This is a genomic window from Micromonospora sp. NPDC005979 (assembly GCF_040614415.1).
Lineage (GTDB): Bacteria > Actinomycetota > Actinomycetes > Mycobacteriales > Micromonosporaceae > Micromonospora.
Genome location: NZ_JBEXUR010000001.1, coordinates 403239 through 518581, shown reverse-complemented (window position 1 = coordinate 518581; position 115343 = coordinate 403239). Strand labels below are relative to the sequence as shown.

The 115343-nt window shown below is 73.8% G+C and carries 85 protein-coding genes (2 of these 85 cut by a window edge); 26 read left to right on the top strand and 59 right to left on the bottom strand.

From position 1 onward, the window contains the following. Both ABZ272_RS02080 and ABZ272_RS02075 read right to left on the bottom strand, forming a co-directional pair. Positions 1 to 862, bottom strand: partial view of an acyl-CoA synthetase gene (locus ABZ272_RS02080; protein WP_355048026.1) — the 5' portion only. Its footprint begins 536 nt before the window's first position; only the first 862 of its 1398 coding nucleotides appear in the window; its start codon is at positions 860 to 862; its stop codon lies beyond the left edge, outside the window. Between the two features lie 134 nt (positions 863 to 996). After that, positions 997 to 1548, bottom strand: a complete 552-nt coding sequence (locus ABZ272_RS02075) for a glutaredoxin domain-containing protein (protein ID WP_355048025.1) — start codon at positions 1546 to 1548, stop codon at positions 997 to 999. A gap of 68 nt (positions 1549 to 1616) precedes the next feature. On the opposite strand from ABZ272_RS02075, the gene ABZ272_RS02070 reads away from it, so the two are divergent. From ABZ272_RS02070 to ABZ272_RS02060, 3 genes are all read left to right on the top strand, one after another. Then, positions 1617 to 2789 (top strand): hypothetical protein, encoded by a 1173-nt coding sequence (locus tag ABZ272_RS02070; RefSeq protein WP_355048024.1) that lies wholly within the window; start codon positions 1617 to 1619, stop codon positions 2787 to 2789. Positions 2790 to 2989: 200 nt separating this feature from the next. Continuing rightward, entirely contained in the window at positions 2990 to 3595 is a 606-nt protein-coding gene (locus ABZ272_RS02065; protein WP_355048023.1) for a response regulator transcription factor, read from the top strand. A 110-nt stretch (positions 3596 to 3705) separates the two neighbouring features. Continuing rightward, positions 3706 to 4290, top strand: a complete 585-nt coding sequence (locus ABZ272_RS02060; protein ID WP_355048022.1) for a response regulator transcription factor — start codon at positions 3706 to 3708, stop codon at positions 4288 to 4290. Between the two features lie 9 nt (positions 4291 to 4299). Here ABZ272_RS02060 and ABZ272_RS02055 read toward each other — a convergent pair whose 3' ends face one another. The 6 genes from ABZ272_RS02055 to ABZ272_RS02030 all read right to left on the bottom strand — a co-directional run bounded on the left by ABZ272_RS02055 (position 4300) and on the right by ABZ272_RS02030 (position 13057). Then, positions 4300 to 6057, bottom strand: a complete 1758-nt coding sequence (locus ABZ272_RS02055; protein WP_355048021.1) for an ABC transporter ATP-binding protein — start codon at positions 6055 to 6057, stop codon at positions 4300 to 4302. Beyond that, complete coding sequence (locus tag ABZ272_RS02050) at positions 6054 to 7781, bottom strand: ABC transporter ATP-binding protein (RefSeq protein ID WP_355048020.1); 1728 nt, start codon at positions 7779 to 7781, stop codon at positions 6054 to 6056. The genes ABZ272_RS02055 and ABZ272_RS02050 overlap by 4 nt, the downstream gene beginning before the upstream one ends. 76 nt (positions 7782 to 7857) lie before the next feature. Continuing rightward, positions 7858 to 7977 carry a SapB/AmfS family lanthipeptide gene (locus ABZ272_RS02045; protein ID WP_013734295.1) on the bottom strand — a complete coding sequence of 40 codons (120 nt, stop codon included), beginning with the start codon at positions 7975 to 7977 and terminating at the stop codon, positions 7858 to 7860. 5 nt (positions 7978 to 7982) lie between these two features. After that, the gene (gene lanKC, locus ABZ272_RS02040) at positions 7983 to 10559 is read right to left on the bottom strand and encodes a class III lanthionine synthetase LanKC (protein WP_355048019.1); all 2577 of its coding nucleotides are present in this window, start codon (positions 10557 to 10559) and stop codon (positions 7983 to 7985) included. Between the two features lie 214 nt (positions 10560 to 10773). Continuing rightward, positions 10774 to 12228, bottom strand: coding sequence for an alkaline phosphatase PhoX (locus ABZ272_RS02035; protein WP_355048018.1), 1455 nt, complete (start codon positions 12226 to 12228; stop codon positions 10774 to 10776). A 112-nt stretch (positions 12229 to 12340) separates the two neighbouring features. Then, on the bottom strand, positions 12341 to 13057 hold the full coding sequence (locus ABZ272_RS02030) for a TetR/AcrR family transcriptional regulator C-terminal domain-containing protein (protein WP_355048017.1): 717 nt from the start codon (positions 13055 to 13057) through the stop codon (positions 12341 to 12343). 103 nt (positions 13058 to 13160) lie between these two features. Between ABZ272_RS02030 and ABZ272_RS02025 the strand changes: the two genes are divergently transcribed. After that, positions 13161 to 14144 (top strand): NAD(P)-dependent alcohol dehydrogenase, encoded by a 984-nt coding sequence (locus ABZ272_RS02025; protein WP_355048016.1) that lies wholly within the window; start codon positions 13161 to 13163, stop codon positions 14142 to 14144. Positions 14145 to 14191: 47 nt separating this feature from the next. Here the strand turns inward: ABZ272_RS02025 and ABZ272_RS02020 are convergent, their stop codons facing one another. Further along, complete coding sequence (locus ABZ272_RS02020; protein WP_355048015.1) at positions 14192 to 15298, bottom strand: Gfo/Idh/MocA family oxidoreductase; 1107 nt, start codon at positions 15296 to 15298, stop codon at positions 14192 to 14194. Next, positions 15268 to 15978 carry a ThuA domain-containing protein gene (locus ABZ272_RS02015; RefSeq protein WP_355048014.1) on the bottom strand — a complete coding sequence of 237 codons (711 nt, stop codon included), beginning with the start codon at positions 15976 to 15978 and terminating at the stop codon, positions 15268 to 15270. The genes ABZ272_RS02020 and ABZ272_RS02015 overlap by 31 nt, the downstream gene beginning before the upstream one ends. Positions 15979 to 16260: 282 nt before the next feature. On the opposite strand from ABZ272_RS02015, the gene ABZ272_RS02010 reads away from it, so the two are divergent. The 4 genes from ABZ272_RS02010 (at position 16261) to ABZ272_RS01995 (ending at position 21215) form a co-directional block, all read left to right on the top strand. Then, on the top strand, positions 16261 to 17037 hold the full coding sequence (locus ABZ272_RS02010; RefSeq protein WP_355048013.1) for a hypothetical protein: 777 nt from the start codon (positions 16261 to 16263) through the stop codon (positions 17035 to 17037). Next, complete coding sequence (locus tag ABZ272_RS02005; RefSeq protein WP_355048012.1) at positions 17034 to 18218, top strand: S8 family serine peptidase; 1185 nt, start codon at positions 17034 to 17036, stop codon at positions 18216 to 18218. The genes ABZ272_RS02010 and ABZ272_RS02005 overlap by 4 nt, the downstream gene beginning before the upstream one ends. Positions 18219 to 18385: 167 nt before the next feature. Further along, positions 18386 to 20623 carry a tetratricopeptide repeat protein gene (locus ABZ272_RS02000; RefSeq protein WP_355048011.1) on the top strand — a complete coding sequence of 746 codons (2238 nt, stop codon included), beginning with the start codon at positions 18386 to 18388 and terminating at the stop codon, positions 20621 to 20623. A 133-nt stretch (positions 20624 to 20756) separates the two neighbouring features. Then, entirely contained in the window at positions 20757 to 21215 is a 459-nt protein-coding gene (locus tag ABZ272_RS01995; protein ID WP_355048010.1) for a peptidoglycan-binding domain-containing protein, read from the top strand. 85 nt (positions 21216 to 21300) lie between these two features. Here ABZ272_RS01995 and ABZ272_RS01990 read toward each other — a convergent pair whose 3' ends face one another. Both ABZ272_RS01990 and ABZ272_RS01985 read right to left on the bottom strand, forming a co-directional pair. After that, a complete protein-coding gene (locus tag ABZ272_RS01990) occupies positions 21301 to 22254 on the bottom strand; it encodes a cyclase family protein (RefSeq protein ID WP_355048009.1) in 954 nt (317 codons plus the stop codon). Positions 22255 to 22309: 55 nt separating this feature from the next. Next, a complete protein-coding gene (locus ABZ272_RS01985) occupies positions 22310 to 23185 on the bottom strand; it encodes an endonuclease/exonuclease/phosphatase family protein (RefSeq protein WP_355048008.1) in 876 nt (291 codons plus the stop codon). Positions 23186 to 23357: 172 nt separating this feature from the next. On the opposite strand from ABZ272_RS01985, the gene ABZ272_RS01980 reads away from it, so the two are divergent. Together ABZ272_RS01980 and ABZ272_RS01975 are read left to right on the top strand one after the other, a co-directional pair. Beyond that, entirely contained in the window at positions 23358 to 23978 is a 621-nt protein-coding gene (locus tag ABZ272_RS01980; protein ID WP_355048007.1) for a TetR family transcriptional regulator, read from the top strand. Between the two features lie 122 nt (positions 23979 to 24100). Further along, entirely contained in the window at positions 24101 to 25600 is a 1500-nt protein-coding gene (locus ABZ272_RS01975; protein ID WP_355048006.1) for an FAD-dependent monooxygenase, read from the top strand. A gap of 57 nt (positions 25601 to 25657) precedes the next feature. Here the strand turns inward: ABZ272_RS01975 and ABZ272_RS01970 are convergent, their stop codons facing one another. From ABZ272_RS01970 to ABZ272_RS01950, 5 genes are all read right to left on the bottom strand, one after another. Beyond that, positions 25658 to 25804, bottom strand: coding sequence for a hypothetical protein (locus ABZ272_RS01970; protein ID WP_355048005.1), 147 nt, complete (start codon positions 25802 to 25804; stop codon positions 25658 to 25660). 49 nt (positions 25805 to 25853) lie between these two features. Continuing rightward, on the bottom strand, positions 25854 to 26237 hold the full coding sequence (locus ABZ272_RS01965) for a hypothetical protein (protein ID WP_355048247.1): 384 nt from the start codon (positions 26235 to 26237) through the stop codon (positions 25854 to 25856). 103 nt (positions 26238 to 26340) lie between these two features. Then, positions 26341 to 26910 carry a GerMN domain-containing protein gene (locus tag ABZ272_RS01960; protein WP_355048004.1) on the bottom strand — a complete coding sequence of 190 codons (570 nt, stop codon included), beginning with the start codon at positions 26908 to 26910 and terminating at the stop codon, positions 26341 to 26343. Then, positions 26907 to 28262 carry a HAMP domain-containing sensor histidine kinase gene (locus tag ABZ272_RS01955; RefSeq protein WP_355048003.1) on the bottom strand — a complete coding sequence of 452 codons (1356 nt, stop codon included), beginning with the start codon at positions 28260 to 28262 and terminating at the stop codon, positions 26907 to 26909. Before ABZ272_RS01955 ends, ABZ272_RS01960 begins: the two co-directional genes overlap by 4 nt. Continuing rightward, positions 28259 to 28948, bottom strand: coding sequence for a response regulator transcription factor (locus ABZ272_RS01950; protein ID WP_355048002.1), 690 nt, complete (start codon positions 28946 to 28948; stop codon positions 28259 to 28261). The genes ABZ272_RS01955 and ABZ272_RS01950 overlap by 4 nt, the downstream gene beginning before the upstream one ends. A gap of 150 nt (positions 28949 to 29098) precedes the next feature. On the opposite strand from ABZ272_RS01950, the gene ABZ272_RS01945 reads away from it, so the two are divergent. Then, positions 29099 to 29479, top strand: a complete 381-nt coding sequence (locus tag ABZ272_RS01945; protein WP_355048001.1) for an STAS domain-containing protein — start codon at positions 29099 to 29101, stop codon at positions 29477 to 29479. Continuing rightward, on the top strand, positions 29476 to 30078 hold the full coding sequence (locus ABZ272_RS01940; protein ID WP_355048000.1) for an STAS domain-containing protein: 603 nt from the start codon (positions 29476 to 29478) through the stop codon (positions 30076 to 30078). The genes ABZ272_RS01945 and ABZ272_RS01940 overlap by 4 nt, the downstream gene beginning before the upstream one ends. 72 nt (positions 30079 to 30150) lie before the next feature. Here the strand turns inward: ABZ272_RS01940 and ABZ272_RS01935 are convergent, their stop codons facing one another. Beyond that, complete coding sequence (locus ABZ272_RS01935; RefSeq protein WP_355047999.1) at positions 30151 to 31467, bottom strand: hypothetical protein; 1317 nt, start codon at positions 31465 to 31467, stop codon at positions 30151 to 30153. 182 nt (positions 31468 to 31649) lie between these two features. Between ABZ272_RS01935 and ABZ272_RS01930 the strand changes: the two genes are divergently transcribed. Both ABZ272_RS01930 and mycP read left to right on the top strand, forming a co-directional pair. Beyond that, positions 31650 to 34199, top strand: coding sequence for a hypothetical protein (locus ABZ272_RS01930; RefSeq protein WP_355047998.1), 2550 nt, complete (start codon positions 31650 to 31652; stop codon positions 34197 to 34199). A gap of 22 nt (positions 34200 to 34221) precedes the next feature. Continuing rightward, positions 34222 to 35445 carry a type VII secretion-associated serine protease mycosin gene (gene mycP, locus ABZ272_RS01925; RefSeq protein WP_355047997.1) on the top strand — a complete coding sequence of 408 codons (1224 nt, stop codon included), beginning with the start codon at positions 34222 to 34224 and terminating at the stop codon, positions 35443 to 35445. Between the two features lie 34 nt (positions 35446 to 35479). Here the strand turns inward: mycP and eccCa are convergent, their stop codons facing one another. Beyond that, a complete protein-coding gene (gene eccCa, locus ABZ272_RS01920) occupies positions 35480 to 39418 on the bottom strand; it encodes a type VII secretion protein EccCa (protein WP_355047996.1) in 3939 nt (1312 codons plus the stop codon). Between the two features lie 153 nt (positions 39419 to 39571). Here eccCa and eccD point away from each other — a divergent pair, with 153 nt between their 5' ends. Then, positions 39572 to 40966: a type VII secretion integral membrane protein EccD gene (gene eccD, locus ABZ272_RS01915; RefSeq protein ID WP_355047995.1), complete on the top strand. Its 1395-nt coding sequence runs from the start codon at positions 39572 to 39574 to the stop codon at positions 40964 to 40966. Between the two features lies 1 nt (position 40967). Next, complete coding sequence (eccB, locus tag ABZ272_RS01910; RefSeq protein ID WP_355047994.1) at positions 40968 to 42374, top strand: type VII secretion protein EccB; 1407 nt, start codon at positions 40968 to 40970, stop codon at positions 42372 to 42374. On the opposite strand, the gene ABZ272_RS01905 is transcribed toward eccB, so the two are convergent. From ABZ272_RS01905 to ABZ272_RS01875, 7 genes are all read right to left on the bottom strand, one after another. Beyond that, complete coding sequence (locus tag ABZ272_RS01905; RefSeq protein WP_355047993.1) at positions 42263 to 43657, bottom strand: hypothetical protein; 1395 nt, start codon at positions 43655 to 43657, stop codon at positions 42263 to 42265. The genes eccB and ABZ272_RS01905 overlap by 112 nt on opposite strands. 133 nt (positions 43658 to 43790) lie before the next feature. Next, on the bottom strand, positions 43791 to 44582 hold the full coding sequence (locus ABZ272_RS01900) for a zf-HC2 domain-containing protein (RefSeq protein WP_355047992.1): 792 nt from the start codon (positions 44580 to 44582) through the stop codon (positions 43791 to 43793). A gap of 101 nt (positions 44583 to 44683) precedes the next feature. Next, positions 44684 to 46246, bottom strand: a complete 1563-nt coding sequence (locus ABZ272_RS01895; RefSeq protein ID WP_355047991.1) for a S8 family serine peptidase — start codon at positions 46244 to 46246, stop codon at positions 44684 to 44686. A 46-nt stretch (positions 46247 to 46292) separates the two neighbouring features. After that, positions 46293 to 46814 (bottom strand): sigma-70 family RNA polymerase sigma factor, encoded by a 522-nt coding sequence (locus ABZ272_RS01890; protein WP_355048246.1) that lies wholly within the window; start codon positions 46812 to 46814, stop codon positions 46293 to 46295. Positions 46815 to 46973: 159 nt separating this feature from the next. After that, a complete protein-coding gene (locus ABZ272_RS01885) occupies positions 46974 to 48023 on the bottom strand; it encodes a hypothetical protein (RefSeq protein ID WP_355047990.1) in 1050 nt (349 codons plus the stop codon). Between the two features lies 1 nt (position 48024). Then, a complete protein-coding gene (locus ABZ272_RS01880) occupies positions 48025 to 48315 on the bottom strand; it encodes a hypothetical protein (RefSeq protein ID WP_355047989.1) in 291 nt (96 codons plus the stop codon). Next, positions 48312 to 48464 carry a hypothetical protein gene (locus tag ABZ272_RS01875; protein ID WP_355047988.1) on the bottom strand — a complete coding sequence of 51 codons (153 nt, stop codon included), beginning with the start codon at positions 48462 to 48464 and terminating at the stop codon, positions 48312 to 48314. The genes ABZ272_RS01880 and ABZ272_RS01875 overlap by 4 nt, the downstream gene beginning before the upstream one ends. Positions 48465 to 48625: 161 nt before the next feature. Here ABZ272_RS01875 and ABZ272_RS01870 point away from each other — a divergent pair, with 161 nt between their 5' ends. Then, complete coding sequence (locus ABZ272_RS01870) at positions 48626 to 50917, top strand: hypothetical protein (RefSeq protein ID WP_355047987.1); 2292 nt, start codon at positions 48626 to 48628, stop codon at positions 50915 to 50917. Then, positions 50914 to 53313 carry a hypothetical protein gene (locus tag ABZ272_RS01865; RefSeq protein WP_355047986.1) on the top strand — a complete coding sequence of 800 codons (2400 nt, stop codon included), beginning with the start codon at positions 50914 to 50916 and terminating at the stop codon, positions 53311 to 53313. Before ABZ272_RS01870 ends, ABZ272_RS01865 begins: the two co-directional genes overlap by 4 nt. Here the strand turns inward: ABZ272_RS01865 and ABZ272_RS01860 are convergent. From ABZ272_RS01860 to ABZ272_RS01840, 5 genes are read right to left on the bottom strand one after another with little or no spacing between them, the layout of a single operon-like run. Next, positions 53291 to 55255 carry an AAA family ATPase gene (locus tag ABZ272_RS01860; RefSeq protein ID WP_355047985.1) on the bottom strand — a complete coding sequence of 655 codons (1965 nt, stop codon included), beginning with the start codon at positions 55253 to 55255 and terminating at the stop codon, positions 53291 to 53293. The two genes, ABZ272_RS01865 and ABZ272_RS01860, sit on opposite strands and share 23 nt — an antisense overlap. Further along, positions 55252 to 57654 (bottom strand): right-handed parallel beta-helix repeat-containing protein, encoded by a 2403-nt coding sequence (locus ABZ272_RS01855; RefSeq protein WP_355047984.1) that lies wholly within the window; start codon positions 57652 to 57654, stop codon positions 55252 to 55254. Before ABZ272_RS01855 ends, ABZ272_RS01860 begins: the two co-directional genes overlap by 4 nt. Before the next feature lie 27 nt (positions 57655 to 57681). Continuing rightward, positions 57682 to 60318 (bottom strand): LuxR C-terminal-related transcriptional regulator, encoded by a 2637-nt coding sequence (locus ABZ272_RS01850; RefSeq protein WP_355047983.1) that lies wholly within the window; start codon positions 60316 to 60318, stop codon positions 57682 to 57684. A 12-nt stretch (positions 60319 to 60330) separates the two neighbouring features. After that, on the bottom strand, positions 60331 to 60744 hold the full coding sequence (locus tag ABZ272_RS01845) for a hypothetical protein (RefSeq protein ID WP_355047982.1): 414 nt from the start codon (positions 60742 to 60744) through the stop codon (positions 60331 to 60333). Next, positions 60741 to 74183 (bottom strand): toxin glutamine deamidase domain-containing protein, encoded by a 13443-nt coding sequence (locus ABZ272_RS01840; RefSeq protein WP_355047981.1) that lies wholly within the window; start codon positions 74181 to 74183, stop codon positions 60741 to 60743. Before ABZ272_RS01840 ends, ABZ272_RS01845 begins: the two co-directional genes overlap by 4 nt. A gap of 112 nt (positions 74184 to 74295) precedes the next feature. On the opposite strand from ABZ272_RS01840, the gene ABZ272_RS01835 reads away from it, so the two are divergent. Genes ABZ272_RS01835 through ABZ272_RS01825 form a run of 3 tightly spaced genes read left to right on the top strand, consistent with a single transcriptional unit; the run spans position 74296 to position 76851 of the window. Then, positions 74296 to 75945, top strand: a complete 1650-nt coding sequence (locus ABZ272_RS01835; RefSeq protein WP_355047980.1) for a hypothetical protein — start codon at positions 74296 to 74298, stop codon at positions 75943 to 75945. A 60-nt stretch (positions 75946 to 76005) separates the two neighbouring features. Beyond that, positions 76006 to 76446 carry a hypothetical protein gene (locus ABZ272_RS01830; protein WP_355047979.1) on the top strand — a complete coding sequence of 147 codons (441 nt, stop codon included), beginning with the start codon at positions 76006 to 76008 and terminating at the stop codon, positions 76444 to 76446. Between the two features lie 15 nt (positions 76447 to 76461). Beyond that, a complete protein-coding gene (locus ABZ272_RS01825; RefSeq protein WP_355047978.1) occupies positions 76462 to 76851 on the top strand; it encodes a hypothetical protein in 390 nt (129 codons plus the stop codon). A gap of 67 nt (positions 76852 to 76918) precedes the next feature. Here the strand turns inward: ABZ272_RS01825 and ABZ272_RS01820 are convergent, their stop codons facing one another. The 16 genes from ABZ272_RS01820 to uraD form a co-directional block, all read right to left on the bottom strand. Beyond that, positions 76919 to 77236, bottom strand: a complete 318-nt coding sequence (locus ABZ272_RS01820) for a hypothetical protein (RefSeq protein ID WP_355047977.1) — start codon at positions 77234 to 77236, stop codon at positions 76919 to 76921. Continuing rightward, positions 77236 to 77691, bottom strand: coding sequence for a YbaB/EbfC family nucleoid-associated protein (locus tag ABZ272_RS01815; protein WP_355047976.1), 456 nt, complete (start codon positions 77689 to 77691; stop codon positions 77236 to 77238). The genes ABZ272_RS01820 and ABZ272_RS01815 overlap by 1 nt, the downstream gene beginning before the upstream one ends. After that, positions 77688 to 78440 carry a hypothetical protein gene (locus ABZ272_RS01810; RefSeq protein WP_355047975.1) on the bottom strand — a complete coding sequence of 251 codons (753 nt, stop codon included), beginning with the start codon at positions 78438 to 78440 and terminating at the stop codon, positions 77688 to 77690. The genes ABZ272_RS01815 and ABZ272_RS01810 overlap by 4 nt, the downstream gene beginning before the upstream one ends. Further along, on the bottom strand, positions 78437 to 80968 hold the full coding sequence (locus ABZ272_RS01805) for a hypothetical protein (protein WP_355047974.1): 2532 nt from the start codon (positions 80966 to 80968) through the stop codon (positions 78437 to 78439). The genes ABZ272_RS01810 and ABZ272_RS01805 overlap by 4 nt, the downstream gene beginning before the upstream one ends. Positions 80969 to 80971: 3 nt before the next feature. Further along, positions 80972 to 81658: a hypothetical protein gene (locus tag ABZ272_RS01800; protein WP_355047973.1), complete on the bottom strand. Its 687-nt coding sequence runs from the start codon at positions 81656 to 81658 to the stop codon at positions 80972 to 80974. A gap of 85 nt (positions 81659 to 81743) precedes the next feature. After that, complete coding sequence (locus ABZ272_RS01795; RefSeq protein ID WP_355047972.1) at positions 81744 to 82031, bottom strand: hypothetical protein; 288 nt, start codon at positions 82029 to 82031, stop codon at positions 81744 to 81746. 38 nt (positions 82032 to 82069) lie between these two features. Beyond that, positions 82070 to 82357: a WXG100 family type VII secretion target gene (locus ABZ272_RS01790; RefSeq protein ID WP_355047971.1), complete on the bottom strand. Its 288-nt coding sequence runs from the start codon at positions 82355 to 82357 to the stop codon at positions 82070 to 82072. Positions 82358 to 82489: 132 nt separating this feature from the next. After that, positions 82490 to 84025 carry a ricin-type beta-trefoil lectin domain protein gene (locus tag ABZ272_RS01785; protein ID WP_355047970.1) on the bottom strand — a complete coding sequence of 512 codons (1536 nt, stop codon included), beginning with the start codon at positions 84023 to 84025 and terminating at the stop codon, positions 82490 to 82492. A gap of 58 nt (positions 84026 to 84083) precedes the next feature. Continuing rightward, positions 84084 to 85076, bottom strand: a complete 993-nt coding sequence (alc, locus tag ABZ272_RS01780; RefSeq protein WP_355047969.1) for an allantoicase — start codon at positions 85074 to 85076, stop codon at positions 84084 to 84086. Further along, positions 85073 to 86389, bottom strand: coding sequence for an allantoinase AllB (allB, locus tag ABZ272_RS01775; RefSeq protein WP_355047968.1), 1317 nt, complete (start codon positions 86387 to 86389; stop codon positions 85073 to 85075). The genes alc and allB overlap by 4 nt, the downstream gene beginning before the upstream one ends. Continuing rightward, positions 86386 to 87558 carry a hypothetical protein gene (locus ABZ272_RS01770; RefSeq protein WP_355047967.1) on the bottom strand — a complete coding sequence of 391 codons (1173 nt, stop codon included), beginning with the start codon at positions 87556 to 87558 and terminating at the stop codon, positions 86386 to 86388. Before ABZ272_RS01770 ends, allB begins: the two co-directional genes overlap by 4 nt. Next, on the bottom strand, positions 87558 to 89111 hold the full coding sequence (gene aceB, locus ABZ272_RS01765) for a malate synthase A (protein ID WP_355047966.1): 1554 nt from the start codon (positions 89109 to 89111) through the stop codon (positions 87558 to 87560). The genes ABZ272_RS01770 and aceB overlap by 1 nt, the downstream gene beginning before the upstream one ends. Positions 89112 to 89152: 41 nt before the next feature. After that, complete coding sequence (locus ABZ272_RS01760; RefSeq protein ID WP_355047965.1) at positions 89153 to 90544, bottom strand: 8-oxoguanine deaminase; 1392 nt, start codon at positions 90542 to 90544, stop codon at positions 89153 to 89155. Continuing rightward, complete coding sequence (gene pucL, locus ABZ272_RS01755) at positions 90529 to 91395, bottom strand: factor-independent urate hydroxylase (protein WP_355047964.1); 867 nt, start codon at positions 91393 to 91395, stop codon at positions 90529 to 90531. The genes ABZ272_RS01760 and pucL overlap by 16 nt, the downstream gene beginning before the upstream one ends. A gap of 4 nt (positions 91396 to 91399) precedes the next feature. After that, a complete protein-coding gene (uraH, locus tag ABZ272_RS01750) occupies positions 91400 to 91726 on the bottom strand; it encodes a hydroxyisourate hydrolase (protein ID WP_355047963.1) in 327 nt (108 codons plus the stop codon). Next, entirely contained in the window at positions 91723 to 92226 is a 504-nt protein-coding gene (uraD, locus tag ABZ272_RS01745) for a 2-oxo-4-hydroxy-4-carboxy-5-ureidoimidazoline decarboxylase (RefSeq protein WP_355047962.1), read from the bottom strand. The genes uraH and uraD overlap by 4 nt, the downstream gene beginning before the upstream one ends. Positions 92227 to 92360: 134 nt before the next feature. On the opposite strand from uraD, the gene ABZ272_RS01740 reads away from it, so the two are divergent. The 4 genes from ABZ272_RS01740 to ABZ272_RS01725 all read left to right on the top strand — a co-directional run bounded on the left by ABZ272_RS01740 (position 92361) and on the right by ABZ272_RS01725 (position 99591). Beyond that, on the top strand, positions 92361 to 93914 hold the full coding sequence (locus ABZ272_RS01740; RefSeq protein WP_355047961.1) for a helix-turn-helix domain-containing protein: 1554 nt from the start codon (positions 92361 to 92363) through the stop codon (positions 93912 to 93914). A gap of 139 nt (positions 93915 to 94053) precedes the next feature. Next, complete coding sequence (locus tag ABZ272_RS01735) at positions 94054 to 94872, top strand: FAD binding domain-containing protein (RefSeq protein ID WP_355047960.1); 819 nt, start codon at positions 94054 to 94056, stop codon at positions 94870 to 94872. Further along, positions 94869 to 97604 (top strand): molybdopterin cofactor-binding domain-containing protein, encoded by a 2736-nt coding sequence (locus ABZ272_RS01730; RefSeq protein WP_355047959.1) that lies wholly within the window; start codon positions 94869 to 94871, stop codon positions 97602 to 97604. Before ABZ272_RS01735 ends, ABZ272_RS01730 begins: the two co-directional genes overlap by 4 nt. A gap of 127 nt (positions 97605 to 97731) precedes the next feature. Beyond that, positions 97732 to 99591, top strand: a complete 1860-nt coding sequence (locus ABZ272_RS01725; protein ID WP_355047958.1) for a bifunctional UDP-sugar hydrolase/5'-nucleotidase — start codon at positions 97732 to 97734, stop codon at positions 99589 to 99591. Between the two features lie 68 nt (positions 99592 to 99659). On the opposite strand, the gene ABZ272_RS01720 is transcribed toward ABZ272_RS01725, so the two are convergent. The 7 genes from ABZ272_RS01720 to ABZ272_RS01690 are packed head-to-tail and all read right to left on the bottom strand — an operon-like array spanning position 99660 to position 108398. Continuing rightward, positions 99660 to 100655 carry a DUF2156 domain-containing protein gene (locus ABZ272_RS01720; RefSeq protein ID WP_355047957.1) on the bottom strand — a complete coding sequence of 332 codons (996 nt, stop codon included), beginning with the start codon at positions 100653 to 100655 and terminating at the stop codon, positions 99660 to 99662. Between the two features lie 18 nt (positions 100656 to 100673). Next, positions 100674 to 103433 carry an FAD-dependent oxidoreductase gene (locus ABZ272_RS01715; RefSeq protein WP_355047956.1) on the bottom strand — a complete coding sequence of 920 codons (2760 nt, stop codon included), beginning with the start codon at positions 103431 to 103433 and terminating at the stop codon, positions 100674 to 100676. Beyond that, positions 103433 to 103948 carry a hypothetical protein gene (locus ABZ272_RS01710; protein ID WP_355047955.1) on the bottom strand — a complete coding sequence of 172 codons (516 nt, stop codon included), beginning with the start codon at positions 103946 to 103948 and terminating at the stop codon, positions 103433 to 103435. Before ABZ272_RS01710 ends, ABZ272_RS01715 begins: the two co-directional genes overlap by 1 nt. 2 nt (positions 103949 to 103950) lie before the next feature. Continuing rightward, entirely contained in the window at positions 103951 to 104439 is a 489-nt protein-coding gene (locus tag ABZ272_RS01705; protein ID WP_355047954.1) for an SRPBCC family protein, read from the bottom strand. Position 104440: 1 nt separating this feature from the next. Next, positions 104441 to 105724: an aminotransferase class III-fold pyridoxal phosphate-dependent enzyme gene (locus tag ABZ272_RS01700; protein WP_355047953.1), complete on the bottom strand. Its 1284-nt coding sequence runs from the start codon at positions 105722 to 105724 to the stop codon at positions 104441 to 104443. Positions 105725 to 105732: 8 nt separating this feature from the next. Further along, the gene (locus ABZ272_RS01695) at positions 105733 to 106863 is read right to left on the bottom strand and encodes an acyl-CoA dehydrogenase family protein (RefSeq protein WP_355047952.1); all 1131 of its coding nucleotides are present in this window, start codon (positions 106861 to 106863) and stop codon (positions 105733 to 105735) included. Then, a complete protein-coding gene (locus tag ABZ272_RS01690) occupies positions 106860 to 108398 on the bottom strand; it encodes an aldehyde dehydrogenase family protein (protein ID WP_355047951.1) in 1539 nt (512 codons plus the stop codon). Before ABZ272_RS01690 ends, ABZ272_RS01695 begins: the two co-directional genes overlap by 4 nt. A gap of 231 nt (positions 108399 to 108629) precedes the next feature. On the opposite strand from ABZ272_RS01690, the gene ABZ272_RS01685 reads away from it, so the two are divergent. Next, on the top strand, positions 108630 to 109079 hold the full coding sequence (locus ABZ272_RS01685; protein WP_355047950.1) for a hypothetical protein: 450 nt from the start codon (positions 108630 to 108632) through the stop codon (positions 109077 to 109079). A 38-nt stretch (positions 109080 to 109117) separates the two neighbouring features. Here ABZ272_RS01685 and ABZ272_RS01680 read toward each other — a convergent pair whose 3' ends face one another. The 5 genes from ABZ272_RS01680 to larE form a co-directional block, all read right to left on the bottom strand. After that, positions 109118 to 110044, bottom strand: a complete 927-nt coding sequence (locus tag ABZ272_RS01680) for a lysophospholipid acyltransferase family protein (protein ID WP_355047949.1) — start codon at positions 110042 to 110044, stop codon at positions 109118 to 109120. 13 nt (positions 110045 to 110057) lie between these two features. After that, positions 110058 to 111635, bottom strand: coding sequence for a lactate racemase domain-containing protein (locus tag ABZ272_RS01675; RefSeq protein ID WP_355047948.1), 1578 nt, complete (start codon positions 111633 to 111635; stop codon positions 110058 to 110060). A gap of 50 nt (positions 111636 to 111685) precedes the next feature. Further along, positions 111686 to 112945, bottom strand: a complete 1260-nt coding sequence (locus tag ABZ272_RS01670) for a zinc-binding dehydrogenase (RefSeq protein ID WP_355047947.1) — start codon at positions 112943 to 112945, stop codon at positions 111686 to 111688. Next, positions 112942 to 115266 carry an HAD-IB family hydrolase gene (locus ABZ272_RS01665; RefSeq protein WP_355047946.1) on the bottom strand — a complete coding sequence of 775 codons (2325 nt, stop codon included), beginning with the start codon at positions 115264 to 115266 and terminating at the stop codon, positions 112942 to 112944. The genes ABZ272_RS01670 and ABZ272_RS01665 overlap by 4 nt, the downstream gene beginning before the upstream one ends. A 68-nt stretch (positions 115267 to 115334) precedes the next feature. Next, on the bottom strand, positions 115335 to 115343 hold the 3' end of the coding sequence (gene larE / locus ABZ272_RS01660) for an ATP-dependent sacrificial sulfur transferase LarE (RefSeq protein WP_355047945.1). The gene runs 885 nt beyond the window's last position; 9 of the gene's 894 nt are visible here — the last part of the coding sequence; the start codon falls outside the window, past its right edge; it ends in the stop codon at positions 115335 to 115337.

Sequence of the window (115343 nt, the reverse complement as noted above, 5' to 3'; positions counted from 1 at the left end):
GACGGTGCGGGTCGTCGGCGCGATTGCTCAACGTGATCAACGTTTCGGTCATGCCGTAACGCTCGACCGGCCGGTGACCGGTGAGCTGGCGCATCCGCTGGAACAACGGCGCGGGCAGGGCAGCGCTGCCGGAGACCAGCAGCCGCGCCGAGCTGAGGCGCGCGGCGGCCGCCGGCTGGGCGCAGATCCGCGACCAGACCGTCGGTACCGCGAAGTAGAGGGTGCCGCCCGCCTCGGCGTACGCCTCGGGGGTCGCCCGTCCGGTGTGGTGCAGCCGGCAGCCCACCCGCAGCGCGCCGAGCACGCCGAGCACGAGACCGTGGACGTGGAACAGGGGCAGACCGTGCACCAGAAGGTCGTCGGGGGTCCAGGCCCAGGCGTCGGCGAGCGCGTCGATGCCGGCCTCGACGGCACGGTGCGACAGGACCGCCCCCTTGGGCGCTCCCGTGGTGCCGCTCGTGTACATGATCAGAGCAGTGCGTTCGGGGGCCGGCGCCGGGTGCCGGGTGTCCGAGGTACGGCCCAGGTCGACCCGACGGACACCGATCCGCGTCGGTTCGTCCCCGGTGCCGCCGAGCAGCAGCGTCGCGCCGGAATCGCGCAGGATGTGCGCCCTCTCCCGAGGCCCGGAGTCGGGTGGCACGGGGACGACGGCGGCTCCACCGAGCAACGCGCCGACCACCCCCACCACGGTCTCGGCGGTGGCGCTGGCGTGCACGGCGACGACCGGTTCGCCGCGCAGGTCGTCTGCCACCGCGGCGGCGCATCCCCGCAGGCGCTCGGCGGACATGGTCACCGGCCCGAGGCGGATCAGGTCATCGACGGTCGGGCTGGAGCGGTCGAGACCGTCGAGCAGACGCATGGACCGAGGCTACGCCGACTGTCACGCGTACCTGACCATCAGTATCTCCGGGCTTACCGGACGAACGCGACGCACCGGGCCGACGTCGGTCGCGGCGGTGCGAGCAGTCCGCCCCAGACCGGCGGCGGAGGGGGTCAGAGCCGGCGGAGCCGCTCGCGGAGCCAGCCGCGGTCGGGGTTCACCACGGCCTGAGCGTCGAACACGACCGTGGGCACCGTCTCGTTGCCGCCGGTGATCGCCCGAACGGCCGCGGCACCCTCCGGGTCGTGCCATATGTCGACCCAGTGTGCCTGCTGAGCGAGCCGGCCAAGCGAGAAGCGGAGCTGGAGGCAGTAGCGGCAGCCGGGGCGCCAGTACACGATCGGCAGCCCGTCCGCCGCGCTGGCCCGCTGCGCTTCGGCGGCTCCCATCGAGCGGGGGAAAGCCCACGGCGACACCCCGAACGCCACCGCCAGAAAGATCAGAAACTCGACACCGCCAACCACTGGCGACCCGGCGGCCAGTTGGGTAGCCAGGACCACCACGCCGAAGGTCGCCGTCAACACCGTCAGGGCCCACCGCCGCGCCACGCTGGGGACACTACCGTCGACGAGCGGCCGCGCCCGCGCCGCCCCACGGCAGACCGATCCGGCGCCCAGCGTCCATCGCACCCGCCAGGGGCGCGTCCCGTCGTCGACGGATTCCATCGGCGGATGCGAATAGGTAAGCGCATCGCTACTATGGGTCAGTCTCGAGGCAAGGGGGTAGTGCCCGCGTGCGAAGTCCCGTCAACGGAACCGCGCCGACGTCCGCGCCCGGTCGACCCGCGCCCGTCGTGGCCGACCGACCGCGTAGGCTCGTCCGGCGTCTGGTGCTGTTGGCGGTGGCGGTCGGGGGCGGCTTCCTCCTGGCCCTGCTGTTCCAGGGGCCGGCCAGCGCCGACGGCACACGCGGCGGTTCCGGCGACGAACTTCCTCGGCAGCTCGGCGCTCTGGTGGAGCCGGTCCGGCGGGTCATCAGCACCGAACGCGCCGACCCCGACCCCCGCAGCGGCGTACGCGCCGACGACCCCCGCCATGGCGCGCGCCACGCTCCGCTGACCGGCGCGGTAGCCGGTGTCGTCGGCGCACGCGACGTGCCGTCCCCGACCGCATCCCGCCGCCCGACGGACGCCGCGCGGACCTCCGTGCCGCCGTCCCGGACGGCCACCTCAGTCCGGTCCGACGCCGCGCGACACGAACGGCTGCGCTCCTCGGCCGCGGCCCGCGCGACTCATCGTCCCGCCCACCGCCCCCGCCCACCTCGATCGGCGGCAGATTCCGCACGGCGGCCGGCAAGCGCCGCGCCCGATCACCGAGAGTTGCCCGAAGCGCTCCTCCCGCCCGCCGTGGCGGGCCCGCTCACCCCGGTCCTGCGGCCCGCCGTCGACGTCGTGCGCGCCCTGCCGATCGCGCCCCTCGTCGCGGCGCTGCTGCGCGTCGTCGACGCTGCCCTGCCGCCCGCTCTCGGCGCGGTGGTCGTACCCGCGCCGCGTTTACCGGTCGCTCCCCCGGCGCTCGAACCGACCGCCGCGTCGCCCGGCGCGGCACCCACGCCGGCCCCGCCAACCCCGCCGCCGGCTCCGGCGCTGCCACCCGTACGCGCCGCGGCGACGCCAACACCGGCGGCACCACCGCCGACACCCGTGGCCGCGTACCCACCTGCCATGGCCCCACCGGGCCACCTCGCCGCGCGCCCGGCGTCGCCGGCTGTTGCGGCCTACCCTCCCGGTCCGCCCGTCACCCCGGTCGACCAGGACGCCGCCGGCACCGACGAGGGCTCGGCGCCCGCGCCGGGCCTGCTCCGGCCGGCTCACCGGCAGTCACACCCCGGCATCGCCGCGCTCTGCCACCTCGTGCCGCTCTTCGTCGAGAGCCGAACTCCGACTGGGATCGCCCGCCCGGGCTGAGGCCGACCGCCGACCCCCGGGCCGCTCGCCCGCGCGGTCGGTCCCACCCGCTGGCCTGGTCAATGGTGCCCGCGCCCGCGCCCTGACGGCGCGGTGGGCCCATGGCCGCCCGACTTCTCGCGTACGACGATCGCGGCCGACCCGTGGACACACCGGGTTCGGTGACCGTCGTGACGTGCACCTGAGATCGGAGAAACACGGTGATCCACGTTGTTGTCGCCGAGGACATGGGCTTGCTGCGCGGAGCGCTCTGCGCCGCGCTCTCCCGTGAGGAGGACATGGAGGTGGTCGCCGACGTCGAGGGCGTCGGCGAACTGTTGACGGCGGTCCGCCGGTGCCGGCCGCAGGTGGTGGTGCTGGCGCTGACGCCGGAGCTGCCCGACCCGGTGGAGGTGGTCGCCCGGATCAGCGCCGAGGCGCCGCACGCCGCCGTGCTGGCGATGAGCCCCCGGTGGAACCCGGCGCTCGTGGAGGCGGCGCTGGCGGCCGGCGCCCGCGGCCTGGTCGGCAAGGACAGCCCACTGGTGGAGTTGGTGCGGTCGATCCGCGCGCTCGCGGCCGGAGAGCGCGCGATCGACCCGGCGGCCGCGGTGGCGGTGCTCAGTCCGTCGGAGGTGCCGTTGACGCCCCGGGAGTTGGACGTGCTGCGGATGGCCGCCGAGGGTCTACCGCTCAAGGAGATCGCCGGTCGCCTCTTCCTGGCCCACGGGACGGTGCGTAACCACCTGTCGGCGATCCTGCGCAAGATCGGGGCCCGCAACCGGTTGGAGGCGGTGTGGCACGCCCGGCGCAACGGCTGGTTGTAGCCATCGGGGCGGGTCCGTCGCGGGCCCGCCCCGTCGCCGTGCGGCCCCGACGGATGCGTGTTTGAATATTGACGTTGAGTGATCGCCATGCAAGCGCGGGAAGGTTCGTCGTGATCCGTACCCTGCTCGCTCTGGACGGGGCCCTGGTGCTGGGGGCGCTGTCGTTCGTCCTCGCCGCCGAGGAGGACATCCGTGTCGTGGCGGAGGTGGATCGCGGCGACGCGGTCCCCGCGGCCGTCCGTGCCCAGCGCCCGGACGTGGTGGTGGCCGCCCTCGAGCTTGTCGAGGAGGAGGTGCCCGGTCGCCTGGGCCTGTGTCCCATCCTGATGCTGGTCCACCCGCACCGGGCCGGCCGACTGCGGGGAATGCTCAGCCCGTCCCGGACGGTCGGCATCCTGCGCATCGACGCCGCTCCCCAGCGGGTCGTCGACGGGATCCGCCGGCTCGCCCGCCGGGAGCCCGTCCTCGACGCGGACCTCGTCGTCGCGGCCCTGCACTCGGACGACCCGCTGACCGAGCGGGAGCGGGAGGTGTTGACGCTGACGGCGGCGGGCGCACCGGTCGTCGAGGTCGCGGCGTCGCTCGGGCTCAGCCGTGGCACCGTCCGCAACCACCTCGCTCGGATCGCCCGCAAGGTGGGTGCGCGCACCCGGGTGGAGGCGGTGCGGTTGGCGGGCGAGGCGGGCTGGATCTGACCGGCGAGGTCAGCCCGGCCGGGTCGCCGGGGACGGCGGCACCGGCTCCTCCCAGCAGCCGACGAGCGCCCGGTAGGTGGCCGAGCGGGTCAGCAGCTGCTCGTGCGTCCCCACGGTGGGCGCGTCGCCGTCGAGGACCAGCACCCGATCGGCGCGCAGGGCGGAGCTGATCCGGTGGGCGATCACGACGAGGCTGCCGGGCCGCCGAGCGAAGGCGGCCTCGACGGTCGCCTCCAACGCCGGGTCGAGATGGCAGGTCGCCTCGTCCAGGACCGCCAGCGGGGCGGGCGCGAGCCAGGCCCGGACCGCCGCGACGAGCTGCCGCTCACCGGCGGAGAGCCGGGCCGGCACGACCGGCGCGTCCAGGCCCCCCAGGCGGGTCGCCAGGGGGCGTGCGCCAAGCTCGTCGAGGGCGACCGCCAGGGTGTCGTCGTCGGCGTCGGGCCGGAGGTAGCGGAGGTTGTCGGCCAGCGTGCCGGTAAAGACGTACGCCTGCTGAGGCAGCAGCACCCGCATCCGGGCCAGGACGGCCGGCGCGGCGTCGGCGACCGGAGCACCGGCCAGGTGGACCGTGCCCTCCTGTGGTGGCACGAGCCCGGCCAGCAGGGCGGCCAACGTGGACTTGCCCGCGCCGCTGGGTCCCACCACGGCCAGGTGATCGCCGTTGGCGAGCGTCAGCGAGAAGTTCCGCAGGATCGGCTCGGCGCTCGGGCCGTACCGGAAGGTCAGTCCCCGGACCTCGGCGGCCGGTGCGCCGCCGACCGGCCTGGTCGGCAGGCGCGGGCCGGGGGTCTCCCCCGTGGCGGCCGGTCGGTGGGGATAGACGCGCAGGATGTTCTCCAGGGTGACCGCGTAGCGCAGCCCGCCGCCGCCGAGGCCCTGCACGAGGGTGTGCAGGGCGGGTTGCAGCCCGGTGGACACGTAGATCAGTGCCCCCAGCACCGCGCCCGCCGTCATTCCGCGCTCGACCAGCCACGGAGTGGCGACGAGCAGCACCACCAGCGGCGACCAACCGCCGATGCCGAGGCTGAGGCTGCGGATCACCGCCATCCGGGCGAGGGTGCGCTCGGCGGCGGCCTGCGCCGACACGTGCTGCTCCACCTCGGACGCCACGCGCGCCTGGGCGCCACAGGCCAGCACGTCGCGGTGACCAGCCAGCGCCGTCGCCGCCGACTGGCCCAACCGCTCGCCCGCGCGGACGTACGCCCGCTGGTGCGCGACCATGGCCGGCAGCGCGGCGAGGAACACGGCCAGGCCGGCGACCAGCGGCGCGGCGGCCAGCGCCGCCGCCACCGGCGCGAGGGCGAGGAGGCCGAGCAGGGCAGCGCCGGCGGAGAAGAGGAAACCGCGCGTGACCATCAGTAAGCCGGCGAAGGTGTCCCGGACGATCTCCATCTGGTGGGTCAGCCGGGTCATCGCCGCGCTGTCCGGGCGACCACCCGCGCGGGTGGCGTCCCGGAGCGCGCCCCGCACCACCTGGGCGGCCACCTCGTCGCGGAACGGCTCGACCACCGCGCCGAGGCTCCGGTACGTCCGGCCGGTCGCCGCCGCGCCGACCAACACGGCCACGGCCAGGACCCCCAACCACGCCAGCCCGTCGACGAGACGCCCGGCCAGGAAGCCGTCGTCCACGGCACGGGCGACCAGCAGGCCGGCGAGCAACGCCGGCACCGCCTCGACGAGCGACCACCCGCAGAGACGGGCCAGGTCGGCTCGGCGGGCCCGCAGCGCCCGCCAGGTCACCCGGCGTACGGTCAGCGGGGTCACGATCCACCGCCGGCCGGCTCGAACACGGCCCGGTAGTCCGGCTCGGCCCAGAGCCGCCGGTGCGGCGCCAGCGCGCGCAGCCGACCACCGTCCAGCCAGGCGACGAGGTCGGCGCGGGCGGCCGCCGCCGCCCGGTGGGTGACCACCAGTCGGGTCCGCTCGCCGGGGCGACCGACGACCGCTTCGGTGATCCGGTGTTCGGTCGCCGTGTCCAGGCTGGACGTGGCGTCGTCCAGGATGAGCAGCCGCTCGGCGGCGAACGACCGGGCCAGGCCGAGGCGTTGGGTCTCACCACCGGAGAACGGCGCGTCCACCAGCGGTGTGCGGTACCCCTCGGGCAGCCGGTCGATCACGTCGGCGACCGCCGCCAGGCGGGCCGCCCGCAGAACCGCCGGCGTGGCCGGGCGCGCGTCCGCCGGTGGCATCGCGACGGCACCCGGCAGTGCCAGGCCGACCGCGTCGTGGACGGTCGCGCCGATCAGCACCGGCTGGTCGAAGGCGTAGCCGACGGCTCGGCGCAGCGCCGACGCGTCGAGGTCCCGCAGCGGCACGCCGTCCAGGAGCGCCGTACCGTGATCGGGGTCGTGCAGCCGTCCCGCCACGGCCGCGAGGGTCGACTTGCCGGCGCCGGACGCGCCGACGACGGCCACGGTCGCGCCGGCCGGCACGTCCAGGTCGATGCCGTCCAGGATGGGCCGGCCGTCGTCGCCGTACACGCGCACGTCCCGCAGTCGCAGCGCGCCACGACCGGGCGGTAGGGGCCGGTCGCCGCTCGTCATGGCGGGCTGTCGCAGCGGTTCAGCGACCCGGTGCGCCCCGGCGCGGCTGCGCACCAGGTGGTTGAGCGTGGCGAGGACCGCACCGAGCCCGGCGCCCATGGCCGCGTACCGGACGGCGGCGACCAGTTCACCGGGCGTGAGCCAACCGGCCGTCAGGGCGTACCCGCCGACCGCGACGACGCTCAGGTGCAGCAGCGGCGCCACGGCGGCGGTACGCGCGCTCGCCCGGGCCAGCAGGTCCCACGTACGTCGGCCGTGCCGGCCCAGCTCCGGTAGGGCCGCCAGCACACGGGCCTCCTCGCGGTGGACCGTGGCGGCGGCGGCGATGCTCCGGGCGCCGGTCAGCGACTCCAGCAGTCGGCCGGCGATGACGCCGAGCACCCGTTGGTAGCCGGCCGTCGCGGCGGAGGCGTCGGCCACGAAGGCGCGCATGAGGACGGCGAGCAGGACGAGGCCGGCGAGCAGGGTGAGTCCCAGGATCGGTTCCAGGAGGGCGAGCGCGACGACGCTGCCGAGGGGCGGCAACACCGCCACGGCGGCCAGGACCACGGCGTTGCCGGCCTGTCCCGCGTCGGCGGACTGGCCGACCAGGCGACCGACGAGATCGCCCACCGGGTATCGGCGGGTGGCACGGACGTCCAGCGCGAACAGGTGGCGTAGCAGGTGGCGGCGTAGTCCGGCGGTGGCGCGGGCGGCGCCGAATCCGCTGGTCAGGTCGGTCAGGGCGTCGACGCAGACGAGGATGGCGACCAGGCCGCAGGCGGCCATCGCCCACCAGAGCGAGCCTCCGGACAGGGCGGCGTCGACGGCGCGGCCCAGGGCTGCGGGAAGCAACAGTTCGGCGGCCGCGCCCAGGAGCGCGACCGCCGCGAGCCCGGCGGTCCAGCCGCCGCCCGCCAGGACCGTTCGCCGCAGCAACCGGTCCCCCGCGTCGAACGTCGACATCGCTCCTCCCGGTGCCACGCGGTCGCCCTGGGTGGGCACGTCTACCCACCCAGGGCGATCACGTTCGTGCGACGGATCAGTTGCAGGTCGTGACGGAGAGCGAGCTGTCGCCGCAGAGCAGCAGGCTCGCCCGGCTACCGCCACCCGTGCGGTCGGCCGGAGCCATCTCCAGGCCCTGGAGGTCCAGAAGCGCCATGTCGTTCACCTCCCTTCCATTCCTTCGTCGATCCGGTCGCCCCCGCTGTCGCGGGGGAGTCTCTGCGCGCCCGGCAGGGGCGCGAGGAAGGGCAGCACCGGCGGGTCGTCGTCCCGCGCGCAGGTCAGCGCGTACAGCACGCCGGCGGTGCCGGTGCCGAAGTCCATGGAGAGCCGGAGCAACTGCTCGCCGGGGAACGCGGTCCCCTCCCGGTACGGCAGCGCGTGCCAGGCCAGCCGGTCCACCTGCGCGTCGAGTTCCCGGCGGTCGCCGTCGTGGACCGAGGCGGCGAGGTAGGCGATGATGCCGGCCCGGCCGGCGAAGAGCCCGGTCTGCGCGTAGAACGGTGACCGTGCCGCCCGGCGAATGCCGGCGCTGGCCGCTGCGAACCCGTCGTCGTCGCGATGGCGCAGGTACTGATCGAGGACCAGTCCGATGCCGACACTGCCGTGTGCCAGGTACGGCATGGTCCGCCAGCCCTCGTTGACCTCCAGGGCGCCGTCCGGGCGCAGCACGCACCGGCGCAGATCCTGGCGCAGCGCCGTGGCGGCGTGCCCCAACAGGTCCTCGTCGCCGCTGAGCTCGTAGAGCCGCAGCAGCAGCAACGCCGGTCCAGTCCGGCCGCGCAGCAGCCCGGCGTACGGGTGGCGTCCGCCGCTGATGTCCGGGCCGGGATCGTCGGGCAGTTGCCCGATCACCCGCTCGGCGGCCCGCCACGCGGCGTCGCGCAACGACACCTCCCCGGTACGGGCGGCCAGCTCGGCCAGGTTGAGCGCGATCCCGGACAGTCCGCTCGCCAGGCTGTGGTCGAGCCCGTCCAGCGGCTCGCGCAGGCAGATGTCGAGCACGTCCAGCGCGTCCTGCCGGCGGCCGAGGCTCTCGAGGGCGTGGGCGACACCGTGCAGGCCGTCGTAGAAGCCGCAGCGGGTGCCGGACGGGGGCGCGGTCGCCCGTCGTACCAGCCAGTCCTCGTGCTCGGGCCACCGTCCGACGCCGCTGGTGTGCAACGCGTACAGCACTCCCGCCGCCCCGTGGGCGAGGTTGAGGCCGCCGCTGCGGAACTGCTCGATGTCGCCGGGGAAGAGCCGGTCGGCGCGCGTCGGGGTGGCGCTGGCCAGGATGGCGGTCGCCAGCCTGTCCCGGGTGACGGGCGCGTCGTGCGCGGCCGTTCCCCGCGGGCCGCCGGTGATCTCCTCGACCGCCGGGTCGAGGAAGGACCTCGGCACTGGAAAGTTGGCGGCGATGACGTCGGCCAGGTGCGCCGCCTTCGCCGGGGCGAGCCGCACGAGCTGGGTCAGCGGCAGGAACAGCGCCAACCGCAGGCAGGCCAGGGCATACCTGTCGACCGCCGGCCCAGTCCGGTCGCGGGGGGCCGCGAAGCCCTGGTTGCGCAGCCCCGGCCGACGGTGCCCGTCGATCGGCGCGGCCACCTCGAAGTCGACGAGGGCGACCCGGTCGTCCGGACGGATCATGATGTTGAACAGGTGCAGGTCGCCGTAGACCAGGCCGCGTTCGTGAATCGCCGCGACGAGGGTCTCGACCTGCTCGTGGACGTGCCGGGCCCAGCGGGCGTACGCCGCCCGGTCCTCGTCCGTCGCGTCGGCGTCGATCAGCGGATACTCGTCGACCAGCACCTTGTTCAACGGTCGACCCTCGATGAACTCGAGCGCGAGGAACCGGTGCTCGCCCAGGTCGAACTCGTCGTGCACCCGGGGCACCTGGGGCAGGTCGGCGAGTTGCCGCAGGGCGTCGGCCTCGCGGGCCAGCCGGGCGACGGCGTCGACGCCGTCTGCGTCCAGGCCGGCGTGCGGCCGGGCCTCCTTCAACACCACCTCGGTGTCGGTGCGCAGGTCGCGGCCCACGTACAGGCCACCGCCGTTGGAGAAGTGGATCACCCGTTCGATCCGGTACGGCACCTGGTCGGTGCTGGTGCCGCTGCGGGCCGCAAGGTGGGGGCCGAGGAAGTCGGGCAGGGTGACCCAGTCCGGCACGTGGAAGACGGGGTCGCGCCGATCCGGCACCAGCGTGCCGGAGTCGTCCTCGATGGCCGGCACCACCTGACCGTCGGGCGAGTGGCAGTAGCGGGCGGCGAAGCCGCCGTAGCGCACGTGGATCGGGCCGGCGCCGTAGCGCAGGTCGCTGAGGATGTACGGCCCGGACTCGCCGGTGAGCAGCTCGTCGAGCTCCTTGCAGACCAGCTCCAGCTCCGCGTCGTCGCGGGGGTAGACGGTGACGAACTTGCCGCTGGCGGCCCGGGAGGCGTACTTGGAGTTGCGCAGCAGCAGCGTGCGGGGCCCGCGGAGGAACTTGAAGGACAGGCCCCGGGGTACGCAGTAGTCCCAGACGGCGTCCAACACGCGCTCGGCGTTCGCGAGGCCCGCCGACACGTGGATCTTCCAGCCCTGCTGCGGTAGCGAACCGCCGTCCGGGGCGTAGATCAGCCAGTCGTCGAGCGGCTCGCGACGCCAGCCGGTCGGGATCTCCCGCTCGGCGGCCGGAAAGACGGGCTGCGCGACCGCGCTGCCGAGCGAGTCGTAGAACAGGCGATCCGCGGCGCAGTAGCTGTCGTAGCGTTCGTCCACTGTCCCGCCGCCTCTCGATTCCGGCCGGCTGCTGTCGTCCGGCGTTGCATCGAGTCTCATCCACGGGTCCCGGTGGGCTCCAGTGCGCTAAGTCACCGACCGTGATGCGAGGTGCACACGAACTCGTGACAATAGTCAGGCACTGCCGAGGTTTGAAAAGACGACAGGTGGGGACCGGGCCGCGGCCCGCTCCCCACCTGTGGGTTCGTCGTCGTCAGCCCAGGTACTTCTCCCACGGGCCGGTGATCGCCAGGGTCAGGCCCGGGTCCTGCATGTTGACGAACAGCACCTTGCCGTCGGCGCTGAAGATCGGGCCGCAGAACTCCGAGTCGTTGAGCTGGTTACGGGCGATCGCGTACGTCGGCCCGCCCGGGATGGTGCTGAGCACGTGCGAGGCGCCCTTGCCGTCCTCGGCGAGCACGAGGCTCCCCCACGGGGTGACCGTCACGTTGTCCGGCCCGTCGAAGGTGATGTCGGTGTACTTGACCGGCGTCCCCTCCTCGGCGGCGGCCTGGTGCGGGAAGTACGTCACGAGCTGGATGGTCTGGTCCTTGAAGCTGTAGAACCAGACCATGCCGTCGTGCGGCGCCGCGTCGGCCGGCAGGTCGCCCTCGTCCCACGCGTAGGAGTTGACGACGTACACGCCCTCGTCGGTGCTCCACACGCCCTCGAACTTGCGGCCACGGGTGACCTGACCGTCGGCGAACTGCTCGCGTACGGAGGTACGCCGCGCGTCGCGGTCCGGCACCTCGATCCACCGGACCGGGAACGGGCGGCCGAGCTGGGCGGAGGTCAGGTAGGCGACGTCCGGCAGCACGGAACCGTCGTCCATGATGATCTGCATCGCGGCGAGGACACCGGCGTCCGGCGCGAGGCGGGTCAGCACACCGGGCCCCAGCTTCACGCCGCGCGGCGCGGACCAGCGGTAGAAGAGGCCGTTGGGCTCGTCGGCGTCCTCGGAGAGGTAGACGTGGGTGCGGTCCCGGTCGATCGCCAGCGCCTCGTGGGAGTAGCGGCCCAGACACTTGATCGGCCGCGGGTCGGCGCTGCCGTCGGCCCAGACCTCGAAGACGTACCCGTGGTCCTTGGCGTAGACGCCGGAGCGGTCGCCCTCCTCCCACCTGTCGCCGGCGCGGTCCTCGGTCTCCTCACAGGTCAGCCAGGTGCCCCACGGGGTCGGGCCGCCCGCGCAGTTGGAGATGGTGCCGGAGAGGGCGACGAACTCGCCCAGGTTGCGGCCCGCGAGATCGGTCGTGATCACCGTGCAGCCACCGGCGTCGACGGCGCCCGGGTCGTAGACGGTGCCCTTGACGTGCGGTACGCCGAACTCGGCGCCCGGGTCGATCTCGTGGTTCTGGATCAGGGTGTAGCGGCCGTGTCCGGCGTCGTAGACGGCCATGCCGTCGTGGTCCGCCGGGGTCACGCCCTGACCACGGTCGAGGCGGGTGACACCGGTACGGGTGACGATCGTGTAGCGGAAGCCCTTGGGCAGGGCCAGGATCCCCTTGGGGTCGTCCACCAGCGGCGGGAAGGGCACGCGACCGCCCAGGGCCGGCGAGTGCGGTCGGGCGGGGCTGGCCTGCGCCAGAGACGGCAGGCCACCGGCGACGGCGAGGCCCACACCGGCGGCGGCGCCGCCGGCGAGGAAGGTACGACGGGAGGAAGGCACGCGGATCAGCTCCTGATCAAGACAGTGCGACGGCCGACAGCCAACCCGCACCGACGGACGCCGAAGCGTCAGCTGTGGGGTCCACCGGTGACATCGGGGTGAAGAAACGGCGTCACCGGGGTCGTCGCGGTGCCGCCCAGCCCTGCTCGTGCAGCCGTTCGATGCCGTCCAGCAGCAGGTCGAGCGCGAACTCGAACTCGAACTGGTCATCGCAGCCCTGCCCCACGACCGACTCGTCGTCGTGGGACGCCACGGTGGCGATCTCCGCCAGGTGCGGGAACTGGGCGGCGAACTCCGGCGGCATCGCCGCGGCGGGTCCGGGGCTGGCCGCTCCGGACCGACCGGCGCGGCGGGAGTCGTCGAACAGTTCCTGGCTGAAGCCCAGAACCCGGCTGCCCATCGTGTGCATGACGTGGTGTGCGAGGTTCGCGGAGAACCCACCGGCCCGGAGGGTGCCGACCACCGAGTCGAGGTAGGCCAGGACGGCCGGCGTCGCCATGGTCCGCGACTCGATCGCCAGCGGCGCCCAGGGGTGCCGGCGCAGCACCGCCCGCGCCGAGAGGATGCGGCGGCGGATGGCGTCCTTCCACGTGGTGTCGCGCTCGGGCGGGTCGATCTGGCCGACGATCACGTCGATCATGCCGTCGAGCAGTTCGTCCTTGTTGGCCACGTGCTTGTAGAGAGCCATCGGCACGACGCCCAGGTCCTGGGCGAGGTTGCGCATGCTGAGCGATTCGATGCCGGTCCCGTCGGCGAGCGCGACGGCCGCCCGCAGAATGCGGTCCCTGCTCAGCGGTGCGCGGCGCAGCGTCTCAGCCTGCTCGACCATCTCGTCCTCGTCCTGTCCGGCGGTTGTTGAACGATAACCACCATTGACAGGTGTACGGCGTACACCTACCGTTGGTGTACACCGTACACTTCAGGGAGGACCCATGAAGGCGATCGTGCAGGACCGGTACGGCGGCCCGGAAACCCTCGTCCTCGACGACGTCGCCAGGCCGGCGCCCGCCCCGAACGACGTGCTCGTCCGGGTCGCGGCCGCCTCGCTCAACGCGTACGACTGGCACGCCATGCGCGGCGATCCCCGGATGGCGCGGTTGGCGATGGGCCTGTCGCGGCCCCGCGCACGCATCCGCGGTCGGGACATCGCCGGCCGCGTCGAGGCCGTCGGGGCCGAGGTGCGCGACATCCGGGTGGGCGACGCGGTCTTCGGCGACCTCGGCGACGCCAACGGCGCATTCGCCGAGTACGCCTGCGTGCCCCAGACGCAGGTCGCGCCCATGCCGACGAACCTGACCCCCCAGCAGGCGGCGGCCCTGCCGCTGGCCGGCATCACGGCGCTCCTGGGACTGTGCGACGTCGGGCGGGTCGAGCCCGGTCAGCGCCTGCTCGTCAACGGCGCCTCGGGCGGCGTCGGCACCCTCGCGGTGCAACTGGGCAAGGCGCTCGGCGCGACCGTGACCGGGGTGTGCAGCACCCGCAACGTCGACCTGGTCCGCTCGCTGGGCGCCGACGAGATCGTCGACTACCGCCGGGACGACTTCGCCGACGGCTCACGCCGCCACGACGTCGTGCTCGACCTGGTCGGCAACCGCTCCCTCACCGACCTGCGGCGCGCGCTGACACCGACCGGGACGCTGGTGCTCTCCGGCGGCGGGGTGTACGGCGGCGGCAGCCTCGTCGGGCCGGTGTGGCTAATCGCGCGCGGACGACTACTCGCGCCGCTGGTCCGGCAGCGCGTCGTCACGCTCACCACGACGCCGAGCCGGCAGCACCTCGACAGGCTCCGCGCCCACGTCGAGGCCGGCCGCCTCACCCCGGTCGTCGACCGGACGTACCCCCTGCACGAGGTGCCCGACGCCATCCGGTACCTCGAGGGCGAACACGCGCGGGCCAAGGTCGTCATCACCATCTGACGTCCGCCGCGCGACAGCGTCCGCCGGTACGGCGTCCACCAGGGTCGCTATCCGACACCCTTCCACTGCGTCGCCGGGGTGAGCGGCACGGGCACGGGCCGTCGCGGCGTCGTCGTCAGCTCGATCCGGCGGCCCTGCGCCGCCGAATCCAGCAGCGCGGTCATCGTCTCGAGGACGTGCAGGGCGACGTCGCCACCGGCGCGGGGCGCACGCTGGTCGTCGGCCAGGACGAAGTCGAGCAGGCCGATCCCCCGGCCGCTCTCGGCGTACCCGGCGCGCGGCCGGAGGGCACGCCACTCGTCGCCGCCGAGCGCGAAGTGGCGGACCTCGCCGTCGAAGTAGTTCGGGTCCGGTACGGCGAGCGTGCCGGTCTCCCCGTGGACCTCGATGGGCGCGGCGGTCGTCGCGATGCCGTCGAAGCTCGTGGTGATGGTGGACAGCGCGCCGTCGACGTGTTCGAGGACGCCGGTGACGTGGGTGTCCACCCGCACCGGAATGTGTTCGCCGGCGCGTGGGCCCGAACCGATGACGCGCTCGGAGCGCAGGCGGCTGGCGGCCCCGACCACCGCGCGGACCGGCCCGAGCAGGTGCACGAGCGCCGAGATGTAGTACGGCCCCATGTCGAACAGGGGGCCACCGCCGGGGGTGTAGTAGAAGTCCGGGTGCGGGTGCCAGCGCTCGTGACCGGCCGTGACCATGACGGCCGTCGCGGACATCGGGCGGCCGATCAGGCCGTCGTCGATCGCCGCACGCGCCGTCTGCGTGCCCGTGCCCAGGACCGTGTCCGGCGCGCATCCGACGTGGACACCCGCCGAGGCGGCGCGTTCGACGATCGAGCGGCCGTCCGGGAACGTCACGGCGAGCGGCTTCTCGACGTACACGTTCTTGCCGGCGTCGATCGCGGCGCGTGAGACGTCGGCGTGCGCCGCGGGGATCGTCAGGTTGAGCACCGTGTCCACGTCCGGGTGGGCGAGCAGACTGTCGACGCTCATCGCCGCGCTGCCGGGCACCGTGGCCGCCGCCGCGGCCGACCGGGACGCGTCGAGGTCGGCCAGCGCGGCGATCCGCACCGCGGGGTGGTGCGCGAGGGTGTCCAGGTACGCGCGGGAGATGACCCCGAGACCTACGATGCCGACGCCGTGCGGGTCGCCCACACCATCCCCCTCTCGATGACGGTACGCACGGACGGGTGCTCCAGCACGTCGAGGTTGTGGCCCGGAGTTGTCACGACGACGCGGCCCGCGCCCCAGCGGCGCGTCCAGATCGCCGGCGAGGTGACCGGCCGGTGCCACGGATGCCACTCCCGCGTGGGGTGGGTGGTGACGGCCAGGACGTCGATGAGGTCGTCGTGCAGCACCCAGTACTGCTCGCTGACCAGGTCGAAGTCCTCGATGCCGGCGGTGATCGGGTGCTCCCGGCCGAGGTCGGTGACGCGCACGGTGTGCGGCAGGAAGTTGTCCTCCTCCCCACCGTGGCGCTCGCACGGCTCCTTGCCCGGATGGGTGGCGAACTGGCCGCCCACCAGGTGCAGGTACTCCGCCGAGGCGCGGAACGCGTCCACGATGCCGCCGTGCCAGCCGGTGAAGCCCGTACCGGCGACGACCGCCGCGGCGAGTCCGGCCACCTGAGCCGAGGTGATCTCCGACATCGTCATGCACTGCACGATCAGGTCGGTGCCGGCCAACTCGTCGGCATCGGCGTAGATCTCCGTCGACTCCTCGACCCGTACCGCGTAGCCGTTGCGTTCGAGGAACGGAATGAACAACTCGGTCGCCTTGACCGGCTGGTGCCCCTCCCACCCGCCGCGGACCACAAGTGCTCTCGGCTGCGCCACCGTCGCTCCTCCCACCGTCCGTCGTCACCGGGCCGGCCGCTGCCGCCCCGGCGTTTGTCGGGCATCGAAACCGTACCCGTGGACGTGCCGGGTAGCATCCCCGGTCGATCGCCGATGGAGATCTATTTCCGCTGTCGCCCCGAGGTGTGGCTCCCGGGGCAGGAAGGAAGCGCAGCGTTGTCGCACCCTCCCTCGCACTACGGTCAACCGCCGACACCACCACCCGCACCCACGGCGTTCGCGCCGCACCCCCCGCCGGCGTACCAGGTACCGACGATGCCGGTGACGCAACCCGAGCCGTCCACTGCGGAGGATGGACGTTCCGGGGGTCGCAAGCGCCGGGTCCTCGGCACCCTGGCAATGCTGTTCGGGGTGATCCCGCTGCTGGCCGCCGGCGGCGTGACCTTCGCGGCCGTGAAGAACCACCGGATCCAGACCGGCAACGACGCCTTCATCCCGGCGGCCTGGCACAACCTGCGTACCGACGAGATCTTCCCGGATCTGCTGCGGGAGACCTCGACCGCCGGACGGCAGGGCTCCGGCGGCCAACCAGCGCCCGGCTGGGTCCGTCAGACCATCGCCGAGGAGAGTGACTGCCGGAAGGCGCTGACGGCCGGGCTCGCGGAGGCCGCGATGACGCACGGCTGCACGACGGTGCTGCGGGCAACCTATGTGGATGCCGGCGGCGAGGCCGCAGCCACCGTCGCGCTCTGCGTGCTCGGCTCACACGACGATGTGCTCGCGGTCGAGCGGTCCGGCTTCAGTGTGCTCGCGGACCACCTCGGACCGGTGGTGATCCCGGTCCCGGCGGCGAAGACGGCCGCCGCGGACTGGCGGGCGAGCCGCGGCTACGGCGGAGGGACCGTCAGCGCCACCCTCTTCGGCCCATACCTGGCAGCCATCACGGTCGGTCCGACCGACCCCGACCGCCGGTACGGCGACCTGCCCGGCCAGTGGAAGTCCAGTGGCCGGCCGGAGACCCGCGTCTACCAGAGCCTGGCCTCCGACCTGCTCTACGCGTTCGCGCACTCCTTCGACAAGGCGGTGGACGGACGATGAGCCGGTGGTACCGGACGACGGCGCGGACCGTCGCCTGCGCGGGTGTCGGTGCGGTGCTGCTGACCTCGGGAGTGCCGGCGCAGGCGGCCGGCCGTGGTTGGGAACTCGACGCGATGTCGGTCTCGTCCGCACATGCCATCAGCCGTGGCGAGGGGGTCACCGTCGCCGTCGTCGACAGCGGGATCCGTACCGGTCACCCGCTGCTGGACGGACGGGCCATCGAGGGGCGGGACTTCCTCGGCGAGACCGACCAGAAGGAGTCCTGGTACGGCCGACACGGCACGATCATGGCGTCCAACGTCTTGGATGTCGCTCCGGGCGCGAAGGTGCTCGGGCTACGCGCGATCCGGGACAAGGAAGATCCCGACTACAAGACCTGGGAGCAGGCACTCGGCGAGCCACCGGACGACAAGCAGGCGGGTGCCGTAGCCAACGCCATCCGCCAGGCCGCCGACGCCGGGGCGCGGGTCATCTCGCTCTCGTTGGGGTCGGACGCCCCGTTCAGCGCGTACGACCCGGACGAGATGGATGCCGTCCAGTACGCGCTCGCGAAGGGGGCCGTGGTGGTCGCCTCCGCCGGCAACGAGGGGGACGAGGACAACCAGGTGTCCTACCCGGTCGGCTATCCCGGTGTGATCGGCGTGGCCGCGAGCACCCCGGGTGGAGGTCGCGCCCCGTTCTCCAGCGTGCACTCCTACGTCGACGTGGCCGCCCCCGGCGTGCAGATCTGGGGCGCCAAGTTCAACGGAACCGGCCGGGTGTCGGGCCAGGGCACCTCGCAGGCGGGGGCGCTGACCGCCGGGGTCGCCGCGCTCATCGTGGCCAGGTACCCGAAGCTCGCGCCGCGTCAGGTGGCCGAAATCCTGCGCGACACCGCGTCGCACCCCAACCGGCACGACCCGAGCACCGGATACGGCGTGATCAACGCCGCCAAGGCGCTGCGCGCCGCTGCGAAGGTAACCCCTCAACCGCTGGCCGCGGTGGGAGCGGAACGCGCCGGTACGCACTTCGGCCCCGGCGATGACGGCACACCGCGGACGACCGGGCAGCCGTTGGAGGTGGTCTACCTGGTCGTGGCCGGAGTTCTCACGCTGGTCGCACTCGCCATGATGGTGGGCGGGATGCTGCTGGTGCGCAGTGGCCGCCGGGCCCGACGCCAGATGTCGCCCGCCGGGACCTGACGCGTACCGGGCCAGCCGGGACCGCGGTGTCCGTCGTGACCGCGGCCGGCGCCGTCCGCAGCGATCACCCGAGGTCAGCACCTGGGGAGTTGCGGCACGACGCCGGCTGCGGCTCTCGCGTCGGATGGCTGATTGTCCACGCTCAGCGCCGTCGATACGGTGATTGCGTGTTCGGGGAGGCCGTGCAGGAGCTTCGGCGCAGCAGCGCGTTGACCCAGGAGGATCTGGCCGCGAAGACCGGGCTGTCGGTCCGTCACCTGCGGGACCTGGAGGCGGGGCGGATCGCCCGGCCGCGTCCCGCGACGATGCTGTTGCTCGCCGACGCCTTCGGTCTATCGGGGTCGAGGCGGGACCGTTTCCTCGCCGGGGCGCCCACCCCGCCCCCGTCGAGTGGCGTTCCGGCGCAGTTGCCGGCGGACGGTTTCGGCTTCGTCGGCCGCGAGGGCGCGCTGGCCCGCCTCGACGAGATCCTGGCTCGGTCCGTGGACCAGCCGACCGCGATGGGGCTCGCGATCGTCTCCGGCACCGCCGGCGTGGGCAAGACCGCGCTCGCGGCGCACTGGGCGCACCGCGTCGCCGCGCACTTCCCCGACGGGCAGCTCTACGTCAACCTGCGTGGCTTCGACCCGGGCGGCGTCCCGCTCGGTCCGAGCACGGCGCTCGCCGGGTTCGTCAACGCTCTCGCGGGACCGGCGGCCCGCCCGTCGACCGGGCTGGACGAGCAGGTCGCCCGGTACCGGAGCCTGCTGGCCGGCCGACGCGTGCTCGTCGTGCTGGACAATGCCGGCGACGCCGACCAGGTACGCCCGCTGCTGCCGGGAGCGCCGGGCTGCTTCGTCCTCGTCACCAGCCGCCACCAGTTCCTGGGCCTGGTCAGCGTGAACGGCGCCCATCCGGTCACCCTGGACGTCATGTCCGGGGCCGAGTCCCGCGAGCTGCTGACCCGACGCCTCGGCGCGCAACGCGTGGCCGCCGAGCCCGAGGCCGTCGACGCCATCGTCGGCGCGTCCGCCGGGCTGCCGCTGGCGCTGTCGGTCGTGGCCGCCCGCGCGGCGATCCACAGTGGCTTTCGGTTGATGGACCTGGCGGCGCACCTGCGCCCGGAGGCCGATCGCCTCGACGCCTTCGACGGCGGTGAACCCGTCACCGACCTGCGGCTGGTCATGTCCTGGTCGTACCGGACGCTCGACCCGGCCACCGCCGGACTGTTCCGGCTGCTGAGCGTGCATCCGGGCCCGGACTTCGCCGCCCCCGCGGCGGCCAGCCTCGCCGGGATCACGCCCGCGCGGGCCCACCGCCACCTGACCGAGCTGACCCGGGCCCACCTGCTCAGCGAGCACCGGCCCGGCCGGTTCACCTACCACGACCTGCTGCGCGCGTACGCCGCCGAGCTGACGGCGGCCGAGGACGGCGAGGCGGACCGTCACGCGGCCCGGACCCGGCTGCTCGACCACTACCTCGGCGTCGCGTACGCCGCCGACCAACTGCTCTACCCGCAGCGGGACCGACTGCCGATCGACCCGCCGGGGCCGGGGGTCGCGCCGGTGCCACTGGCCGACCGGGACGCGGCGCTGGCGTGGTTCACCGACGAGCACCCGGTGCTGCTCTCGGCGCTGCGGCTGGCCGCCGACCACGGTCTCGACCGTCACACGTGCCACCTCGCCTGGGCGATCACCACCTATCTCAACCAGCGCGGCTACTGGGATGACTGGACCGGCAGCCTGCGGGCGGCGTTGTCGGCGGCCGTCCGGCTGGCCGACGACCGGGCCGAGGCGTACGCCCACGGCGTGCTCGGCTTCGCCGACATCGCGCTGCACCAGTACGCGGACGCGCAGCGCCACCTGGAGCTGGCGTACGACCGGTACCGGCGGCTGGACGACCTCGCCGGGCAGGCCCGCGTCGAACTGAACCTCGGCTGGATCCGCGACCAGACCGGCGAGCCCGAATTGGCCCTCGGCCACGCCCGGGAGGCGCTGCGGCTGCACCGGCAGGCCGGCCACGTGACCGGCCAGGCCTTCGCGCTGAACGCGGTGGGCTGGTCCCAGGGCCAGCTCGGCGACCACCACGCCGCGATCGAGAGCTGCCAGCAGGCGCTGGCCCTGTTCACGTCGGCGGAGAACGTGCTCGGGCAGGCGATCACCTGGGCCAGCCTCGGGCAGTCGCACCTTCAGCTCGACGCGTTCGGCGACGCGGTCACGTGCTACGGGCACGCCGTCCGCCTGCGCCGCGAGATCGGCCACCGCCGGTTGGAGGCGGACGCGTTGGTGAGCCTCGGCGACGCTCACCTGGCCGCCGGCGACGCCCCGTCGGCCCGCCTGGCGTGGCAGCGAGCGCGGGACATCCTCTCCTCGCTCGGCGAGACCGACACCGGGGCGCTCGACGCCAAACTCGCGCAGCCGCGCTGAGCGCCGCAAGTGCCGGTCAATCTCCGGTCCGGCTCCTGTTCGGTCTCGGCAGCGGGCGAAACGATGGTGAGGCAAGCCGCTCGTCGCATCGACACGGATGCGACGACTCTCACCTCGACCTGGGGGGGTACCCATGCTCCGACGTCTCCAACGCCTCGGCCTGACGGCACTTCTCGCCGTCACGACCGCAGGCGGCGCGGTGGCGATCTCCGCACCCGCACAGGCCGCCCTGCCGCATTGCAACGGCGCGGGCGTCTACACCTCGACCTGGTCCGGCGCGCGCGGCGCGACGGCCTGGATCCCGGCGTACGTGTCCAGCACCATCAACTTCAACTGCCTGCTGACCCGGGGCGACCACAGCTCCGGGGTCGGCGAGCTACAGCGGACGTTGCAGGGCATCTACGGCAAGTACCTCGGCCCCAACGGCGTCGACAACGACTTCGGCGGCAACACCTACAACGCGTTGCGCAGCACCCAGGCCGACCTCGGCATCTCCGTCGACGGCGAGTACGGGCCGCAGACCCGCGACCACCTGTGCTGGCGGTGGACGGGCAGCGACAACTCCTGTATCTGGCTGAACAACAACCACTGAGTACGCGCGGGGCACGCGTCACATCGGGGGTGTTCAGCCGACGACCGCCCCGGCTCGGAGCCGGGGCGGTCGCCCCGCGTAGCGGTCAGAACGTGGCGATCGGGTTGACCGGGCTGCCGGACGTGCCGGCGAGGCGGACCGGTGCGACGGCGAGCTGGAAGTCCCACTGGCCGAGTTCGGCGGCGGTGGTCGCGCACGCCTCCAGGTCGCAGTTGTCGAGCAGCCAGAGACCCATCGCGACGAGGCCGACGGCGTGCACGGGCATCAGCACGTCGTCGTACCCCGAGGGCTGGACGTCCTGCGGGGAGTCGGCGCCGATCAGCGCGACGCCGCGCTCGTGGAGCCACGGCAGACAGGACGCGTGCCAACCGGTCTGCGCGAATCCGTTGGCCGCGCGACCCTCGCGCCGGAACCGCCCGTGGCCGGTCCGCAGGAGCACCGCGTCGCCGGCACCCACCCGTACGCCCTGGCGGCGCTCGGCCTCCTCGAGGTCGTCGGGGAACACCCCCTGGCCCGGTTCCCACCAGGGGACGTCGCGGGCCCGGGCGACGTCCAGCAGGACACCGCGGGTGACGATGCCGTCCGCCGCCGCCGTGACGGCCGCCCACGCCGAGCCCGTCGTCTCGTCGACCAGCGAGTGCGATCGCCCGTTGTACATCGCGCCGTCCCAGAAGATGTGGCACGGCGAATCGAGGTGGGTGATGGTGTTGCCGTGGTACGTGATGCCGAGTCGCTCGTTCGAGAAGCCCCAGCGCCGGTCGGCGTGGAAGGCCGCCGGCATGTTCTCGGCGCCCGGCATCTCCACGGCGTACGGGCACGTCGTCGTCGACCGTTCCATCTCCCCCGGCACGGTGACCTCCCACGCGCAGGACACACTCCTGCCGTGGCGCACGGCCCGCGCCGCCGCCAGCCGGACGTCGTCGGTGATGTGGTTCAGCGTGCCGCGCTCGTCGTCCTCGCCCCACCGGCCCCAGTTCGACAGCTTCTCGAAGTACCCGAGCACGTCCTCCTGGGTCGGGTTCACCCGTCCTGCCGTCATCGCGGCACCTCCTGTCCGGCCTTCCTGCACCGCAGGCAGGGTATCCCCCGGCGCGTCAGGTCTGGATGGTGAACGTGGCGACGACGCCGTTGTGGTCGGACGCGGTGCCGCCCACGATGTCGTAGCCGGTCATCCACATGAGCTGGTACTCGGGCAGCCGCTTCCAGAAGTAGACGTAGTCGATGTGCCGGTTGCCGTGCGTACCGGTGCCCTTCTCGCCGTACAGGTTGTAGTTGGAGCGCAGGTTGGGCAGCTCGTTGGCCTCGAAGACCCGCCACGGGAACTTCGCGTACCCAAAGGCGCGGTCGGCGCTGAAGTCGACGTTGAGGTCACCGCTCACGATGACCTGGCCCGCACCCTGCTTGTCGATCGCCAGGTCCTTGAGGCCCTGGAACTGTGCCTCGGCGCACCGGGTGCGCGGCAGGTCCTCCGGCCGGCCGGCGTCTTCGATGCTGGCCACCGCGTGGGCGTTGATGTGTGTCACGGTGCGCCCGCTGGCCTTGTGGCGGTACGTGACCCAGTTGTTGTACCGCGCGGGCGGCACCTCACCCGGGCCGTTGGTGTCACATACGAAGATCGAGCCCTTGTCCCGTACGTCGAACATGCTCTTGCGGGCGATCAGCGCCTCGCCGGCCTGGTTGGTGCCGCCCGGCGCGTACAACCACCATCCGTTGTCGGCGGCCCAGTTCTCCAGGAAGTCCTTGCGGTTGCCGACCTCGTTGAGACCGACGAGGTCCGCCCGGGACGCGATCAGGTTCAGGTCGTGCGCGAAGTCGGCCTGGCTCAACCCGTTGTAGATGTTCAGCGTCGCCGCCCGCAACGCCGTGGTCGCGGCGGCCGCCGGTGTGGTCGGCAGCAGGGCCGCCACCAGCGCGATCGCGGCCGCGAGAGCACCGAGGACGCGGACTGAGCGGCGTGTTGTCGTCGACATCGACTCCCCTTCGCACAGATGAGAACCGCCGTCGGTGGCGGTCGGCGCACTCTATCGATCTCAGTCGACCTGATGCCGAACATCGGGGTACGCGGAGGCGACAAATCGGCTCGGCGGTTAGTTGCGTGGCGCGCATCTTTGCGTGCCACGCAAGAAGTGCTAGGGTGGTGGCATGACGGGGCTGCGGGAGCGCAAGAAGGCCGAGACGCGGGCGGCGCTCGGCTGGGCCGCGATCCACCTCACCGCCGAACGCGGCTACGACAACGTCCGCGTCGAGGACATCGCCGAGGCGGCCGGCGTCTCCCCGCGCACCTTCAACAACTACTTCTCCAGCAAGGCCGAGGCCATCGCCTCCCGCCATCTCGACCGCAGCCTGCGCACCGCCGCCGCGCTGCGCGAACGCCCCGCCGACGAGCCGCTGTGGGAGGCGCTCACCCAGGCCGCGCTGGCGCAGTTCACGCGCGGCCCCGAGGTCGAGGCGATGCCCTCCCCCGCGCACGCCCAGTGGGTGGCCGGCGTCCGCACCATGCTCGCCGAGCCCGCCCTGCAGGGCGAGCGCCTGCGCGCCGTCGCGACCGCCGAGGCCGAGTTGGCCAACGCGGTCGCCGAACGCACCGGGACCGACCTCGCCACCGACATGTACCCGCGGCTCGTCGCGGCCGCCGCCAGCGCGGCCGTCGCCGTCGCCATGGCGCACTACCTCGACAGCGCCGACCCGCCCACCCCGATCGAACACCTCATCACCGACGCCTTCGCCCAGGTCGCCGCCGGCCTCCCCGCGCCGCCCCGCTGACGAGCCGGCCCGCACCCGGGCACCCCTCACCCACCATCCTCAGCCGCGTCACACCCCGCGGCGGGCCGGTCGTACACCGCGCCCGCCGTGGCGACGACGCACGCCCCGAAGGGATCACGACCGTGATCGACGTCCTCATCGTCGGCGCCGGCCCGAACGGCCTCATGCTCGCCTGCGAGCTGGCCCTCGCCGGTGTCCACCCCGTCGTCCTCGAACGCCATCCGACGCCCGGCGGCGAGCCCCGCGCCAACGGCCTCGTCGGCCAGGTCGTCCGCCTCCTCGACCGGCGCGGCCTGTACACGCGCCTCAGCGGCGACAGCAACCCGCCGTCCCCGCAACCCGCCTTCACCTTCGGCGCGTTCCCGCTGGATCTCACGGTGCTCACGGACAACCCGCACTACGTGCTCGGCGTGCCGCAGGCCCAGCTCGAAGCCGCCCTTGCCGCCCGCGCCGCCGAACTCAGCGTCGACCTGCGCCGCGGCCACGAGGTCGTCGACCTGCGCCAACGGCCCGACGCGGTCGAGGTCGACCTCGCCGACGGGACGCGGCTCGCCTCCCGCTTCGTCGTCGGCGCGGACGGCGGCCGCAGCCGGGTACGCCGTACCGCCGGCATCGACTTCCCCGGCGTCACCAACGACCGGTCGGTCTCCCGTACCGCGACGGTGACCGTCCCCGCGTCGTCCCTCGACCCCGACACCGGCGGCCTGCTCGCCCCCGGCTACGGGATCGTGCCGCCGTTCCGGCACACCCGTACGCCGCGCGGCCTGATCGCCTGGGCCCCGTTCCCCGGCCGGCCGGCGCTGGTCAGCACCACGGAATGGCCCGACACGCCGACGAGCGACGAGACCCCGATGACCCTGGCCGAGCTGCGCGCCAGCGTCACCCGGGTGCTCGGCGTCGACGTCCCTCTCGGTCCACCGGACGGCCCCGGCCTGCTCCGCCGGCTGACCGGTCGCAACACCCGGATCGCCGCCCGCTACCGCGCCGGCCGGGTGCTGCTGGTGGGCGACGCCGCGCACGTGCACCCCGCGATCGGTGGCCCCGGCCTCAACCTGGGCCTTCAGGACGCCGTGAACCTGGGGTGGAAGCTCGCCGCCACGGTGCGCGGCTGGGCGCCGGAGGACCTGCTCGACACGTACGAGACCGAACGTCGCCCGGTCGCCGAGCGGGTCGTCATGTCCACCGAGGCGCAGTCGGCGCTGATCGGTCCCGGCGAGGAGATCACCGGGCTGCGGGAACTCTTCGGCGAACTACTGCGGATACCGGAGGTGACCGGGCACATCGCGGCGCTGATGTCCGGCGCGGACATCCGCTATCCCGCCGATCCCGCCGACCCGATGGCCGGCCGGTCCGCCCCGGACGTGGTCGTCCACGGCGACCGGGGCGTCGTACGCCTCGCCGAGCTGACCCGCAACGCCCGGCCGCTGCTGCTGGTCTCCACGGGCGCCTGGGCCGAGGTCGCGGCACCCTGGCGGGACCGGGTGGACGTGGTCACCGGCCGGCTGGAGGGCACGACCGCGACCGGGCTGCTCGTCCGCCCCGACTGCTTCGTCGCCTGGTCGGCCGGGGACGCCGACACGTTGCGCGCCGCGCTCACCCGCCACTTCGGCCGGCCGCTCTGACCACCGGTGGCCGGGAACGCCTCGCGCTCCCGGCCACCGGCTGTCAACAACGCGGGATCAGTTGGTGATCACCGGCCAGGCGTAGGCGAGCAGCGCGCAGGCGGCGCCGAGCAGCGCGAACGAGATGCCCCGGGTGGGCAGGGGCAGGGCCGCGAGCACGATCAGGATGACGGCGATGATGTAGAGAAATGCCTGGGCGGACATGAAGGTCTCCTCAATTAAAGGGGGGTGCGAGAGGGTGCGGATAAAACGATCAGCCGTCCGGGGTGAACAGCCCCTGGATGCCGACGACGATCGCGATCAGGCCGAAGATCGCGAGCAACAGGCGGACTCCGGTCGCGCCGTCCGACTGCTCGACGCCCGACGCCGGACGACCGGTCAGGCGGCCCCACAACAGGGCCAGGCCGACACCGATCCCGACCACCTCGAAGTGGAACACCCGGGGGCCGGACACCAGGTGGACGATCAGGTAGTAGCCGCCGGTCACCAGCGCCACGAGCCCGACCACCCACGCGATCGGCGCCACCCGACCGGCGAGGCGGCCCAGGTCGTCACCGACGCGCGGCAGCAACCGCAGCACGGCGATGGCGAGCAGGAAGCCGCCGACGATGTTGGCGAGGTCGAGCAGCAAAGCCATGATCACGAGGGTCTCCGTCGATCGGACGATCAGCCGGCGGGCAGATACCCACTGAACTGTCCGGTTGAAACGACATTCGGCGATCGACCTCGACGGGGAGCGCTCACTGTGGAGCGATGAGGGGGGCGTAGTCGACCCGGCTGAGCGGCTGCGCCGACAGCAACCCGTCGGCCCGCGGCACTCCCAGCGGCCGTTCGTCGCGCAGGAACCGCACGGTGCTGACCTCGTGGCGGCTGGTGAGCGTGCAGACGATCTGCCCGAAGGCGAGCACCTCGTCGCTGCGACCGGCGTCGTCACCAGGTTCGTCGACCATGACCCGGGCCTGGCTGGCGCTCAACGTCACGCCGACCGCGTTGACCGCCCCCGGCAGGGCGCTGGTGAGGTCGGTGTCGCGCTCGGCCGTGGTGGGGCCCGCGAACAGGTGCCGCAGGTGCTCCTCGATGGTGGGTGGACGGTCGACACTCCGCAGCACCGGAACGATCCGGTTGTCGCGTACCAGGCAGAGGGTCTCGGTGGCCGGACCGGCCGGCGCGGTGTCGGCGGATGGGGTGTCGGCGGTGGTCGGGAACGGTCCGCGCGGCGGTGGCACCGGGCGGGGCGCGTCGTCGGCGGGGATGCCGCAGCCGGCCAGCAGCGCGACGAGGGCCAGACCGAGCAGGCGTTGGCGACTCATGCCAGGCTCTCCGGCAGGGTGACGCGGAACCGGGCGCCGCCGCCGGGGTGGTCGGTGACGGTGACGGTCCCACCGTGCGCGCTCGCGTGCTGGGCGACCAGGGCGAGACCGAGCCCGGTGCCGTCGCCCGCGCCACGCGTGTGGGCGGCACGTCCACGCACGAAGCGGTCGAAGATGGCCTCCCGGTCCTCGACCGGTACGCCCGGGCCGTCGTCCTCGACCTCGATCACGGCGGCGCCGCCGTCGCGGTCGAGCAGGACGGACGTCGGACCGCCCCCGTAGGTCACGGCGTTGTCCAGCAGGTTCGCCAGGATCTGCGCGACGCGCCGACGCTCGACCCGCCACGTCGCGGGCACCCCGGGCGCGAGCCGCACGATCGACGCCGGCAGGTCCAGGGCCTCGCAGGCGGCGCGGGCCAACGCCACCGGGTCCACCGGCGCGCGGTGCGCGGGCTGGTCGCTGCGGGCCAGGTCGATCAGGTCGTTGACGAGTCGCTGAAAGCGGTCGATCTCGTCGGCGACCAGTCCCGCCGCGATCGCCGTCCGCTCGTCCTGGTGCTCCCGGCGACGGGCCAGCACGCTCGCCGCGGCAGCGAGGGTCTGCAACGGCGACCGCAGCTCGTGGCTGACGTCGGCGGCGAAGCGCCGGTCGCGCTCGATGCGGTGGGCGAGCCGGTCGACCATCTGGTTGAACGAGGAGGACAACCGGGTCAGGTCGGGGTCGGTGGCCGGGTCCAGGCGGGCCGTGAAGTCGCCGGCCGCGATCTTCTCCGCCGCGTCGGCGACCGCCGTCAACGGGCGCAGCCCGTGCCGGGTGGCGTGCCACCCGAGCGCGGCGCCGGACCCGGCGATCATGATGGCCACGGTGGTCAGCGCGAGCGCCAGGACCTGGAACGTCTGCTCCAACTCGCGCAGGGAGTTGACCTCGAAGTACGTCGCCGTCGCGGACAGGGGCACGCCGACCACGAGAACCGACTGGCCGTCCACGCGTACCCGCTGCACCGCCGGCTGCCCGGACGCCACGACGCGGCGCAGGTCCTGGGGGATGGCGGTGGTGGGGCCGGGGTCGGCCGTGCGGGCGTACCACTCGCCGTTGAGGTGCAGCACCGGGCGACGTCCGCCGCCGGTGTCCAGCGACCGCAGCACCTCCACGACATCGGGGGTGTCGGTGTCGATCCCGGCGCGCACGACCGTCGCGTCGAAGTACGCGGCGCGCAGGGCGGTGCGTTCCCGCTCCCCGAGCAGGGATCGGCGGGTCAGCTCGTAGGAGACCAGGGCCATCGAGGCGGCGAGCAGGAGCGCGCCGACGGCGAACGCGGCGGTGACCCGGGTACGCAGTCCGAGGCGTCTCATCGCTGCAACTTGTAACCCATACCCCGCAGGGTGACCAGGTGCCGAGGGGTCGCCGGATCGGGCTCGATCTTCTGCCGCAACCGGCCGACGTGCACGTCGACGAGCCGCTCGTCGCCGATGTCGTAGCCCCAGACCCGTTGCAGCAACTGCTGACGTGACAGCACCCGGCCCGCGTGCTCGGCCAACTCGCACAGCAACCGGAACTCGGTACGGGTCACCGCCACCGGCCGGCCGCCACGACGCACCTCGCCCGCGTCGGGACTGATCTCCAACTCGCCGAACGCCAACACGGGCACCGGCTCCGCCGCCGGCCCCCCGACCACGGCGCGGGCACGGCGACGCAGCGCCCGCAGCCGCGCGGTCAGTTCCTTGATCGCGACCGGCTTGACCAGGTAGTCGTCCGCGCCGGCCTCCAGGGCGGCGACGATGTCATGGGTGTCGTCCCGGGCGCTGACCACCACGATCGGCACGTCGTCGTCGCGACGGAGCTGCCGGATGCACTCGAAGCCGTCGAGGCCGGGAAGCATCAGGTCGACGAGCACGTAGTCCGCCGGATCACGGCGCTGCGCGCGCAGCCCCTCCTCGGCGGTGGCCGCGCCCACCGCGTCGTACCCCTCGTCCTGGAGGGCGAGCAGCAGCGCCAGTCGGATCCGGTCGTCGTCCTCGATCACCAGTACGGCCGTCATAACCGCATCATCCCCAGGCCACGACGACACGGCCAATCGCGTCCGCCGGCCCGCGGATTTGTCACCCAACTGTCATAGATCCGCGCGACGCCCGCCACGCCGGACCGGCACGGTGGCAGGCGACGAGAGCCACGAGAAAGGGGTACGACAGTGACGGGACCACTCAAACCTCCGTCGTACGCGTTGCCGCTGGTGGAGGTCAGCATCACCCAACTGGACCTGAACTGCCTGGCCGAGAGCGTCGCCGTGTTCGACCGGCTGCTGGCGCTGCGCCCCGGACAGGTCGTCGTCGACCTGTCGGAGTGCGGTTACCTCGACGCCGCCGCCATCGGCCTGCTGCTGGACGTCCACCGACGACTGGCCCGCGCCGACGGGACCCTCGTCGTACGCAACCCCAACCGGCGTATCCAGCGCATCCTGCACCACGCCCGTCTGGACCAGGTCCTGCCGATCGTCACCGAGCCGCCGTCGGCGTCGCACGGCGAGCCGGCGCTCGTCGCTCGCGGCGGACAGAAGGGATCAGCGGCATGACCGTCGTCCCGGACGACAACCTGATGACACTCATCTGTGACACCTGCGGCGACAGTCTCACCGCCACCGCCTGCGTGCTGCCCGACGCCGAGGTCGTCTGGACGCTCGTGTCCGAGCACGGCTGGAGCGGCTCGCCGTTCGCCACCGGCCCGCACCGCTGCCCCCACTGCAGCCTGCTCCCGCCCGCGAACCCCCGGCAGGCCTCGAGCGAGGGCCACGGTCCCGGCGGGATCCTCGGCATCGACCACCTCGACGAGGCCACCATCGTCACCGCCAGCGGTGACATCGACGTCGCCACGGGCGACGCGCTGCGTGCGGCGCTACGGGAGGCGGCGGAGGCGGGCGCACCCGTGCTGGTGGACCTGAGTCGCGTACGCGCCATCGACTCCACCGGCCTCGGCCTGCTGGTGCGGGCCCACCTCGACGCCCGCGAGCGGGGATTGACGCTCTGCCTCGCCGCGCCGTCGCGGTTCATCCGGACCGTCCTGCACACGATGCGCCTGGACGGCGTCTTCCCGATCTTCGACAGTCGCGAGGACGCCCTGGCCCGGATGGCCCGGCCGGCGCTGTCCGTGGCCGCGCCCACGGCCGAGACGTAACGCCGACGGCCGCGGCGGCAGCTCAGGCGGCTGTCGCGACCCTCGCCGACACGGACCCGCCGTACGCGACGGTCACCACCGGCAGCGACGTCGACACGGGTATCCCCCGCCGCCGGGGCCGCCCGGACCGTAGCGGGTGGGCGCCGTCGTCACGGCCGGCGGCGGGGCCGCCGTGGTCGCGGGCGCCTGCGCCGTGGTGGCCGCCGGCCGGGCCGGGCTCGGGGCGGCTCGGGTGGCGGGCGGCGCGGACTTCGTCGGGGCCGGCGCCCGGACCGACGGCGACACGGACGGCGGCGAGGAGGACGAGGACGGCGACGGGGACGGCAGCGGCGCGGACGGCGGCGCCAGCCGGGTGTCGAGCCGGTAGTAGTCGGTGTACGCGGCGACGGTCGCCAGGTGTGACCGCGTCATCGCGTCCGGGACACCGCCGGCCCGGCGCACCGTGTCGACACCCGCGTGCCACGCCGCGACGGCCAGCAGGTAGGGATCTCCCGGAAGCGCGGACAGCTCGCGGACCAGACGGCACAGCACGTCACCCATCACCGGCACGGCCACCTGCGGATCCCACACGGACGCGCCCTTGGGCGCGTTGTCCTGCCACAGATCCTCGGAGAAGCCCGCGATCCCCAGCTCACCGGACGCCCCGCGCTGCTCCGCGTTGAAGCTGGACAGCGCCATCAACTGCCCGGCGACCGCCGGCGGGCTTACCTCGGGGCAGCGGCTGCCCGCCGCGACCACGGCCGGGACCAACTCGTCCGGCAACGGCACCGCTGCGGGCGCCGACCCGGCGGCCAGGGACTGGGTCGACCCAGCGGACGCGAACTGCGGCAGGGTCTCGTAGTAGGCCGCGTACTTGCCCGTCCGGTCGACGTAGTCGCTCGCCTTGCCGGGCACCCGGCCCGCCTTGCGGACCTCCGGGAGCCCGGACCGGAACGCGGCGAGCGCCAGCCGCCACGCGTCTCCGTCGACACCGCTGGTACGAAGCTCGCCGACGAGGTTGCACATCAGATGCGCCAACGCGAGCAGGGCCGCGCCGGTGTCCTCGCGCTGCGCGCCGGACCACGGCGCCCACCGACGCCACTGCTCGTCGGTGAGCCCGGCGATGCCGCGTCCACCCGACTCCGTACGCGCCGCCGCCGGATCCAGTTCGGACTCCGCCATGAGCTGGCCGGCGAGGCGGGCGGAGCTCACCGCCGGGCAGGCGTGACCCGCCCTGGACAGCGCGGTGAGCTGGTCCCCGGTGAGCGCGCGCCCGGTGAGGCTGTCCTTCCCCGCGTACGCGAAGCTCCAGCCCAGGCCGATCACCAGCACCAGCACGATCACCGCCGCCACGCCCGCGAACAGTCCACGGCCTGTTCCGGTGATCCTCCGTAGCCCGAAGCCCCGCACCGTGTTCCACCCTCTCCCGGTAGCAGCCACGTATTAGCAACGTGGACGGGATCGCGCTCGTTCACTTCGACGGCAATCGACATCGAAGATTCTGCCCGGACGCCCCCGGCGTGAACCGGGCGGGGTGCCGGGCCCGTTGCAAGGGCGTGACTGCGATCGGGTGGAGAAGGCGCCGACGGGACGTGCCCCTGCACGTCGAGTGGCACGGCGCGACCGCCGTCCTCTCGCACGTCGAGGATCAACCGCTGGAACTGTGGCGGCTGTTGCGCGCCGGGGCACCACCCGACGTGCTGGTCGTGCCGTCGGACCGGGCGCTGCGCGAGCCGGACTGCGCCGCGTTGCTGCGAACCGTCGTGCAGGAGGCCGCGGACATCGGCGGGGTGCGGCGTGTGTGGGTGGCGGCGGATCGCGTCGGCCGCCCCGACGAGGCGTACGCCCCCTGGTTGACCGACCTCGCGGCGCGCACCGGGGTGGAGCTGCTCGCGCCCGACGGGCCGGTCGTCGTCGTGCCGAACGGCACCTGGTACGCCGCCGGCGGCACCGGCGCCTGGGGTTGGCGCTCGTTCTCGGGCGGCGGTGACTGCCCGGTCAGCGCCAACCGGTGCCCCACCCCGGCCTGGGAGCCCTGCCTGCCCGACCGGCCGATGAACCTCGGGCGGCTGGTCGCCGACCCGGTCCCGGCCGGCCTGCTGCTGCGCTCGGCCACCTCCGCGCCGGCCGCCGCCGGGGATCCGGCGTACCGCGTTCCGGTCGACCCCCGCGGACCGACGCTCGTGCTGCGCCACGTCGGCCGGCCGGCGGTCGACGCCGCGGACGTGGCGTTGCTCTTCGCCGGACTGCCGGCACACTTTCCGGTACGGGTGGAGGCGGCGCTGCTGGACACCTCGGAGGTCGTGCCCGAGCCGGCGTGGCTGGACACGCTGGCCGCCCTGCTCGGCGATGCCCGGCCGCCCGAACCGGCCCCCACCGAACCGATGCGACACGGGGCACCGGCGATCATGGAGGGTTGGCGCCGCACCGGGGACCGGCTCTACCGGCACCGGACGGTGGAGCGGCTGCTCGCCGAGGTCGTGCCGATGGGGGTCCTGCTGCGTCGCGACGGCGGGTACGCCTCGACGGACCTGGCGTTCGTCGACCCGGTCGAGGGACGCCTCGTGCTGGCGCGCGAGACGTCCCCCGCCTTGCGGGAGGCGGTACGCCGGGTGTGGGACGGACCAGGCGGTCCCACACCGGCATCCGAACCGGCATCCGAACCGACGGTCGAACCGGCGGCCGAGCCGGCACCCGAACCAGTGGCCGAACCGGCGGTGCCCGCGCGGCGCGCGCGCCCCGCCTGGGCGAACTCGGCGACGCTCACGCTGCCCCTGCCGCTGCGACCGGTGGCCCCGGCGGCGGCGCAAGTGCCGGCGTCCACCACCGGACCGGTCGCGCGGACCGTGGTCGCGCCGCCGCCGGTCGCCCTGACCACGGCCGTTGCGTCGGCCGCGCCGCCGTCCTCGCCGCCACCCGCCGCGACGGCACCGAAGCCCGCCGCCGTACCTCCCGTCGCTCCGCCCGCCTCGCCGCCGGTCGCCGCCCCGCCGCCGGTCCTACCGGTGCCGGATGTCGCCCCGCCGGTCCTGCCAGTGCCAGATGTCGCCCCGCCGGTGCCGCCGGTGCCGCCGGTGCCGGAGGTCGCTCCACCCGTGCCGGCTCTCGCTCCGCCCGTGCCGGCTCTCGCTCCGCCGGTGCAGGTCATCGCCCCGCCGGTGCCGCCGGTGTCGGCGCCGCCTGATCCCTCGCCGGTGCCGTCGCCCGCCGAGCGGCCTGCGCACGGCACCTCCGTACCGCCGCTGAGCGTCGCCGGCCTCGGACCGATCCCGGCCATGCGCACCATCTCCGGCCCGGACGTCACCGAGGCGCCCCCGGTCGAGGAGGTCCCGCGCTGGATCCCGGCGTCCGGCACGGCGGTGGTCGACCGGCCCAGCACCGCGGAGGAGCAGACCGCGCTGGCCGCCGCCCTGGGCGTCGCCTACCACGACTCGATCACCCTGGTGAACGCGGCGCTCGCCGCCTCGCCGGCGCTGCGCCAGGAGATCGCGCCCGCCGAGAAGTCGGACCTGGTCGCGGTCCGGGCGTACCTGCGCACCTCGGCCGCCACGGTCAACGCCGCGCTGCGGACGGGACAGGACATCGACACCCCGGGCTTCCTGCCCTGCCTGGTCTCCGGACTGCGACGACTGCCGCCCTACCGCCGGGCCGTGGTCGGCCAGGGGCGGTTGGGCGTACCCGCCCGGCGGCTCTACCCGGAGGGCACGACGCTCGTCGAGCCGGCGTTCCGCAGCGTCAGCGCGTCCATGGACGTGTGTGCCGACGGCGCGGACGTCGACTTCGTGGTGTTGTCGCGGACCGCCCGGCAGATCGGGCTCCTCGGCGAGCACGGCGACCTGGACGAGGCGGTGTTCCTGGCCGGTACCCGGTTCAAGGTCCTGGCGGTCGACGACGAGCCGGGCGGCGACCGGGGTGCGCTGCCCGGCACCGCCGTGCTGCTGCGGGAGCTGCTTCCCGGCGACACCGGCAGCGGGCGCGGGCTCGACGACGACGACCGGGCAGCGCTGCGCCGGCTGCAACGGGCGCTGGACCGGCGGCGGTCCGCCACACCCCGGATGGTCACGGACGAGGGCACCGCCGATCGCCTCGCCGGGCCACCGCTGGGCTTCGTCGAGCGGACCCTGACCGCGAACGTCTCCTGAGAAGGACAGAAGGTGACAACGAATGCGTCTCAGACGGCTCGCTTACGCCGCGACGGCGGGACTCGCGACCGCCCTGCTCGGCGTCGGACCGGTGTGGGCGGCGCCCGTCCTCCCGCCGCTGCGGACCGGGCAGTGCCTGCCCGCGCCGGCCGGGTCGATGCCGGACATCCCCTGGCCGCAGCGGCACCTGACACCCGAGCGGGCGTGGACGCTGACCGAGGGCTCCGGAGTCGTCGTCGCCGTCCTCGACTCCGGGGTGGACGCCCGTAGCCCGCAGCTCGCCCGGCGCGTACTGCCGGGTGTCGACCTGACCCGGACCGGCGGGCGGCGGGCCGATACCGACTGCCTGGGGCACGGCACGTTCGTGGCGGGCATCATCGCGGCCGCGCCGGCGTCGGGCACGGGGTTCACCGGCCTCGCGCCGGGAGTACGGATCCTGCCGATCCGGATCACCGACCAGCCCGCCGGCGCGCCGGACGCGATCGCGACCGGCATCCGCACGGCCGTGGACCGGGGCGCGGACGTGGTCAACGTCTCGGCCGGCACCACGGTACGCAACCCGGCGATGGAGGCGGCCGTCCGCTACGCCGAGCAGCGCAACGTCGTGGTCGTCGCGGCGGTCGGCAACCGGGACGCCGGGACGGGCGTGCGCACCTACCCGGCGGCGCTACCCGGCGTCCTCGCCGTCGGAGCGATGGACAGCAGCGGACGGCGGTCGGACTCGGCGTCGCCGAGCGCGGGAGTGGCGCTGATCGCGCCCGGCGAGGACGTCGTCAGCATCGGTCCACGGGGCGCCGGCCACTGGCAGGGCAGCGGGACCAGCTACGCCGCGCCGTTCGTGGCCGGGACCGCCGCGTTGGTACGCGCCTATCGTCCCGGGCTCAGCGCGGCGCAGATCCGGCACCGCCTCCAGGCGACCGCGGATCTGCCCGCCGCCGCGTTGCCGGACGCGCAGTTCGGCTGGGGCGTGGTCAACCCGATGGCCGCGCTGGCGACGATGCTGCCCGAGGAGGGTACGGCGGGCGCGACCGTGGTCGGGGCACGACGGGCGGCGGCGCCGGACCTGACCGGCCCCGCGCAGGTCGGACCGCTCCTGGCGACCGGTGTGGCCCTGGTGCTGCTGGTCGCCGCCGGCGGCGCGGTGCTGGCTGTCCTCGGGCCCGCCGGTCACCGCCGCCGCTGGCGTCCGGCGCGTACGGCCGAGGTGTCCGAGCCGGACCCCGAGGTCGCCCCGCCGGTGCGGTGACCCCGCTCGACGGGGCGACCCGGACGCCTGCGGCTCACTCGATGACCGGCGCCTGCACGAGACGTACGTTGCGGCGGCGGTCGATGTACTGGGCCCGGCCGACGGGTAGCACGCGGGGCCGCACCGTGCCGAGGAAGGCGCCCTCCTCGCGCGGGCAGGAGAACAGCATGGCCGAGGTGCCCAGCTCCCAGGCCCGCCGGACGACCTGGTCCATCATGGCCCGGGACGCGCCGGCGGTCCGCCGGGCCACGACCAGGTGCAGGCCGATGTCCGCGCCGTGCGGGAGCAGGGGCAGCAGGTGTTGCAGGGGCTTCTCGGCCTCGGCCAGCTCGTAGTCGTCCACCAGGATGAAGATCCGGCCACCCGTCCACCAGTCCCGGGACGGCAGCCGGCTCGGGATGATGTCCGGGCCGGGCACCCGCTCCTTGAGCAGGCCGACCGCCTCTTGCAGGGCCGAGGCGAGCGAGCCCGCGCTGACCGAGTAGCCGATCTGGTGTTCCTGCGGCACGGCGTCGTACAGCTCGCGGCCGAAGTCGCCGAAGATGATCCGCGCCTCGTCGGCGGGGTGGTGCGCGGCGATCGAGCGGGCCAGATGGCGCAGCAGCGTGGTCTTGCCGGTCTCGGCGTCGCCGAAGATCAACAGGTGCGGGCTGGCGTCGAAGTCGTGCCACAGCGGTTCCAGTTTGACGTCGTCGAGCCCCAGGGCGACCTGCACGTCCGCGCTCGGGCGGGCGGCGGTGGGCGCGGGCAGCGCGGTGTCGGGCAGTCTGCCCGGCAGGAGGCGGACCTCCGGCGCGCGCGGCAGCGATCCGGCGGCCACCGCGTCGACCAGGTCGGCGACCGCGTCGGCCAGGTCCTCGGTGCCGCTGTCCCCGTCCACGCGGGGCAGCGCGCCGAGGAAGTGCAGGCGCTCCGGCACGATGCCGCGCCCGGGAATGGACGGTACGGTGGCGGCGAACTTGCTGTTGATCTCGGAGTCGATCGGGTCGCCGAGCCGCAGCTCGAACCGGGTGCCGAGGGCGTCCCGCAGCCAGGGCCGCATCTCCGCCCAGCGCCGGGCGGCGACGACGAGGTGGACGCCGAAGCCCAGACCGCGGGCGGCGATGTCGGTGAGGCGGGGTTCCAACTCCTCGAAGTCCTGACGGACGGAGAACCAGCCGTCGATGACGAGGAACACGTCGCCGTACGGGTCCTGGTCGCGCAACGAACCGGTGGCGCGGATCCGGCGGTAGCTCGCCATCGAGTCGATGTTGTAGCTGCTGAACAGGTTCTCCCGCAGGACCAGCAGGTTGGACAGCTCCAGGACGGTGCGGGTGACCCGGTCGCGGTCCAGCCGGTTCGCCACCGATCCGACGTGCGGCAGGCCGCCGAGGGACGCGAGGCTGCCACCGCCGAAGTCGAGGCAGTAGACCTGCACGTCCTGCGGACCGTGGGTGAGCGCGAGCGCGCAGATCAGCGTCCGCAGCAGGGTGCTCTTGCCGCTCTGCGGCCCGCCCACCACACCGATGTTGCCGCGTCCGCCGGACAGGTCGGCGAGGAGGAGTTCGCGGCGTTGCTGCGCGGGCAGGTCGAGCAGTCCGACCGGCACGGTGAGGGGCTGGTAGCCGCCGATGGGACACAGGCCACGTTCCGGGTCGTCCGTGAGCGGTGGCAGCAGTCGGTCCAGGCTGGCCGGCTCCCGCAACGGCGGCAACCACACCTGGTGCGCGGCGGGTCCGCGCCCCTGCAGGCGTTGCAGCAGCACCTCGGCGAGCATGGGCGGCTTCTCGCCGTCGGAGTCCTCGGGGCTCTGCGGCGGCGCCGCGACCGGCTCGACGTGCCCCACGCCGAAGGTGACCACACTGGTCCGCGCCGCACCCCGCTGGGTACGCCCGTTGCGCCGGTACGGGCCGGACGAGTAGGCGGCCTTGAACCGGGTCAGGGTCATGTCCGAGCGCAGGAACCCGTTGCCCGGGACGTTGGGCAGCTCGTACGCGTCGGGGACGCCGAGCACGCTGCGACTCTCCATGGCGGAGAAGGTCCGCAGACCGATCCGGTACGACAGGTGTGACTCGATCTGGTGGATGCGCCCCTCGTCGAGCCGTTGGCTGGCCAGCAGCAGGTGCACGCCGAGGGAGCGCCCGAGCCGGCCGATCATCGCGAAGACCTCGATGAACTGCGGCTTGCCGGTCAGCAGCTCGCTGAACTCGTCGACCACGATCAGCAGGGCCGGCATCGGTTCCAGCGGCGCGCCCTCCACACGCGCCCGCTCGTAGTCCCGCCGGGAGGCGTAGTTGCCGGTGGCCCGCAGGTGCTCCTGCCGGCGGACCAGCTCACCGGTGAGCGCGTCGCGCATCCGGTCGACCAGTTCGAGTTCGTCGGCCAGGTTGGTGATCACCGCGGCGGTGTGGGGCAGCCGGTCGAAGCCGAGGAAGGCCGCGCCGCCCTTGAAGTCGACGAGGACGAGGTTGAGTTCGGCCGACGTGTGTCGGGTGGCGAGGGCGAGCACGAGCGTGCGCAGCAGTTCGCTCTTGCCCGAGCCGGTGGCGCCGATGAGGACCCCGTGCGGGCCCATGCCGTTCTCGGCGGACTCCTTGAGGTCCAACTCGATCGGGGCACCCGTGGTGGAGATGCCGATCGGCACGCGCAGCCGTTGCGCGGCCGGACGGTTGGCCCGGTAGGCGTCCGGGTCGAAGGTGCGCAGGTCGGCGATGCCGAGCAGGCCGGCCAGGTCGTAGTCGGTGGCCAGTGGTTCCTCGGTGTCGACGGCCTGGCCGATGCGCAGGCGGGAGATCCGGCGGGCGAGGGCGTCGACGGACGGCAGGCCGATGGTGTCGGGCCGGCACAGCCGGCTGCGCGACGGCTTGCCGAGGTGGTCGAACGTGACGAGGTGCAGGTCGTCGGCGGTCACCTCGGCGAACAGGGTCTGCGGGCGGGACTGCCAGTCGAGCGCCCCGGCGGTGTCCACGACGACCGCGTTGCGGTAGCCCTCGACGGCGAGCCGGTGCTCGCCCTGGATCGCCGCTCCGTCGAGCACGACCACGACGAACGGTTCGGAGGCCGTGATCGGGGTGTCCGGCTCGAAGGCCGGACGGTCGGCGACCCCGAGCCCGGCGAGCAGCGCGTCGAGCGCCGGCAGGTCGGCGACCACCAGGCGGCCCGCGCCGGCGCCGTCGGGGTCCTCGTCGTTCTGCGCGTGCGGCAGCCACTTCAGCCAGTCCCATTCCCGCTCGCGGCCGGGCGCGGCGAGACAGGCGATGAGCAGGTCACCGGGCGCGTGCGCGACGGCGAGTTGGGCGAGCATCGCGCGGGTGAGGCCATGGACGGCGGCCGCGTCGCCGGTGAGCTGGAGGCGGGCGAACCCCCGGAGGTAGACCGCGACCGGCGCCTCGCGCAGGGTGGAGTAGGCACGGATGAACCGGCGCAGCGCGTGCGCGGCCATCGGTTCCAGCTCCTCGACGGGTTTGCTCTGCGGCGCGGTCAGGGTGGTCGTCGACCGACGCGCTCCGATGCCGACCCGGACCTCGCCGAAGTCCTCGTGCGCGGTGCGGCGCTCCCACAGCCGCCGGCTCAACGCGTGGGACCAGAGCGCCCGTGGATCAGGGTGCAGCCAGCGTGCGGCGTGGTACTGGTCGACCAGACTGGTACGGGCGCTGCGGCGGATCTGGGTGAGGTAGCGCTGGTAGTCGCGCCGGTCCCCGTGCATGCGTTCCTTGTGCTCGCTGGCCGCCCGGAAGAACGGCACCACGACGCCGGCCAGCACCGACACGGCCATCAGACCCATGCCGATGTACGCGAGCACGCCCGCGTCCCGGCGTACGAAGACGAGCATCATCGCCATCGACGCGAGGCCCATCGGGATGTAGAGCCAGATCTGTCCCATGCCGCCCGCTGCCGGCTCCGGCACGGGCGGTGGCGGCTGGAGCTCGATCTCCCCGGGTGGCGCGACCGGGCCGGCGACGCGCGGACGGCGGACGAAGGGAACGGTGCCCACGTGCACTCCTGTCGTTCGTGGAGGTTTTCCCCCTACCTGCGACCGGCCGTGCGACGGCGACGGCTGCGTACCGCTGTCGCCGCTAGCGTGACGGCCCTGATCTGGCGAGATCTGGTCGGCGTGGCAGCGGCAGGAGGGAACCGGGTCCGAACGATGGATGAGCTGATTCAGCATCGCACGGTAGCGCCGGTAAGGCTACGTTTTGTCCGGAAAGAACATGTCGTGGATCTGGCGATGCCGGTCGATACGCCGCTGGTCGACGTGCTGCCCGTCGTCCTTGCCGAACTCGACCCGCAGGCCGGCGACCACGGCGCCAGCCACGACGGTTGGGTCCTGCAACGGATCGGCGGTCCGCCGCTGGACGAGGAGCGGACCCCGGCCGCCCTCGACCTGCTCGACGGCGACACGGTCCACCTGCTGCCCCGTGCCGCCGCACTACCCCCGATCGGCTACGACGACCTCGTCGACGGGCTCGCCGAGCAGGTCGGGCAGCACCGTGGCACGTGGACGCCGGCCCGGCTGCGGGCACTGCTGCTGTCGTACGGCGGTCTCGCCGTCCTGATCGGGCTACCGGTGCTGGCGCTGGGCGGGCCCTCGGCGTACCAGGGAATCATCGCGGCGGTGGCGGCGATCGTGCTGGTCGGCGCGGCGGGCCTGGTGAGCCGGGCCGCCGCCGACCCGGTGGCCGGCACACTCCTGGCCGGCTGCGCCGCCGCGTACGCCGCCGAGGCCGGCTGGGCGGTGGCCCGGTGGGCCGCGCCGGACGCCGCGTGGACGCTCACCGTCGCCGCCGTGTGTCTCTGCGCGCTGGCGGCGGTCTGTGCCGGCTTCGCCGCCGTCGCGGACGGCGCGGTGCTGTTCACCGGCGCGATCACCGCCCTGCTGCTGACCGGTGCGCCGGCGGTGGTCGCCGCCGCCGGTGGGTTCGACACCCAACGGACCGCCGGCACCGCCCTGGTCACCACGCTGGCGGTGATGATGGTGCTGCCACTGCTGGCGTTCCGCCTCGGCGGGTTGACGCTGCCGATGATGCCGCGCCGGCCGGAGCAGCTCTCCGACGACATCGACCCGGTCCCGTACACGCTGGTGGTGGAGCGCGGCAACGCGGTGGTCGGCCACCAGTCCGCGCTGTTGGTCGGTGTCGGCGTGGCGCAACTCGCGCTGGCCGTGTTCCTCGCGCTGCCCGGCGGCCCGTGGCCCCGCACGCTGGCCCTGATCACGGCCGCCCTGCTCCTGCTGCGCGCCCGACACCTGAGCACCGCCGTCCAGCGGTGGACGGTGGTGGTCCCGGCGACCGTCCTCGTCGTCCTGGTGCTGCTCGGCTTCGCTGGCGAGCAGCCGTTCTACCTGCGCGTCGCGGCGCTGCCCGTGCTCGCCGCGGCCGGACTGGCCTTCCTCGCCGCGAGCACCGCCCTGCCGGGGCGGCGGCTGCGGCCGTACTGGGCGCGGGCCGCCGACATCCTGGAGCTCGTCGTCGCGCTCGCCGTCCTGCCGGTGCTCGGCGCCGTGCTCGGCGTGTACGCCGCCATCCGGGCCTGGGCGGGCTGACGTGCGCTCGCGCAGGGACCAGGTCCAGGCCTACCTCTTCGAGGCCGGCCGGTTGATCGGCGCGCTCATGAAGGGCCGCCCGGAGGGCGACGACCCACCACACCGACGGTTCACCATCGGAGCGGCCGTGGGGCTGCTGCTCAGCGTCCTCATCGCCGCTGGCTTCGGCATCTACGGACTGCTGCGCCCCGGCGGCAGCGACAGGTGGCGCCAGCCCGGTTCGATCATCCTGGTCAAGGAGACCGGAGCGCGGTACCTGCTGCTCGGCGGTGAGCTCCGGCCGGTGCTCAACTACACGTCCGCGGTGCTGATCATGCAGAGCACCGCCCCGGTGCGGTCGGTGTCCCGCAACTCGCTGACCGGGGTGCCCGTCGGCGCGCCGGTGGGGATCCCGGACGCGCCGGACGCCGTACCGACCGGCAAGCAGCTCTACCGGGGCGCGTGGACCGTCTGCACCCGACGCCCGCTGGACCGCACCAAGGCCGAACGCACCACCCTGGTGCTCGACGACGTCGAGGGCCGCGATCCGGGCGCGCTGCTGGTGTCCACCCCGGACAACGCGCTGCACCTGGTGTGGCAGGGGCGCCGCTACCGTCTCGCCGGCGACCAGGTGCGGTTCGCGCTGGGGTACGGCGGCGTCCCCCCGGTCCGGGTCACCGCCGCCTGGCTCAACCCACTCGACTCCGGGCGGGACCTGGTCGTGCCGGCGATCGCCGGGCGGGGCCGGCCAGGGCCGCCCATCGCCGGCGGACCCTCGGTGGTCGGGCAGATCTTTGAGGTGGCGAATCCGGCGCTCGCCACGCGGGAGCTCTATCTCGCCCGCGCGGACGGGCTCGCGCCGATCAGCCGTACGATCGGCGCGCTGCTGCTCGGCGACCCCGCCACCCGCCGCTCGTACCCCGGCTCGACACCACGGCCGATCCCGATCGACGCGGACGCGCTGCACGGGACGCCGGTGCTCGACGGCGGTGAGTACCTCACCGGGTTCCCCGCCGAACCGCCGGCCACGGTCAACGACCTGCGAGGGGCGGTCGCGTGCGTACGGCACACGATCACCAGCGGCAGCGTACGGTCCGAGGCGCTCGCCGTCCCCGACGCGGCACTGGAACGGGCCGTCAGCGCGTCCACCGAGGCGGACGCGGCCGGCCTGGCCGACGAGGTGGTGATGCGGACCGGCAGCGGGATGCTGCTGCGCGATCGACCGGCCCCCGCGGCGGTGCCCACGGGCGTCTACCTGGTGTCGGAGTTCGGGGTGAAGTTCCCGCTGCCCGACGACCAGGCCGTGGCGTCGCTCGGCTACTCCGGCGTGTCCCCCGTGGACGTGCCACGTGAGTTCCTCGCGCTGCTGCCGACCGGGCCGGTGCTCGGCCGCGACGCCGCGCTCGTCGGCCGCACCTGGGGTCGGTGAGCGCGCTCGGGCACACCGCCGCCGCCGAGCAACTCGTCGACCTCGACCGGCGCGAACGTCGTCCGCGCCCACTGCTGCGGGGTGAGCCGGGCGACGAGACCCGACAGCAGCGTCCGGACGCCGGGCGGCGGCGGTTGACCCGGAAGACCGACCAGGATGGTGAGCCGCGTGCCGTCGGTCGGACGCTGGCGCACATCGTCGTGGTCCTTCCCGACGGACGGCGGGCGCACCCACAGGCCCCACGCCGTCGGCTCCACGACCCACCCGTCGTCGAGCCGGAAGGCGTCGCCGTCGGGGGCCAGCCCGGCGACCACCGGTCCAGGGTCGATCGGCACCGGCGGCTGGCCGGGCGCACACCGCAGCCGCGACGTCGGCGGAATCCACCAACCCTGGCCGTCGGGGTCCACCGCCGCCGACACCAGGGCCCGGTCGTCCACGCTGGGCAGGCCGGTCGCGACCTCCACCGGGCGTCCCCACCGCCCGGCGAGCTCGCTCGCGAGATCCACGACCAGCGACAGGGGTACGCCGTACGGCGTCAACAGCAGCGAGGGGTCGAGCGCGTCGAGGACGGTCCGGACCGCGCGCGGATCCGGCGGCGCGAGCCCCGGCCGGCCGACCACCACGACGGGGCGGCCGTCGTCCACGGGGATCGCGTACACCGGGTCGTCGTACGAGGCCGACGCCGACCGGGTGGTCTGCCGGTGCAGCCAGAGACCGGCCGGAATGGAACGTGCGCGCAGTGGACCCGAGGTGTGCCGGGCGACCGTGTCGACCTCGCGTTCCCAGTCCGGGCGCGGATGACGCAGGACGGTGGGATCCGGTGGCCCGGGCTCACCGAACCGCCGCCAGCCATCCGGGGCGTACAGCGTCCCGCCGGGCACCAGCAGGACCGGGCCGTCCGGGGCGTACACATCGGTCGGTAACAGCCGGGAGAGGGCGGCGGCGGGCGAGACGTCGGACTCCGGCGTGGCGCCCGGCCCGAGGGCGGTGCCGGCGCCGGAGAGACCCAGCCGCACGGCCATGCCCGGCCGGACCAGCGCCGGGAGCGCCTCCGTGACGGCCTGCCAATCCTGGTGCCCGGCCACCTCGCCCACGACGGTCACCACACCGGGCTCCGCCGGAAGCTGAGCGGCGGCCACGGCGATGACGCCGTCCGGATCCGGTCCGACGACGGCGAGGCCGTCGGCCAGCCAGCGCAGGGAGCCGGAGAGACGTCGACGCGGGCCGGTGGAGGAGGCTGCGGACGGTGGCATCAGGGGCGGGCCGCCGACCGGCTCGGCCATCGGGGCTGGTCGGGCGTCATGCCGGCGGCGACGGTGGACGGGCGTGGCGCACGCCGCCGGGGGTGGGCATTAGGCGATGGTAGGCGCTGGTTGTTTCCGGTGGGCAACTATCGACTGAGAGTTTGTTGAACCGCTACCCGGGCGGGGACGGCGCGTCGGTGTCCCGACGTACCACGGCCGCCACGACGAGCGCTCCGTCGGGGGCCGTCACGCTGAACCGGTCCACCCGGTCCATCGGGACCGGGCACGCCGTGGTGAGGTCCTGGGCCTGTTCCGTACCGGTCACCCCGGCCATGTCGTAGCTGTTGCCGTCCACGTCGGTGACGTAGAAGCGGTAGCTGCGGTTCGGCTCCAGACCGGACACGGTGGCCCGTACGGCACTGTCGCCGCCGCCCGCCGACACCGTCACCGACAGGACGGCGCCGCTGGCGCTGCCTCCCGAGTCGGCCACCAGCGCGGTTGGCGCGGGCGACGGCGGCCCGAACAGCGCGGCCTGACCGAGCACCCCGCCGACCGCGAGAAGGACCACCAGGACCAGCCCACCCGCGACCATGACGGGCCCGCGACGCAGCGGGCGACGCGGGCGCGAACCCGGCCGGGTCGTCCCGGGTGCCCGGGGCGCGGGCCGTCGGTCCGCGTCGACCCGCGCCGGCGGCCCGGACGTCGTGGCCGTGCGCGCCGCCACGGGGGCGGTCGCCACACCGGCCGGTACGCCGAACTCGGCGATCAGCTCCTGCCGATCCGCGTCGCCGAGGAACGTCAGGGCCAGCACGGCGTCGCCGAGGATCCGGCTCTCGTCCAGGCACTCGGGACAGCGGGCGAGGTGCTCCTCCACCGTCCACCGCTCGCTGCCCGAGATCTGGCCGACGACGTAGAGCGCGACCTTGCCGCGCACCTCCGGTTCGTCACATCCGTTGTCGCCCACTGGGCATCAAGTCCTCATGATCCTGGTCGCCCGCTCCGCACGTTCCGCTGCACCACCTGGAGAACGAGTGTCGCCAGGTGGAGGTTCAGTCGTGGGGCGACTCATCGTCCGCCGCCCGACGTCGACGGCTCCGCGTCCGCGTTCCGTACCGGTTCGTCGCCGGCCGGCGGATCGTCGCGCTCGCCGCCGGCCGTACGACGTGTCGAGCGGCGCAGTCGGACGACCAGCAGGGCGCCGGCCACCAGCGCGGCCAGCAGGACCAGCAGGATGGCGACCTGCGTGATCGTGCTGGCGCCCCCGCCCCCGCCGGCCGTGCCGGTCGACTCCGGCGGCAACGACTCGGTCTCGTCCGGCAGGTCCTCGACGACCGCGGCCTCGGGGTCGATCATGCCGTGGCCGTACGGACTCCCGGCCGGAGATCCGCCCATCTCGTCCGCGGTCACCACGATCCGGCGGGCGACCTGGACGGCCGACAGGCGCGGGTGGGCGGCCCGGACCAGCGCCGCCTCGCCGGCGACCAGTGCCACGGCGTACCGCGTGCCGCTACCGACGAACCCCTTGGTGCCGGTGATGCCGAGGCTGGAGATGTTGACGCCCGGAGCCACGACGTCGACGGTGTCGGTCGCGTACTCCTCGGCCGCCTTGCCGTCGGCGCTGACCCCACCGACCGAGAGCAGGTACTCCGGCAGCAGCGCGGCCGCGCCGGCGTTCTCGGCCCCGGCCGGAGCGCCCGCGACGACCACGATGTCACGTGAGAGCGCCTGGTCGATCGCCTGTCGTACCTTCTCGTCGGTGACCGTGACGTGGTCGCCGAGAGCGATCACGGTGGCACCGGCGGAGGCGGCGACCTCGATCGCCGCGGCCTGGTCGGCCGGTCCCACCGGTCTGCCGTCGGTGGCGATCCGGACCGGCAGCACGACCGCCTCCGGCGCTACGCCGGCGAAACCGCCACCGGCCGGCGCGGCCGCGGCGATCAGACCCGCCATCGCGGTGCCGGTGCCCAGGCAGTCGGCATCACCGCGCCCACGACCGGTGACCAGGTCGGCTCCCTGCGCGACCCGACCGGCCAACTGCGGCAGGCGGCCGTCCACTCCGGAGTCCACGACCGCGACCAGCTGACCGGCACCCCTCGTGCGGGGCCAGACCCGGCTCGCCGCCAACCGGGTCAGGGCCCAGTTGGACGGGTCGCTGGCGACAGCCGCGGCCACGCACTTGCCGCCCGGACGCGACGTCGGCGCCGACCCGGCCGCGCCGGGACCCACCGGGGGGCTCTCCGGACCGCCGGGGGCAGACGACGACGTCGGGGCGGGAGACGCGGCCGGCGGCCGGGTCGGCAGGACGCCGTACTGGACACCGGGCCCGACGGCGTCCCAGGGCAGCACGATGTACCACCCGGCGGTGAGCCGGTCCGGGTCGGTCAGCGCGGCGCCGTCCGGCTGCTGGCGGCCACTGTTGATGTTGAACAACTCCTGCGCCCGCCCGCCGTCGCCCAGGTAACGCTCGGCGATGTCGGTCAGGGTGGGCGCCTTGGTCGCGCCGCCCGCCGTGACCGTGGCGTAGAGGACGTACTCGTCGGCCGCCGCCGCCGAGCCCGGCGTCAGCACGACGAGCAGCGCGGCCACCAGTCCGGCCGCCGCCCAGCGCCGGATCGATCGGACCGTCACCGGAACCCTCCCCGGGGGGTGTTCCACAAGGGAGGGCGAACCGGCCCTAAAGCGTGAAGTCACGTTTCACCAGTTCCTCATGCAGCGCCCGCAGCGCGTAGAAGGTCCGGGACTTGACCGTTCCCTCGGGAACGGACAGGTTACGGGCCGCCTCGGCGACCGAACTCTCCCGGAAGTAGATCTCGACGAGCGTCCCGCGCAGCCGCTCCGGCAGCGACGCCACCGCCTCCCGCACGGTCCGCGCGTTCAACAGCCGATCGACGTCGTCGTCGGCCACCTGACGTTCCGCCACGCGCTCGTCGAGGACCTCGGTCGACCGGCCCTGCACCGACCGCATGTGGTCGATGGCGATGCGCCGGGCGACGGTCAGCAGCCAGCCTCGGCTCCACTGCCCGTCGGCCGTACGCGCCTGCGGATGGTTCCAGGCGCGAACCAGTGTCTCCTGGAGGATGTCCTCGGCCAGGGCACGGTTCCCCATGGTCATGCGCGACAGGTAGTTGAGCAGGATCGGACCATGGGTCCGATACGCAACCCGTAACGCCTCGTCATCCGCCGGAGGCTGTGACAACTCACCGGACGCCGCCTGCGCGGTGGCCTGATCCACGGAAACCATAACGATGCCGCCGAATGCCGGGTTCACGGACGAGGGGACCCTACCGACACCTGTCGTGTCCATTGGGGATCGGGACCTGTGCAAACAGCGTTCAAACCCACGATGTGTCGTACGTCACACCGCCTTCTCCGGGTCCTCCACGACGTTCGCCGCCGCGACGACCGAACCTCCCACCTCCCACACGCTGAGGTACGCGAGGTCGTCGACCGGCACCGTCGCCGCGCCCGACCAGTCGGTGGACCCACCGTCCCCGGGCAGCTCGCCGAGCAGCTCCAGGTCACCGTGCACGGTGCCGACGTACACCTGGTAGGTGGTGCCCGGGGCGAGCCCGACGACGGTCAGCTCCACGCGCACGCTGTCACCACCGCCGCGCAGCACGGCACGTAGGTCGACCGGCGCCGTGTCGCCGGAGGCGGCGGTCGCCACGATCGGGTTCCGCCCGTCGGCCGACGGCCAGGGGGCAAGGACCGCACCGGCGGTCAGGGTCATGGTGAGCAGGACCAACGAGACGGGAAAGCGGACCGACCTGCGGCGCGGCCGCCGGTGCGAGTGCGGGCCCCGGGCGAGGGGGCCGGTGGCGGGGCGAGGTGGCAGGTAACCGTCGGGACGGGACGCGAGGGCGGCGACGGGCGCGTACGGCAGGGCCGGTCGGTACGACAGGGCCGGTCGGTACGACACGGCCGCGCGGTACGGCGGCGCGGGAACGCTGAACACCGGGCTGGCGGACTCGACGGGTCGCGGCACCAGGTGCTCGGAGGCCTCCGGCGGGGACACCGGACGCCGCTGTGGCTCGAACCACGGTGGCGTCGCCACCACGGGCGCGGGACGGCCGGCCGGTTCGAGAGCCGGCCTCGACGGACCGCCGGGCGGGAGCGCCGTCCGCTCCGGGGCGCTGGGAGGCGGTGTGCCGGGGGCGCCGAAGAGTTGTGCCGGAGGGCGGGGCCGCGCCACGGCGGGGGAGGCGAACGAGTCGTACGGAGAGACACCGGGAGCGGAACGCAGCACCTCGAGCAGCCCGACGACCCGGGCGATGTCGTCGCGCTCGGACCGGCACGACGGACATTCGGTCAGATGGCGCGCCACCTCCGAGCGTTCCGCGTCGTCGACCCGACCGATAGTGAGAAGACCGACCTGCGCGCGCATGATGGCGTCCTCGCAGTACATCTCACTCACCCCGCCCCGCCACGTGGCCGGTGTCCCAACCGGCGTCGCCGCCGACCGACCAGCCCGCGTCCAGAGCGCCGCCGATGAGGCTGAGAATGCCGGTACGCCCCAGCAGCCCGTCCACGGCTATCGCGCACTCGTGCGCCGGCGGCAGCGCGACCAGGCCGGAAACCGGGGCGGCCGCGGTGGCGGGCTCCACGAGCTGCCGCAGCAGGGCCAACCGGTTGACGAGATCCGCCGCCAGCTCACCGATGGCGGAGCCCGGGTCGACCTCGTACGGTGTGCCGGTCATCGGTTCTCACCCGCGACCATCTCGAGGTCGCGACGCGCGGGCGCGGCGGGCGACCTCAGCTCGGCGACGATGTCGTTCAGCGCGTCGTCGAGCATCCGAGCGTAGATGTCGAATCCGACGAGCAGTGCCTGGAACCGTAGGGGGGACATGCGCAGCCGCTCGGGGTCTAGCCGACCAAGATGGACACGAAGCCGATCGACCTGTTCACCGATCTCCAGGACGGCGGCACGGCATCGGTCGGCGACATTGCCCTCGCCGGACGAATACGGTGTAATTCCGCTCATAATGCCTCCACACTCAGGAGTTCACCATGGAAACGAAGGGCGGGGCTCCGCTGTTCACGATCCGCGCCACGGATCGCGGCAAAGTGCCCGCGGTCCTGGCCGCCGTGGTGATCGGGCTGCTCCTGACGTGGGGGCCGACCCGGGACGCGCACGCCGCGCCGGCTCCCTCGGCCACGGCCACGGCCACGGCCGAGAAGTTCTATGTGGTCGGCGATCCGGTCGACGGCCGGCGTGAGTTCCTCTTCGCGATCGCCGCACAGACCCTCGGGGACGGCAAGCGCTACCGCGAGATCTTCGAGCTCAACCGCGGACGAGCGCAGCCGGACGGCCGCGTCATGGACGACCCGACGGTCCTCGAACCCGGCTGGATCCTGCTGCTGCCAGCCGACGCGCGCGGCCCCGGTGTGCGAACCGGACCACTACCGCCCGTCGCGCCGGCGTCCACCCCGCCGTCGCCCGGGGCCCCGGACTCATCCGCCGACGCCGGGCCGCGTACCGACGAGGGCGGCACGTCTCCCACCCTGCTGGTCACCCTGACCGCTCTACTCCTGGCCGCGCTGGCCGTACCCCTGCTGGTCCTGCGCTCCCGCCGTGCCCCGACGCCGGCCGGCCCGTCCCGCCGGGCCGCCGGCGGACGCCGCGACCGCACCACGGGTACGAACGCCGACGCGCCCGCCGTCGGCGTCGTCGCCGTGCCCGCCGCCTCCACCGTGGACCCGGCGCCCGCGCCGCCGGTCACCACCCGCCCCTCCGCCGCACCCGTGGCGTCCACGGCACCGCCGTCTGACGACGCGCGGCCGCCCGCCGCCACCCGGCTCGCGCCCGCCGACAACCCCGACGCGCCACTCGTCCCGAGGCTGTCCGACCCGACCCCTGGCGCGCCCTCGGGCACCATTGCGACATCCGCCACGCCGGCGGCCTCCACGGCCGAACCCCACCGGCCGCCGCTGTCCGCCGCACCACCGGCACCGGCAGCTCCGGCCCCGGCCCCGGCCCCGGCTCCGGCTCCGGCTCCACAGAGCATCGCCCGGCACTCCCCCGCATCCGATCCGGCCGGGCCTTCGCCGGTAGTGCCACCCCGCACCTCGGCACCGACCGCCGGGCCATCGACCGCCCCGCCGCGAACCGTCGACCCGTCGACGACGGGGTCGACCTCGACCGGGCCGCGTGCCACCGGGCCGCATGCCACCGGTCCACGCGACGTCGAGCCATCGACGGTAAAGCCGGGGGCCGCCGGATCAGGTGAGGCCGCGCCGAAGCCCACCACGCCGCCGCCCGCCGACTCGGCGCCCACCGCACCGCCGCCCGTCGAGTCGGGGCCCACCGCGTCGAAGCCCACCGCGCCGCGGCCGGCCGAGTCGGAGCAGGCCGGGCCGCAGCGGGTCGTGCCGCCGGGCCCGAAGCCCGTGGCGTCACCGACCGCCGCGACCCGGGTCGTCGCGCCGCGACCGCTCAGCCCGGCCCCGACCGCCGCGCCGCAGCCGGTCACACCACTGACGCCCACCACGCCGCCGACGCGCGTGTCGCCCCCGATCGCCGCGGCCCGCCCGACACCCGTACCCGGGCCCCGGCAGCCGCCGGACGACGCCCCGCTCGTGCCGGCCGAGCCGTCCACACCGCCTGACGAACTCCCGTCGGTCGGCGACGAGCAGGCCACCGATCCGGCGACGCAGACGCCCGCGCCGGTGGTCGCCGGACTGCGGCGTGCCATCGTGCTGCCAGCCGGTGACCTTCAACGTGTGGCAGGCATCGGATCGCTCGCGGCGACCATGCCCGGCTGGTTCCCACCCCTGGTCGCCGACCTGACCACCGGCACGGCCGCCACGACCGTCCGGCTGGTCGGCGCACGGCCGGCACGCTGGGGCTCGGCCTACGGCTGGCTCGAGGACGGCTGGAACCCGCCGCCGTCGAGCATCCCCGTCGTGCTCGGCGAGCGCGACGGACGTCGCCTCTGGGTCGACCTGGCGGCCGCCCCGGACGTCCTCACCCTCGGCGGCGATCCGGACGCGAGCCGGTGGCTGGGCGTACGGCTGCTCACCCAGCTCGCGCCGGCCGTCGACGTCGTGGTGATCGGTGACGCGCTCGGCGCGGAGCCACTGCCGGAGCGGACCCGTCGGCTCGCGTCCCTGGCGGAGCTGGCACGGCTGGACCCGGCACCGCTGCGGGTGGTGTTCTGCCCGGCGACGTCCGTGGGAACTCTGTGGCGGGAGCGCCGCTCGCTGACGCCGGTCGGGCACCGTACCGTGCCGGTGGTGATCGGTGCGGCCCCGGCGGCCCGATGGTCCGTGCGCGCGATGGCTGAAGGGCTGGCGACATGATGCGACAGGCCGCGGAACCGGTGGTCGACGTGGTGACGCGGGGCCTGGACGACCGCCCCTCGCCCGTTCCCGGCCTCGCCGACCTGGCGCTGGTCCGCTGCGACGAGGGCGGGCTGGCCACGCCGGAGGATCCGGTGACCGCGCTGTCCGTCGACGCCCTGGCCGATCTCGCCCGCGAGGCCGGCGCCGGGGAGCGGGACCTACGGGTGCTGATGGACGACGGCGCGCGGCAGGCGGCGGTGTTCGCCCGGCTGGCGGACGCCCTGGGCAGTGATGTGCTGGTGACCCCGACCGGTGCGACGGTCCAGCCGGTGGCCGCGGCCGGAGGCCGGACCGAGGCGGTACCGGTGAACCGGGCCAGCGGCGAGGTGGTCGACTGGGTGCTGGTGCAGCCCGCGTCGCTGCGTACGTCGCTGCCGGGCTGGTACGACCTGGCGGGCGGTCTCGTCCTGCAACGCGGCGGCCTCGTCACCCTGCCCCTGCCGAACGGCCTGGAATTCGCCGACCGGGAGAGCTACGTCGTACGACGGGCGGCGGCGGCCCGCCTGGGAGCGGCGCACCCGGATCTGGCGACGGTGGCCCTCGCCACCCGGGGCGGCGGGTTCGTGCTCTCCACCTATCGGGGACGCAGCGCGGTGCACGGTGCCGACGAGGTCGCCGCCGCGCTGTCGTCGATCCCGCTGCACGGTGGTGACCTGCGGCTGTGGCTGCGCTGGCCGGTGGACGAGGCGGAGCAGCGGCTGCTCGACGCCCAGGTGCACGCGCTGGCCGAGGCGACCGGCGCGACGGTGTGGACCCCACCGGTCGGCGCGGAGGCGGTGCTACTCAAGGGATGCCGGGACCTGGCCGCGCGGGACCGGTCCGGGCAGCCGGTGCCGTGGCGGGCGGCCCGTCCCCCGTACGCCACGGGGGAGCCGGTGTTCGACACCGACCTGGACGGGCGCCTCACCCCGGCGGACGGCGTCACGACGGCCTCGGCCGGCGCGGTGGCGCTGATGAGCACGTCGCGGCAGCGCGAGGCGGCGACGCGCGACCGGTACCGGGGGTTGGGCGCCGAGCCGGGTCTGACGTTCGTCGACCTGACGATCCTGGAGGACGGCCGGCTGGGGCTGCGGCACGGGGACGGCGGTGTCCTGGCCACCGGCACCGCCCAGTTGCGACGGTTGTTGGAGATGGCCGGCTGGGACGGCGGCGACCTGCTGGTGCTCACCCCGGTGCCGCCGGAGCGGGCGGACGGTCTGCACGAGCACCTGCGGGTGCTGGAGGAGGAGTTGGGCGTCGAGGTGTGGTCGCTCACGCCGGGCGCCGTGGTGTCCGTACAGGAGGGACTGCCGCGGGCCGTCGACGAGCGGCGGCTTCCCGCGCGCTGGCAGCGCGCGGCCTCCGCCGGCCCGGATCCGGACGACAGCCGGTGGCGCAACGACGACGGCTGGTTGGTCTCCCTGCGGCGGCAGGTCCCGGAGCTGTCGCCCGGCGGCGGCGTGGTGGAGCCGGCCGCGACGGCCCCGGCGACGGCCGGACCGCTGCCGCCGCCGAGTCCCCGGCCGTCGCTGACGGTGTCCGCCCGGGGCCGGCGGCCGCACGGCGTCCGCTGGCTGCCGGAGCGGCCCGAGGTCAACGCGACGCCGGTACGGCTGTGGCTGTCGTCGCCGTGGCCGGCGCAGCGCGTCGCGGTCGAGGGGGTGCCGTCGGCGAACCTCCATCTGGTCGGCCACCTTGCCGGCGACGGGCTGGCCCGGTCCGGTCCACACCAACATCTGCTGGCGCTGCGGGTCGAGGCGGGTGGGGCGGTGCACCTGGGCGGGCCCGGTGTCGACCTGCCCGCCGACCTGCGCCATCAGGCGACCGACGGGACGTTCCTGCTGCCGGCGGGCTGGTTGGACCTGGCCCGTCTCGAACAGGGCTACCGGGTGGACGAGGCCGGGCAGCCGCGCGATCCGGTCGAGTTGCCCGCCAACCCGCTGACGCTGCGGTGCGCCGGTGCCCGGCACGGCACGGACGGCCTGCCCAACGAGGTCGTCTTCGCGCCGCGCGGCGGACGGATGTGGGCGGTGGTGCCGGACCGACCGGACCCCTCGGGTACGGACGACGACCTCCTGGTGCTGCTGGCGCGGCGTCCCGGAGTCCGCGCCGGCCACCGGCTGGTGCGGTTGCGGGTCGCGCCGAACCGGGCGGTGGACGTACTGGCCAGCGCCGCCGCGTTGGCGGGCCTGACCTCGGTGCGGTCCCGGCTGCCGGAGCTGGTGGCGGACGGGGTGACGATGCTGCTGCCCAGCCGGTACTACGAGCGGACGACGGTGGACCAGGTGCTGCACGCGGAGAACGACCGCTGGCGGCCCCGGGCCAAGGGCATCGAGCTGCCGCTGTCCAGCCTCATCGCCCCGGAACGGCGCTGACCGGGTCGACCTGCCCGGGGAACGTTCCGGCCAGCACGGCGGTGGCCAGCTCGACGCGGGAGCGGTAGCCCGTCCGGGCGAACAGGCGGCTCAGCCGGCCCTCGACGCTCTTCTCGCTGGTCTGCGTCGCCGCCGCCAGCTCCCGGTTGGACAGTCCCTCGGCGACCAGGACGGCGAGCAGGAGATCGCCCTCGGCGACGGTCTCGGCGCGGCCGGCGACCGGGGCGCCCCGGTGCCGGGCGAACTGCCGCAGGCGGGACCGGTGCAGCAGCGCCCCGAGCGCGCCGAGGATGTCGTACGCCTCGGCGAGCAGGCCCGGGTCCGCGCCCGCCCAGCGCACCGCGCGTTCCAGAGTGCGGGCCACCTCGTACGGTCGTTCCTGTCGTCGCGTCCACTCCATGGCCTCGGCGGCCGCGTCGGCGTCCCCGTCGACGATCAGGCGGACCACGGCTGCCGGGTACGCGGGCAGCGTCGCCGCTCGCGCCGCCCGGGCGGTGGCGGGGTCGCCGTGTTCGGTCGCCAGTTCGGCGGCGAGCACCCACAGCTCGCCGCCGGTCGACAGCTCCAGCGCGTCCCGTACCACCCCGGCGGCCGCCGCCGGATCACCGAGGGCCCGGCGCAGGTCGGCGCGGACCGCTGCCAGCAGGTGCGGCGGCTGGTCGGCGGCGGCGTCCAGCAGGGCTCGGGCCCGGGCCGGCCGGCCCTGGGCGAGCAGCACCTCGGCGGCCACGCGGGCGACCGGCACGTCCGTTCCGGGCTGCCCGGCCGCCTCGGCGAGCAGCGCCCCGTCGAGGGCGGCGGTCCAGCGACCCGCCCGGAAGTCCAGGACGCACCGGTCGGCCAGGGAGAGCCGGGCGGGCCGACCACCGGCGCGTACGCGGGCGAGGGCCGCGACGGGCCGCCCGGGGTCGACCCACGTGCCGGCCTCGACGAGACGGTCGGGCAGGTCGTGTGGATCGGGTACGGCGGAGCTGTCGCCCCCGAGCGCCTCGGCCGCGACCTGGGCGGTGCGGTGTCGCTCGTACGGACCGAGGTCGGCGGCGAGGGCGAGGGCCAGGGCCGGCGGGGTGACCGTCCAACCGCCCGGCCGGGCCCGGGTGACTCCCTCGGTACGGACGACGGCGAGCTGCCGGTCCACCTCGTCCGGGGTCAGTCCGAGGGCCTGTCCGATGAGGGCGGGCGCGGCCGGGCCGAACGGTTGCAGCACGGCGAGGGCACGCGCCACCGCGCGCGCCGACCGGTCGAGCCGACGTACCGGCCGCAGCAGTTGGTGTCCGGTCGGGATGACCGGGACCGCGCCCGGGTCGCGAAGGCCGGCGCGGCCGTCGGCCACGACGAGCTGCCCGGTGTCGCGGTATCCGGCGACGACCGCGTCGATCGCAGCGGGCACGCCGGCGCCGTAGCGGCGCAGCGCGGCGGCCAGATCCTCGTGCGGGGTGGCGCGCAGCAGCCGGGCGGCGATCGCCTCGGCCTCGGCCGCGGGTTGTGGGCGCAGCGCCACGATGCGGGCGCGCATCCCGGGCCGGGGGCGCGGGACGGCCGGCCCACCGCCGGTCCGGAGGGCGGCCACGCACCGCATCGCCGAGCCCGCCGGGTCGTCCAGCACGTCGCCGATCGCCTCCGCCGACTCCGGGTCGGCCCACTGGGCGTCGTCGAGGACGAGGAGCAGGCCGGATCGTCGGCGCAGGGCGGCGGTGAGGGCGGCCGCCGGCGGCTCGGCCACCCGGCCGGATCCACGGGCCGGACTGAGCGCGGCGAGGATGCGTCCGGCCAGGTACCACGGCTCGTGGCGGTCCTCCGGCGCCAGGCGCAGCGCCAGCACCCGCGCGCCGTCCCGGGCGGCGGCGTCGGCGGTGGCCCGCAGCGCATGGGTACGGCCGACGCCGGGCGGCCCGGTGACCAGGGTGAGCGCCGGCCCGCCGCGCAGGTCCACGGCCGTCACGCGTCACCGGCGAAGTCGGCGGCGGTGAGCAGGCGCATGTCGGCGTCGGTGAGCCGGTCGGAGGTGGCGAGCCGGGACGCCTGCCGGTCGGCCATCCGTTCGAACACCTTGCGGGCGGTGCGGCCGTTGCCGAACGTCCCGGTCCTGGGGATCGCCTCGAAGTGCGTCAGGAGCAGCTCGGCCGCCTCGGCGTCCAGGTGGTAGTCGTGCCGGCGGCACTGCTCCTCGACGATGGTCACCAGCTCGGCGGCGCTGTAGCTGAGGAACTCGATGGTCCGGCTGAACCGCGATTCGAGGCCGGGGTTGGTGTCGAGGAAACGCTGCATCTCGGCGGAGTAGCCGGCGGCGATCACCACGATGTCCTCGCGGTGGTCCTCCATGAGCTTCACCAGCGTGTCGATCGCCTCGCGACCGAAGTCGGGGCCGGTGCCGCCCCGGCCGGTGCTGAGCGTGTACGCCTCGTCGATGAACAGCACCCCACCGAGGGCACGGTTGAACGCCTCGGTGGTCTTGATCGCGGTGCCGCCGATGATCTGGGCGACCAGGTCGGCGCGGGCCACCTCGACGAGGTGACCGGAGCGCAGGACCCGGAGGTCGGCGAGGATCGCGCCGTAGAGCCGGGCGACGGTCGTCTTGCCGGTGCCGGGCGGCCCCGCGAAGACGAGGTGCCGGGCCATGGGCGGGGCGCTGAGCCCGGCCTCCTTGCGGCGTTGCGACATCTTGTTGAGGTTGACCAGCGACGACACCTCGTGCTTGACGCTCTGCAGGCCGACCAGGTCGTGCAGTTCGGCCAGCGGGTCACCGGCGCGGCGGATCTCGGCGCGGTCCGCCGGGGCCGTCGCGGCGTACGCGGTGGCGGTGGCGGCAGCGGTGGTGCCGTACGCGTCCGGCGCGCCGTTGCGGGCGCTGCTGAACCCGTCCACGGTCAGTTCGCCCGGCACCAGCTGGCGCAGCCCGGATCCGCGGTTGTCGTGCGCCGCGCAGCCGGTCAGCCGCACCGGCTCGGCGGTGGCGACGGTGACCCCGTTGCCCGCGTTGCCGTGGAACTCCGACTCCGCGACAACCCCGGACGCGTCGGCGGCCACCGCGCACCCGTCGGCCCGGCCGTCGTGCACCCGGCACCGGGTCAGGGACAGCTCGGCCCCGGCGGCGGCCTCCACGCCGGGGCCGCCGGACCCGGCGATGTCGGCGTCGGTGCAGGTGAGGGTTGCCCCGGCGACCCGCAGGCCGGCGGCCGTGGCACCGCGCAGGCTGAGCCCGCTGACCGTGGTACGCGCCCCGTCCTCGACGACCAGACCGTGGCTGCCCGGTGAGTCCACGGTGACGTTCTCCAGGGTGCCGCGCGCGGCGCCGGTGACCACGATGGCCGTACCGGGGCAGCCGGACACCTGGAGGCGTCGGAAGAACGGGTCGGCGCCGCCGTCGATGCGTACCGCCGAGTCGCCGCCGCCGTCGACCTCCAGTTCGGCGAACTCGGGTGTGGAGCGTTCGTCGACGCTGACCGCCGTGGCGCCGGCCCCGACGACCGCGCACCGCTCGACGACACCCGCGGCCTGCCCGACGAAGCGGAGGCCGTGCCGACCGGGGGAACGCACCGCCAACCGCGTCAGCCGTGGAGCACACCGGCCGCTGACGAACACGCCGTCGTGCGCGTTGCCGCTGATCGCGCTGTCCTCGATGGACACCGCACCGGTGGTCGCCAGGTACGCGCCGATGCTGTCGCCGCCGGTGACGGTCAACCGCCGGATCACCGCCGCGGCCTGCTGCTCCACGGCGAGGGCCGGTTTACCGGCGGCGATGATCTCGCAGTCCTCCAGGTCGAGGGACGCGCGCCCGTTGAGACACACCCCGTTGCCGCCCGCGCCCTGCACGGTGCTGGCCCGCATCCGCAGCACGCCGCTCTCGCCGACGACCACGCCGGAGGTGCCCAGTTGGACGAGCCGGCAGTCGTCGAGGACGGTGCCGGTCGCGGCGGTGACCACCACCCCCGCGCCGGTCTGGTTGGTGACGCGGCTGCCGCGCATGGTGAGCGAGGCCCGGCCGAGGACGAAGACGGTCGCCCAGGAGCCGGCGGACAGCTCGCACTCGGTGACGCCGAGCTGTCCGGCCTCGAAGGCGACGGCGGGGCTGTCCGCGTCGAGCGCCTCGATGGTCAGCGCGTTGAGTGCCGCCGACTCGGCGGTCAGCACGACGGCCGGGCCGCTGGCAGCGGTGATCTTGACGGTGCCCGGCCCCTCCTCGGCGGTCACCGTGACCACCTTGTCCAGGAGCAGGTTCTCCGGGTAGTGGCCCGGCGCCACCATGATGAGCGCGCCGGGCTCCGCCTTCTGCAACGCCTCGCGGATGCTGCGGCTGGCCGCTGGGGCGGTCCGGGAGACGAGGATCCTCTTGCTTCTCACGCCGGGTGGTACCTCCGCGTCGACCGGTCAGGACACCGCACCGAGAACGTCCCTGTCCAGGCTCGCCGCGGCCAACTCCACGCGCGAACGCAGGCCGGTACGGGCGAACAGTCGGGTCAGGTGGTTCTCGACGGTCTTCTCGCTGAGGCGCAGGCGAGCGGCGATCTGCCGATTCGTGCGCCCGCTGGGCAGCAGCTCGATGATCTGCCTCTCGATCGCGCTGAACGCGGGCCGGGCGCCCCGGGTCTGCGGCAGCGGTACGCCCCGGCGGCGCATCGCCGTGGCGACCACCGTCCGGGTCGCCGCCGCGTCCAGCGTCCGGGCCACCTCGTACGCCTGGCGCAACCACGGTTCGGCGTCCTCGGCGGTGTGGCCGAGGGCCAGGGTGGCGTGCCACAGGTCGAGGCGGTGACCGCGCGCGCGGGTCTGCTCGACGCTCCGCTCGGCGGCCGCAGCGTCCCGCTCGACGAGGGCGTGGATCAACGACTCCGCCTCGGTGGTGAGCCGTGGACCACCCGTCTCGTCCGGTAGCGGCAGCCGGAGGCCCGCCGTGCCGGGGGCGTACCGGGCGCCCAGCTCCGCGAGCCGGACGAGCAACTGCTCCACGCCGAGCACGCTGCCGGACGACAGGTGCGCCTCGTGGGCACGCGCGCCTTCGGCGAGCCGCTCCCGGACGTCCGCCGCGTCGCGTGGCTCCCACCCGGGACCGTTGGAGACCCACCAGCGCAGGGCCGCGTACGGCGGATCGGCCGGCACCGAGCGCAGCCACTCGGCGGCGGCCTCGCGCTGCCCGCGCAGCGCCAACGCCTCGGCGGCCCACAGTCGGGCCAGCCGGGGCACGAGCCGGTCCGGCAGGTCGGTGAGGTTCGCCTCCCGGGCGGCGGAGAGCACGCCGGCGAGGTCGCCTCGTGCGCGGTGCTCGTGCAACCGGTGGTAGGCGGCGACCGGACCGTCGACGGGTACGCCGTACCGGCTGTCGCCGAGCACCAGGCGCAGCACCAGGGCCAGGTCGCCGAGGCTGCCGGCACGGACCAGCGGATCGTCCCCCGCCCCGACGGTGAGCGCCCGCCGGACCGTGGCGAACTCGTGCGCCGTCAGCAGCGACGCGTCCGCGACCGGCGGGTCGGTGACCGGGATCGGCGTACCGGCCGGCCACGCGTCGCCGAACGCCACCATGGGGTCCGGCCCGGCCAGCGCCGCCCGTACGCGCGGTGACAGCGGCCGACCGGTGTGCAGGGTGGCGAGCAGGGCGGCGGCGGCCAGGTCGGCGTGGCCCGCGGTGGGGACGCCGCGGGCGGCGATCCGGTCGACCTCGGCGGTGAGCCGGGTGAACTGGCCGGTCCGCACCAGGAGCCGCAGCAGCCGCGCCTGGATGTCGCCGGCCGTGTCGTCGCCGTCGCAGTGCCGCAGCGCGGCGCTCAGCCAGTGCGCGGCGCGGTCCGGTTCCCGTTCGGTGGCCCGGGCGGCGGTGGACAGCAGCGTACGGGCGGTACGCCGATCGGGCGGCACCGCGGCGCCGGCCGAGGTGACGTGGTCGGCGAGCGTGGCCCGGTCCGCCCGGTCACCCGCGCCCGTACGGCGGAACAGCGCGGCGGCGCACGCCCGGTGCAGTCGGGCCACCGCCCGCGGTCCGGCGTCGTGGACGAGACGGGCGGCCAGCGCGGGGCTCTGCGGGCGGATGCCACCGAGCCGGTCGGCGACCAGCACCCCGGCCTCCACCAGGTTGTCGAGGATCGCGCCGTGACCGTCGGGGTCGCCGAGCGTGGCCGTGGCGAACAGTGGCAGGTCGGCGAGGCCGAACCGGGCCACCGACGCCATCGTGGCCAGACGTACGGCGTCGACGCCGTACGCGTGCAGCCGGACGGTCAGCGGGTGACCGGGCGGCAGGAGGATCGGCGCGGACGGGTCGCGCAGGCACAGGTGTCCGCCGGCCTCGATGAGCCGGCCGTCCCGGCGTAACGCGTCGACGGTCGCCACGACGGTCGCCGGATGCCCGGCCAGCGGGCCGAGCGCGTCACCCAGCACCGAGGCGAACGCGTCGTCGACGGGGGTGCGGTAGCGGCGACCGAGGAGCTCGCGTACCGCCGGGGCGGGCAGCGGTGGAAGGTCGACGACCACGTCGGCCAGCGCGTCGAGGCGACCGGCGGCGGGCGCGTCCGGCTCGGTGGCGGCGACGACCAGGACTCCCGGGCGGACGGCGGCGCCGAGCGCGAGGACCCGGGTCGGCTGGTCGCCGGCGTCGTCGGCCAGCAGGACGGTCGGGCCCCGACGGCCGATCAGGGCGAAGAGCGCGCCGGCCTCCCGGGCCAGCACGGCGCTGTGGCCCGGCGACGGGTCGGTGGACGGCGGGCACAGCGCGCCGAGGGCGGCCACGGGCGCCGCCAGGGTCGGCTCGCCCAGCGACTCGTAGTGCTCCCGGACCGCGTCGAGCAGCCCCTCGAAGCCGCTCGTGCCGCTTCGCGCCGGACCGGCCGACGGCAACCGCAGCACCGCGACGCCCGTGGACTGCCAGGCGTCGGCGGCGGCGTCCAGCAGGGCCGTCCGTCCGCTACCCGCGACGCCACGGACCAGCGCGAAGCGGCCACCGTCCCCGGCGTCGCGTCCGGCCGTGGCGAGGGCGTCGAGTTCCGCCTGCCGTCCCACCGCCGTACGCCGTCTCCGCATGCCCGGTTCCTATCAGCGCACGCGGGCGGTCGGGGCGTCGGCACCGCTCGCCCCCGCGAAGTCGGGGGACATCCCTCGCGAATGCCCCTCCCCCACGGTCAGGAAGATCTCCCCAACGGCGGCCAGTGACCGCAGGTACCGATCCTCGTCGTCGGTGGCCAACCACATCACCGTGGTGTCGTCACGCGGTTCCTCCAGGTGGCGCACGTCGACGAGGACCGCCGGCGGCACGGCGTCCGGGCCGAATCCGGCGGCCAACCGTTGCCGGATCCGGGCGAGTGAGCGCTCCGCGTGGGCGACCCGTGCGGCGCGGCGGTGCCGCGACGGCAACCGGGCGTACCCGTCGATCAGCTCCGCGAGCAGATCCGCGGGGTGCTCCGCCACCACGTGGCGGCCACCGTCGGCCGAGATCATGCGGATCGTCATGACTGACCAACGGGGACCGCCGGTCCGTGGTTCACGTCGTCGGCGAGCAGGGCGAGCGCGACCAGGTCGGAGGGGTCGTCGGGCAGGACGGCGGCGACGGCGTCGAGGAGGCGGCGGGCCTCGTGCGACACGATCGCCGGCTCGTCGTCGTGCCACCAGTATTGGTGGTTGCCCAACCACGCCGGCGCGGCCGCCCCACCGACGCCCCGCAGCGCGTGCACCAGCCGGATCTGGGCCTGCAGGACACCGAGGTTGAGGTTCGTCCAGCTGATCGAGGCGCGCAGGGCGTCGACGGTGGCCTCGGTGACACCGACCATCCGGGCGAGGGCCGCGTGGTGGGTCGACACGACCGCGGCGAGCGCGGCGTGCTGATCGGGCCCGAGCGCGGCGTCGACCGTGGCCGACCGGATCCGCGCACCGGATGCCCGGACGTGCCGGGCCACGGTCCGCAGGTCCGCCCAGGTGTCACGGGTGTCGGACAGGCGCAGGGTCACGCCCTGGCCGTCCGGCCCGGAGGTCACCGTGCTCGGATCGGCCAGCCGCCCGGAGAGTTCGGCGAGGTCCACCGGGCCGGCCGTGCGCAGGGTCAGGCTCAGGCCGGCGGCGTCCGCGCCGGTCAGGACCGGACCCGTCCGGTACGGGATCGGGTCGTCGCCGGCGGCCACTCTGTCGCGCAGGGTGGCGCGTACCGCCTCGACATCGACCACCCGTGCGGGCGGCGCGGCGTCGGCGACGGGCTGTGGACGGGCGGGCGGCTCGGCGTCGGCGACGGGCTGTGGACGCGCCGCTGGCGTTTCGCCGCCCGACGCCCGTGATTGGTCGCCGGTCGAGGAGGGCGCGGGGGCGGCCGAGGGCCCTGCGGTGGCCCGGATGGGGACGCTGCCCCGCACGTCGTGGCCCAGCGGCGCGTCCACCACCGCACGCGCGGTCGAGGCGGACTCCGGTGCGCTCCGGCCGGGCGCCACGGTGGCGTCCGCGCCGATGACGAGGGCACGGGCGGCGACGGCTGACTCGAACCGGGCGTCCGCGAACGGCCCGGGATTCGCGAAGACCCGTTCGCCGGGCGGACGGACCGGGTCGGCCCAGAGCACGCGGCCGTCCGCGAGGGTGTGTGCGAGGAACATGTGGTGCACGGTCTGGTTCGGTCGTTGCAGCAGTACGACGGCCGTCGTGCCGGGCCGGTCGCGCAGGTCCGCCTCGACCGTGTGCCAACCCGTCACGGGCGTCCAGTCGGTCTGCCCGGTCAGCCAGGACGTCGCGGCGTCGGCCTCCTGTGTGCGACTCGGACGCAGGGCGTGCAGCTCCGGTGTCGCCGACGGGTAGAGCCGGGTGACCATCCGCTCGGCCAGCGCGAGGCACTCGGCGAGCGACAGCAGACCGGTGCGGACGAACGCGGCGTTGCCGGCGTCGGCCACCTCGTCGACCGTCCGCCGGAACGCCGGTTCGTCCATCCTGACCCGGGACGGTGCCGCCGGCCGGGTGGTGGGAGCGGTGTCGATGCGATTGCCCAACTCCATGCCCTGCACGCGGTCGACGACCGTCGGCGCGAACCGGGCCGGCGGCTGGTACGTGGTGTCCGGTCGCACGGTCGTCACCGCGAACAACGCCCCGTCCCGGTCGATCAGCAGCCGGTGGCCCGGATCACCCGGCGGATAGATCACCAGGGTCGCGTCGTAGCGCATGAGGTGGTACTGGGCTCGTCGTTCGCTGTTGCGTTCGCCGACGTTGCTGGTCTCGCCCTCGTACCCCCGGCCGCCGCCGAAGCCGCCGTACCCGGAGCCGCCCGGGCCGGTGCGGATGTTGCCGGTGGTCCCCCGCAGCGTCGCTCCGCCGCCCACCGACGAGCTGGTGCTCTGGGAGACCTCGTAGCTGGGTCTGGTGTCCCGCTGCCGGTAGTTGCGGCCCTTGTGGGCGAAACCGCGGGGCCGCACGGTGCCGTCCGGGGCGCGGTCCACGTTGAACGACGAGCCTCGGAGGTCCAGACCGAGCCGGATGCCGGTGTCGCCCACCTGGTAGCGGTGTTCGAGCAGTTCCTCGAAGCGACGGTTGAGCTGGCGGTCCGAGGTGTGGTGGGCCACCGTGCGTTCCAGGGAGCTGAGGTCCCCCTTGCGGGCGATCCGGGGCGGACTGTCCTCGTCGAAGACATCCGGCCAGGTCCGCAGCGGTTCGGTGACCAGCTTCGCCCACGCGTGGGCGGCCTGCGCGACGGCTCTCATCGACTGGGGGGTGAAGGTGGGGTCGGCCAGCACCGTCGCGTTGAGAGCAGGTGGCGCGGGGCGCGGGCCTCGCTCGATCCGGACCGCCGGCAGCGCCGCCGGCCGGGACGGACCGGCCGGCGCCCAACTGCCGTTCACCGGGCCGGTGGAGGCCGAGGGCGTGTCCTCGATCGTCAGGTACGCGGGAACGACGAGCCGCCCGCTGCCGGCGATGTCGGTGATCGTGGTGGTCCGCTCCCACCAGCCGGCCCGGCCCACCACCGGCGCGTCGGCCGACCAGCGGCTCCACGAGCCGGTGTCGCGCCGCACCAGCCCCTCGAGGGCGCGGTAAAGGTTCGCGCTGGTGGTGCTGAGGAACCGCAGGAGTTCCGGCAGTTCGGTGGTGAGGCCGATGTCGACTCGGAAGGTGATGGGCTGGGTGAACTCGTGCGACTGCTTGATGCCGAGCCGCATGATGTCCTTGGTCTCGTCGGCCAGGCCGCTGCCCACGCCGGTGGTGCGCTGCCACTCGGCCCGGAACTCGCCGGCCAGGTCCGCCTTCGAGGCGATCTCGCCGCGGGCCCGGGTCCGGCCCCCCACGTGCAGGCTGCCGGAGTGCGCGGTGTCGGTCGAGTGGGCCGTCACCGCCTCGCTGCGTTCGGTCAGGGCGACGTCGTCGCGGGGCAGGTCCTCGGTCGGCGCCTGGAGGTCACCGGTCACCTGCACCAGCAGGAACCGCATCTTCCCGCCGGTGACGACCGGCTGCCACACCCGTAGGCCCGCTCCGGTCAGGGTGGCGAACTGCCCTTCGAGGGCGGCGGGCCGCAACCGGGCGATGAGGGCGCGGACGAGGAGCGTGGGCGGCAGGTCGATCGGGTTGGCGCGGCGCGGTAGCAGCTTCCATACCGACAGCGCACGGGTGACGGCGGGCAGCACGGCACGGGCGGCGAGCCGCTCCGGGTGCGACCACGCGCGGACCGGCTCCGGATCGACCGGGCGGCGCGTCGGTGGGCTGGCTGGCGTGACGGTGGTGGCGCCGGGCAGCCCGAGGGCCGCCGCGAGCCGGTCCGGCGCGATGAACTCCTTGCCGAGGTTGACCCGCAGGTAGCGGACGGCTTGCGTGACCTCGCCCTGCTCACCGTCCCACCGCTCCGCACTGATCTTGAAGACGAGGTCGCTGCGGTAGTGCTGGGTGAGCCCGCCGTAGGTGGCCCGGGTGATGTCGATGTAGCCGGACTCGTCGGACACCCCGTCCTCGCGGGCCCACCGGTAGCCACCGGACGGACCGAAGGCGAGGCGACCGAGACCACCCTCGCCCGCGGTGTCACCACCGGGCAACGGTCCGCCGCCGCCGCCGACGCCGCCGACCTGCCGACGGGTCGGGTCGGACGGGGCGACCCGGTCGGTCGGATCGTCGACCGTGCCGGAACCGCCGAGTGGAAAGACCGGACCGGTGGAAATGCTGATCCCGGCGCTCCTGCCGGTGTCGTGCGACCACTTGTGGCCGGCGCTGAACTGCTGGTAGTGCTCGATCTCGACGTCCGAGGGCGGCCGGGTCTGCTCGGGGTTGAACGCCCGCACCTGCACCCGTACCGCCTGGTGGTGCCCGCCCTCGTCGGGCAGATCGATGAGCCAGCCGTAGCCGTCGGTCATCTCGGCGAGGCGCCCGGCGACCTGGCTGGCGATGCCCACGCTCCACAGCGGACGCGGCCAGTTCAGCGGTTCCGTGAACCACCGGCGATCCAGGTTGTTGATCTGCGCGTACGTGCGAGCGGCCTGAGCGGCGACCTCGGGCAGCCCGGGCAGGAAGGGAAACACCCCGACGGCGGACTCGTCTTCGTACGGGATGGGGTCGGCCTGGTCCCACGCGCGGAAGGTCACCTCGGTGACCCGACCGGCCTGATCCTGCTCGGCTGGCGTGACAGTCCGGTCCAACCGGTGCTCGTCGGGCAGCACGGTCCGCAGGGCGGTGACGTCCGGTTCATCGGGGTGGTTCGGATCGTTCGGGTCTCTCGGGTCGTCGCCGATGAGGTACGTGACCCGTGGCTGCGTCCCCTGACGCAACACGACCTCGTAGATCACCCGGTAGCGGAACTCGGTCACGCCTCCCGTCGTCTCGGTACGCCGGTAGTGCTTGACCGCGCCGTCGTACGCGTCGGAGCGGGACCACTCCCACTCGCCCTGCACCTCGGCCCGCCCGAGCTGAAGTTTCCACTCCTCGAGCGGCAGCGGGACGAGCAGACCACCGCCGAAGCCACCGCCCATGCCGTGGGAGGTGCCGACCGAGCCCTCCACCGAGCTGCCCTGCAGAGCGCGCAGGTTGACGTCCATCGGATAGGCGACCGTATCGCGCAACTCCTCCAGGTAGGCGATGACGAGCACGTCGTACGGAACGCCCTCGATGGTCACCTGGAACGGGTCTCCGGTCTGGAACCGGCTCGGGTCCGCCTCCATGGCGTCGCGCCCGATGTGGATTTCCAGGTCCTCGATGACGTCGACGGGCAGCTCCTCGCGGTGCGACAGGGCGAGCAGCCCGGCGGTGGCGGTGTCGAGCACCACCTCGGCGCCGGGCAGCGACAGGGGTGCGCTCGGGCCCAGGCCGCGCCGGGTGGCCAGGGCAAGGGGTTCGCCGGGCACCGCCGTTGCCGGATAACGGCCCCGCAGCTGCGGCGTCTCGACCCTCGGCATCAGCCGTCGGGTCTTCGGGTCGACGACCCGACCACCGGTGAGAACCTCGACGGCGCGGGGCCCGAGGCGGTCGCGGATCTCCGCTTCGTCGACCAGTCGGCCGATACGCCGAGGCGCCGGCGGCACCGCCACGATCGGACCGTCCATGGGGGCACCGAGCAACGCCTGCTCGTACTCGCCGCGCTGGTCCTCCCAGACGGCCACCTCCCCGGGCATGCCGAGCAGCACCACCGGCCGGACCTCGCCGGAACTCAGCTGGGTCACCAGCACCGTCTCGAACTGCTGGCGGTACCGGGTCTGCGCCCCGGTGCGCTTGAACACGGTGTGGTTGAGCACGCTCTCGCCGAGTTCGACGCCGGCATCGCGACCGACGCTGCCGCCCAGCTCGCCACTGACGGTGCCCTGCAACCTGTTGTCCTTGGGCAGCTTCCCGCCCGGCGTGGGCAGCGCACGGGCGATGTGACTGATGCCGTACGACGCGACCTCGCCGGCGACGGCGACGCTCCGGCTGCCGTCGGCGCTGGTACCGGCCTCCGCGATGACGCCGAGGTCGTCGCGGACCGCGACGTCCGGCGTGTCACCGAGGTGTTGCAGGCTCATCGGCCGGAGCATGAGGTGCAGCGACATGGTCGTGCTGCCGTGGTGCAGGCCGGTGGCACGGTCCGAACCGTGCAGCAGGCGTCGGTTGCGGTTCAGCGCGGTCCGCTCGTTGAGCAGTTGCGCCACGCCCTGCCGGGCGAAGTCGGCGGCCGCGTCCGCGTCGAGGCTCTCCCGCAGGGCCCGGTGCCAGCCGGTGATGAGTTGTTCGGTGGCCAGGGCGTTGAACACCCGGTCGGCGTTCGAGGTGCGGGGTGGTGAGCCGTCGACGGAAGCGGCGGCGCGGGCCGGTCCGTACTGCCCGTTCGCCGGGTCGGTGTACGGCGTGGGGAACTGGATGAGCAGCAGGTTCTCGTGCGTGGGCAGGGTTCGCGTGGTGGTCCAGAGCCGGCCGTCGACGTACACCTTGAAGGCCAACCCGGCCTGGAACGTGGTGGAGTCGGCGACGAACATCTGCCGGCCGGCGAGCACCTTGCGCCCCTCGGAGCTGCCGTGCTCGCGGTTGCTTCCGAAGGTGATGTCCGGCAGTTGAAAGATCACCCGGGTCACGTACTGGCTGATGCCGCCGAGCGCGGTGTCCGGGCTGAAGATGCCGCCGGTCGGCCGCTCGCTGTCCCTGGTCCAACCCCGGGACGTCGAGCCGAAGCTGACCTTGTAGACCTTGGCGTCCTGCTCGGGTGCGGGCGGCGCGGGACGGGCCACCCGGGGCACCGGCAGGATCCACACCAGACGGTTGCCGACACTGAGGTGGATGCCGCTGGTGAGCCGCTCGTCCCAGTGTTCGAGGTACTGCTCGTAGGCGGCGTCGGCCGGACCGGTGCCGCGCTCCGGCGCGGTCAACGCCCGGGCGATCTCGCGCCGTATCTCGACCCGGATCGCCTCCGCGTGGTGGGCCGGCACGCCGGGGAGGACGGGCAGGCCGGCCGCGAGGCCCCTCGCGAGCTGCGCGGCGGAGCCGACGCGGGCGGTGGCCGGTCGCCCGGCGGCCAGCACGGTGAACTGGCCGAGCGCGCCGTCCTCGAGGTACCAGGGCACGGTGGGCCCCTGGGCCGGCGCGGCGGGCGGCGGCAGCGTGTCGGCCGGGCCCTGGCCGCCGGGCTGTCCGTCCGCGTCGAGCGCCAGGACGGTGACGCCGGGCGTGCGCAGCATCCGGTCAAGGACCACGGGCGTGGGCCGGTCCAACAGCCCGGCATGGGTGGGATCGACGACCCGCACGATCGGAGCGTCGCCGGTGTCGTCCGACCAGAGCCAGAAGACGCGGTCGCGGTCGGGCACGTGCACCAGGGCCATCGCGCCGGGCGCGTCGCGCAGCGCGGTGAGCATGCCCGGTACGTCGTTGAGGGGGCGCGCGGTGCCGCCGAGGAGTCGCTGGAGTTCGGGCAGGGTGAGCCGGACGACGTCCGGGGACCAGCGGCTGTCCACCACGTTCGCCGCCCGGCCGTGCAGCGCGACGAAGGCCCCGTACGCGCGGGCCACGTCGTGCTGCAACACCGTCTGGGGGCGCTGCGACTCGACCGTACGCACCCAGGCACGCAACCGGCCCGGGTCACGGCCGGTGGCCCGACCGGGCAGGGCCAGGGCGGCGGCCACGGCGTCCGAGCCGGTGCCGTGCCGCGTACCGGACAGGCCCAGCACGCCCGGCTCGGCGGGCGAGCGCGACGCCAGGGTCACCGCGTCCAGGTCGGACCGGTCCGGCACCGGCTGCGTCGACGGCCGCCCGTTGGCCTCGGGCGTCGACTGCGTGGGCGGCCGGCCGCCAGCGTCCGGCGTCGGCAGCGGCCGGGCACGGCCATCCGCGTCGAGCAGCAGGGCGCGGACGCCGTACCCGGTCAGCGCCCGCTCCCACCGACTGCTCGGCGTCCCGGCGAACGCCTCGTCGGCGAGCAGGCCGGCGCGTTGCGTGTCGATCACCCGCAGGGTCGGCGTCCCGGTCCGGTCGTCGGACCACAGCCAGAAGACGTGACCCCGGGCCGGGCCGGCATCCGGCGCGAGCACCAGGTCGTTCGCGGGCAGGTGGATGAGCGCCAGTGCGCCGGGGGTGCCACGCAGCCCGTCGACCAACGCGGGCCAGTCCGTCAACCGGGTCAGCGACCCGTCCAGCAGATCCTGGAGGTCCCGGACGGTCATCGACTGCGGGGCGGCGGCGGCCCGGTTGTCGACCACGTTCGCGCTGCGGCCGTGCAGGGCGACGAACGCCGCGTACGCCCGGACGACGCAGTCGGTTTCGCTCAGCGTCACCTCGTCGCCGGGCCGGTCCGGCTCCACCGCGGCCACCCACTGCCGCAGCCGTTCCGGATCCCGGCCGCCGGTACGGCCCAGACCGGGCAGCGCTCGCCCGACGAGATCGCCGGCCGACAGTCGGGGGCGTAACGGGGTGTCGGGGTCGCCGATCGCTCCCGGTTCGGTGGGAGACCGGCGCGCGGGCGTCAGCGCGTCCACGGTGCTGTCGGTGTCGGTGTCGGTGTCGGACGAGTCGTCGGCGCGTTCGGTGGCCGTCTGCCCATGCGCCGACGCCTCCGCCTGCGCGGCGTCGGCGAAGTCGGTGACCTCGACGCCCGGGATGGCCCGCAGCAGGTCCAGCAGACCGGGCGGGTCCTCGATCTCGGTGGGCCGGACGCCGGGGGCGTCCGCGGCGTTGATGACCTCGTCGAGGTCGAGCGAGTTCGCCGGTGTCGTGATCGCCGAACGTCCCTGCCGGGCGGCACGCTCCGCCCGCCACTGCGTCAGCAGGTCCGCCACCTGGGCGGCCGAGCCGTCGTCGAGGATCGTGAGGTTGTGCCCCTCACCACGCAGGAAGTGGAACAGCGAGGCGATCTCGTCCTCGGCCACCGACCAGCGCCGCTGTAGCCGGTCCACCCACTCCACCGCCACGTCGCGTACCCGACCGGCCCGGTCGACCCGCGGCGCGCGAGGCGCGGTGGAGGCCGCGTCTCGCTGCGGGCCCTCCGGCAGGGACTGCACCAGCGCCGACACCGTGCGCGGGTCCATCCCCAGATCGGCGGCGAGGTCGGCGAGCACCGCCGGGTGCAGGTACGCGCTGGCCGCCACCCGCAGGAGATCGGTGGGCACGCGGTCGGTGATCCGGTAGATCTGCCACAGCGACTCGATCAACGGCCGGGGCGGTCGGCCACCGCCCGGTATCGGGTTCACCCGCGCCCCGGACCGGGTCCACGCCGTGGCGAGTCGCGGGCCGGTCACCGGGTCCGCCAGCAGGGCGCGCACCGGCGCGTACCGGTCCTCCGCCGGGGCCGGATCGTTGAGCGCCCGCAGCCCGTCGGCCGAGGTGAACACGGCGGGGTCGACGCCGAGTTCGGCGACCAGCGCGAAGAGCAGCAGCGGGTCCACCACCCCGAGCCGCGCCGCGTGCGCCGCGACGTCCAGTGGCACCCGGCCGACCCGCGTGCCGACCATGGCCACCCAGATCGCCGGCACGCCGAGTTCGGCACCCAACCTGATGGACGACTCCTGAACGTCCATCAGGCCGATCAGCGACACCTGGAGCTCGCCGAACTCGATAAGTGTCTCGGGTGGGACCGGGTCCCCCGTGCCCCAGGCGCGGGGCAGACCCATGCTCAGCACCACGGCCGTCGGATCGTCGAACAGCAGAGTGTCCGCCGGCGGACCGGCGAACCGGCCCTGCGTCGCGCGGGCCAGCACGAAATGCCGGACGACGCTGCCCCGGGCGTCCAGGTGCTCCTCGAGCTGCCTGGCGTACTCCGCGTGCCGGTCGTCATCGGCCAGCGCGGACCGGTCGAGCAGCCCGAAGACGGCCGGATCGAGGAACCAGCGAACGGTGTAGTCCAGCAGGCGGTCGAGGGGGATACCGTGCCGGTTGGCCGGGTCCAGCAGCTCGACCGGCGTCCGCTCCAGGTCGTCGGCCACCAGCTGGTGGATGGTCCAGGGCGGTTGACCGGCGGCCCGGGCGAGCGCCAGGACCGCCCGGTGGTCGAGCCACGGCCGTGCCTCGTGGTCGAGCGCGATGGTGTACGCATCGAGCCGCGGGTCGGCGAAACGCCGCGACCAGTACGTCTCCAGCCACGCCTCACCGGAGCGCTGACCGGTCACGGCACTGCCGTGCGTGTCCGGCAGCGCGTTGGCGAGACGTTCGTCCAGTTCCAGGGCGGTGAGGTCGTCCGGTCGCTGGAAGAACGGCTGGTCGTGCAGGACCGCCTCGAACGCGCTGCCCACCGCCTCGACCGCGCTGCCCAGCTCGGCGGCGGCCGGGTGCGGCGTGCCGTCCGGTTCGCGCAGCTCAGGGCGCTGCCGCAGGTTGGTCGCCACCTCCGCGGCCAGCAGCCGGACGTACCGGGCGTCGGCGGTGAGGACCGCGAGGTAGAGCCCGGGCAGGGTGCGGGCGAGGCGGTCCTGTGGTTCCACGGTGAGGTTCAGCAACGCCTGGTCGCGCTCCGCCCACGCCGCTCGCAGCTCGGGCCCTGGCCGCGCGGAGGCGTCGAGGAGCTGGATGATCTCGCGTTCCAACCGGTCGCGCGCCTCCACGGCGTTGAACAGCGGATCCCGGTTGGCGGTGGCCGCCGCGGCGACGGCCCCATGCATGCCGGTGAGCTGCCGCAACCCTCCCGCCCAGCGCCTCAGACGGCCGCCGAGATCACCGAGGCCGCCGATCCGGTCGGCCGGCAGGTCCGTGACGAACCGCTGGGTCGCCTCACGGAGCCGGTCACCCCGGTCGCGCAGCACGTCGGTGTGGGACTCGGGCACCTCCGCGCGTCCCAACTGGCCCAGCGCCGTGGTCAGGACCGCCGGGGTCACCGCCGCGCCCCACGCCCCGGCGACGCCGCGCGCCGCCTGCCGGAACATCCACGGTACGCGCAACGCCTCATCGTGCAGCGGCGAGCGACGGGCCGCGTACGTCCGCAGCAGCGCGGCGACCTCCACCACGTTCTGGTGGTCCGGGTCTGACACGGGCAGCTCGCTGCGCTGAAGCGGCGCGGTGAACGGGTGCAGGTATCGCGGGTCGGTGCCGATGACACCGGCCGCGACCAGCACCGTGTCCGCCGACAGGTTCATCCGGTGCGCGATGCGGAGCAGGTCGATCGGCAGTCGGCCGCTGGCCACCGCGACCCGGGCGACATCGACGAAGCGGTTCAACGCCGACGATCCGACCCGGTAACCCAGCGCGGTCGCCCCGCGCAGATCGCCCCACGGCCGGTCGAGCAGCTCTCGGGCGGCGTCCCGGAGATCCTGGGCGACGACGTCCAGGCTGGTCAGTGAGCCCGCCCACTCGGTCAGCTCCGCGTCGCCGACCTCGGTGGTGCGCGGCAGACCGGTCAGCAGCGCCTCGGACGGGCCGGTCAGGTCCTCGGCGAGCAGCCGCAGGGTGAGCTCGACCCGTTGCAGCGGCACGTCGACGAGGAACTCGTGGGACAGCAGCACGATGTGCGGCGACGGCAGGAGGAAGGAGAGCTGACCGGGGTGGAAGCCGAGCCGGCCGGCCAGCGTCAGTTGACGGGTGAGGCCGGCGGCGTTGTTGTGCGGCAGGTAGCCGCTGCGGCGCAGATTCGCGCGAACGGCCTCGGCCCGTCCGGCCACCGGCGCCCTGCTCGAACCGGGCACGTCCAGGTCCGGCAGCACGGCATCGCGGATCTCCGGCGCGATCACCGCCAGGTGGCCGGGCAGCACGCCCAACTCCATTGCCAGGTCCTCGACCTGGTCACGGTCGTCGAGTCCGAGCGCCTCGGCGGCCCGGTCGGGCCGGGTGTCGATGTCGTGCCGCAGCCAGGCCACCGCCACCGCCGCGTCGAGCAGGGCGTCCGGTAGTGCGGTGAGCAGGTCGAACGGCACGGCGTAGCGAACGAAGTCGAGCAGCGCCGGGAGGACGTCGGCGGTGAGGCCGAGTCGGCCGGCGATGTCCGCGATCGCCACCACGTCCTCGTCGGTGATCCGTCCGAACGGGTCGAGACTGCCGCGCAGCTCCCGCACGGTCATCTCGTCGAGCCGCCCGAGGTGGCTGGCGAACACGGCCAGCGCCCGCGGGTCGACACCGAGGTCGACGGCGACGGTCAGCAGCGCCCGGGGGGCGACACCGATCCGGTCGGCCAGGGCGGTGAGGTCGCCGGGTGCTCGGCCGACCGCCTCGATCCAGCTGAACAGGCGCGCGGCGGGCACGTCCGGGGCGAGCGCCGTGAGCGCGTCCCACCGGGGCCGGTCGAGATCCAGGGACGGGTCGGCCCACCTGACGTTGTCGACCCCCTCCGGCGCCGGACCGAGGCCGCGTGTCGGCTCCGCGTACCCCGGTGGACGCTCGTACGACGCGAGACCGTCCAGACCCGGCCCGGCGAAGTGGTCGCGCAGCTCGGCGACGGCGGTGACGTCGAGCAGCAGCTCCACCGGCCCCACGCCGCCGACGGCCCGGGCCACCAGGCGGTACTGGTCGCCGAGTCGCACGAACCCCAGCGGTACGGCGTCGGTGAACCCACCCGTCCGGGCCCGGTCGGACGGGTTACGGGTCGCGCCGACCGTCACCGCGCCGGTGCGGAGCTGGTCGGGCGTGACCGGGAACGGAACGCCCGTCGGCTCCGGCATCCCGGACGGCGGCAGCGGCAGCAGCGGGACGGTCCGCGTGAACTCCTGCGTGAGCGCTACCGTCCGCGGCCACTCGCGGGTGGTGCTGCCGCGTACCTGGCCGATGCGGCGCAGGGTCACGGTGACGTCGACCCGGCTGGTGAGGTGGTCGACGCCGAGGTCGTAACCGTCCGCGCGGCGACCGGTCAGCCGCAGCTCGTAGCGGTGCGCCCGGGGGCCGGTCCGGTCCGACCGCACCACCAGGGGCCCGTCGTCGAGCAGCCGGTGAAGGTGACGGTGCACCGACGGCAGCGTCAGCAGCGCGCTCAGGTTCACCTGGTGACCGTCGAGCGTCCAGCGGTACCGGTCGAGGCCGCCGTCGTGGGCGTCGAGCAGCTCCGACGCCACCGCCCGTACCGGCTCCGCGCCGTCCCGGCCGGTCAGGCCCCGTGGCTGCCCGATCGCCTCCACGTCCCCGTCACCCGGCAACTCGGGCTCGCGGCCAGCGGTCGGAGTCAGCGCCAGGTAGCCGCCGCCGCTGCGCGCCACGAACGCCTCGGGCCTCCCCGGATCGCCGTACGCCCGCAGCGCGCCGTCTTCCCCCAACACGACAAGCCGGAGCCGGAGGCCGTCGGCGAGGCGGCCGGGATCGGTCGTACCCCAGCGGTGCGCCACCGGCGCCGGATCCTGGTCGCGGCCCGCCGCCGCGAGCACGGCGGCGACGAGGTCGCGCGGCCGGCCGCCGAGCGGTTGCAGGCCGAACAGCGCCGCGTGGTCCGATCCGGCGAGGTCCGGCTCCGTCGCGGGCGCCGGATTCGCCGGTACGGCAGGTGTCGGCACGTCCGCCGTGGTGGCGACGAAGCGGACCCGCGACGGCACCGGCGGTACGGTCGCCGGCCCGTTCGTCTGACCGTCCAGGAAGAACACCCCGTGCTCGTCACGAACCACGTTCACGGAGTGCGCCACCGAACCCGTGGCGTCGTTGACGACCAGGACGCCGCGCGAGCCCATTGGTGCGGCGCGCATCGCGTCGATGACGGCCCGGTAGCCGTCGACCTCCCGCAGGGGCCGTCCCGCGTAGAAGCCCAGCACCCCCACCTCGGTGACGACCGACGCGGGCGCCTCGAACCGGTCCCGCCCACCGACGCGCAACAGCAGATCGGTGACGATCGACGCGAACACGCAGTTCAGCAGCGACCGGAGCGGGTTGACCCGGTCCAGGTACGGATAGCGTTCCCGCATCTGGTCCACGGTGATCGGGTCGCCGACCGGGATCCAGCCGCTGCGATCGACCGGCACCGCGCCCGCCACGTCGGCGGCGGCCGGTGCGACGGCGCTCGACTCGTCGGACGTTGCTGGCGACGTCGGGGCCGGTTCGCCGTCGGCACGGGGACGCTCGGCCGGACGCGGCACCGCGTACCCGAACACGACACCGCCCACGTCACCACCGCCGCTGTCCCGTGCGGGTGTCGTCGGCCCGGGGGCGTGCGGGGTCACGCTCAGACCGGTGGTGGTGTGCGAGTGCTGCCGGGCACTCGATGCGGGATCGGGGGTGGAGACGACCGGTACCGGCCTGCCCGCCGCGGCGTCCCCGACGGCGGTCGACGACGTGGACGGCGAGGCGGTCGAAGCCGGCGTCGGCGTCAAGGCTGACGTCGCCGTCGACGTGGGGCTCGGCGTCGCAGTCGGGGACGGCGTCGCGGTCGGGGACGGCGTCCCGGTCGTGGGGCTCGGCGTCGTCGTTGGTGTCCCGGTCGACATGGGGCTCGGCGTCGTGGTTGATGTCGCCGGCGCGAGGGGCGGGGTAGTCGAGGTTCCGGGCGCGGTTGGCGTCGCGGTGGTGGCCGTGGGCGGCGGCGTCGCGGTTCCGGGTGGGGACGTCGTCGTGGGCACGGGCGGTGGCGTAGGGGCAGGTGGAGTCCCCGTCGTGGGCAAAGTGGAGGCAGGCGTCGGGGCGGCGGGCGATGTCGGGGCTGATGTCGGGGCCGGCGCTGAAGTCGCCGCCGACGTCGACGTCGAGGCGGACGTCGAGGTGGCGGCCGGTGCCACCGGCGGGGCTGCCGTGGCTGTCGGCGCGGATGCCACAGTCGGCTGGGGAGCAACTGGCGCCGACGTCGACTGTGGAGGGGGCGACGTCGGCGTCGAGGCGGCGGTCGACGTACCCGAGGCGGGCGCGGCGACCGACGCACCGGAGGCGGGTGTCGACGGCGTCGGTCCCGTCGACGGCGTCGGTCCCGTCGACGGCGAACTGGTCGACGAGATCGGCGTGGCGCTCGCGGTGGCGGCGGACGCGGCCGGAGACGAAGCGGTGGTCGAGGCGGGTGTCGTCGTCGTAGCCGTCGGGCTGCCACCGGCCGCCGTCGTGGCGGTAGGCGCCGCCGTGGCGGAGTTGGCCGCACCCGCCGGACCACCCGCGACGGTTGACGTACCGGCGGGTGGCGACGAGGTGGTGCGCGGCGTCGAACCAGTGGCGGTGGCAGCGGCGCCAGCGGGTCCGCCGACCGTGGTCACCGGCGTACTGCCGGCGGTCGTCCCGGACGTGGATGCTCCCGCCACGCTGCCGCCTCCGGTGGCGGCCACCGGAGCGGCACCCGCCGGACCGCCCGACCCGGCGCTCGTACCGGATGAGACTCCCGGCCCCGACGTGGAGGCAGCAGAACCGGCCCCGACGCCGCCTGCCGGCGATCCGGCCGAGGCCGATGAAGCCGAGGCAGAAGAGGGCGATGCAGCAGTGGCCGGAGCCGAGGCCGACGGTGCCGAGGCCGACGACGCAGACGCCGGAGCCGAGGAGGCCGACGTGGACGATCCGGAGGCCGAGGCCGATGCGGACCCCGCCGATGCCGGGGAGGGCGAACCCGGGGCCGACGTTGCGGACGTCGGCTCGGAGGACGCCGACGACGGGGCAGCCGAGGCCGAGGTGGGTCCTGTGCTTGCCGCCGCCGGGCTGGTCGAGGATGCCGCGCCCCCGCGAGCGGCGGTGATCGGAGCGGCGGTGGACGTGCCCGGCGACGCTGGCCCGGGAGCGGAGCCGGACGCATCCGCCTGCGGCGCGGCGTCCGAGGTGGACCGGTCGGCAGCAGTATCTCCCGCCTTCTCCCCGCCGGTTCCGGTCGACAGGGCGTTCGCGTCGGGTTTCTCGTCGAGACCGGGCTTCTCCTCGACGCCGGGCTTGTCGTCGGCGTCGCCGACCGCCTCGGCGTAGGTGGGCAGGCCGTCCACGTCCGGCACGGTCACCTCGCCCACGCTGCCGCCGTGACTGCCGTTGGACGGTCCGCCCTCGGACGCGCCGCCGATCGTCGCGGCGGTCACCGAGCCCCAGTTGAACGCCTGCCCGAAGATCGCGCCGGTGCTGGCGTCCGCGATGGCCCCGCCGGCACCCTGGGCGGTCGCGGAGATGGCGGCGTACGCGCCCTTGAACTGGATGTCCCTGATCTCGCGCATCCCGTTCCCGGTGATGCTCTGCGTGGTGCTCGTCCACGCGTTGGCCAGGTGTCGGGCGGCCTCGCCGGCGACGAGGCGGCCCGCTCCGGCGGCGACGCCACCGATCACGCTGCCGACGCCGGACACCAGCAGCGACTGGGTGTCCAGGCCGCCGATGCGCAGGCCGCGGGCGATCTGGGCGAGCTGGGTGGCGAGGTCCACGCCGAAGCCGAGAGCGAACTCGGCGGCCAGTTCCGTGACCAGCGTACGCAGGATCGCGTAGAGGATGCCGCGCGCGGTGGCCACCACCACCGGGATGAAGAGCGCGCCGAAGAGGGTGGCCAGCAGCCAGGCGATGGACGCCGCCAACACGATCAGCTGCACGATGATCGTGACCTTGGTCTTCTGGATGTCCGCGGCGGCGTTCATCGAGGTCTTGGCGAGTTCGTCGGTGACGCTGGCGAGGGCGTCGAGGATGGCGGGGAGGTCGGAGCGGACGAGATCGGTGTACGTGGTGGCGGCCGACCCGGTCATCGAGTCGCCGAGCGAACGGGCCTGTCCGGGCATGTCCTCGCGCAGTGCACGCAGGACGACACCGTGGTCGCTCCACAGCCCGTGCATGCGCCGCAACATCGCCTCGTTGCCCTCGGGCCACTCCATGCCGACCACGACCTTCAGCAGCCGCTGAAGGTCGGGGGGAAGCTCGACGACCCCGGGCCCGGAATCCTCCGCCATCGAATCCTCCGTGCCCTCTCCTACTCGCTGGTCAACTCCAGCGAGCCGCCGCCCTGCGCATCGAGTTGCTGGAACGCGTCGGCGATCACGTGCAGGTTGTCGGCGACCCCACCGAGGGTCGCGACCGTCGTGGCGATGTCGGCGAGCTGCTGTTCGGCGGTCCCGACGTAGTTGTTGGCGAACGACTTGCCCGCGTCGTCGTCGCCCCAGCACCCGTAGACGGCATCGAGGTCCCGCTGCAACGCCCTGAGCGCCTCGCCGAGTCGGTCGCCGCCGGCCCCGAGCCGGTCGGCCACGCCGTGCACACCGGGAATGTCCGCGGAGGTGATCTCGGACATCAGTTGTCCCCCCGCAGCCGTGCCTGGTCGGCCGGGGACACCGCGCCCGGCGGCAGGACGTCGAGGGAGGCGCTGAGGAAGCTGCTCACCATCCGGTCCAGGTCGACCCGGCCGCCGGCCAGATCCTGGAACGAGATGCCGGGCAGCACCTCGTCGCCGGCGACGTCGGTGAGCTGGGTCAGGGACTCGGCGCGGGCCGCCGCGATCGTCTCGGTGACGAGCGCGGCCAGCTCGGCCGGGGCCATCTGGCGGTACCGGGCGTTGTGGAACGTCAGCTTGAGGATCTCCCCGCGGGCGTTCACGGCGACCGACAGCATCCGGTCCTTGGAGGTGGTCGTCGTGCCCTGGGCCATCCGCTCGTGCACGCGTCCCAGGCGTTCCCGTTCCTCGGCGAGGGTCTGCAGGGCGGCCTCGAATCCGGCGGCGGTGTCACCGGATGGTCGCTGGTCGGTCATGACGGGCTCCTCTCGGGACGTACGGGTGTCGAAGTCCGAGCGCGTCCGGGGGTTCCCCAACCGTCGGACGATTCGGCCCAGGGGCCGGGGTCGACCGGCGCGGGAACGACCACCCGCCGCTCGCGCTGTTGCGCGCCGACCGCGCCCATGCCCATGCCCATCCCGCCCATCGGCATCATCGGCATCATGGGTGAGCCCGCGCCGGGCGACGCGGCACCGGGCGGGCTGGGTGGGACGTCCCGGTCGGGGTCGAGGTCGCCGGCGAACAACTCGACGCCGGGAGGCGCCGACCCGGCCAGCTCCCGCCCGGTCGCGGTGACCGGAGGTGGCGGCGGCAGGTCCAGCCCGGCCCGCAGGAGCGCCGCCCCGGTGGACGTGAGGACGACCTGGCCCTGCACGTCGTACCCGTCGGGTCGCGTCTGTGGATCCGCGGCCTGGCGGGCCGCGAGGTCGCCCAGCCGGTCGCGGGCGTCGGCCAGCGAGTCGCCGGCCCGGCGCAGCGCGCTCGCGAAGTCGGTCGCGGCGAGCTGGTCGAGCACGGCCGCGACGTGGGCGGATGACGACGGCACCGACGACGAGCCGGTGGTCCGGAAGGCCTCGTCGGCGTCGCGCAGGGCACGACGGTACCGGTCGGCGAGTTCCGCGAAGGTCTGCCGACGCTCCTCGAAGCGGTCCGCGGCGGCGTAGAGCGTCGCGGGCGGCGTACGGCTCAGCCGGGCCGCCGCCTCCTGGAGCAACGCGACGGTCACGACGGCCGTCCGATCGCCTCGGCGGAAGCCCCGTCGCTGTTCTCCTGCCAGGCCTCGTCGTCGCCCTCCAGCCAGATGCTGCGTTCCCGGTCGCGTGGCGGTTGCTGCCCGTGGCCCTGACCCATCGGCGGCATCATCGGCATGCCCTGCCCGGCGGACGGGTCGACGGCCCCCGGGCCCGCCGGGCCGGCCTGCGCGACCGGGACGGCGGGTCGGAGGTCGGTGAGCGGGCCGCCGGCGGTACCGACACCGCCCGCACTGCCCGCCGAGCCACCGCCACCGCCACCGCCACCGGCGGAGCCGATCCCGCCCGTCGAGCCCGTGCCGCCGCCCGAACCGGTCCCCCGCAGGAAGTCGGCGAGGCTGGTCGGCCGGCCGTCCCCGGTGTGGACGCCGTTCTCCTCGATCAGGTCGTCGAGAGCCTCGGTCGCGCTCTCGCGGGCGTCCTGGAGCGCCTCGATCCGGGTCTTCTCCTCGGCGCTCTCCCCCGGCTGCGCCTCGGCGTCCGCGACCAGGTCGTCGATCGCGGCGTCGACCGCCTCCCGGGCCTCGCGGACGGCGTCGTCGTGCAGGGCGTCCTGGGGATCCGTGGTGTCCGCCGACCGGGCCATCTCCTCGAGGGAGTCGTCGAGCGCGTCCCGGGCGTCCTCGAGCGCCTCGCGACGCTGCTCCTTGGACTCGGGATCGGCGTCACTGGCCTCGTTCTCCTCCAACAGATCGTCGATGGCGTCGGTGGCCGCCTCCCGGGCATCCTGCAGGGCCTCACCGGGAGTGCTGGCATCGCCCTTGCCCAGCAGGTCCTCGATGGCCTTGTCCGCGGCCTGCCGGGCGTCGTCGAGCGCCTGCTGACGCTCGGCGCCACCCGCGCCGGACTTGCCCGACAGGTCCGCGATGGCGTCGTCGGCGGCCTTCTTGGCGTCGTTCAGTGCCTGCTGCCGGGCCGCCTCGGACGGCTGTCCACCGCCCGCGCCGGGCCCGGTGCCGCTGCCGGAGCCGCTGGACGGGCCGGACGACTCGGTCGGCAGGCCGCCTCCCGAGGAGCCGCCGCCCGGCATGCCACCGCCGGCCGACTGCAAGCCCTCGATCGCGTCGTTTGCCGCCTTCTGCGCGTCGTCCAGTGCCTTCTGCCGTGCCTGCTCGGCGCCGCCGGTGCTGCCCTTGCCGCCACCCGGACTGCTCGACCCGCCGCCGGGCATGCCGCCGCCGGGACTACCACCGCCACTGCCGGGGCTGCTGCCGCTGCCCGGGCCGCTCCCGCTGCCCTTGCCCCCGCCGCTGCCCTTGCCGCCGCCCGAGCTGCCGGACCCGGGGCTGCCGCCGCTGCCCATGCCCGGCATGCCGCCGCCCGCACCCGCGCCGGAGGTCTCCCCGCTCGGCGCCCCACCGCTGCCGGAGGTACCGCCAGCCGGGTTCGAGAGGCTGTCGATGGCGTCGTTGGCCGCGTTCTGCGCATCCTGGAGGGCCGCCTGCCGCTCGACGGCACCGTCGCCGCCACCGGACCCGGAGCCGTCGCCGCCGCCGGACCCGGAGCCGTCACTGTTCAGCGTGCCGTCGCCGAGGCCCCCGCCGGACGAGCCGCCGGTCGACCCGCCCGTGCTGCCGTCCGGTGCGGCGTCCTGGAGGTTGTCGATCGCGTCGTTCGCCCGGTCCTCGGCCTCGTCCCGCTCGTCCCGGTCCGACGACGAGTCGGAGTCGTCCGACACCGACGAGTCGTCATCATCCTGGTTGGACGAGGAATCGTCGTCGTCCTGGTTCGACGAGGAATCGTCGTCGTCCTGGTTCGACGAGGAATCGTCGTCGTCCTGGTTCGACGAGGAATCGTCGTCGTCCCCGTTTGACGAGGAATCGTCGTCGTCCCCGTTTGACGAGGACGAGTCGTCCGCCGAGCTGGTGAACACGTTCGGCGGAGTGATCTCCAGCGGGTCCAGCGCCTCACCCTTGATGACGTACTTGTCGCTGAGCGTCATCAGCAGCTGCCGCATGTGCGGCATCATGATGTTCTGCTCGACCATCTGGTACGCCGCGTCGCGGGCCTTCTGCAACATGTCCGCCGGCGGGGACAGCTCGACCTCGTTGTACGCGTTGTACACGGCCTGCTCGAACAGCTCCTCCTGCTGGTCGGTGAGCTGGTGGAACGTCTCCACCGCCTCCCAGAAGGCGGTGGCGAACACCTTGATGTCGTGCCCGACGTCGCCGACGAGCTTTCCGTACCCCTCCAGCCGGTCGTGCACGGCGCGGCTGTGGTTGAGCAGCTCCGTCGTCCGCTCCTGGAAGGCGTCACCCGCCTGGCCGACGAATCCCGGGTCCAGTGCCGTCTTGATCCGGTCGAACTCGTCGTTGATGCGGGCGAGTTCGGCCGTGGCCTTCTCGAAGGCGGCCCCCGCGTCGTGCCAGGCGTTGCCGGTCTCCGCCGTGTTGTCCACCAGTTCGCTGACGTACGGCTGCAGGTCCGTCCACACGTGCAGCGAGGCGAACGTCTGCCCACGGGGGGCGGGCGTCTGGAGTGAGCCGACCGAATCCTCGGGCATGGCCTACTTCTCGTCGTCCTCGGGCGTGACGTTCGCGGTGACGCTCGTGCTCGTTGGCACCGACTGGTTGTTGGTGCCGTCGGTGAAGAACCCGCCCTCGTAGTCGTAGTCGACGACGTCGGTGTCGGTGAAGAGCACTTGCGGGGTGATGGAGGTGTCCGGGAAGACGGTGACGTTCAGGTCCTCCGGCGCCGGCAGGGTGACCTCGATGCTGCCGTCGTCGGCCTTCCTCGCCTCACCCGTCATCGGGTCGACCTCGAAGCCGAGGCGCGCGCCGTCGCGGTTGACGTTGTCGCCGGTGTCGTACGTCTCCTCGCCGTCGGCGGGCGGGATGGTGAGGCCGCCGACCGATGCGGTCCAGGTGTCGATCTCGTCGACGGCCTTGCCCTGGAGCGAGTCGGCGTTGGCCTGGTCCTGCTGCTCGAAGATGTCGGCGATGGTGCGCAGCCTGGTGCCGAGCGCCTCGAAGGACGCCTGCAGGTCGAGGGCGTGCTGCCGCAGGCCGGCCCCGCGGTCGGCGACCATGGCCTCGAGCCACTGGGCGGCGTCGAGCTTGCCGGCCTCCAGCGTGCTGGTGTCCGCCGCCGTCTCGAAGATCGTCATGCTGCCGTCGGTCATGAGGTCCTCGATCTGTCTCGCCGCGTCGCGCAACGCGGCGAGGTCGATCTCGGTGCTGTCCGAGCTGGCCATTGCTCACTGCTCCTTTCCGGGCCGAGGTGTGCGTTGCGTCGCGCGGTGCGGGCGGCGGCGCAGCAACTCCCGCCGCCCCCGCGTCTTATCGGGCGCCGAGCTTCTTGTCGGTGGACTGGTAGTCGGCGAAGTTGTCGGCCAGTTCCTTGCTTCGCGCGAGCGTGACGTCGTTCAGCGTGGTGATCCCGTCCCGGACCTTCTGGGCCTTCAGGTCGTAGGCGGCGACGTACTCACCGTTGAAGGCGAGAACCCTCTTCGCCTCCTGCTCGAGGACGTCCAACTGGGCGATCACGTTGTCGCTGATGCGCTTCATCTCGTCGTACGCGACGTCCATGGAGTCGTAGTCGTACTTGATGTAACCCGGATCCGTCACGGCGGATGCTCCTTCTCGGTCTTGGTGGGGGACGGCGATCAGGAGAGGGAACTGCCCTGCTCCTGGTTGAGCCGTTCCAGTTCCGTCTTGCACTCACGCAGAAACTGCTCGCAGTCGTCGAGAAGCTTGAGGATCCCGATCATGTCCGTGCTCCACTCGTCCTGGACCTTGTTCAGCGTCTCCATGAGCGCGCCGGAGTTGGCCGCGTAGAGGGCGTTGACGGTGTCGTCGAGACCCCGACGCTGCTTGTCGAGGTCCTCCTCCGCGGCCTGGTGGTTGTCGGCCGCCGCCTCGACGTCGTCCGGGGTGATGTCGGTGATCGCCATGCTGGCTGCCTCCTGTGCGCCGGTGATCGTTGGCACCGGTAGACAACCAGCCGGCAGCCGGGCGCGGGACCGCTCGGGAGGCTCGCGAGCCGTTCTGCGGGGATTTCCCTCACCCGGATCCAGGAGACCGGATCAGGTGGTCGGCCGCCAGGTCTGGTCGGCGTCGTAGTTGCAGGTCCAGATGGCCGTGGTCGCCAGGTCCCAGCCGATGTCCACGCACATACCGCCGTTCACCGGGCTGATCAGGGCGTCGTCGCGGAGGGTCCAGCGCTGGGTGTCGGCACCGTTGCAGGTGGCGGTCTGCACGAGGGTGCCGTCGGTGACGCCGCTGTCGTTGACGTCGAGGCAGAGCCCGCTGCGGGCGGACCGGATCGTGCCGTCCGACCGCACGTTCCATCGCTGCGACACCTTGTACGGGTCACACGGCTGGATCCGGGAGGCGAGCAGGTCGGTGGCAGCACCCGCGTCCAGGCACTGGCCGGACCGCTCGTGCGCGAACATCGTTCCGGACGGCTTGCTGCTCGGCGTGGGCTTGGGTGCCGCCGGCTTGCGGGTCGGAGAAGGCGGCGCGCTCGCCCGCCGTGTCGGGGTGACGGCCGGGGACTTCGACGGGGCTACCGGGGCGGACGGCGACGGCGCGGCCACCGGCACGACACCGAGCCGGGTGTCGAGCCGGTAGTAGTCGGTGTACCGACGGACCTGGTCCAGGAAGGACAGCGTCGTCGCGTCCGGTACGCCCCCGGCGCGTCGGACGGTGTCCTCGCCGGCCCGCCACGCGGCGAGCGCGAGCAGGTACGGGTCGCCCGGCAGCCCGGCCAGCTCCTTCGCCAGTCGGCACATCGCGAGAGCGAGCACGCCGACCGCGTCCTCGGCCTTCGACGGCGAGGCGTCGGCGGGCGCGTACCGCTGCCACAGCTCCGGCGGCACCCCGGCGACGCCGCCCGGTCCGTCCGCCCGGAACCCGGACACGGCCATCATCTGACCGGCGAGCGCGGCGGCGGGGACCTGCGGGCAGCGCCGGCCGGCGGCGGCGATGACCGGCGCGAGCGCTTCGGGCAGGGGTACGGCGTCCGGGGCCGCCCCGGCGGTGAGGGTCAGCTCGCCGGCGTCCGCGAAGTGCGGCAGGCCCTGGTAGTAGGTGGCGTAGCCAGCCGCCTGGTCGACGTACTCGCCTGCCGAGTCGGGGACCCGGCCGGCCCTGGTCACCGCCGGGACGCCGGCTCGGAAGCCGGCCAGCGACAGCCGCCACGGGTCGCCCTTGACGCCGGCCTGCCGGATCTCACCGCCGAGCTGGCACATGAGGTGTGACAGCGCGGCCACGGCGGCGCCCGGGTCGGTGCGCTGCGCGCCTGGCCAGGGCACCCAGCGTTGCCACTGTTCGTCGTCGAGGCCGGTCAGGCCGCTGCCACCGGAGACCGTGCGCGTGGCGTTCGCGTCCACGCCGGACTCGGCCATGAGCTGCCCGGCGATCCGGGCCGAGGAGATCATCGGGCAGGCGTGCCCCGCCGACAGCACGGCGGACATCTGGTCGTCGGACAGCGACCGTCCGACCATCTCGTCCTGACGCGCGTACGCGGTCACCCCGATGCCGATGGCGGCGGCGACACCGACCGCGACCAGGCCGGCGACCCAGCCACGACCGCGCAGAGACGTCCCACGAGCCCGCACGTTCCGTCCTCCCGACGACGACGCCACGCACCTGCAACGAGATCCGCGGACGCCAGGTTCACGCCGACGACCACCGCCTTCGCAGGGTAGCCAGGCCGGCCGGGGTGATTTCCCCCAGGACCCGCAGCCGGGCCATTCCACCGTCCGGGTACGCGTCGAGGCGTACCCAGGTGACGGCGTCCGCATCGGCGACCAGGAAGCGGTGCCGGGTGTCGGGTTGCAGGCGGGTCACCGGCAGCAGGTCGAACCAGCCGTCCGGGTCGTCCGGGTCGGTGGCGCACCCGCGGACCGCCGCCGCCCCGGGCGCGTTGCCCTTGAAGTGGCTGGTGTCCAGCTCGACGAGGCGGACGACGCCGGGTGCGGCGAGGCGCAGCAGGACCCAGTCATTGCCGTCGTCGCGTCGGCGGGCCGTCTCCCAGCCCTCCCCCATCGTGCGTGCCCGGCCGGGGGCGATCAGGTTGTGGGGCGTGCCGTAGAACATGTCGCTGCATCCCACCACGAGGCCCCCGTGTTCCAGGGCCGCCAGGTCGACCAGGCCGCCGGTGAGGAACCGGGGGTCGGGGGTGGCCTCGCCGTGCACCCGCAGCCGGGCGACACCGCCGTCCGGGAAGATCGACAGCCGTACGTGGGTGACCCGGTGACCCGGTTCGACGGAGAAGACGTTGCGGGTGTCGCCGGCGAGCGCCACCCGGGGCACCAGGGGCGTCCAGGTCGCCTCGGCGAGGTCCCCGGGTGCCGGATGCCCGTCCAGGCGGCAGGCGTCGACGGCCGCGTACGGCGGGTAGTTGCCGGTGAAGTGGCTGGTGTCCACGACGACCGTGTGCACGATCCCGGGTACGCCGAGCCGCACGATGGCGTGGTCGTGCCCGGGGGTACGCCGACGGCGGGTCTCCCACCCCTCGTACACCTGGCCCTTGGCCCCGAACGTGGCCGGGGTGAACGTCGGCGGCTTCGGGTCGACGAGGTGGTCGGCGGGGGCGAAGAACTCGTCGTTGGCGTGGACGACGCCACCGGACAGCGCCCGGGAGGCGAGGTCGGGAAGCGTGGTCATCGGCTGCTCCGGGAGATGAGGCGTCCCCGTGGCGGTCCGTCCGGCGAGACCGGCTGGCCACGCAGCCACACGTCGCGTACGACGCCGTGCAGCGTCCGCCAGGCGTACGGGGTGACGGGGTGGCGGTGCCGCAGCGCGGTCGGGTCGACCACGAACGGCTCGTCCGGCGCGAAGGCGACGAGGTCGGCGTCGAAACCGGGAGCGATGCGCCCCTTGGCGCCCAGTCCGGCGATCTCGGCGGGTCGCTGCGCCATCCAGCGGACGACGTCCACCAACCGGTACCCGCGCCGCCGGGCAGCGCTCCACATCGCCGGCAGCCCGATCTGCAACGACGAGATGCCACCCCACGCGGCGGCGAAGTCACCGCTCGGCGGTCTCTTCAGCGTCGGCGTGCTGGGCGAGTGGTCCGAGACCACACAGTCGATGACGCCGGCGACGAGGCCCGCCCAGAGCCGGTCCTGGTTGACGCGGTCGCGGATCGGCGGGCAGCACTTGTACTCGGTGGCGCCGTCGGGCACCTCCTCGGCGGTGAGGCAGAGGTAGTGGGGGCAGGTCTCGACGGTGACGCTGACACCGGCGCCTCGGGCGGCGGCGATCAGCGGCAGGGCGTCGGCCGACGACAGGTGCAGGATGTGGACGCGCGCGGCGGCGCGGCCGGCCGCGTCCAGCACCTGGGCGATGGCCTCCGTTTCGGCGTTCGGTGGTCGGGACGCCACGAAGTCGGCGTACCGGCGCGACGGCGGTGCGGCGCGCACGGCGTCCGGGTCCTCGGCGTGCACGATGAACAGGGCGTCGACCGCGCGCAGGGCCTCGTCGAGCGCCGGTGGGTCCAGCGGTGGGAACTCCGGCACGCCGGAGTCGACGAGGAAGCACTTGAAGCCGAGGACACCCGCGTGGTGCAGCGCCGCGAGGTCTCCGGCGTTGCCGGGTACGGCCCCACCCCAGAATCCGACGTCCGCGTGGACTCTGCCGTCGGCGGCGCGGCGCTTCACGTCGAGGGCCGGCACCGACACGGTCGGCGGGAGGGAGTTGAGCGGCATGTCGACGATGGTCGTCACGCCGCCGGCTATCGCGGCGCGGGTGGCCGAGGCGAAGCCCTCCCATTCGGTACGCCCGGGTTCGTTGACGTGCACGTGTGTGTCGACGAGGCCGGGCAGCAGGGCCAGGTCGCCGAGGTCGGTGAGCGGCCCGTCGGGTACGGCGGAGTGGTCGGTCACCGCCTCGATGCGTCCGTCGGTGACGCAGACCGTCGCTGGCCGCTCACCCTGCGGGGTGACGACCCGCGTCGAGCGCAGGACGAGGTCGTAGCTCACAGCGCCTCCAGGGTGGCTCGGTCGACGACGACCTCGTCCGGGTCGAGCGCGCCGCAGTCGAGCCCACGGCGCAGGAACCCCGCGAGCGCGTGTGCGGTCGCCGGTTCGTCCAGCACGCCACCGGCCCGGCGGTCCAGGTACGCCGTGAGGCGTTCCACGGTGGCCGCGCGGCTCTCGCGGAAGAAGGCGTAGGTGGCGGCGTACCGGGTGGGCAACTGCGCGGGATGCAGGTCCCAACCCTGGTAGAAGCCCCGCGCGAGGGACCGCCGGACCAGGCTCGTGTGCAGCCGCCAGGCCCGGTGTACGGCCGTCGCGTCGCCGACCGGGAGCACGTTCGACGAGCCGTCGCTGAGGCGTACGCCGGTGCCGGCCGCCGCCGCCTGCATGACGGCCTTGGCGTGGTCGGCGACGGGATGGTCGAGCGACTGGTGGGCGGCCGCGACGCCGCAGGCGGCGCTGTAGTCGTAGGTGCCGTAGTGCAGCCCGACGCACCGGCCCTGGGCGGCGGTGATCATGCGGGCGACGGTGGCGGTGCCGTCCGCGCCCAGCACCGCCTCCGGGGTCTCGATCTGCAGCTCGAAGCGCAGGCTCGCGGCCGGCAGCGCGTACGCCGCCTCCAGCGCCGCGCACAGCAGGGACATCGCCGCGACCTGCTCGACGGCCCGGACCTTCGGCAGGGTGACGACGAAGCCGGGTGGGGGTGGACCGAGCGCGTCGAGGAACACGTCGAGGGTACGGATCGCCCGGTCCCGGGTGTCGGGGTCGAGGCTCTTGCAGCGCAACCCGACGAACGCGGGGCGCGGGCCGTCCCGCAGCGCCGTCGCGGCGACGCGGGCGGTCTCGTCCTCCTCGTCGTCGTCGCGTACGCCGTAACCGTCCTCGAAGTCGAGACGGAGATCCTCGATGGGCTCGCTGGACAGCTTCGCCAGCACGCGGTCGCGCAGCTCCACTCCGAACGGCAGGGGTGGGCACCCGTTCAACGTGTCGAGCGCCTGCTCGCCCCACCGCCGACACAGGTCCGGGGTGTACCGGTCCGCCGGGACGTACACGGTGTGCACCGGCTGCCGGCCGGGGGCCGCACCCGGGTAGCGCCGCCGTAGCGCCTCGTCGACCGGCGCGAGCCGGCGGTCCAGTTCGAGGCCGGTCCGCTCGTGCAGTCGGCGGCCCATCAGTCGACGACCTCGTACGCGGGCACCGTGAGGAAGTCGACGAACTCGTCGTCCAGCGCGCCCCGCTCGACGAGGGCACGGGCGTCCGGCCACCGTCCGGCCGCGTAGGCGGTCTCCCCCACGGCGTGCCGGATTCCGGCCAGCTCCTCCCCCACGACGCGTCGGACGAGGTCCGCGGAGACCGTCTCGCCGGTGTCGGCCAGCGGGACACCCTGGTGCGCCCACTGCCAGACCTGGGCGCGGGAGATCTCGGCGGTGGCCGCGTCCTCCATGAGGTTGTTGATGGCGACGGCCCCGACGCCCCGGAGCCAGGCCTCCAGGTAGCGCAGCGCGACCGAGACGTTGGTCCGCAGTCCGGCCGAGGTGACCTCGCCGCCCGCGACCGTGAAGTCGAGCAGCCGGTCGGCGGCCACCCGCACGTCGTCGCGCGTGCGGTCCAGTTGGTTGTCCCGCTGCCCGAGGACGCCGTCGAAGACCTCGCGGCAGACCGGCACCAGCGCCGGGTGGGCCACCCAGGAGCCGTCGAAGCCGTCGTTCGCCTCGCGCTCCTTGTCCGCGCGGACCTGCGCGAAGGCCGCCGCGTTCCGCTGCGCGTCACCGCCGGGCACGAAGGCCGACATGCCGCCGATCGCGACCGCGCCGCGGCGGTGACAGGTCGCGACGAGCAGATCGGTGTACGCGCGCAGGAACGGCGCGGTCATCGTGATCGCGGCACGGTCGGGCAGGACGGTGCGCTCGCGGAAGTTCTTGATGATGGAGAACAGGTAGTCCCAGCGCCCCGCGTTGAGCCCGGCGGCGTGCGGTCCCAGCGCGTGCAGGATCTCGTCCATCTCGAACGCCGCCGTGATGGTCTCGATGAGCACGGTCGCGCGGATCGCGCCGCGTCCGATGCCGAGCGTGTCCTCGGCGTACGCGAACACGTCGTGCCAGAGCCGCGCCTCGGAGTGGCTCTCCAGCTTCGGCAGGTAGTAGTACGGGCCGACGCCCCGCGCGATCGACTCCCGCGCGTTGTGGAAGGCGTGCAGGCCGAAGTCGACGAGCGCGCCGGCGGCCGGCACCCCGTCGACCAGCACGTGACGCTCGTCGAGATGCCAGCCCCGTGGTCGTACGACGATGGTGGCGAGCGGCCCGTCGGCGCGCAGGGCGTAGTGCCGCCCGTCCGGCGCGTCGTGGGTGATCGTGGCGCGTACGGCGTCGTACAGGTTGATCTGCCCGGCCATGACGTTCGCCCAGTGCGGCGTGTTGGCGTCCTCCAGGTCGGCGAGCCAGACCTGCGCGCCGGAGTTGAGCGCGTTGATGGCCATCTTGCGGTCGGTGGGTCCGGTGATCTCCACGCGCCGGTCCACGAGACCCGGTGGCGGCGGGGGCACCCGCCACTCGGATTCGCGGATGTCCTTCGTCTCGGTCAGGAAGTCGAGTCGGCCGGTCCGGGCGATCTCCGCGCGTCGCCGGGCGCGACGGGCGAGCAGTTCCGCACGACGGGCGTCGAAGCGCCGGTGCAGCTCGCTGACGAACTCCAGCGCCTCGGGGCTGAGGATTTCCCGTTCGGTCATCGTCGGCACGTGCACTCCTGTCCTCGCTGTCGGGTGGGCCGTCACCGGGTCGCGTCGCGCAGCCGACCCGCTGCCCGTCGGGCTCGCCGGAGCAGGTCCCGTTCGTCGACGGTGGTCAGACGGCCGCCCTCGACGACCGGTCGACCGCCGACGAGCAGCAGCTCCACCGGCGGCGGCGCGCCGAGGACGAGGGCGGCGACCGGATCGGCGATGTCGGCATGGCCGAGCCCGTCGAGACGCCAGAGCGCGACGTCGGCCAGCTTGCCGACCTCCAGTGAGCCGATCTCGTCGGAGCGGCCGAGGCAGCGGGCGCCGCCACGGGTGGCGAGGGTGAGCGCCTCGCGCGCGGTCAGGGCGGTCGGCCCACCCCGCAGACGGGCCACCAGCAGCGCCTGGCGTACCTCCGCGACCAGCTGTCCGGCCTCCTGGGAGGCGGCGCCGTCGACGCCGAGGCCGACGGACGCGCCGGCGTCGAGCAGGTCCCGCACGGGAGCGATGCCCGCGCCGAGCCGGGCGTTCGAGCTGGGACAGTGCGCCAACGACGTGCCGGTCGCCGCGATCCGCCCGATGGCGTCGGCGTCCAGGTGCACGCCGTGCGCGAGCCAGACGTCGTCGCCGAGCCAGCCGAGCCGCTCGGCGTACTCGGCGGGCGCGCAGCCGTGCGTGGCCCGGCAGTAGTCCTCCTCGTCCACGGTCTCGGCCAGGTGGGTGTGCAGTCGGACGCCCCGGTCCCGCGCCAACGCGGCGGCGTCCCGCATCAGCCGTTCACTCGCGGAGAACGGGGAGCAGGGGCCGACCGCGACCCGGACCATCGCGTCCGGTGCGGGGTCGGAGAAGCGGTCGATCGCGTCGGCCGTCGCGGCCAGCGCGGCGTCGGTGTCCTCCACGAGGTGGTCCGGGGGCAGACCACCGGCGGACGCTCCGAGGTCCATGGAGCCGCGGACGGGGTGAAAGCGCAGCCCCACCCGGCCCGCCTCGGCCACCTCGGCGGCGAACAGGTCGCCGGCCCCCGCCGGGAACACGTAGTGGTGGTCGGTGGTCGTGGTGCAGCCGGACAGCGCGAGCCAGCCCAGCCCCGCGCCGACGGCCGCCGAGACGTCCTCCTCGCCGATGCGCGCCCACACCGGATACAGCTCGGTGAGCCAGCCGAACAGGTCGGCCTGCTGCGCGAGGCCCCGGGTGACCCACTGGTACAGGTGGTGGTGGGTGTTGACCAGCCCCGGCGTGGCGAGGCAGCCGGTGCCGTCGACGCGCCGGGCGGGCCCCGCCTCGTCCGTGGCGGCCGCCGGACCGGGCCCGACGGCGATGATCCGTCCACCCTCGACGATCAGGTGACCGCGCTCGTACTCGCGGCCCGTGCCGTCGACCGTCGCGACCGCGCAGCCCTCGATGACGATGCGCTCTGGCCGGGGCGAGGTCACACGTCCCACCACGACTCGACCCACCGTGGCGCGTCGTCGCGACGCACGGCGCCCTCGATCAGCCCGTACGGGCGGTCGGGGGCGTGGAAGACCTCGTTGGGGTTGTCGAGCCCGAACGGCGCGAGGTCGACGAGGAAGTGGTGCTTGTTGGGCAGCGACATCCGTACCTCGGTGATCTCCGGCCGGTGTTCCAGTACCCGCTGCCCCATCGCGTGCAGGGTCTGTTGCAGGGAGAGGCTGTGCGTGTCGACGAACGCCTCGACGAGGTGCCGCCGTACCTCATCGAACGAGACCGCCCAGTCGTCGCTCCCGCTCGTCGCGTGTCGCCAGCGGGCGTCCACCGCCGTGGCCAGGATCCGGTCGTGCGCCTCGGGCAACGTCGTGTACGCGTCCCGCACGAAGCCGAAGAACTCCGAGTCGGTCGTGTTCATCAGCACCATCCCGGTCAGTCCGGAGACGACGACGGCGTCCGACCCGTCGACGGTGACCGTCGCCGTCCGCGTCTCCGCCCCCGAGCGGGCGAACGAGTGCGGGCCCAGGCGTCCCCAGGCGTGCTCGTGGATGTCGACGGTCGCCCGGGTGACGGCGGGCTGCGACTCGACGAAGTGCCGTGCCAGGCGCAGCCCGAAGTCCTCGATCGCGCCGACGCCGTGGCGGCGGGCGAAGGCGTACACCGTGTTCTTCTGGCTGTCGGTCGGCAGGACCTTGCTGTTGTCGCCGGTCAGGTGGGTGTCGGCCAGGTCGCCGGCGAGCGCGACGCCGACCGTCAGGTCGGTCAGGTCGTGCCGTTCGCCGTGGCGGACGACGTGGACCAGCCGCACTTCGGCCTTGCCGTACTGGTGGGGGCCGAGAACAACGTCCAACGGGTCAACTCCCTCGATACGTCGAATAGCCGTACGGGCTCAGCAGCAGGGGCACGTGCACGTGCCGCCAGACATCCGTGACCACGAACACCACCGACACCTCCGGGAAGAACGCCCCGAGGCCGAGATAGCCGGCGGTGTCGAAGCAGAGTCGGTACGTTCCTCGGGCCCAGCGCCGCTTGGGCACCCAGTCGCGCAGCCGCCCGTCGGGGTCCGTACGCCCCGTGGCGACGTCGATCCACCGGTCGCCGGCCCAGCGGTACAGGTGCACGGCCACTCCCTGGGCCGGTTCCCCCCGGGCGGTGTCGAGGACGTGCGTGGAGAGGCTCACTCGTCCATCAGCCTCGTCAGTCGCAGCGTCGTGATCCGGGTCAGCTCGGCCCGGACCACCTCCCGCTCCGCCGCCGCGCCGTTGGCGAGCCGGGCGGTGGCGGCGGCGACGATCTCCGCGGACGACCGTCCGTTCGCGAAGATCAGGAAGAGGTGTCCGAAGCGGGCCTCGTAGGCGCGGTTGACCTCGTGCAGGGCGCGTCGGGTCCCCTCGTCGCCGTCCGCGACCCCGGCCTGCTCGCGGCGGGACCAGGTCGCGTCGCGCCCGTCGCCGTCGGCCCGTTGCCCGATCCGGGGATGCGCCGCCAGCGCCTCGGCGATGTCGGGCCAGGGCAGGGCGGCGAGCGTCGCGGATCCCGTGGTGACGAGCGCCGCCGGGGTGGCGAAGGGACGGGCGGCGGCCACGGCCCGCGCCCACGACGGCGACGCGCAGCACGCCGACAGCTCCCGCTCGGCGTCGGCCGCCGGCAACGCGTTGAACCACGTCAGACGCTCGTGCACCGGACCTCCCCTCCACCCTGCGGTGGCGGTAGTCAAGCAGCGGCATCGACCCGGGTGCATTGGGCGAGCGAACCGAACTTGAAACATTGCCGCCCTACGGTCTCTGGAGCTTCCTCCAAGGCAAGGAGTTGTCGATGCGCCTCAACGACCTCCTGGGCCAGGCCGGCCTCAAACTGACGTTGCTCAGCGGCCACAGCCAGGGCGAGCGGGTGATCCAGCAGTTCTTCACCACCGACCTGCTCGACCCGAGCCGTTACCTGTCCGGCGGCGAGGTGGTGCTCACCGGTCTCATGTGGAGGCGCGGTCCGACGGACTCCGAGGTGTTCGCGGCGGCCGTCGCGCGGGCGGGCGTCAGCGCGGTCGGGGCCGGCGCGGCGGCGTTCGGCACCGTCCCGGCCGATGTCGTCGAGGCGTGCGCACGTCACGACGTCCCCGTCTTCGAGGTACCCGTCGAGGTGTCCTTCACCGTCGTCAGCGATGCCATCGGCACTGCCCTGCGGGCCGAGAGAGCCACCGGCCTGGCCGCGACCGTGCATCGGCACCAGGGTCTGATCGCGGCGCTCACCGAGGACGCGCACCTCGCCGACCTGCTGCCGTCGGCCGCCGCCGAGATCCCCTGCTGGGTCCTGTCGCCCACCGGCCGGCTCGTCGCGGGCACCGCCCCGATCGACGGCGACCTGTGCGCCCGTCTGGCGCGTACGTTCCTGACCGCCCCTCGGCTGCCCCACGTCCTCGGCGTCGGCCGGGACCGGCGCGTCTCGCTCTTCGGCGCGAGCGCCCACCCGGGCCGGCGGGTCGGCACGTGGTTCCTGGCCTGCGCGGGCGACCTGACCACCTGGCAGCCCGAGCGCCGCCAAGCCGTCGAAGGGCTGGTCACCCTGCTCACCCTCGAACGCGCCCACCTCGACCGGCACCTGCACGTCGAGCGTCGCCTCGCCGCGCTCCTGCTGCGACCGCTGGCCGGCGGAGCCGCGCCCGCCGAGATCGCGGCGCGTCTGGAAGCGTGTCGCCTGGACCCGGACGCCACCTTCCTCGCCCTCACCGCCGGCACCGCGACGGCGACGCCCGGCGACCTGCCGCTCAGTGTCGTCGAGGAGGTCGTGCGGCCGCTGGCGCCCACGTCGGCCATCGCGACCGTCGGCGACGAGGTCCACGCGCTCATCCCCGTCGATTCCCCCAGCGAGGGCAGCCCGGCCGACCTCGTGCAGGGGATCCGCCAGGCGACGCGGGCACTGACACCGGCTCTGGGCGCAGAGCGGTTCGCCATCGGGATCAGCGACGCGGCATCGGGGGTCGACGCGCTGGACACGGCGGTCGAGGAGGCCCGCCACGCCTACCGGTACGCCGTCACCGGGCAGGAGCGGGTGGCGGTGGTGTCCAGCGGAGACCTGTCCTCGCACGCGCTGCTGCTGGCCGGCGTCCCGACCGAGGCCCGACGGGCGTTCCACCGCCGGCTGTTGCGCCCCCTCGCCGAATACGACCGCGCGCACGACGCACGACTCGTGCACACCCTCGACATGTTCCTGCGCTGCGACGGCTCGTGGACCCGCACGGCGAAGGAACTGCACGTGCACGTCAACACCCTGCGCTACCGCATCCAGCGCATCGAGCAGCTCACCGGCCGCAAGCTGCACCGCTTCGACGACCGCGTCGACCTGTACCTCGCGCTGCAACTGCAACGCCACTAGGGCCCGCTGTGCGAACGCCCAACTCACGGCGCTGAGCGCACGACCGCGTTCGTGTCGTGCGCCAATGGGCTGCGGCCTCCCGCACTGCTGAGATGGCTGTCAGGTGAGCCGACCGGGTTCGCGGGACGGGGTGTGCGGGGTGGATCTGAACTCGGTACGGACCGTGGTGCCGGCGGCGGCGGCCGGTCGCTGGCAACCGGGCGACGCCTGGCTCGCCGGTGGCACGTACCTGTTCTCCGAACCCCAGCGGCACCTCCGCCGGCTCCGCGACCTGACCGGCGAGGACTGGCCGCCGGTGACCGCCACACCGCGCGGCCTGGACATCGCCGCGACGTGCACGATCGCGGAGCTGGCCCGGTCCACGGCGGTGCGGCCCACGGCACTGCGGGAGCTGGTCCGGCGCTGCTGCGAGGCGTTCCTCGCCTCGTTCAAGATCTGGAACACGGCGACCGTCGGCGGGAACCTGTGCACCGCGCTGCCGGCCGGCCCGATGATCTCGCTGGGCGCGGCCCTGGACGGCACCTGCCTGCTGCTGACCGCCGAGGGCGGCCGGCGTGAGCTGGCGGTCGCCGACTTCGTGACGGGCGAGGGCACGACCGCCCTCGTACCCGGGGAGTTCCTGCGGTCGATGACCCTGCCCGCCGCCACCCTGCGCGGCCCGACCGCGTTCCGCCGGGGATCCCTGTTCGTCGGCGGCCGGTCCGCCGCGCTGCTGGTCGGCCGCACCGACCAGGACGGGTCGTTCGTGCTCACCGTGACCGCGTCCACGGTACGGCCGGTGCAGCTCCGGTTCGACGCCCTGCCCACGGCCGGGACCCTGCGGCAGGCCGTCACCGACGGCATCCCCGCCGAGCGGTACGTCGACGACGTACACGGTCTACCACGGTGGCGACGCCACCTCACCGTGCTGTTCGCCGAGCAGATCCGCGCCGAACTCGCCGAAAGGAGCACGCGGTGACCACCGGAGGAATCGTGGTCGACGGGACGGCGTGCGCCCAGGCCCCCCGGCCCGGCCAGTGCCTGCGCACCTACCTGCGCGAACGCGGTCGCTTCGGGGTCAAGAAGGGCTGCGACACGGGCGACTGCGGCGCCTGCACGGTGCACGTCGACGGCCAACCCGTGCACAGCTGCGTCTACCCGGCGGTCCGGGCCCGAGGTCGTCAGGTCACCACCATCGGCGGCCTGGCCACGCCCGACGGCCTGCACCCCGTGCAGCAGCGCTTCCTGGACGCGCAGGGCTTCCAGTGCGGTTTCTGCACGGCCGGGTTCATCATGACGGCCGCCGCGCTCGACGAGCGCCAACTCGACGCGCTCCCGCAGGCGTTGAAGGGCAACCTGTGCCGCTGCACCGGCTACCGGGCGATCGAGGACGCCGTTCGCGGTGACCGCCACGTCCACGAGCCGGCCTCGGGCGCGGCGGTCGGGGCGAACGTGCCGGCGCCGGCCGGCCGGGAGGTGGTCACCGGCGCGGCACGGTACACGTTCGACGTCGACGTACCCGGGCTGCTGCACCTGAAGGTGCTGCGCTCGCCCCACCCACACGCGCGGATCCTGGCCGTCGACACCAGCGCGGCGCTCGCCCTGCCGGGCGTGCACGCGGTGCTCACCCACGCGGACGCCCCCGACCGTCGCTACTCGACCGCGCAGCACGAGCATCCGAGCGACGACCCGGCCGACACCCGGCTCCTGGACGACGTGGTGCGCCACGTGGGCCAACGGGTCGCCGCCGTCGTCGCGGACACCGAGGCCGCCGCCGAGGAGGGCTGCCGACGCGTCGTCGTGCGCTACGAGGTGCTACCGGCGGTCGTCGACCCGGAGGAGGCCATGGCACCGGGCGCGCCGGTCCTGCACGGCGACCGGGGCGCCGAGGCCGGCATCGCCCGACCGGCCGACAACGTGGTCGGCGAGATCCACGCCGAGGTCGGCGACGTGGACGCCGGGCTCGCGGCCGCCGACCTCGTTTATCGGCAGACGTTCCGCACCCAACGCGTGCAGCACGCCAGCCTGGAGACGCACGGGGCCGTGGCCTGGGTCGACGCCGACGGACGGGTGACCGTACGCTCCAGCACCCAGACGCCGTTCCTCACCCGCCGCGCGCTGTGCCGGCTGTTCGACCTGCCGCTGGACCGGGTGCGGGTGCTCACCGGCCGGGTCGGTGGGGGGTTCGGCGGCAAGCAGGAGATGCTCGTCGAGGACCTCGTCGTCCTCGCCGCGCTGCGGACCGGCCGCCCGGTGAAACTCGAACACACCCGCGCGGAGCAGTTCACCGCCACCACCACCCGGCACCCCTTCACCGTCGAGGTGACCGCCGGCGCCCGTCGGGACGGCACCCTGACCGGCATCCGCCTGCGGGTCGTCTCCAACACCGGCGCGTACGGCAACCACGGGCCCGGTGTGCTGTTCCACGGCTGCCACGAATCCCTGTCGGTGTACCGGTGCCCGAACAAGAGAGTCGACGGGTACGCGGTCTACACCAACACCGTCCCCGCCGGCGCGTTCCGCGGCTACGGCCTCGGGCAGGTCAGCTTCGCCGTCGAGTCGGTCCTCGACGAGTTGGCGCGACGCCTCGACGTCGATCCGGTCGCCCTGCGCGCCCGCAACGTCGTACGCCCCGGTGAACGACTCGTTCCTCCGGCCGGCCACGACGACGACCTGACCGTCGGCAGCTACGGGCTCGACCAGTGTCTGGACGTCGTCGCCGCCGCCGCGCGGGACGCGGGACCGCCCGCGCCGCCCGGTTGGCTCACCGGGCACGGCATGGCCCTGTCGATGATCGCCACCGCGCCACCCGGTGGGCACCACGCGGACGCCCGGGTGACGCTGCTGCCCGACGGGTGTTTCGAGGTCGCCGTCGGCACCGCCGAGTTCGGCAACGGCAGCACCACCGTGCACCAGCAGCTCGCCGCCGAGACGCTGGGCACCACGCCCGACCGGATCGTCATCCGCCAGTCCGACACGGACCTGGTCGGGCACGACACCGGGGCGTTCGGCTCGACCGGCACGATCGTCGCGGGCACTGCCGTCCTGCGCGCCTGTCGGGCGCTGCGCGAGCGCCTGCTCGCGTCCGCGTCCGCGCACACCGGCGTACCGGTCGCGCACTGCCGGCTCGACGCCGACGCCCTGGACTGTGCCGGCGACCGGCTACCCCTGCCGGACCTGTGGGAACTCGTCCAGTCGGCCGGCGAGCAGACGACCGCCGACGGGCACTGCGCGGGCACGCCACGCTCGGTGGCCTTCAACACGCAGTGGTTCCGGGTCGCGGTAGACCCGGACACGGGCGAGATCCGCATCCTGCGCAGCGTCCACGCCGCCGACGCCGGCACGGTCGTGAACCCCATGCAGTGCCGGGGCCAGGTCGAGGGCGGGGTCGCGCAGGCCATCGGGGCCGCCCTGTGCGAGGAGGTACGCGTCGATGCAGGCGGAACCGTCACCACTGCCGCGTTCCGGCAGTACCACCTGCCGACCTTCGCCGACATTCCGCGCACGGAGGTCCACTTCGCCCGGACGCGCGACGCCGTCGGGCCGCTGGGCGCGAAGTCGATGAGTGAGAGCCCGTTTAATCCGGTCGCGGCGGCGCTGGCGAACGCCCTGCGCGACGCTACCGGCATCCGCTTCACCGATCTGCCTCTCACCGCCGACCGGGTCTGGCTCGCTCTGCACGAACATCGCTCAGCACCGAGAATTACCTGATGGTTACGTGAACGGGTACGTTACTCGCCATTCACACAGATGATTGACCATGAGCGCGAAGATCAAGCAATCTCCTTCGAGGGCGCCCGAACGGCGCTTCCACCGATGGTTCGATGAGGAGTATCCCTTGCGTTCCCTTCCTATGCGCGCGGCTCTGGCCACGGCCGCGGCGACACTCGTCGTGCTGGGCACCGCGCCGGCCCCGGCGCAGGCCGCGCCGACCGAGGTGCAGATCCTCGGCTTCAACGACTTCCACGGCCGCCTGGAGGCGCCCACGGCGGGAGTCGGTGGCGCCGCGCAGATGGCCGGCATGATCAAGCAGTTGCGCGCGGCCAACGACAACACGGTGGTCCTGTCCGCCGGTGACAGCATCGGCGCGTCCCCGTTCATCTCGCTCGTGCAGAAGGACGAGCCCACGATCGACTTCCTCAAGATGATCGGGGTCGACGCGTCGAGCATCGGCAACCACGAACTCGACCGCGGATTCGACGACCTCAACGACCGGGTCATCCCGCGCGCCGGCTTCCCGTACCTCGCCGCGAACGTGTACCGGGGCACCGAGGCCGCTCCCGGCCGCCTGGCGGAGTCCACCGTGCTGACGGTCGGCGGCGTCCGCATCGGCGTCGTCGGCGCGGTCACCCTGGAGACTCCCTCGCTGGTGTCACCGGCCGGCATCCCGGGCCTGACCTTCAAGGACCCGACCGCCGAGGCGAACCGCGTCGCGGCGAAGCTGAAGGCCGACGACGACGTGGACGCCGTCGTGCTCCTCGTGCACGAGGGCTCGGAGGCGAGCGGCACGGACGCCGCCGCCTGCGCCGCCGTGGCGGACCCGACCACTGCCTTCGGCAAGATCGTGACCGGTGCCAGCGCCGACATCAACGTCATCATCTCGGGTCACACCCACGTCCCGTACAACTGCTCGTACGACGTGCCGAATCTGGGGCACAAGCGGCCCGTCGTGCAGACCGGCCGGTACGGGGACGCGTTGGACCAGATCAAGCTCACCGTCGCGGACGGTAAGGTGACCGCCGCCGAAGGCGCCGTCCTCCCGATCAAGGGCTACCCGGCGGACCCGGCGGTCGCGCAGTTCGTCGCCGACACCAAGGCCGAGGCCGACGTGCAGGGCAAGGTGAAGATCGGCGAGATCACCGCCGACATCAAGCGCGCCGTCACCGCCGAGGGCGTCGAGGACCGTGGCAGCGAGTCGACCCTCGGCAACTTCATCGCGGACGTCCAGTTGGAGGGCACCCGCGCGGCCAACCGGGGCGGCGCGCAGATCGCCTTCATGAACCCGGGCGGCCTGCGCGCCGACTTCGTCAAGAGTCCCGACGGCACGGTCACCTTCGCCGACGCCGCCACCGTCCAGCCGTTCGCCAACGATGTGATCACCAAGACCTACACCGGTGCGGAGATCAAGGAGACCCTGGAGCAGCAGTGGCAACCGGCGGGCGCGTCGCGGCCCTTCCTGCACCTGGGCGTCTCGAAGGGCTTCAGCTACGTCTACGACCCGAACGGTCCGGCCGGCAACCGGGTCATCGCCGACCGCATCTTCCTCAACGGCACGGTCATCGACCCGAAGGGCACCTACCGGGTGACGGTGAACTCGTTCCTGGCCTCCGGCGGCGACAACTTCAAGGCGCTCGCCGGCGGTGTCGACCCGCTCGCGACCGGCGACAACGACCTCACCGTGCTCGTCGACTACTTCCGGGCGAAGTCCCCGGTCACCGCCGACACGGTGGAGCGCGCGTACACCGTGGACCAGCCGGGCGCCCCGGTCGGCGGCGGCCCCAGCGGTGAGCCCACCGGCAGCCCCACTGCCAGCCCCAGCGGCGGCACCGGCAACGGCGGCGGGGCCGGCGAACCCGGTCTGCCGATCACCGGCGTCAAGGCCCTGACGATCGCCGGCGCCGGCATCATCCTGCTGCTGGCCGGCGCCGTCGCGCTCGTCGCGGCCCGGCGGCGGCGCATCCGCCTGACCGTCGAGTGACACGGAGCTGAGACGGAACGGTCGTCTCCGGAAAGCCCGCGCGGCTTCCGGAGACGACCGTCGGCCTCTCAGACCGCCCGGGTCAACCGCAGCAACCGCCAGACGGTACGCAGTGACACGCTCGGGTAGAAGCCGACGTACTCGGGCGTCACCCGCGGCTGCCACTTCTCCTTGAACTCGGCCTGGCTGCGGGCCGGGTAGATCCAGTCCCCGTGCTCGGCGATGAACCCGATCAGCCGGTCCGTGCCCCGGTGGCTGCCACCGGCCGGCTGGTGCCCGGGCGACAGCTCCCGGAACGGCGTGAGGCCCAGGTGCAGCCACCGCGCGCCCTCGGCCTGGAAACGCTGCGACGCGACCACGAACGCCAGGTCGACCGCCCCGGGTGGCGCGTCGGGCTCACGGCGCGTGATGTCGTAGAGCCATCCGCCCTCGCGGCCGAACGCCGGGGAGTACGACACGTACGCCACCGGCTCACCGTCGGACAACGCGAGGAACAGCCGGCGTACGGGATCGTCCTGGCGGGCACGTTCACCGACCAGGAACTCGATCTGCTTGACGTGCCGGCCCTTGTCCGCGAGCCAACGGGCGTCCAGGGCGTCCAGCCGCGCGGCGAGCGCCGCGTCGTACGGCACGTCCCGGCCAGCCTCGACCACGGTGACCCCGGCCCGCCGGGAGCGCGCCAACTTGTTGCGGACCTTCTCGAACTTGCGGCCGCGCAGGCTGAAGCTGTCCAGGTCGATCGAGTACGCCGCGCCGAGCTGACTGAGCTGGTAACCGAACTCGGCGTACAGGTCGAGGTCGTCCGGGGTGAGCTGGACGGCGCACAGCCGCCGGCCCTCCTGCTGCGCCCAGCCGTGGAACGCCCCGAGCAGCCGCTTGCGGTCCTCCGGGTCGGCGTAGACGCTGCCCAGCTGCACGGCGTGCCGCCGCCCGGCCGGCCGGTACGCGATGAACCCGTCGAGACCGGTCACGGTGAAGTGCCGCGTCTCCCTGTTCAGCGCCAGCGCGGCGCTGGAGTGCTGCGCGTGCCGGCGCAGGACGGCCAGGGCGGTCATCGGTTCCATGGCGGCGGCCTCCAGCTGTCAGGGAGCGGACGGGTCGTGGCGGGTCGCCGCGCGCCGGCGTGCCCACGCGAGCTGGACAAGGTCCACGGCCTCACGCCCGACGGCCGAGGCGGGTTCGCCGCCGGTCACCCGGTGGGCGACGGCACCCACCAGCCGGGGCAGGGTGAGCAGCCGGTCGGCGTCGAGCCGGTCACCCATCACGTCGTCGAGCCGGCCCACGGCCCGGGGGTTGCGCTGGAGGCCGGCGAGGAACGCGTGCTCCATCGCGGTGACCGTGCCGCCCCGGCCGATGTCCTGGCCGTACCAGTAGTTCGGCAACTCGGCGCGGTCCCGGTCCCGGGCCCACCGGGCCAGCCCGGACGAGAGCGCCGCCGGCCGCTCCCAGTGCGCCGTGAGCACCGCCGCGAGCGCGCGGGCGTTGCGCAGCGCGTCGTTGATCCCGTGTCCCAGGGTGGCGTCCTTGGCGTGCCCGGCGTCGCCCACCAGGGCCCAGCCCGGCCCGAACGGCTGCCGGAAGAAGGACGGGTACCGCACCATGCGGTGGAGGTCCCCCACCGGCTCGCCGGCGGCGGCGAGGTGGCCCACCTCCGGGCTGACCGACTCGACGTGCCGCAGGAACCCGGCCACCTTCCGACCGGCCAGCTCGCCCTGCAGGCGCTCCGGAGGTTGCGCGATGACCACGAAATCCTCGGGACCGGTGGGCAGGATCGAGACGATGTGCACCCCGATGCGGTGCCACAGCAGCGCCGGCGGGATCCGTACGCCGGTGAAGTACCGCCAGAGCAGGGCGCGTTCGCTGCGCGCCGTCAGGTACTGCCGGGCACCCACCCACCGGGCCACCGACGAGTTACGGCCGTCCGCTCCCACCACCAGCCGCGCCGATACGTCCCGGACCGAACCGTCGGCACGCTGCACGGTCACACCAGTGACCGCGCCGTCCGCTCCGCGCCGCAGACCGACGACGGCGGTGCCGGTGGAGGTCTTGGCGCCGGCGGCGACCGCCCGGTCCAGCAGGACCTGGTCGAGGACGTCCCGAGGCGGACACAGCCCCGGGTCGTCCGGGTGGCGGAAGTGCAACTTCACGTCGTCCAACCGGACAAAGACGTCGTGCAGCGGTGGCACACCGAGCCCGACGACGGTGTCGTACACGCCCTCGATCCGCAGGTCCTCGGTGCCGTGCAGGATGTGCGTGGACAGGGTCGGCGCGGGCAGGTCGCCGCGGTCGAACAGGGCCACCGACAGACCGGCCGCCGCGAGCCGGGCCGCCAGCGCCGAACCGGCCACCCGGGCTCCCACGATCACGACGTCGACCTGCTGCTCCACCGCCGGGTTCCCGCCCGCGACCGAGCCGCCCGTCGCCGCCACCGGCAACTCGCTGGCCGGAGTCGGGTCGGTCGGCGGGACCGGAGCCACGCGGGCGGGTGGGGTTGGCGCGCGACGGGCGGGGGCGATCTTGTCAACCGCGTCCAATCCGCGCAGGTAGCCGGCCAGCAGCAGATTGCCGATCCGACCCGTCGGCATCAGGCCCGCGGTGCCGCGCAGCCAGGGCAGCTCCGGCAGCGGCGCGGTCGGGTCGGCCGCCGTCGGATCCGAGCGGTCGGCCAGCCGGGGGGCGAGCAGCTCGGCCGTCAGCGCGGAGAGGGCCAGGCCGTGTCCACACCACGCCCCCGCGAACCACACACCCGGCCGGCCCGGAACCGGACCGACGATCGGCAGCCGGTCGAACGTGGACGCCGTGACGCCGGACCAGAAGTCGGTCACCGGCACGTCCGCCAGCGCCGGAAAGGTCGCGGCGAGTTCGCGGACCAGCCGGTCCCGAACGGCGGCGACAGCGCGCTCGTCGACGCGCGGCTCCAGCAGGGCGGGTCCACCGCCGAACAGCAGCCGGCCGCGAGCGGTCATCCGCAGGTAGTTGAAGAACGACCGGCTGTCGATGGCCGCGCCGCGGCCGTCCCAACCGGTCCGCGCCAGCAAATCGGCGGGTACGGGGCCGGTGCGCAGGACATGGGTACGGATCACCGCGACGTTCCGGGTGAATAGTCCCAGCCCGGTGGTGAAGCCGTCCGTGGTCAGGGCCACCCGTCTGGCGCGTACCCGATGTCCCCCGGCCGTCACCGTGACCGGGTCGCCGCCGGTGATCGCGGTGACCGGCGTGTTCTCGGCGATCCGCACCCCGGCGGTGAGCAGCGCCCCCCGGAGTGCCTGGACCAGCAGCCACGGGTTGACCAGCGCCACGTCGGGGTAGCACAACGCGCCGTGGTAGCGGCCGCTGCCCAGGCGCTCGGTGGTGCCGTCGCGGTCCAGGTACGAGGCGTCGAAGCCGAGGTCGCGCAGGGTCTGTGCCTGACGGCGGAGCGATCCGGCGTGTGCGGGCGCGGACGCGGCCACGAGTTGGAAACCGTCCGTCAGCTCACAGCCGTCGGGCAGGGTCTCGGCCAACCGCCGCAGCGCGGCGATCCCGTCGAGCGTGGCCGCGAACATGGTCCGGGCCCGGTCCCGTCCGTACCGTCTGACCAGTGTCGTGATCGGGCCGCCGACCCCGGGGCCGACGATGCCGGTGCTGTGTCCGCTGGCGCCGGAGCCGACCTCGGTGGCCTCCAGGACCAGGATGTCGCGGGCGGGCAGGTGGTTCGTCAACTGGTACGCCAGCGCGAGCCCGGCCAGCCCACCTCCGACGATGACGACGGACGCCTCCTCGTCGCCGGCGAGGGCGGGCAGTCGCGCGGCCGGTGGGTCGTCGCGTTGCCAACCGCTCGCCGCGGAGTCCGGCCGGCTCATCAGGCCACCGAGGTGGGTCTCGACGTGGCCGTCGGGACCGGTGCGTCGGCTCGCCCGGCAGGGGCCGACGACGGACGGCCGGTCACCTCGCGCAGCAGCGCGTCGAAGGCGGGCAGACGCTTCGGCTCGAACGGCACGCCGAAGGGCTTGAGCTGGTTGCCGAAGAGCGAGCGGTCACCGAAGAGGTGGATCGGAATCGCCAGCAGCGCCCATTCCGGCCCGATCAGCCAGGCCCAGAGCGCCACCACCAGTCCGGCGCTGAGCAGGCTGTGCATGCTGTTGTAGAGGACGTAGTACGCCTTCGGAATCCGCCCGTCCGGGCTGCGATGGTAGGCGATCGCCCCGGGGATGTAGCCGATCAGGTCGATGTAGAGGAACAGCCCGATCGCCGGCAGCCACCGGATCTCGTCCCAGTGCGCGATGAACAGGCCACTCGCCAGCGCGAGCCCGGCGAACCACTCAGCGCGATGCAGCCGGGCGGTGGTCGGCGTGTCGAACGTGTTCAGCTGGTCCATCGTCAGGCCTTCCCGCTGACGCCGGCCGACGCGGTCGCCAGGACGCCGTCCGGGATGGTCACCGCCGGGAAGAGTCCCCGGAGGACGTGGTGGATCGTCTCGGTGAGGACCCGCTCCGCGACCGGGTCGATGATGCTGGCGAGACTGGGCACACCGAAGTCGAAGCTCGCCACGAACGTCATCGCCACCCCGTCCGGGTCCTGGCGCAGCGTCCAGGCGCCGGAGAACTCGTCGAAGTCGCCGTCGATCTGGTCGAACTCGATCGTGAGACGATCGCGGTCCAGGTCGTCGGCCTCGGTCCAGGCCAGGATCCCGTTGCGGAACAGGACCTCCCACGAGCTGACGACCCGTCGTGCGTCGGCCGGCGACTGTACGGTCACCGCCTGGACCACGTCGACCAGGTGCGGGTAGCGCTCGAAGTCGACCAGCTGGTCGAACACCGCGCCGCCGTCCCCACCGGGAAGGAATGCCTGAATCTCGACCCGTCGCATGTCAGTGGACCCCCAGCCGGTCTGCTGTCGGATAGCGGTGGCCGAGCGTGCGCAGCGCGCCGTCGAACGCGTCGACCAGGAGGGCGACCTCGTCGCCGGAGAGCACCGCGGGTGGAGTGAGGCGCAGCACGGCGCTGGCGTTCAGCGAGTGGTTCACGATCACCCGGGCGTTGAGGAGTTCGAGGATCGCCTCGCCGGCCAGCCCCGGACCGGCGAACTCCACGCCGATCAGCAGCCCGACCCCGCGTACCTCACGAACCAGGTGCGGGTAGCCGGCGGCCACCGCCCGCAGGCGGGCCAGCAACTCGTCGCCGAGCGTCGCCGCGCGCTCGATCAGCCCGTCCTCGGTGGCGGCCGTGATCGCCGCGCGGGTGGCGGCCATCGCGATCGGCGCGCCGGAGAACGTGGACGTGTGTAGGAACGGGTCCTTGTCGAAGGCCTGGAACGCCTCGGCGGTGGCGACCACGGCGGAGACCGGCACGATGCCGCCGGACAGGCTCTTGCCGGCCAGCAGAACGTCCGGTGTCACGCCCTCGCGGAGGGCGCCCCACCAGTGACCGAGGCGGCCGACTCCGGTGAGGATCTCGTCGAGCACCAGGAACGCGCCGTGCTCCCGGCACAGTCGGGACACCTCGCGCAGGTAGCCGGGCGGTGGGATGACCACCCCACCCTCGCCCTGCACCGGTTCCATGATCACGCAGGCCGGCGGCCCGGCGGCCAGCACGGCGCCCAGCGCCTCGATGTCTCCGTACGCGACGTGCGTGGTGTCCGGCAACAGTGGGCGGAACGGGCGCTGGTAGAGGTCCTGCCCGGTGACGGAGAGCGCGCCCATGGTCTTGCCGTGGTAGCCGTTGACGGTCGAGACGAGCCTGCGCCGGCCCTGGACACGGGCCATCTTGATGGCCGCCTCCACGGCCTCCGCGCCGGAGCCCGCGAAGTGCACCCGGGTCAGCCCGGGCGGCGCCACCGCGACGAGCGCGGCCGCGGCGTCGGCCACCGACGGCTCCAGCATCAGTCGGGTGGCTATCGGATGGCTCTGGATCTGCGCGACGACCGCGGCGACCACGGCCGGGTGCCGGGCGCCGTGCAGGAACACGCCGTAGCCGCCCACGTTGAGGAAACGGTCGCCGTCCGAGGTGTACACCCACGCGCCCTCGGAACCGACCTCGACGTGCCCGCCGAACATGTCGCCGAGCTTGGCGCGACCCCGGGACAGGAACCGACGGTAGTTGTTCCGGACCTGCTCCCGTACCTGGTGATCGGTCTCTACGCTGCTGGCTGTCACCACTCCTCCTAGCTGACCACGAGCGGCTGGCCGCCGAACCAGGCCGTCAGTTCCGCGGCGGTGCTCACGCGCGACGGTGGGTGGAAGGCGACCGCGTGCGACGTGGCGGCGAGATAGGCCACCTCGGGCGAGGAGATGAACGCCATCCCACCGAGCAGATCCACCGACCCGCGCACCGCCGTGGCGATCGCGTTCGCGGCGGCGAAGCGCACCACGAGCGCCCGGCCGAGGGCGTCGTTGCCGCCGTCGCCGTCGTCGAGGCTCCGTGCCGCGCCGTCCAACATGATCGCCGCGCCCTGCACGGCGGTCGCCACGTCCGCCCGCTCGGTGACCGGTCCCCGGCCGCTGGTGATGGCGCGCTCGACCAGCGCCGACGCCACCCCCAGGTAACACGCGGTCACCAGGAGCTGGAACCAGACGAACCCGATGGTCTGCAGGTCGTCGAGCTGGCCGTCGAGCGCGACCTCCGGGTAGACGAACAGGTCCGGATGCACCTCGACGTCGTTGAGCAGCACGGCGTCGGACTCGGCGCCGGTGAGCACCGGCGACGCCCAGAAGGGCTCGATCGTGATGCCCGGCGACTCCGCCGGGATGAGCGCCACACCCAGGCGGGTGCCGCCGTCCTCGGTGGGCACCGCGACGCTGGCGGTCAGCAGGTCCATCGAGGCGGAGAGGCTGCACGGGCGCTTCGCTCCGGTGACCCGCCAGTTCCTGCCGTCCCGCCGGGCGGTCATGGTTGGCGTCAGGATGCCGCGACCGGCGTGCCCCTCGGCGAAGCCGGACGCGACCAGCCGGCGATCGGTGGCCACCGCCTCGAGCAGCATCCACTCGAACCCGACGTTCGCCCGGGCCAGGGCCACCAGGCCGGCGACCGAGAACTGGTGCATCGTGGTGGCGACCGCCAGCGACGGCGCCTGCGCGGCCAGGGCGCGGGTGACCCGCACGGTCTGGAGGGCGGACGCGCCGAGCCCTCGGTAGGTCTTGGGCACCACCAGACCCGCGCCCCCCGCCTCCCGGAAGAGGGCGATGCCCGGCCCACCCGGGCGTTCCAGCTCCATCAGGGGAACCTCGCCGAGCCTCTTGAGCAGGCCCGGAAGCAGCATCTCGCAGGTGTCCCGCTCGGTGTCGAGAAAACTCATGCGGCCAGGCCCTCCCGCTCGGCACGCAGCGGGGAGGCGAGGGCCGCCCGCCGGGGTTGGACGTCGCGGCCGATGCTGATGCCCTGCAGGTGCGACGTACGCAGCATTGGATAGTTGCTCTCGCCCCCCGGGCCGCCGGTCAGGCCGGCGCCACCGTGGGTGGACAGGTACGGGACGAACCCGATGTGCGAATCGTTGATCTTGAGTAGGCCACCGTTGTGCACCCGGGCCACGAACTGCTCGACCGTGGACTCGTCGCCGGTCCAGACCGAGTTGCGCAGGGCGTACTCGTTGGCGTTGAGGAAGTCGATGACGTCGTCGAGCAGGCCGTCGCCGTGGTCCGGGTCGGGCACCACCACCGGCAGCAGCGGGAAGAAGGTCTCCCGGGCCACCGCCCACACCGCCCGGGCGTCGGCCAGGCCGTTGACCCGCAGAACGGTCGGCTCGACGAACACCCCGGTGGACGAGATCGAGCCGTCCAGCTCCATCCGGTTCCCACCGGCGAGCACCTCGGCGCCGCACTCGGTGGCCTGCTCGACGTACCGGGCGAACTGGTCACTCTTGAGCACCGGTGACAACAGCACGTCCGGGTCCTCGGGATGACCGGGCCGGATCTTGCGGGCGTGGCTGATCAGGCGGGCCAGCAGACGGTCCGCGATCGCCGGGTGGGCCACTACGTAATTGGGAACCATGCAGATCTGCCCGGACCCGAAGAAGCTCTCGGTGAGCGCTTCGGCGGCACGGTCGAGATCGGCGTCGTGCCACACCACGCAACCGTCGTTGCCGGCCAACTCCAGGATCGGCTTCTTGCCGCGGCGTACCGCCTCCGCGCCGAGCGGGATGCCGAGTTCGCTGCTGCCGAAGTAGAAGATGTCGTCGACGAGCGGGCTGGCCAGGAACTGGTCGAGGATCCGCTTGGGCGGGCCGCAGACCACGTTCAGGGTGCCGGGTGGGGCACCCACCTCGTCGAGGATCGGCGCCACGATCTCGCGCAGCACGAACATCACGCCGTAGGGGCTCCCGCGCGGCGCCTTGACGACGAGCGCGTTGCCGGCGGCGAGCGCGGGCACGCCGAGCAGCGAGTTGACCGCCGCCGCGTTCTGCGGTGGGCTCAGCGCGACCACGCCGTCGGGCTTGCGTACCACCAGTAGGCGCCGGTTCGCGTCGTCGTACTCCCGGTGCATCTGCTCCGCGCACAGCCCGATCGTCTCGGGGCTGGTGCCGTGCAGGCACCCGGCCAGCTCCCACTCGGCGAGCGCGCGGGGGTGCCCCTCCTGGACGAGGACCTCCACCACCTCGTCGTGCCGCCGACGCAGCTCCTCGTGGAGTCGGTGCGCCACCTGGAGGCGTACCCGAAGGGGCATCGCGCCCCAGACGGGCGCCGCCGCCGCGGCGGCCTGGATGGCCTGCTCGACGACGGCGTCGTCGGCCACCGCGCAGCGGGCCAGGACGCTGGCGTGGTCGTCGCCGTCGTGGCGACGGCCGCGGTCCAGGTCACGCTTCAGGGAGAGCTGGGGCAGCATGTCGTCGAGCACCGCCGAGGCGCGCAGGCAATGTACCCACTTGTCCGCTGGAACGTCCTGACCTGCGATGTAGGACCCGTACGATCGCAACGTCGCAGCCCCCTCCCATAAGCGAGTCTGTGCTACTAATTCATTAGTCGAGGAACGGTCGAACCATAGATGCCCTCGTTGAAGGGTGTCAACGAACCTTTGAGCAGAGGCAAGATGCCGACACACGACGCGCAAGCGCCCAGGAAGAACCCCATGCGGTGGATTCGGATCGGCTCGGCACTACTGGCCGCGCAGATGCTCGCCCTCGGCGTGCCGGCGTCCGTCGCGCCACGGTGGTTCTTCGACTGGTTCCCGTTCGGCGCGGGTTGGGTGGCCGCCGGTGGCCCGTACAACGAGCACCTGCTGTCCGATCTGGGCTACGCCTACCTGGCGTTGGCGGTCGTCCTCGGGTGGGCGGCCGCGCGGCCGGTGCGGGAGCTGTGTCTCGCCGCGGCGGCCGCGTCGGTTGTCGCGAACACGCCCCACCTGCTGTTCCACCTGGCCCACGCGGGGGCGCTGCCAACCGTCGACAGCGTGGCGGAGAACGCCCTGCTGGCGCTCACCGTCGTGGTGGGACTGGCGGTCTTCTTCGCCGGTTACCGTCTCCCGGGCGGCAACGCCGCCGGGCAGACAACCGCCGATCTCCCGCGCGAGCGGCCGTAGCCCCCACACCGACCGCCCGGACGGGAGTCGTCCAACCGTCAGGATCGGCTGGTCGGCCAGATGCGGCGGGCCGGCCGACCGTCGGCTGCGGGAAGCGGACGCGTCGACTCCCACAACCGCCGCCACTCGGCGGCCTGCGGCCCGGCGGTGGACGCTATGGCGGCGGCCGGCGCGGTCCGCAGTGAGCGGTACCAGCCGACCTCCTCCTCCACCCACAACCGGCCGATCGCTGCGGACATCCGCTCGTGGAACGCCCGCGCCCCCTCCCCCTCGCGGGGCCACAGTGGCCGGCCGTAGCGCACCACGACCGTGCGCCGGCCGGGAACCGGCCAATTCCGGCCGCGCGGCATCGCGCCGAACGTGCCCCGCAGCGCGACCGGCACCGCCGGCACGTTGTGCGTGCAGCACAGGTGCGCGGCGCCCAACCGCATGCCGCTCATCCAGCCGTCGGTGGACCTGCTGCTCTCCGGAAAGAGCAGCAGGCTCCAACCGTCGCCGAGCAGCTTGGTGGCGAGGCTGCGGAGCCGCCGGTCACCCTGCCGCTCGATCGGGAAGGCGTTGAACACCAGCGACGTCACGACGGCGCGCCAGCGCGCGTCGAAGAAGTAGTCGGCGGCGGCCCCGACGGCCAGCCGCCGCGCGAACCGACGGGGCACCGAGCCGAGAATCAACGGCGTGTCCAGGTGACTCGCGTGGTTGGAGACGAAGACGGCGGGCCCCTGCAAACCGTCGAGGTACTCCGTGCCCCGGACGACCGGATGGGTCTGGGTCCAGGCCACCGACTTGAGCACGCCCCGCTGCAGGCCGAAACGGACCGCCCCCGCCGCCCGGGTGCGGGCCCAGGCGGTGGGGAACTCGGAGCGTTCACGGCGGATCTCGTACGGCTCGGCGGAGCGAGGGGTCGTCGCCCGGCCACGCCAGTCGCGGCGGCCGCGCAGCAGCCTCACCTCGTCGATCAGGCGCACGTCGCCTCCCGGGTCATCGGACGTCCGCCAGCGTCACGGGCGGGGCGTGCAGGTAGGTGATGCTCGGGCTCGACCCGACGGTGTCGCGCGCCATCTCCAGCGCGTCGGCGAGCGAGGACGCCGCCCGGAAGCCCATCACCGCCGCCGTCTTCCGGTCGGCGCCCACGAAGATCACGTCGCCGAGGTGCTCCATCGCGTGTGCCCCCCAGTACCACATGTAGAACGGGTGCACGCCGTGGTACGCGTAGCTGGTCCGGTACAGGTGCCGGTACCAGGGGTCCTGCGCGTACTGCTGCTCGTACTTCGCCTCGATCGCCGCCGGGTCGGTCGTCTGCGGCAGGACCTCCTCGAAGAAGTCGATGTAGCTGGGGTGGTGCACGGGGTGGAACTCCTTGGGCATCGGGTGGTAGAAGATGCCGACCCCGCCGCGCCGCACGATGGGCTGGTTGCGGTAGAGGTTGAAGAAGTACCCCAGGCCCAACGACATCACCAGGATCGGGTTCATGATCGAGTTGACGTTGTACGGGCAGATGAAGGGCAGGCCCCACACGCCGATGTCACTCTGACCCTGTACCTCGGTGAGCTGCTGACGGTGCACGTTGGCGAGCGTGAGCGGGTGGACCGAGTCGGGACGGCCCGCGTTGACCCCGGTCACCCCGTACGGCGCGTCGTTGTTCTGCCAGACGCGTCGGCGCAGCTTGGGTGGTGTCAGGTCGTTGGCCCGCTTGGTGGCCAGGTAGGAGAGCTGGTCGCCGATCCCCCACTCCCATTCGCGCTTGTTGAGGAAGCCGACCTGGTTGGGGAACGAGTCGAGGTTGAGGGTGGTCTCGACCGTGAAGACCTTGACCGCCTCGCCCAGCACCTCGGCCATCCGGTCGTACGAGTGGTGCATGGCCGAATTCGGCGGGTCGTTGAAGGAGCGCGAGTGGCGCAGCGTGTGGACGTTGTGGTGGTGGCGCAGACTCCGGTAGGAGCCGAGACCCACGGTCACCGACTTGCTGCCGCCGCTCATCGCGGTGAGGTTGATGTTGGCGTACACGATGAGATCGCTCTCGGCCGCCCGCCGGTTGATCTCCACGTCCTCGCCGTGCGGGGTGGTGCCGAGGTGGACCAGACCATCCGGATCCTCGGCGTCATGATTCTTCAGGTGCTTGGGGAAGAACGCCCGGAAGACCCGCTCGCCGACGATCCGCTTCAGCTCGGCCGGCGTCATCCGCCGGTGCAGCGAGTTCGCCGCGATCAGCTCGACGTCGTCCACACCGGCCTCGGCGGCGAGCTCCAGCACGTTCTCGATCACCCGCTGCCGGATGTCCGGTGGGCGCATCTGCGGCAACGGGAGCGACAGGTCGTCGAAGACGATCGTCAGTCGCATCCCGGGGCGGAGCAGGTCGGGCAACGGCGGCGAGTCCACCGGGTGCAGCAGCGCGCGCTGGATGGCGGCGTCGACGTTGGCGATGGGCGGAAGCGAGTCCGGCGGGTACACCACCCGCGTGCCGAGCGGGAACCGCTCGAGGAGGAAACCCTCCCCCTGGTGGACGAGCAGCGGCGGCGTACGCTCGTCGACCTCGAGCACGAAGCCAGGTCTGCTCATGAATTGTCCTTTCGTCGTTCCGGCTCGTGCGTGTGCGTCGGGCTGCTGGGTCAGTTGCGGCTGGGGTCGAAGGCGACCTTGACGGCGCCCAACTGCCCAGCCTTGGCGGCGTGGCCGAGCGCCTCGCGCCACCGCGACAGCGGGTAGATCGCGTCGACGTAGCCGTCCAGGGGCGCCTCGGCGGCCAGCGCCATGGCCTCGGCGAACGTGCCGCCGACGGGCTCGTCGGCCTCCTGCGCGTCGCCGTCGGGCTCGGCCTTCGGGCTCGCCGCCGCGCTGCCGCTGGAGGCGTACGACCCGACGAGGTTCAGCTCCCGGAACCACACGGGTGTCAGGTCCACCCCGCCGGAAGGCATCCCGGACAGCAGCACCGTGCCGCCGGCCCGGACCAGCCGCAGCGCCATGTCCAGGCCGGCACCGGCCCCGGTGCACTCGAAGGCCACGTCCGCCCCGCCGAGGAGGAAGTCGCCGCCGATCATGGGTTGTTCCAGCGTGCCGCCACAGGCCCGCCGTACCGCGCGGGCCGCGCGGGACGGCTGGAACACCTCGGTGGCTCCGAGCTCGCGGGCACGGGCGTGCTGGTGCGCGTGCTTGGCCACCACGTAGATGGGGCCGGCCTTGGTCAGTGCACGCAGCGCCAGCAGGGTCAGCAGGCCGACCGTGCCGGCGCCGACGATCAGCACCGCCGCCCCGGCCGGCACCTGCGCCCGATGGACCGAGTGCACCGCGCAGGCCAGCGGCTCCACGAGCACCGCCCGGCGGTCGTCCATCGTGTCGGGTACGGGATGCAACTGGGCCGCGTGCGCGACCATCTGCCGGCCCCAGCCTCCGCCGGTGTCGGTGCAGTAGCCGGTCTGCAGGCCGGCGGAGACACGACCGGCGGTGACCCGGTCGCACCGGCTGTGCTGCCCCGCGACACACCACCGGCAGGGCTCCCCGCCGCGTACGGCGCAGGACAGCACCGGGTCGACCACGACGCGGCTGCCCTTGGGCAGGTTGGGTAGGTCGTCCAGGGTCTCCGCGACCACCTCGTGCCCGGGCACGAAGGGCATCGACACGACCGCTCCGAAGTACGGCGACGAGCGGCCCGTCAGCAGGCTGACGTCCGAGCCGCAGATCCCGGAGAGCAGCGGTCGCAGCCGGGCCCAGTCGCCCGACGGCAGGCTGGGCTCGGCCCGGTGCACCAGGCGCAGGGGCGCCACGTTGCTGGCGAGCACGCCGGACATCCGGCCACCGAGTTTGGTGGAGCTGGCGCCCCGGGCGGCGAGGAAGCGGGGAGTCGACTGGCGGTATTCCAGGGCCGGCATCATCGGGCCGCTCCCCGCGCGCCGGGGCCGGCGGCCGAGGTGGTCAGCTCGACCATGTTCTCGACCGCGCCGACCGTGTGCCCGCCCCACTCCTCGATGCGCCAGTTCTGGCGCTTCGCGTGGCGGTACAGCTTGGGATCGGGGTTGACGGCCACCGGGTTGCCCACCCCCTCGAGAAGTGATCGGTCGGAGAAGCTGTCGCCGTACGCGTACGAGCTGCGCAGGTCTGCGCCGATGTCGTCGGCGTGGTGGCGGAGCCAGGCCAGGCGGGCCTCGCCCACCAACGGCGGTGCGGCCAGGAAGCCGGTCAGGACGCCGTCGCGCACGTGCAACCGGCTCGCGACCACGTCGTCGAAGAGCGGTCGCAGCGATTCGATGAGGATGTCCGCGGTGCCGGTGATCAGGATCGTGCGGTGGCCGGCCGCACGGTGGGCGCGGATCTGCCGGATCGCCTCCGGCAGCGCCCGCCGCAGCAGCGCGTCACCCATCCGCTCACGGATCAGCTCGCGCAGCGCCTCCTCGGAGGCGCCCGCGTACCGCCGCATGAAGGTCCGGATGAACTCGCCCCGGCTGCGCTGCTCGGCGCGCAGGTAGCGCGGCGCGGCGCCGGCGAGCGCGGCGAACTCCTTGGCCCAGCCGCCCTTCGGCCGGTCGGACAGGCGGGCCCACAGGAAGGTCTCGATGAGGTTGGACGCCACCACCGTGCCCTCCAGGTCGAAGACCGCCACCGTGTCGCGGCCCTCGGGCAGCGGCCCGCGCCCGCCGGAGCGGGGACGCCGGGTCACCGACTGCCGCAGCAGCGCGGTGATGGCCGGGCAGTGCACCTCCTGGAGGTAGTGCGGCCAGTCCACCTCGGCCACGTCGAAGCTGCCCCGGCTGACCATCTCCTCGGGCACCTGGCGGTGCAGCGCCAGCACGTTGCCGTCGGTGTAGATGGCCTCGACCTCGGTGTAGACCCCGTAGAGGTCGGACAGTCGGCGAAGCGACTCGATCCGCTTGGTCTCCTTGTGCACCTTCGTCATCCAGTCGCGGGTGCGCGGCGAGGCCGGCAGCCGCAGCAGCGCCCGTTCGGCGAGTGAGACGGCACGCTCGCCGGCGCGCAGCCGGCGCTCGATCTGGCTCGCGCCCGGAAAGCGCCAGGTCGGCACCGCGATGTGACCCCGACCCGCCTCCGGCAACGGATGACGGCGGAAGTAGTTGCGAATGTTCTCGTCGAGCTGGCGCTGGGTGAGCGGGTTCCGCGCGCCGGTGCCGACGTGGTAGTAGACCGGCGCGGCGGGCTCCGGCTCGACGGCCGCGACCGCCAGCAGGGCGTTGGTGACCAGGTCGATGGGGACGATGTCCACCACCGCGTCGGGCAGGCCGGGAAAGTCCGGAAGCGTTCCGCGCCCGTACGACAGGATGATCGGGTCCACCATCTTGAAGGAGTCGAACCACCCGGGGAACGGATGACGCAGCGCGCTCTGCACGATCGCCGGGCGCACCACGGACAGGCGCAGCCCCTCGTCGCGGGCGTACTGCTCGGCGACCCGCTCCCCCAGCGCCTTGGTGAACGTGTAGACGTCCGGCCAGCCGACGCTGTGCGCACGCAACCGGCCGTAGTCGACAAGTCGCTCGGTCACCTTGCGACGCCGCGCCTCCTCGGCGGCCCGCGCCGTCGCCTGCGGGCCGGCCTTGCCGTGCTCGGCGCGGGCCTCGGCCAACAGCGCGCGCAGCGCCTCGGGGCGGCGGGAAGCGCGCTCCACCTCGGCGCGGGCGGCCCGCGCGGCGGTCAGCTCGGCCTGCCAGTCGACGTCGTGGTCCAGCGGAGCCTCCGGCACCACGCCCTTGCGGGCGCCGGCCACGTACGCCGTGGAGACGTGGACCACGTGCGGACGTCGCGGCAGCGCGACGACCGCGTCGTAGAGGTTGACCAGACCGCCGACGTTGACCTCGAACGCCTCGTCGATCGGCGGATCGAAGGACACGGTGGACGCGCAGTGCAGGACGGCGGTCAGGTCGTCCGGCAGCGCCGGGACCGAGCCGGTGAGATCGCCCTCGAGAACGCTGACCCGCTCGGCCAGCAGCTGCGTGAGCGCCGGCCCGCCGATCCGGCGGCGCAGCGTGCGGAACACCGGCTTGCGCCCCAGCCCGGCGACGCGGTCGGCGCCCGACGTCGCGCCGCGCCCACGCACCAGCACCGTCACCCGGGTGTTGGGGTGGTCGGCGAGCAGCCGCTCCAGCGCTGCCTGCCCGAGGAACCCGGTCACCCCGGTGAGCAGGACGTGGGCACCATCGAGAGACCAGTTCGGCGTGGCGGGTCGGTCACCCGGGTTGTAATTCACCAGATGAGGATAGCGTCAAACGGGCCGCGCGTCAGCCCACCGATTCGCGGAAAAAACGACGCCGCCGGTCAGCGCCA

Excerpts from the sequence above, each read along its gene's own strand:
- ABZ272_RS01960 (WP_355048004.1), bottom strand. The coding sequence starts at position 26,910 with ATGAGTCGCCAACGCCTGCTCGGTCTGGCCCTCGTCGCGCTGCTGGCC.
- ABZ272_RS01705 (WP_355047954.1), bottom strand. The coding sequence starts at position 104,439 with ATGCGACGGGTCGAGATTCAGGCATTCCTTCCCGGTGGGGACGGCGGC.
- ABZ272_RS01770 (WP_355047967.1), bottom strand. The coding sequence starts at position 87,558 with ATGGGCCGCCGACTGCACGAGCGGACCGGCCTCGAACTGGACCGCCGG.
- ABZ272_RS01870 (WP_355047987.1), top strand. The coding sequence starts at position 48,626 with ATGGAAACGAAGGGCGGGGCTCCGCTGTTCACGATCCGCGCCACGGAT.
- ABZ272_RS01970 (WP_355048005.1), bottom strand. The coding sequence starts at position 25,804 with ATGTCCGCCCAGGCATTTCTCTACATCATCGCCGTCATCCTGATCGTG.
- ABZ272_RS02030 (WP_355048017.1), bottom strand. The coding sequence starts at position 13,057 with ATGGTCGAGCAGGCTGAGACGCTGCGCCGCGCACCGCTGAGCAGGGAC.
- ABZ272_RS02050 (WP_355048020.1), bottom strand. The coding sequence starts at position 7,781 with ATGTCGACGTTCGACGCGGGGGACCGGTTGCTGCGGCGAACGGTCCTG.
- ABZ272_RS01805 (WP_355047974.1), bottom strand. The coding sequence starts at position 80,968 with ATGCCCGAGGATTCGGTCGGCTCACTCCAGACGCCCGCCCCCCGTGGG.
- aceB (WP_355047966.1), bottom strand. The coding sequence starts at position 89,111 with ATGACCGAACGGGAAATCCTCAGCCCCGAGGCGCTGGAGTTCGTCAGC.
- ABZ272_RS01985 (WP_355048008.1), bottom strand. The coding sequence starts at position 23,185 with ATGTCGACGACAACACGCCGCTCAGTCCGCGTCCTCGGTGCTCTCGCG.
- ABZ272_RS02025 (WP_355048016.1), top strand. The coding sequence starts at position 13,161 with ATGAAGGCGATCGTGCAGGACCGGTACGGCGGCCCGGAAACCCTCGTC.
- ABZ272_RS02045 (WP_013734295.1), bottom strand. The coding sequence starts at position 7,977 with ATGGCGCTTCTGGACCTCCAGGGCCTGGAGATGGCTCCGGCCGACCGC.
- ABZ272_RS01800 (WP_355047973.1), bottom strand. The coding sequence starts at position 81,658 with ATGGCCAGCTCGGACAGCACCGAGATCGACCTCGCCGCGTTGCGCGAC.
- ABZ272_RS01670 (WP_355047947.1), bottom strand. The coding sequence starts at position 112,945 with ATGATGCCGGCCCTGGAATACCGCCAGTCGACTCCCCGCTTCCTCGCC.
- alc (WP_355047969.1), bottom strand. The coding sequence starts at position 85,076 with ATGACCACGCTTCCCGACCTCGCCTCCCGGGCGCTGTCCGGTGGCGTC.
- ABZ272_RS01940 (WP_355048000.1), top strand. The coding sequence starts at position 29,476 with ATGACCGTCGTCCCGGACGACAACCTGATGACACTCATCTGTGACACC.
- ABZ272_RS01885 (WP_355047990.1), bottom strand. The coding sequence starts at position 48,023 with ATGTACTGCGAGGACGCCATCATGCGCGCGCAGGTCGGTCTTCTCACT.
- mycP (WP_355047997.1), top strand. The coding sequence starts at position 34,222 with ATGCGTCTCAGACGGCTCGCTTACGCCGCGACGGCGGGACTCGCGACC.
- ABZ272_RS01995 (WP_355048010.1), top strand. The coding sequence starts at position 20,757 with ATGCTCCGACGTCTCCAACGCCTCGGCCTGACGGCACTTCTCGCCGTC.
- ABZ272_RS01815 (WP_355047976.1), bottom strand. The coding sequence starts at position 77,691 with ATGACCGACCAGCGACCATCCGGTGACACCGCCGCCGGATTCGAGGCC.
- ABZ272_RS01740 (WP_355047961.1), top strand. The coding sequence starts at position 92,361 with ATGCGCCTCAACGACCTCCTGGGCCAGGCCGGCCTCAAACTGACGTTG.
- ABZ272_RS01715 (WP_355047956.1), bottom strand. The coding sequence starts at position 103,433 with ATGAGCCGGCCGGACTCCGCGGCGAGCGGTTGGCAACGCGACGACCCA.
- ABZ272_RS01950 (WP_355048002.1), bottom strand. The coding sequence starts at position 28,948 with ATGACGGCCGTACTGGTGATCGAGGACGACGACCGGATCCGACTGGCG.
- ABZ272_RS02005 (WP_355048012.1), top strand. The coding sequence starts at position 17,034 with ATGAGCCGGTGGTACCGGACGACGGCGCGGACCGTCGCCTGCGCGGGT.
- ABZ272_RS01880 (WP_355047989.1), bottom strand. The coding sequence starts at position 48,315 with ATGACCGGCACACCGTACGAGGTCGACCCGGGCTCCGCCATCGGTGAG.
- ABZ272_RS01820 (WP_355047977.1), bottom strand. The coding sequence starts at position 77,236 with ATGTCCGAGATCACCTCCGCGGACATTCCCGGTGTGCACGGCGTGGCC.
- ABZ272_RS02075 (WP_355048025.1), bottom strand. The coding sequence starts at position 1,548 with ATGGAATCCGTCGACGACGGGACGCGCCCCTGGCGGGTGCGATGGACG.
- ABZ272_RS01695 (WP_355047952.1), bottom strand. The coding sequence starts at position 106,863 with ATGAGTTTTCTCGACACCGAGCGGGACACCTGCGAGATGCTGCTTCCG.
- ABZ272_RS01980 (WP_355048007.1), top strand. The coding sequence starts at position 23,358 with ATGACGGGGCTGCGGGAGCGCAAGAAGGCCGAGACGCGGGCGGCGCTC.
- ABZ272_RS01790 (WP_355047971.1), bottom strand. The coding sequence starts at position 82,357 with ATGGCGATCACCGACATCACCCCGGACGACGTCGAGGCGGCGGCCGAC.
- ABZ272_RS01905 (WP_355047993.1), bottom strand. The coding sequence starts at position 43,657 with ATGGCCGAGCCGGTCGGCGGCCCGCCCCTGATGCCACCGTCCGCAGCC.
- ABZ272_RS01955 (WP_355048003.1), bottom strand. The coding sequence starts at position 28,262 with ATGAGACGCCTCGGACTGCGTACCCGGGTCACCGCCGCGTTCGCCGTC.
- ABZ272_RS01710 (WP_355047955.1), bottom strand. The coding sequence starts at position 103,948 with ATGGACCAGCTGAACACGTTCGACACGCCGACCACCGCCCGGCTGCAT.
- eccD (WP_355047995.1), top strand. The coding sequence starts at position 39,572 with ATGGATGAGCTGATTCAGCATCGCACGGTAGCGCCGGTAAGGCTACGT.
- ABZ272_RS01875 (WP_355047988.1), bottom strand. The coding sequence starts at position 48,464 with ATGTCCCCCCTACGGTTCCAGGCACTGCTCGTCGGATTCGACATCTAC.
- ABZ272_RS01675 (WP_355047948.1), bottom strand. The coding sequence starts at position 111,635 with ATGAGCAGACCTGGCTTCGTGCTCGAGGTCGACGAGCGTACGCCGCCG.
- ABZ272_RS01845 (WP_355047982.1), bottom strand. The coding sequence starts at position 60,744 with ATGACGATCCGCATGATCTCGGCCGACGGTGGCCGCCACGTGGTGGCG.
- ABZ272_RS01850 (WP_355047983.1), bottom strand. The coding sequence starts at position 60,318 with ATGCGGAGACGGCGTACGGCGGTGGGACGGCAGGCGGAACTCGACGCC.
- ABZ272_RS01865 (WP_355047986.1), top strand. The coding sequence starts at position 50,914 with ATGATGCGACAGGCCGCGGAACCGGTGGTCGACGTGGTGACGCGGGGC.
- ABZ272_RS01685 (WP_355047950.1), top strand. The coding sequence starts at position 108,630 with ATGCGGTGGATTCGGATCGGCTCGGCACTACTGGCCGCGCAGATGCTC.
- ABZ272_RS01990 (WP_355048009.1), bottom strand. The coding sequence starts at position 22,254 with ATGACGGCAGGACGGGTGAACCCGACCCAGGAGGACGTGCTCGGGTAC.
- ABZ272_RS01965 (WP_355048247.1), bottom strand. The coding sequence starts at position 26,237 with ATGGCTTTGCTGCTCGACCTCGCCAACATCGTCGGCGGCTTCCTGCTC.
- ABZ272_RS01720 (WP_355047957.1), bottom strand. The coding sequence starts at position 100,655 with ATGGAACCGATGACCGCCCTGGCCGTCCTGCGCCGGCACGCGCAGCAC.